Source organism: Candidatus Saccharimonadales bacterium (assembly GCA_035758565.1).
Lineage (GTDB): Bacteria > Patescibacteriota > Saccharimonadia > Saccharimonadales > UBA10212 > DASTXL01.
In genome coordinates this window covers 335,298-450,640 of record DASTXL010000001.1, presented here as the reverse complement: position 1 = coordinate 450,640, position 115,343 = coordinate 335,298, and the positions used below count along the sequence as shown (strand labels likewise).

The following is a 115,343-nucleotide window of genomic DNA, read 5'->3' as shown; positions in this document are numbered from 1 at the left end:
CGCCAAGGCTGACGATGCCGCGCCAATGTGCTTTAACTGCGGTAATCAGACTCAGCGTGCCGGTAGCTGTTACGTCTGCACTAGCTGCGGTTCAACTACGGGTTGCAGCTAAAGACTGAGCTAGGTAAGTTAAAAGGGCTTTTCTTTAAAGCCCTTTTACTGTTTGGATATTGGGCCAGTCCAAATCTAAACAAGAGCAGTTTGTTATACTGAAAATTATTATGGCTAAATCCAAATGAGAATAGTTATCCTTTATCATCCCAACAGCGAACAAGACGGAATGACTCAGGATTTTAAGCGTGATTTCGAGGCTCGTCACTATGGCCAAACCATTGAACTAGTTAGCTTAGAGACAAAAGAAGGGTCTGATATGGCTGCGCTTTATGATATAGTCCGGTATCCCGCACTTTTGGTTTTGACAGGGGATGGCGGTTTGCAAAAACTCTGGCAAGATTTACCCTGGCCCTCCCTTGACGAAGTCTATTCCTACGCAAGACCCTAGCCTCATTGCAGTTTTTACCCCTTTAGGTTATTCTCTAAGTGAACAATTCAAAGAAGTCCGTTATCAGCAGCTATCAACTGCGAAACCTTGCATAAAGGTTGCGGAGTGGGAAGAAAGCCTTTTGGCAAGTAGAACCCGACGAGTTGATCCGTCGTTACCGGAGAAAATAAGTGCCTCTTTAAAGGAATCTGGATGGTACCGCCCGCAAGGGCTCCAGGGAACTTTTAAGAGGTTATTTTATTAAGGAGAAAGATGAAATTCAAACAAGGCACTCGCCGAAAAGCAATCGAATACGAGAAAGACCTCGTCAATTATTGGCGCGACAACAAGATTTTCGAAAAGTCGGTGCAGCAGCGACCGGCTGCCGACAGCTATGTGTTTTATGACGGCCCTCCATTTATTACAGGGGTGCCGCACCACGGTACGCTGCTTTCTAGCATCGTTAAAGACGCCGTGCCGCGCTATCAGACTATGAAAGGCAAGCGAGTAGAGCGCGTTTGGGGCTGGGACTGTCATGGTTTGCCAGCCGAGAACTTTGTTGAAAAAAAGCTGGGTATTACCGATCGCCATGATATTGGCACCAAGATTAGCCTAGAAGACTACATCCGAACTGCCCGCGAAAGCATGGTGCAGACTAGTAGTGAGTGGGAAGACACCATTGATCGTATTGGCCGCTGGGTAGATTTTAAGGGCGCTTACAAAACCATGGACAAAGAATATATGGAAAGCGTCTGGTGGGCCTTTAAGAAGCTCTATGAGGCTGGCAAAATCTATGAAGGCGAAAAGGTCTTAATGTATGACACTAAGTGGGCTACGCCGCTTTCTAAAGCCGAAGTAACAATGGACGCTGGCGCCTACCAGGTAGTGACCGATCCGAGCGTTTACGTGAAGTTTAAATTAAAGAACTTCCCAGTACAGGAAACCATAGAGCAGGGCAGCGCAACGCCAGCTTTTTTGCTGGCTTGGACCACAACGCCCTGGACTCTGCCGGGCAACACTGCGGTTGGCGTCGGCAAAAACGAAACTTATGCTGAAGTCGAAGTAAGTAATGGCGATCACCTGATCCTCTTGGCTAGCTTGATCGATAAAGTCCTTACAGACGAAAAGCATCAGCCAGTGCCGCACAAAGTTGTTCGTGACGACATTAAGGGTCATGAATTAATTGGTCTTGAATACGAGCCATTATTAGGTGTACATCGCGGTGAAAACGCGCACAGAGTGTGGGATTACCCCGACCTTAGTACCGATGATGGTAGTGGCATTGTGCACCTGGCGCCCGCCTATGGCGAAGAAGATTTTGAGCTGGCCCATGAAAAGGGCATCCCGGTCGTACACGTACTAGACGAATACGGAAATTACACCGAAGGTGACTGGAAAGGCGAAAATGTCTGGGAAATTAACAAAACCATAGCCAAGGACTTGCATGCCCGCGGCATAGTTTGGAAGATCGATTACATCCAGCACGAATACCCGCACAATTTGCGTAATGGCAATCGCTTAATGTACCGCGCGCATCCGAGTTGGTTTATGGATATCGACGGCCAACGAACCGAAATGTTAGAAGAAAACACCGAACATATTAACTGGTTCCCTGAATACATTAAACACGGTCGATTCGAAAAAACCATTCTGCAGGCACCAGATTGGAACCTGAGTCGTGATCGCTTCTGGGCTACCGCCATGCCGGTCTGGAAGAGTGATGACGGCGATATTAAAGTGGTTGGCAGCTACGCTGAACTCAAAGAATTAAGCGGCGTAGAGCTAGAAGATTATCATCGCCCATGGATTGACGACGTTGAGTTTGATTTTGAAGGGAAGCACTACAAGCGAATCGATAAGGTTTTGGACTGCTGGTTCGAAAGTGGCTCTATGCCTTTTGCGCAATTCCATTACCCGTTTGAGAATAGGGATAAGTTTGAGCAAAACTTCCCAGGCGATTTTATTGTCGAATACGTAGGACAGGTTCGTGCCTGGTTCTATTATGTGCATGCCGTAAACGTTGGGCTGTTTGGCCACAACGCCTTTAAGAACGTCATTGTTACCGGGAACCTTATGGGCAGCGACGGCTTTAAGCTCAGCAAGTCGCGTGGCAACTTCACCGATCCGAGCGAAGTATTTGATCGATATTCGGTGGACGCTTGGCGGCTGTTTTTGCTAGCTTCGCCGGTAATGAAAGGGGAAGATGTTACCCTGATCGACAAAGACGTGCAGGACGTTCAGCGCAAACTGGCCATGATTTGGAATATGTACGACTTCTTTACACTTTACGCATCGGTTGATGGCTGGGAGTGGGATGGCAAGCTCGAGGATCCCTATCAGGATTTAACCCATCCACTAGACCAGTGGATTGTCAGCCGCGTGCACGAGCTAACTGCGCAAGTAGAAGAACACATGGATAACTACGATATCCCGAGCGCTCTCAAAGGTGTTCTGCCGTTTGTTGACGATGCCAGCAACTGGTATATCCGCCGTTCGCGCAAGCGTTTCTGGAAGAGTGATAACGATACTGATAAAGATATGGCTTACCGCACATTGCACTACATTCTTGCTCGTTTGAGCTTGGTGTTAGCACCTTTCACACCGTTCCTGGCCGATGAACTTTACCGCAATTTGACTGGCGGGGAATCTGTGCACCTTTGTGACTGGCCGCCAAACGGGCAGACCAACGGCCTGGTATTAGAAGAAATGGTTACCGTTCGCGACCTAATCACTCAAGGTCTGGCGCAGCGGGCCGAAGCCGGTATAAGAGTGCGCCAACCTCTGCAGGCTGTAACCCTGCATGGCCTTAGAGAACTTAAACCGGAACTTGCCGACATTGTGGCCGAAGAGCTCAATGTCAAAGAAGTTAAGCTTGATCCAAAAGGCGAGATTGGCGTAACCATCTCGACCAAGATAACACCAGAGCTTAGGCAAGAAGGCCTGATGCGCGAGCTCATTCGCCATATTCAGAACGCCCGTAAAAATGCCGGTCTTAATGTTGATGACCGAATTGAGCTAGATATTAAAAGCAACTCTGATAGCGTTAATCAAGCCTTCAAGAATTTTAAGACTGAGATCTTTGCCGAGACTCTTGCCGCTTCCGACCACCCGAGCGGTAATGATCATAGCGAGCAGATCACCCTGGATGGCGCAGAAGTTACGATTACACTAGCCAAAGTAAAGAGTTAACTAGCATTATATGGCTAGTTAACTCTGAGGCCCTTCAGGCAAGGCAAGAGGGGTTAACCCTTTACACTGACTGCTTAATCTGTTAAGCTCTTATTTGATAAATGAGACACCGCTTCGCGGTTTCTCATCGCTCGTCGGCAAAGCCGAGCCCGCCTTTAGGGCGGTTCAAGCTCGCTGCTCTTCCGGAGAATAGTTATCAAAAGGATTAAACTTAGAAAAGATTTATGAAAAAAGCAGTTATCGCCACTGGTGGAAAGCAATACCTCGTTAGTGAAGGCGAGCAAGTTGAAGTTGAGCTTTTGCAGGCTGGCAAGACGGTAGACTTCGATCCATTGCTAGTTATTGATGGCGAGAAAGTGAGCGTTGGCACCCCGCTGGTGAGCGGTGCTAAAGTTAGTGCCGAAGTAGTCGAACAAGAAGTAAAAGCCGACAAAGTAGTTGCTATCCGCTACAAAGCTAAAAAGCGTGTTCGTAAAGTCCGCGGCCATCGCCAGCGCCATACTTTGGTAAAAATCACCAAGATCGCTTAAGAACTTTTTAAAGCCCCTAACTTCTGTCATACTGAAGTTAATGGGGCTTATGTTTAGGTCACGCCGGCAAAAATATATTGTTATTGCTCTAGCTGTTTTAGTAGTGGGTGCTGGAGCTACCATAACCCGAGCTTTGCTGCTGGGCAATGGTGGTGGTCCAGTATCTTCGAGCGACATTGAACTCCAAAGGGGCTTGGTTGGCTGGTGGAAGATGGACGGAAACGCTAGAGATGCCACACCGTACGCCAACAACGGAACACTTACGGGTGGGCCCACGGGAACAACCGACCGCCATGGTGCTGCGAACTCAGCTCTGAGCTTCAATGGTACCAACCAATATGTTGCTTTGCCGGCCGGCGGGTTGCCAACATCAGCAATCACGGTTAGTCTCTGGGTTAACCAATCAACCCTGGTGAATTATTACGATCTAGCCGCTAATAACTGGACTTCAGAGGGAAGCTGGGACCTCTATACGCTTGGCAATGGGCAGGTGTTGTTTGGAGTTTTCCATTCCGGCTTGCAGTACAATTCGGCCTGCAGTACCGGCACTATGACAATAAATTCATGGCACCATTTAGTAGGAACTTACGATGGCTCAACGGTTAAAGTCTATTTTGACGGCAATGTATGCTCTACCACAAAGTCGGTCAGTGGGGTTACCCTGCACAACACCGGCAATTGGACAGTCGGCGAACACGCCGCCGGCTCGTCTACTCACTCAATCGACGATGTAAGAATCTACAACCGGGCTTTATCGGCCGCCGAGGTCTCTGTCCTTTACGGTACTTACAACTCCTCGGTTGCTCTAGGGGCCGGCGAAAACGGTTTAATTGGCTGGTGGCGCATGAATGGCAATGGCAAGGACTCGACGCCATTCAACCACGATGCAACTATAAGCGGAGCGACACTGGCCGTAGACAGAAAAAACACTGCCAGCAGCGCTTACATTTTTGATGGGGCGTCAAGCTACTTGCAGGTTAATGGTGTAAAATTCACTTTTCCTATGAGCGTATCATTATGGTTTAAGGCTAATACAACTAATACTCTAGGTCATATGATTTACGCTGGAGAAAATACCAATGGCGATGGTTTTGGCGGCCAAAACGAGTGCCATTTAAGCCAAAGCAATACTAATTTGCAGTTCTATTGCCAAACCGGCGGAACGGTTAATTTCAGTCAGTCAACTCCGGTAATCACAAACAACAATTGGCATCACGTTGTAGTCGTTTTGGACACTACCACGAAGATCTATGTGGATGGGGCGCAAAAAATCTCGACAGCCGTAACGGGCACGCCCAACTTTTCCAATTATGCGAACTGGATATACTTTGGCCGACCTATGGCTTCGTCCCGTTACTTTAACGGGTCGCTCGATGACATCAGAATATATAACCGCGACTTAAGTGCCAGCGAAGTATCTAGTTTATATAACACTTACGACTCACAAATACCTCTATATAGTGCGACTAGTTCAGGTGGCAGTATCAATCTTTCATCCGGGCTGATTAGCGAATGGGACTTTAACGGCAACGCTCGCGATGCTACGCCATACGGCAACAATGGCACTGTGAATGGCGCAACCTTAACCGCAGACCGCAAAGGTCGAGCAAACAGTGCTTACCAGCTAGGTGATTCAGGTGCCTGGATAGGTGTGGGCAGTCCGAGCATTTACTCTAACTTACCGGCCGGTTTTACCTATAATATTTGGCTAATGCGTACTACTTCTTCGATTTACCACTGGCCAGAAATAATGGGATCGAGTAACACGCATACTTATTTCGGTATAAGAAGCCAAAATTTCGGTGATTCGATTGGGCTTGAATATGGCACCACACCTTACGCTGGATCTACCTTTGCTAGCACTTCTGGCCAGACCCTTCCGGTCAATCAGTGGCACATGTTCACCGTAACTTATGATGGAGCTACCCTTAGGTCTTACTGGGATTCCGCACTAAAATCTACTACCACAGTGGCTCTTAATCCCAGCTTTGGAGGCCTGAATTTCACCGGTGCAACGAACGCGTGGAACGGGAGCATAGACGACGCCCGCGTTTGGAACAGAGCGCTCTCGCAAGTCGAAGTGGCAGACCTATATTCCATATACCGCTAGTACTATAAGGTTAGTCAACAGATAAATATTCAATTGAGTATCCCACAAAATAGTAACTTTTTTTGCCGAAATGTGTAGTGGTTTCAAGCCCCAGTGACTGAGTCTACCTGGAGACAAGGTGTGGAAAACATGAGCACTTTCGTTGACATTGTCCACAGGGAAGCGTAATCTGTAACTAGTCTTATTGCGCTTTTAGCAGAAAACGTGGGCTAAAACTGCAAGGCAAGACAAAAACCTTAAAACTAAAATAAACAGGTAAAACATGCCTAAAAGCTCCTTGCGGGCGCGTGATTATTTACTACGCGTGCGTAAAAGCATTCGAATTGCCCTGGCCGGCCCCTTAATGGGGCTGTTTGGCGTTTTGGCTGTTTGTTTTTCTGGCGCACCGACCGCCACGGCTGTCACGAGTAGTTACTTAAACTTCCAAGCTCGCTTGATGAGTTCTACCGGTGCTATCGTGCAAGACGGCAACTACAATGTCGAGTTCAAGATCTACGATGCCAGCTCGTCAACCGGTTCGGGGCAGGGGTCGTGTAGTGGTGATGCTCACTGTTTATGGTACGAAACTCGCACCAGTGGCAACCAGGTTAGAGTGGTTGATGGTTACCTGACTGTTAACCTGGGATCGGTTAATCCATTCCCATCCACTATGCCCTGGGACCAGCAGCTATGGTTAACCATGAATATCGGCGGTACCGGCAGCCCAAGCTGGGATGGCGAGATGAATCCGCGCATCCAACTGACCGCTATCCCGTACGCGTTCAAAGCCAATGCCGCTGCTCAGATCCAAAACTCTAGCGGCTCTACGCTGCTCACAACTTCTGGTAACCAGATATCTTTGCCTAATGCCACTGGTTCGTCCAGTGCTTTGACGTTCGGCGGCGACACTACTGCCAATCTTTATCGTTCGGCATCTGGAACCATCAAAACTGACGGCAGCTTTGACGTGGCCGGGGCGTTGGGCATTGGTGTTACAAACCCGCAGGGTGCGTTGACTATCGCCAACAGTGCGTGGATTAACGCGGTTGATGCTAGTGGCACCGGCAACGTAAACATCCTGCAAGTTAATTCAAACAACCAAATTCAACTAGGTGCTGCGCTGGCTATAGATGGCGGTATTGTCTTGCCAACAGATGCTGGCCAGGTGACTTTCAGTGATTTACCCATTGATAGCTCGGCTGCCACTGGTACGCCAGAAAGCTACACTATGCGAGTTGGCTCAACCAACGCCTTTACTGTTTACGGCGAATCGGATGGTGCCGGCGGAGTTCAAAACGTACGCATTGCTATCGGCAGTAGCATTACTCCAGGCTACACGCTGGACGTAGGCGGCGACGCCAACGTCTCTGGAGTTTACCGCGTGGGTGGTGTGCAAATTTGTTCAAGTACCGGCTGTACGGCCGCTTCTGGTTCGTCGTACTATATCCAAAACGGCACATCACAGCAGCCAAGTTCCAACTTCAATATCAGTGGAACGGGTGTAGTTGGCGGCACATTAACCGTAGGTGGCAATATCAATCTGGCGGGCACGTACAACGGGGTTATTGTTAACAAGTATGGCGAAGATGCCAATGGGGCTGGCATTGCCATTGGTGCCGGCGGCTCAACAATCTTAGGCTCTGGTGAGTCGGCTGCGACCGCGGCAGCAAACATCGCCTATTCCAACGAGAATTTGGCGCTTACATCAGATAATACGATTACATTTTATACAAACCTTCAGAGCGGATGGTCGTCACGAGTCCAAGCCGTGACTATTGCTTCGGCTGGCCAGGTGGGCATCGGCTCCACTACCACAAATGGACTTTTGAATGTCGGCACCAACACTACAACCGCTAGTGGCGGCTTATACTTTGGTACGGACGTCAACCTTTATCGATCCGGCAACAACGCACTAAAAACTGATGATAGCCTTCAGGTTGTTGGTAACTTGACCACCACTTCTAGTATTGGCTTTACCAACACCGGTAACGCCAATCAGGGGATTGATCTTAACATGGTGGTTACATCGGCCACTACAGCCGGCGACATCGTGGTTATAGATTCCAGCAACGCTGGGCAGGTGACAGATAGTACTTCGGCTAATTCCACTAAGATTTTCGGCGTGGCGACCACGACAAATAGCGCTGGCGTAGCTCAACCGATTGTGGTGAGCGGCGTCTATCAGGTGAATGTTGACACTGCGGCAGTGAACGTGGGTGATTACATAGTTACCAGTTCAACCACCGGCCTTGGTACTGATTCAACATCACCAACTGGCGGGACGATCGGCCAAGCGCTGAGCTCTAAATCTTCTGGCAGCAACGGCACGGTTTGGGTTTATATAAACCCAAGCAGTGGAGTAGGGAGCGGCGGTGGCGGTAGCGGCTCCAGCAGCAGTTACTCTGGATTCGCGGTTGATTCTGGCAATTCGTTGACCACAGGGTTGATGTCTTACTGGAACCTGGACGAAGCATCCGGTACAACCGTCAAAGATTCGGTAAACACTAACTACGGCGTGGCTAACGGTACGACCATAACTGGCGGTAAAAAGAACTATGCCAGGAGCTTTAACGGGACTAGCGACTACGTAGATTTGGGTAACGGCAACACCCTGAATCAAACTTCCACGTTGTCCATATCCGCCTGGATAAAAAATAATGATCCTACTTGTTCAGGCGTTGGCAGCTATATACTGGGTGGTGACAACAATGGTTATGGCTTCTATCTTCTCAATGGTAGCTGTAAAGTATCCTTCGGTAAAATTGGCATAAGCGGGGCGTCCGGAAACATAGCCATAACTGACACAACAAGCTGGCACCACGTTGTGATGACATATAGTGGCAGTCAGCTAAGATTCTATGTAGACGGAGTAGCAGATTCGGCTAATCCAGTTGCCTATTCTACTGGTTTTAGCACGGGCTCACACTACTATCTTGGCGGACGATCCGGCAGTAACTACTTCAAAGGCAGCATTGACGAAGTCGGTTTGTGGAATAAAGTGCTTTCCGCCCAGGAAGTTTCGGACTTGTATAACGGCGGCAACGGCGATCCATATATTTCTTCTAGTGGCTCCGGTTCAAGCGGCAGCCAAGCGTCCAACTATCAGCTGGCATACACTACTTTCACGGGGACACATTCTATTGGCACATCCGCAACCACGATCGTAACTTCGGCATCTGCTACCTATGATGGTTCTCCGGTTATGGTAGAGTTTTATGCGCCGCAGTATAACGGAGTTCCCAACTCTCAGTCAGCGCACACTGAGTTTAATCTTTATGAGGACGGCTCGCTTGTGGATAGGCTTGGGTATGTTGGGCATACCAATAATTCCGGCTCTACCACCACCGACTACGATACTGTTTACCTGACGACGGAGCTTACACCTTCGATTGGTTCACATACGTTTACAATTTCGGCTGATCAAGATGGCGGCTCGGGCGCTCAGGTTAGCGGAACCAACACGATCCCTGGCTATATCCGTGTTACTCTGGCTAATCCAAGCCTGCAGGGTGGTGGTGGTATCCAAAATGGTACGGCTTTGCAGACGGGTGCGAACTTCAACATCCAAAGTATTACCGCTAGCAGCGTGACGGCGACCATCCACGGTACTACGGGCCAGACTGCTGATGTACTGGACGTTCAGGACGCTAGCAATGCCAATCTTTTGAGCGTCAGTGCGGCTGGCAACGTGAGTGTAGCTGGTAACCTGAGCGTTGGCGGGACCATTGGTTTCTCAAATACCGGCAATGAGAATCAAGGCCTCACCATCAACGAAAACATCACCGGTTCTGTAACCGCAGGTGATGTGGTGGTTATAGATGCTGCCAATGCCGGCTACGTTAAAGATTCATCTTCTTCTAACTCCACTCAAGTGTTTGGTATAGCTACTAAGACTCAAACTGGCGGCTCCGAGCCGGTGGTAGTTTCTGGTATCTATCAAGTCAATGTAACTGGAACTGTCAATGTTGGCGACTACCTAGTTACTTCATCTACCACCGGTCAAGCTCAGTCCAGCTCGTCGCCATCCGGAGGAATTGTTGGCCAAGCTATGTCTACCGCGTCTGGTGGTAAGGCATGGGCACTCATTAAGCCGGCGTCTGGTGCGGGCGGTGGTGGCTCAAGCTCCAGTAATAACTACGGCTTGATGGAGAGCGACTGGACAAGCGCCGGAACACTTCCGGCCGCACGAGCTGAGGCTTCAGTAATCACGGTGGGCAACAACCTGTACATGCTTGGCGGTTCTTCCGTCTTTCCTACTACTTATACGAAGACTATTTACACCGCAACAACATCTAATCCAACCAGCTGGACCGACACAGGCAAAACACTGCCCAATAACCTTGGCCAGTCACAGACCGCTATCATCGGCAACTACATTTATATGTTTGGCGGTTTCGGTGGAACAAGTGGTAACAATGCGACGAATGTTATTTACCGTGCTAGCGTATCTGACCCAACTACTTGGGTCGATACCGGAGCTACGCTTCCGGGTAATCTAGCAAGTTCGCAGCTGGCTATAATTGGCAATTACATCTATCTGTACGGAGGAAATAACGGGGCGGCTTCCAGCGGTGCTGGGGCGACGAATGTAATTTACCGTGCCTCAGTTTCCGATCCATTGACCTGGTCTAATATGAGTTCGGTTGCCAATGGTTCGCATGTCATGCCATTGAACATGTTTGGATCCCAACTGGCTGTTATAGGCAACTATGTCTACGTGTTTGGTGGCTATAATGGAAGCGCTTACTTTAGCGGGGTTTACCGTGCCTCAGTTTCCGATCCATTGACTTGGACATATACCAACTACAATGCGGTAGCCGCCACAGGGCAGCAGCTGGCTATCATTGGCAACTACGTTTATCTCATCGGTGGCCAGCCAGGCGGCACTATTACGCAGGCGGTCTATCGTGCTCCAATTAACGATCCGGTCGCCGGGTGGACGAGTGTTGGCAACTTCCTGCCAACCGCCACTACCTACGGCTCAATTCAGGTTGTAGGCAACGCGCTTTATCTGCTAGGTGGCTACAACGGAAGCAGCGTACAGAATACTATTCAGTCTGCTCCTATATATAATGGCGGGCCAGACTTAAGCTCTAATCCAAGCTGGAAGGTAGATTCTAATTATTCTCTAGGCGGTAGTGGTTCCGGCACTAGTAGTCAGACAACAACCACAAGTACTGAATTGGCATACACCGAGAATTCCACCGGCCAAATAAATGTGACTTCCACCAACCCCGCATCGCCAAACACGGTGGTTACGGCGCCTTCGTTAACATTCAGCGGCAATACACCAGTTATGGTGGAATTCTATGCACCAATAGTCCGGTCTCCTGGTGCGGGTGTTGTTACGAACATTATTCTTTATGAAGATGGTTCTCCTGTTGGATCCTTAGGCCAGGCCTATAATCCAAACTCTTCGGAGGACTTAATCGTAAGCGCGGCTAGAAGGATAATGCCTTCAGCAGGAGCGCATACATTTTCGGCAGGAGCAGTAGTAGGCTCGGGTACAGGTCAGATTTTTTGTGGCACTAGCGTGTCGACTGACCATGATCCGTGCTATATCCGTATTACATTGGCTAATCCACAGCTGCAGGGTGGGGCGGGGATACAGAATGGTACGACTGTTCAGACCGGAAATTTTAATTTGCAAAGCTCTAGCCAAACATCGGTCACTGGAATTTTGAAAGGCGCAACCAGCCAATCTGCCGATGTGTTTGAAGTGCAGGACGCTAGTTCAACTAATTTGTTTAACGTCGGTCCAACCGGCAATGTCTCTATTGCTGGTAATCTTTCGGTTGGCGGCACAATTGGCTTTAGTAATGCCGGCAATGCTAGCCAGGCCCTTACTATCAACGAAAATATCACCGGCTCTGTAACCGCCGGCGATGTGGTGGTCATAGATACTTCCAATGCCGGCTATGTGACGGATTCTACAACGGCGAATTCTACTAAAGTCGTTGGTATTGCTACCAAGACCCAGACTGGCGGCTCAGAGCCGATCGTCATCAGCGGCATTTACCAAGTTAATGTGGGTGCGACGAGCGTGAACGTTGGCGACTACTTAGTCACTAGCTCTACCACCGGTCAGGCTACTACCAGCGCGAGTCCATCTGGTGGTGTTATCGGCCAGACCATGAGTACGGCATCTAGCAATAAAGCCTGGGCTCTAATTAAACCAGCTGGCGGGGCGGGTGGCTCATCTGGCTCCTCCAACAACTATGGTTTGATGGAGAGCGACTTCACTGATACAGGAGCAACCGTTCCATACATAGCCCATAACCAGACCGTTACTATAGGGAACACTATTTACTTCTTTGGCGGCGCCGATCTTTCCACATTTACGGCGACAAACAAAATATACTCCGCCCCGGTATCCAACCCCACAAATGTTACTTATACGGGCTTTAATCTGCCAAACTATGTTAGGAACAGCGTAATAGCCATAGTGGGCAGCAACATCTATTTGTATGGCGGCATAGACAATACAGGTACAGCAATAAATGCTATATACACGGCATCGGTTAGCAATCCAACCTCGTGGAGCTCTGCCGGAACGCTGCCGGGCGGGCTAGCTCTTAATCAATCATCCTTAGCTATAATTGGCAGCAATATATATTTCTTCGGTGGGCTAAATGGCACCAGCACTTATACGAACGAGATTTATCGGGCATCTATAAGTTCTCCGGCCACCGTTGTTGATACGGGCCACACTGTTCCTGTGGCGCTTAGGCAGTCTTCGGTAGCAGTTATAGGCAACTATGTTTACCTGTTTGGTGGCATCAACAGCTCCGGTAGTACAGTTAATGCTATTTACCGCGCGCCTGTTTCCAGTCCTGAAACTGGCTGGACCACGACTAACGGCAGCTTCCCTGGATCGACGGCTAATGCTTCAACCAACCTTGCCATAATAGGTAACTACATCTATTTAATTGACGGATACTACAACAGTGGTTATGCCAACTTTATCTGGCGAGCCCCTGTTAGCAATCCGGTAAACGGATGGGCTGATACTGGTTCAGTTTTGCCCAACGGTTTGACTATGGGTGGCTTGCAAATAGTAGGCAATGCCATATATCTATACGGCGGGATAAGAGTTGGTGGGTACTCTGGGAGCATCTACTCCGCTCCTATATATAGCGGTTCGCCGGATGTGAGCGCTAACCCGAGCTGGATTACGGATTCTAATTATTCTACTGGCGGCGGCTCCGGCACCAGCAGCCAAACAGCGAATACAAATTACGAGCTTGCTTATGCCGAAAGAAACTCTAACTCCATTTCCGTTACTGCCACTGGCTCTGGATCATACACCACCATCGTAACTGCTCCAAGCATAACCATGGACGGCAATACTCCTATAAATGTAGAGGTATACTCGCCTTATTACTATGCTCCGGCGACAAATGGTGGTACTTTGTTCATCGCCATCTTGGACAACGGATCAGTGGTTAAAATCCCCGGCATATTTAATACAGATGGCTCTTCACCGTCTACGTTTCAGTCATCAGCAGGGGTGCTAAGTTATAGATATACTCCTTCAGCCGGATCGCACACCTTTACATTTGCGGCTTTTGAATCAGGAGGACAGGCATATGTGGGAAGTGGTGATGGCACCACAGGTTCGTATGCTCCAGCCTACATCCGCGTTACTCTCGCCAACCCGCAGATCCAGGGCGGCTCTGGTATCGCTAACGGCACTACCACTCAGACGGCTAACTTTAATGTTCAGTCTAGCTCTGCTAGTAGCGTCACTGCGGTAATCCAAGGTGCCACATCACAAAGCGCCGATATTTTGGAAGTCAAAGATTCAAGTAACACTAACCTGCTAGCGGTAGATCCTAGCGGCAACCTGACGGTCAAAGGTAATATTGGTTTTGCCAATCAGGGCAATGCCAATCAAGGTATAACCTTGAACATGAAGGTCACGAGTGCCGTTACCGCCGGCGATGTGGTGGTCATAGACACTGCTAACGCCGGACAGGTCACCGACAGTACCTCTGCAAACTCTACTAAAGTATTCGGTATCGCCACTCAAACCAAGAGCGCTGGGCAATATCAGCCGATTGTCGTCAGTGGCCTTTACCAGATAAATGTCGGGTCCAACTCAGTCAATATTGGCGACTACTTGGTTACGGACGGCAGCGCAGGTGAGGCTATGGCCTCAAGCTCGCCGACTGGCGGTGTGGTAGGTCAGGCTACAAGTACAGCTTCCAGCAGTAAAGTCTGGGCGCTGATTAAGCCGGCTAGCGGAACCGGTGGCTCCGGCGGCGGCGGGATGACTACACTTTATGACTCTACTCTTACTAGCGACACCGCCGGCTTCGATGTATCTAGTATCCCTGGTACTTATAGCCAGCTCAAAATTGCTGTCTATGGTAGGACGGCTATGAATAGTCAGTTCGATCAGATAGCACTTAGATTCAATGGCGACTCAAGCGCGGACTATGATTTCCAGAAAGTCGAAGGCAATAACACAGCGGTAAACGGTGCCGCTAATACCGGGATGAGCTCAGCCTCTATCGGCTGGCTACCTGGCAGCAGCGCGTCAAACAACACGTTTGCCGCCGGAAGTTCCGAGGCGACCATCACAAATTACGCGGGAACTTCTTTCCATAAATCATTCACTGCTATTAATAGCTCTAACGTTGCCTACACTGCGGCCAGCCTTGATGGCTCCACGTGGTCGGATACATGGACTAGTACCTCGGCAATCAATAGGATCCAGGTTATTTCTATGAACGGATCTAATTTCAAGGCTGGCAGCCGGCTTGTAATCTATGGCATAGGAGGTTCTAACTCCGGTGGAAGTGGCAGTGGTGGATCTGGTATTGTGGGTGTTCAAACTTATACATCGGGCTCTGGAACGTTTAATCTGCCGGCGGGCGTAACATCTTTGCAGGTTGAACTTGTTGGTGGTGGCGGTGGTGGTGGTCTTGGAAATCAATATGGTTCTGGCGGTGGTGGTGGTGCTGGTGGTTACGTCCGTAAGTTTATATCAAGCCCAAGCTCCAGCTACTCTTATGCAGTGGGAGCAGCCGGTGCTCCTTGGGGCGGTGGCGCTCATACTAGCGGTGGCACAACAGCCTTTGGCGCATTGAGTGCCACCGGTGGCACAGATGCCGGCGGCGGCACTGCCCCTGCTGGAGGCACGGGTGGCACAGGTACGGGGGGCGACGTTAACGTTACTGGCGGCACCGGAAATGACGGTGCATATAACTACACTGGTCAATCAGGTGGCAATGGTGGCGCTAGTTACTTTGGCGGCGGTGGCGCCGGCGGGAACTACACTACTGCCGGCGGTGCCGGCGTCGCATATGGTAGTGGCGGTGGTGGCGCGGGTGGTATTTCTAGCTCGTCGCTGTCCGGTGGGTACGGTGCCGGCGGTGTGATTATTGTGACCGAATACGGAACATCTTTGCAGGGTGGTGGGGGTATACAAAACGGCACTACCTTGCAGATCGGTGCAAACTTTAATATACAAAGCGCAAGCCCCAGCAGCGTTACCGCAACTATTCACGGTACATCTGGTCAGAGCGCCGACATACTGGACGTTCAGAACTCTAGCAATATCAACCTGCTTTCCGTCGATCCAAACGGCAACACATTCGTGGCTGGCAACTTGAACGTTGGCGGCACAATTGGCTTTAGCAACATTGGCAATCAGAACCAGGGTATAAGCCTTAATATGGTCGTAACTAGCAGTGTTACGGCCGGGGATGTTGTAGTTGTAGATACAACAACTGCCGGCCAGGTAACAGATAGTACGACGGCCAATAGTACTAAAGTATTCGGTGTAGCTACGACTACAAATTCAGCAGGAGTTAGCCAACCGATTATTGTAAGCGGTATTTATCAAGTTAATGTAGACACGGCCGCGGTTAATATCGGCGATTATCTCGTAACTTCTTCAACTACCGGCATGGCAACTTCTTCTAGCTCGCCTAGTGGCGGCGTAATCGGCCAAGCTTTGAGCGCTAAAGCTGCTGGTTCTAACGGCACGGTTTGGGCCCGAATCAACCCCGGCAACGGCGCCGGCGGTTCCGGATCTGGCAGCGGTTACGGGCTAATGGAAAGTGACTTTATTGATACCGGGGCAACACTGCCAGTGGCACCAGGGCTAGTAGAGGGTGCTCCAGCAACCATTGGTAACTACGTCTATATGTTTGGCGGCGCGACTGGCGCTGGCGCTGGCGTTACAACTATAATGAGGGCCCCCGTAAGTAATCCAACCAGCTGGACCGCTGTTGGCAACCTGCCTTCCGGTGCTAATCTTTACTCTTCGCAATTAGCAATTATCGGCAGCAAGATTTATCTCTTCGGCGGCGCGATAGCTGGCGCGTCTACGGCCAATATATATTCAGCGAATGTTTCCGATCCAGTAGGTAGCTGGACGCTAGCTGGCAGCTTGTCCACTAGTTTGACGAGCAGCTCTCTTGCGATAATTGGCAGCAATATATATTTGTTTGGTGGTTATCACACCGGTACTGGCTACATTAACACAATATACACGGCATCTGTGTCTAACCCACTAAGCTGGAGTACGGCTGGTAGCATAGCGCCTGCGTCTAGTGGTATAGGCGACTCCAACTTAGCCGTCATCGGTAACTACGTCTACCTGTTTGCCGGAGCTAATGGTAGCTCCACTCTGAACACCATCTACCGTGCTCCTATAAGTAGTCCTACATCGTGGGTTAATAGCGGTGGCACTATTCCTAATGCGGGTACCGGGTCAGGTTTGGATAATTCCTCGCTTGCCATCGTTGGAAACTATGTATATCTTCTGGGTGGCTATAACGGAGGATATGTGTCAGTAATCTTTAGAGCTCCGGTTACTGATCCGGTATGGGGCTGGGCAACAACCGCTTATATGAATGGCGTGCTTGTAGATAGCAGAGTATCAATTGTTGGAAATGCCCTATACGTTTGGGGCGGTTACACTGGGACGGCGTACAGCAATAAGATTTATTCGGCACCGATAATCAATGGCTCGCCGGATGTTAGCTCTAACCCAAGCTGGATAACCGATTCTAACGTCGGTACTGGCGGGTCCGGCACCAGCAGCCAAACAGCAAATAACAATACAGAGCTTGCCTATAGCGAATTTACGGCTCCTGTGACCGTGTCGGCTACATCTGCTTCAACCGCTAATACAGTAGTCACGGCTACATCTATTAGTTCAGACGGCAATACACCTGTAGTAGTTGAATTCTTCGCGCCTAGAGTAGATGCTGGCGCCGATGGGCATACAATTGTTTCGCTTTATGAAGACGGCAGTTCCATAGGCGACATATTTGGACAAGTATATAGCGGGGCAAATATGCAAGGCTATGATCCTGTACACGTAACGCGCAGACTTACGCCGACTGCTGGCGCTCATACATTTTCTATTCGGGCATGGCGAATTAACGCCAACGGTACGGTAGAGGCTGGTCCCGGTGGCACTGGCGGCACTACATTTGTGCCGGGCTATATTCGAGTAGTTCTCGCCAATCCTCAAATCCAAGGTGGCAGCGGGATCAACAATGGTACCACCACTCAAACCGCTAACTTCAACATCCAGTCTGCAAGCGGCAACAACCCGACTGCGATAATTCAAGGTGCATCTAGTCAAAGCGCGGATATTCTTGATGTCCGTAATAGCAGCGGTTCAAATTTGCTGAGCGTAGATGCTAATGGCAATTTAGGCATAACTGGCGCTATTGGCTTCAATAATTCTGGCAACGCCAGCCAGATAATGACCGTCAACGAAACAGTAACTACCAGCGTAAATGCTAACGACGTGGTGGTAATAGATACCAACAATGCTGGGCAGGTGACCACTACGACTCTTGCTAACTCGACCAAAGTATTTGGCGTAGCCACTAAAACGATGAGCGCCGGGCAGAGCCAGCCAATTGCTATCAGCGGTATTTACCAGGTCAACGTCGATACAGCTGCGGTGAACGTAGGCGACTATCTGGTAACTAGTGGTACTGCTGGTAAAGCCACTGATTCTGCCTACCCAAGTGGTGGAATAATCGGCCAGGCCATGAGCGCTAAGACTGCCGGCTCTAACGGTACCGTCTGGGTCCGATTAAATCCGGGTAACGGCGCCGGTGGTTCGGGGTCTGGCGCCGGCTACGGCCTAATGGAAAGCGACTGGACCAATGCCGGGACATTGCCGGCTAATATGTATGGCGGCCAGGTAGCCACTATTGGCAACACCATCTACCTATTCGGTGGTAATGTAGGCGGTTCTACTTCGCAGCATGTATATACGGCTCCTGTGTCTAACCCGACATCATGGACTGACCAAGGCGCTAAATTGCCGGGTGCGCTGGAAGAGTCCCAAGTAGCAGTAGTAGGTAGCTACGTGTATCTATTCGGCGGCTATAATGGATCGGCGGCAACCAACGTGATTTATTACGCGCCGGTCTCTGACCCGATTAATAGTTGGCAAACAGCCGCCGGAACTTTGCCTGGCAACCTTGTAAACTCTCAATTGGCGATCATCGGCAGCAATATATATCTGTTCGGTGGGGCCAGCGCGGTGAATACGGCGGGCAATGTAATCTATACTGCTAGCATCAGCTCACCTACTAGCTGGAGTTCAGCCGGTACGCTCGGATTCAATATATTCTTCAGCCAACTAGCCGTCATTGGCAACTATGTTTACATGTTTGGTGGCAATAACGGCGGCGGCCCGATGCGCAATATCTACCGCGCGGCAATTAGTTCACCGACCTCATGGGTATCTACCGGCTACACATTAAACACCAATATGCAGAACGCCACTATATTAATAGTGGGTGACCATATTTATCTGATGGCTGGAACGACCGTTCAGGAAGCTCCAATCAACAATCCTTTGTTGTGGGCAGCGACTGATAGTCTGCCGAGCAGTTCTTATCTATCACCGGCATTCATCGCTGGCAATGCTGCATACGTGCTTGGCGGTTCTGGTGTAAGCGTGATACAGTCGGCGCCTATATACGACGGGGGTCCTGACCTGAGTAGTAACCCAAGCTGGAAGATAGATTCTAACGGTGGCTCCGGCGGCGGGTCCGGCACCAGCAGTCAAACAAGCGGCAGTAACTATCAATTGGCTTACAACCAATTCACTTCGCCAGTAACAATCAGTGCCACTTCCGAGTCAACTGCCAACACTGTAGTCACCGCGTCATCTTTCACGGCTGACGGAGCTACTCCCTATATGATCGAGTTCTATACTCCCGAAATAGACTTTAATAATGCTGCTTATCCTTCATTAACATTTGTGCTTTACGAAGACGGATCGTCTATTGGCAAGATGGGCCAAACCATCATATCTAACAATGTGGGCGCCTTAACCTTCACGGGAATAATGGAAAGTCGCGAGATTACACCGTCGGCGGGGGCGCATACGTTTTCAATTCGGGCATATGAAGCAGTATCTAATGCCACGGTTCAGGGCGGTAATGGTGGCTCTGGGAACTATGTCCCTGGCTACATTCGCGTTACCCTTGCTAACCCAAGCTTGCAGGGCGGCAGTGGAATAAACAACGGCACGACGACTCAAACAGGGAATATTAATATTCAATCCAGTAGCGCCAGCAATCCGACCATGGTTCTGCAAGGCGCCACCAGTCAATCAGCTGACATCCTGGACGTTAAAAATAGCAGCGGTTCAATATTGTTCAACGTAGGTCCGACCGGTAACGTTAGCGTTGCCGGCAACTTAGCGGTTAGCGGCACGGTAGTATTGGGAGCCTCCACTAGTGATCCAGGCTGTACCAACGGTGGGCTCTACTACAATACGACCAGCTATCAAATAAGGGGCTGCGCGAACGGTGCCTGGAACAGCCTGAACGGCATAGATATAGTAACAACCATTCCAACAACTAACCTGCACGATGGTGAAACTGTATACCTAAAAGTTAGCGCTCCGGCAGACTACCTTAAACTGACGTATGATGCCGCTCAGGGCCATTGGTACTCTGAAGCCGACGCAACAATTAACGAATTGCCTTCAGCTACGACCCTAAACAGTAGCGCGTGGTCGCCATATGGTGCCATGCCGCTGTCAAATTGTATGTCTCTATACAATGCCGGCCTTCGCCCACAGATATACGTATCCGGCTATATGAACTCTAGTGGAACTGGGACCACTACTTATATACGGGCTTCTTTGTATACCCACGGTGGAAGCAGTGCCTCGCCTTACGGGTCGTTGTGGGCTACCGGTCCGTCGGTTAGCGTGTTTGCCAACAACGTCTACCAGATCGCCAATTGGACAGACGCCACTTATAGCGGCGCTCCCGCAAATGCCGAATGTGAACTATCTGTTGAGTACAATACAGCCAGCGTTAATGCCACCTATGAAAATCTAGGTGCGATGGTTAGGTGGCGTAGCCAGTAAGAATAAGAATGGACGACCAAAACAAAAACCTAACCCAGCCGCAACCAACCGCACCAAGCGGTATTGCTACTATGTTTTCAAGTCCGCCAACCACTCCTTTAGATCCGTCGCTAGTTCCACCGACTGCGAGCTCTGAAACGGTAACAGCTTCTTCGCTGGAAACGGCTTCGCCGCCCATCTCTGGAGTCGCCGCCGCTCCAGCAGAACCACTAATTAATCAGCCAGACTTTTCGCCTCCTAGCCAACCGCCGTTCGCCGGTCCTCCGGTTCGTGAAATGCTGCGCCCGTCTAAAAAATCATGGCTAGGTGTAGCTTTAGTAATCCTGGCACTGGCTGCGGGAACCTTCTATATTATGAACCGGCCAAGAACAAACGTGCCGGTTAACAACCAAGCCTCAACCGGCTCCGGCCCGAATCAGCTGGCTGACATCAGTGAGGAATCTGTAACCTTCGGCATAGATACTAAAATTGCCAACGGCAAAACATTCACCGCCACCGGCCCGGTTATTATCCAAAACGCTGCCGATAGCCTGACTGCCTTCAAAATTCAAAACGCTGCTGGTGCCAATTTGCTGGTGGCCGATACTCAAAACGGCAGGGTGGGAATTGGCGCCACTCCAACTGGCAACGCTGCCTTGCAAGTTGGCGGCGATATCTCGGCAACTGGCTCTGTTAGCTCGGGTGGCGGCGCTACTGAATTAAGCAACTCGGGGTTAATTATAAATTCCGTGTTAGTGTGTACGGCTAGCGGCTGTAAGCCCCAAGGCCTCGCCTTTACCGGTGATGCGGCGACCCTAGGGGGACACGGTGCCAGCTATTACGCCAATGTGTCTAATTTGAGCGCGGGAACGCTAAGTGACAGCCTGCTTTCGGGCAACATAGCTCGTCTAAACACCGACCAAACATTCAGTGGAATTAATTCATTCACGGCGGCTGGCAATACTTTTGTCGGTGATGGATCAGGATTGAGCGCGTTGAACGCCGGCAACATAACAAGCGGTACGGTAAACGATAACAGGTTAAGCACCAATGTGGCGCTCCTGGACGCCAACAACATTTTTACTGGCAATAACATATTTAAATCAGCCACAAACGCCACTAACGCTTTTCAGATCCAAGATGCTGCCGGTAATGATAACTTGCTAATAGCCGACACCGTAAATACTCGCATCGGCATAGGTGTGGCCACGCCTAATTACACGCTGGACGTGAACGGAGACGTGAACGTTAGCGCCGGCCACACGTTCCGAATTGACGGAACCGATGTGTGTTCTGGCGGGCTCTGTAATCCGGCTTCCGGTTCGTCGTATTACGTCAATAACACTACGACTCAGCAAGCGGACGCCAATTTTAACATCCGTTCTGCCGACGCTACCGATGTTGGTGGCATAATCCAGGGCGCCAGTGGCCAGACTGCCGATTTGTTTGAGGGTAAAGATTCCACAGGCAGCACGGTTTATGCGCTAGATCCCCAGGGCAATGTAAATATTACCGGTAACTATGAGATAAACGGCTCTACGCTTTGTACTGCGGGGGGATGCACGGCGGCCAGCGGTTCTGGCAACTATATCCAAAACGGAATAAGTTTGCAGAGCGACGCTAACTTTAACATAGAATCTGTCTCGGCCAGCAACGTGGTGGGCATATTAAAGGGTAAGAGCGGGCAAACAGCGGACCTTTTGGAACTGAAAGACGGCAGCGGCGCCGTAGTCACCAGCATTGGCAACCAGGGCCAGGCCCTGTTTAAAGATTCTTCTGCCGGATCGCACACCTTTTTCCAGATCCAAAACGCTTCGGCCCAACCATTGCTGACCGCCGATACCATTACCGGACAGATACTATTGCCCGATGCCACCGTGAGTTCCAGTGCCATTTTGATAGGCGGCGACGCCAACCTGTACCGCTCAGCCAATAGTACTTTAAAGACCGACGGCAACTTAGTAGTAGCTGGCAATCTGACCGGAAACGGCACGGCTATGTTTAAGAACACAGCCGACTCTGCTAATGCTTTCCAGATACAAAATGCCAGCGGCGCTAATATCTTTAATGTAAATACGAGCAATAGTCGCGTAAGCTTTGCGGCTGCTACCAGTAGCGCCACCGGAGTATACTTTGGCGCGGGCGACGAACTTTACGGGGTTGGTGGCTCGCTTAAGACTCTAAGCAGTTTGTGGGCTACCGGTAATGCTAATTTGTTCCAGACCGCTACCAATTCCACCACCGCTCTCCAAATCCAGAACGCTAATGGGCTCAACCTGCTGACGGCTGATACCACTAACTTCAAAGTCTCTACCACCCAGCTTCAGGCCACCAGTACCGTTGGCAGCGCTTCCGGTACGGCCAGTGCTCAGCTAAGCTGGAACCTACTATCTTCTACCGGCCTAACCATGTCGGGCAACGAAATTACCGATGCTACCCGCCGCACCAACACCCAAGGCGATGGCGTGACTCCACCGGATAGCAGCACCGGTGTTTGGGAGGCTACAACAAATATGTTTAGCGACCCGAGCTTTGAAAGCACGGGGAACGATACCAGCACGGCTAAGTTTGGGACCCAGAGCTTAAGCGCTTCTGTAGCTAGTGATAATAACTGGCACAATTTATACCAGACGAATGTTAACGTAAGTCCCAGTACCATTTACACGATTTCGGAATGGACTAAGACAAGCGCTGCTATTACCGTCGGATTTTCTATAGATTGGTACACAGGAACTAATGGCACCGGATCAGTTATAAATACCTGTGGCGGTAATCAATGGACCTCATCAACAGATTGGCAGAGGTTTAGTGGCGGCTGTACCAGTCCTTCAAATGCAGCTAGCGGAAAAGTTTTCTTTAGAAATATCCAAAACACCGGTTCGTCTGTCACTGCTTGGTTAGATGGAATCCAAATGGAGCAAAAAGCTTATGCGACGCCATTTACCACTTCAAGCCGCAGCGCAGCCCGCATCCGAGCTCCGTCTGCAGCTATTGGTAGCAGTACCACGGGCTGGGTAGCTATGAGGTTCCGCACGGATGTGGCCAGCACTGATATTGGTAACTTCCTTAACGGCGAGGCCCATTTGTTCGATTGGGAAGATGGTAGCGGTCACGGTATAACGGCTTACTTTAACAACACTAACGGGCTTGCCATAACCCGTACTCACGATACGGGTTCAAACGCTGCGGTGACGGTCGGCCCGTTCTCAAAAGGAACAGTATTTACGCTGGTATTTTACTGGACCGGCTCTGCCGTAGATGTTTCTGTAAATGGAGGGAACTTCGTTAATACCAACCAAACTCCCGCTGCTGCTTTCGGCGCCATGAATTCATTATTCGATATTGGCTCCGTGGCTAACGCCCGCTGGGCAGATGGCGACTTCCTGTGGTTTGTCGGCGGTACGGGCACTTTATCCAACCCCGATGCCGCCACTCTTAACAGTTATGGTAATACTGATCCAGCCCTAAGCAGCCTAACCACCATGAACTCCGGTGCAGCTGTACCGACAATGGTCTGGAACGGCTCAACTTCCACCTATAGTTCCAGCACCGGCACCGTGGTTCAAAGCGCCTTGACCTTGGACGACGCTAGTTTGTACCGTGGCTCCGCCAACACTCTGCAAACCAATTCCAACTTCTTGCTCCAAAGCAGTATTAACTCCACTACTGCTTTTCAGGTTCAGGATTCCAATTCCAGCACGGTCTTAGACGTTGATACGGCTAATGGCCGGGTAGGCATAGGAACATCCACTCCGGGCCAAAAGTTGGATGTTAACGGCTCTATTAGGATTGCTGGCGGTAATTTCTTGAGCTTTGGACCGTCTGACAGCCTGAAAATCCAGGATGCCGGCTCTAATCTGATGGACTTTTATACCAACGGGGTTCTGCAGGCCTCTCTGGATAGCAGCGGTAACTTTACACTCGACGGTAACGGTTTGCTGGTGATGGGTATCAAAACCAGCGATCCAACCTGTAAAAATGGCGCAACTTACTATAATTCAACATCTAATACCTTCCGTGGCTGTGCTAATGGTAGTTGGAATGACTTTTCGATGGCTGGGACGCCAGCGGGGACAATACAAGCTTATGCTGGTTTGACTGCTCCAATGGGATATCTGGTTGCCGATGGGTCAGCCGTGTCGCGAACGACTTATGCCGCGCTATTTGCCGTTATCGGCACGACCTATGGTGTTGGTGATGGTTCGACCACCTTTAACCTACCTGATCTGCGCGGCCGAACCGCCGTTGGACTGAACCCAGCCGAGGTTGGGCGTACTGACGTAACCGCTCTAGGCAACAACGAGGGTGTAGTGGTTGGTAGCCGAACCCCTTACCACAAAGGCAGCGCCTCAGCTGTTTCTACATCGACCTCCAACTCTACGTCTACGGTAACCAGTCCGGTGAGTGGAAATGCCGTAGTTTATAACGGAGCAGGCAGCGGTTTCCAGGGCGGCAGCGGCGGTAACAACTGGCCGACCTCAAGCTTCGGTGTTAATACAGTCACTACCACAACAACTAACACTACTGTAACGGTTGGTCCTCAGACTAATGTGCCAACAGATACCGGGGCGTACTTGACCCTTAACTACATTATCAAGTACTAAAACTGATTAATTTTAGGCACAAAGTCACATTTTTTCTCTTGACGAGGTCACATTTTTAGCGAATAATTAAGCTTAAGCCCAATTAAAACAAAAAGGCTTAAAACAAAAACAAAAATGGCGTCAAAAAAGATAAAAATCTGCGCTGGCTGCGCCTGTCTCTTCGAGGGCAGGCGAGACGCTAAAACCTGCTCGCCCAAATGCCGAAAACGGCTATCCAGGGCTGGCTATGACTTTAGGCTACAGGCAGCCCATCATGTAGAGCGAGTTCCGCGTCTAATAACTACAGGAGCAAGGCGATGAATCCAGAGCAGCAGCCGACTCCTATTAGTTCTATCCAGCCTACCCCTGTTCAAAACAGTACTTCTGCCGTGACTAAAGCACCGGCTATTGCCAGTACATCTCAGCTTACTCAAACGCCTAATAGCGTTATAACTCCAGGTGTACCCGAAATAGGCTCGCTAGAAGCCGCGCCAACTCTCGCTACGCAGGGCATGGTACCTAGCCCAGCTGCGCCGACTCTTAATGAGTCTATTTATGCTGTGGCACCTGAGCCGCCGGTTGCACAGTCCAAAAAGATAAGTTGGGCGCCAGGAATACCGAAGCGATCTTTCTTAGTGGTTGGCCTAATAGTCTTAGTTTGCGCCGCCACTACATTATTCGTTATGAATCGCCATACAAATACCCCACAATCACAGGTCAATAATCAAGAGCCATCATCTAATACGCTCGGCGATGTGAGCGCTGAGTCTGTAACCTTTGGCATCGACACTAAGATCGCTAACGGCAAAAAGCTAACCGCGTCTGGACCGGTGGCCTTTAAAAATGACACCGATTCAACCAAGGCCTTTACTGTCCAAGACGCTTCTGGCACAAGCCTTATAAATGTTGACACCAAGACAGGTACGGTTACTATCAATGGTAAACTCAATGCTCCGAATATAGTTTCCTCGTCAACCCAGCTCAGCCCAAATGTTACCCAGGCTGGCAATAGCTTCAATGGTGCACTGCAACTTGTTCAACTAGGGCCAAGTGGCATTTTGCCGGCACTAAATGGTTCAGCGTTACTTGCACTAAATGCTGGCAATATTTCATCCGGCACGCTACCTGATGCTCGCCTGAGCTCGAACGTTACTTTAAAAAATTCTAACAATAACCTATTTAAACCTGGCGCTGATTCTACCAACACTTTTCAGATTCAGAACTCCGCCGGCACCACAGCGCTGTTCTTAGTAGATACCTCAAACCGGCGGGTGGCTATAAATCAAACAAGCGCTAATTACACCTTGGATGTTAACGGCGACATCAATGTAACTGCTGGAGGTTCAATAAGGATTAACGGTGTTGCATTGTGCTCGGGTGCTGGTTGTACGGCCGCCTCGGGATCGGGCAGTTATATCCAAAACAGAACCTCGGTACAGAGCGCGAACTTTGCTGTTCAAAGCGCCGATGTTAACTCTGTCGCTGGGCTAGTAAAGGGTGCGTCTGGACAAATCGCTAATATTTTCCAGGTTAACGACGGCTTTAACGACACAGTCTTTTCGGTTGGGCCAACAGGCAACGTATTAATTCAGCCAGGCACAGATTCGACCAACGCTTTCTGGGTGCAAAATGCTGCCGGTACCTCGCATCTCATAGGCGGTGATACTGTGAATGACAGGGTGGCCATAGCCATGCCAACGCCACCAACCTATACGCTAGATGTCGGGGGCGACATTAACTCAACAACGGCCATTCGCGTGGGTGGAAATATAATTTGTTCAGCTGGTGGCTGTACACCGGGAGCCGGCAGTGGCAACTATATTCAAAATTCTACCTCTTTGCAGACTGCTAATTTCGCTATTCAGTCAGATGCCAACAATCATGTTGTTGCCACTATCCGCGGCGCCTCTGGTCAAACTGCTGACTTGTTTGATCTGGTAGCTGGCGATAGCGGTCAAAGTGTAGCTACGGTTGGAGCTCGCGGCAATGTGCTGTTCCAAAATGCTACCGACAGCACCACGGCTTTCCAAATTCAGAATCAGGCAGGGAACAGTAATCTATTTGTCGCTGATACTCAAAATACTCGCATAGGCATAGGAGCGGTTCCGACTAGTTCGTTGCTGACAATTGGCACTAACACGACAACCTCTGCTGGCGGCGTAACCTTTGGCACAGATACGCAACTTTACCGTAATGGCGCGGGCAACTTGATTCTTGCTGGCGGAGCCAGCAACGCTGGTACGCTGCAGGCGGCGACAGCTGTTGGAGCTGATGTAGCCGGTAGTAGCTTGATATTAGCCGGTGGCGCGGGCACCGGGATTGGCAATGGCGGTAACATTAATTTGCAAATTGCTAAACCATCAGTTAACGTACCTAGCCAGAGCTTTATTACCGGGCTGAGTTCCGCGGGACAAGTAGCTGTAAACAATAATTACATCTTCTGGGTAAATAGCGGCACTAAGATCGGCCGTGCCAACCTGGATGGCACTAATGCTAACCCGAATTTTATAACTTCTGGCAGCATAGTTGCTTTAGCAGCTAATAATAACTATGTTTACTGGACAATAGGGGGCGGCTCCATCGGCCGCGCTAATGTGGATGGCACAGGTGTTAACAATAGTTTTATAACCGGGCAGGGTGCTGCTATAAGAGGCATAGCGGTAGACAGTAATTATATCTACTTCACCGACGCTCAAGGCGCATTCGCCATCGGTCGTGCTAACTTGGACGGCACGAACGTGCAGGCCCTGGTTACTAGCATCAGCCAAGCCGGATACGGAATAGCAGTTGACGGCTCACATGTCTATTGGACTTTTGCCGCTACTTCTCTCCCAGGTAATATCGGCCGTGCCAATTTAGATGGCACCGGCGTTAATCAGAGTTTTATGACAGGCGCGAACACTGCTTCTGCAGAGGTCGCTGTCGACAGTGGTCATCTTTATTGGTCGGTAAGTGGGGGAAATATCGGCCGTGCCAACCTTGATGGGTCCAGCATAAATACCAGCTACATCACTGGATCTAATACGGGAGGCGTGGCCGTGGATAGTTCATTCCTCTACTGGACTAACTCAAGCTTGCTTACTGTTGGTCGCTACAGTTTTGGCAGCGGAGCCAATTCTCTCTCTACTGTCGCCACTATCTCTGGTGTCAACGGCTCGGCACTATTCCAAAACGCTACAGATAACACCAACGCCTTTCAGGTTAAAAACGCTGCCGGCTCAAACCTATTGAACGTGAGTTCTTCTGGCAGTTCTTTGACTGCCAATACATCGGCACTATTCCAAAACGCCGCTGATTCAATGAGCGCATTTCAGGTACAAAATGCCGCCGGTACGTCCAACCTTCTGGTAGCGGACACTATAAATAGCAAGATAGGCATCGGCACCAGCAGCCCGATTGCTACTCTAGCCATAAAAGACAACTTCTCTAGTCCGGTATTGAGCGCTAATCTAACGGCTAGCGGCAGTGAAATAAATGATGCCATGCGCGCCGAAGGAGCAAGCACCACTAATGTGGCCGGTCACTCGTACGACGGCATCACCAGCGACAGTAGCTATGGGGTGTGGGAATCAGTCAACAACCTGGTGGCCAACGGCGGATTCGAGAGCAGCACCAGCGGCTGGACCTCTGTATCTTCTTCTGTTAGCTCGTCCAGTATCGCAAAGTTCGGTTCGCGTTCAGCCCAAATAGTCACCAGCAATTCCACGGCCAATGAGGGGGCTTATACTACCTTTGTCCAATCAAGTAACCAAATCCATACCGTTAGTGTTTGGGCTAAAGCGAGCACCGGCAGTCCTACGGTGCGCCTGCGCCTGACCGATAATACACCAACAGCAGTAATTACAAGCTCCCCGGTTACGCTGTCTAGTACCAGCTGGACCAGGCTGACTCTAACTACTTCTTCGCCTCTGGGCTCAGGCACCTTCCGCTTATATGTCGAAACTGATGTCCAGCAAAATACTACGTTCTATATTGACGGGGCCCAGGCTGAAGCAAGGCCATACGCGACACCTTACGTAGAAACCAATGGTACTACTCAGACTAGATCCGCCGGTAATATCACCGCCCCATCCAGCCTCCTCAACCAAGCACAAGGATGGATAGCTATACGCTTTAGAATGGATCAGCCGGCCAGCAGAGTGGGCGACATAGCAACCTTTAACTGGACTGATGGTACCAACCAGGCCTTACTCCGTATTCATGGGGGCGGCGGCGGACCTACGTCTGATGTGCGTTTTGGCGTCAATTCAGCACTAGCGCTCAAAAGTAACGTAGATATAACTCAGACTAATCTTTACACCTTGGTGGCTTTCTGGACAGGCTCGCAGATTGGCGTATCGGTAAACGGATCGGCATTCAGTACCACTTCTTACTCGGGCATGCCGACCATCAACTCATCAAGCTTTACGATTGCCAATAGCAGTACCGATAGCGATGTATTCTGGTTCGCTGCCGGAAAGGGAACCTTGAGTGCCGCGGACGCCTCGACCCTTAACACTTACGGCAATACCGACCCTACGTTAACTAATCTATCTACGTCTCTTCTTACGGGGCTGCCCACTATGATATGGAATGCCAACTCGACCACTTACCAATGGCAGACAGGCATTAATAATCCTATCGCGCTTCAAGTACAAGATGCTTCGGCCAATAATTTAATAACCGTTAACGCTACTTCGGACGCTGGTAGCGTGCTGGTTGTGGGAACAAATACCACAACCTCCACTGGCGGTATAAGTTTTGGTACGGACACTAACCTGTATCGCTCAGCTAGCAACACCTTGAAGACTGACGGCACGCTGGCTGTAGGGTCTGGCGCAGGGGGATTGCTGCTATCTAACCCGGGTGGTAGCGGAATGTTGCAGGTGGCGGCCAGCGCCGGAGCCGACGTAGCCGGAAGTAACTTGATATTAGCAGGCGGTCAAGGTACGGGGGCGGGCAATGGCGGCAATATCAATCTGCAGATCGCTAAGCCTAATACAAACGGCCTAAGCCCCAGTTTCATGAGCGTAAGCTCGCCAACAGGACCTTTTGGAGTAGCGGTGGACAATAACTTTATCTACTGGATTAATGCTCCTACTAATTCTATCGGTCGAGCCAATATTGATGGCACCGGGGTAAACACATCGTTTATAACCGGCATCTCGGGAGCCGTAGGTTTGGCCGTAGATAATACCTACATTTACTGGTCCACGGGCACCGCCATTGGTCGCGCTAACCTCGACGGCACCGGTGCAAACGGTAGCTTTATAACAGGGTTATCTGGCGTGCCGCAAAACATAGTCGTTAATACTAACTACATTTACTGGGGAGAATATAACGGCGATACCGTTGCTCGAGCCAATATTGATGGCACCGGGGTAAACCAGAGCTTTATTTCGGGTGTTGTAGGCGAGCACATAACGGACGTTGCCATAGACAGCTCGCATATTTACTGGACTAACAGTCATTCTCTTGGCCGCGCTAATCTCGACGGCACGGGTGCAAATAATAGCCTGGTGGCTATCGCCGTTGGCACACCACAAGGCATAACTGTTACTCCCACCTTCCTCTACTGGACCAACAGTAGTGGGACTATCGGCCGTGCCAGCCTAGACGGCACAGGCAGTAACTCGAACTTCATTACGGCTTCTGGCAACCTTGCCGACATGACCTCGAGCATCAATGATGTTTACTGGGCTAATCAAACTAATCATGCGATAGGTAGGCTTGTTTTTGGAACTGCAGCCAATAGTCTTTCTACCGTAGCTAGCCTGTCGGGTAGTACTGGTTCAGCCCTGTTCCAGAATGCCGCAGATTCCATTTCTGCTTTTCAGATCCAAAATGCCAGCGGTACTAATTTGTTCACGGTTGACACCACGAATATGCAGATTAATTTGGGTTCGGCCAGCTCCACGCCCGTAATACTGGTTCTAGGGGTTAAAAATACTTCGGGCGACCCTGCTGGCGGTTGTACCAGTGGAGGCATCTACTATAACTCCAGTTCTAATCAGTTCCGCGGCTGCGATAATGGTGCTTACAATAATTTGGCCGGCGTAGACGTAGTTACCACACTGCCGACGACCAATCTATATGATGGCCGCCAGGTACGTATTCGTGCAGGCTCCAGTCCTTATGATATGTTGACGCTGACTTATGACGCTACCTATGGCAAATGGGTATCGGATCAGCAGCCGTACACGGGCATAATAACGCAAGGCACAAGTTATCTGGGTAATGCCAATCGAAGTTTGGGCAGCAACACCGCAGGGACATTCATAGGTTTGCCGGTAGTGCCGCTGCGTGGACCAACTAATGCCGGCTTGCATCCACAGATCAGATTTATGATGAGCACCTATGATAATGGCAGCGCTCACGGTACGGTGAGTGTGGCCTTTCATACCAGTAATAATGGCGGTACAATGAGCGGGATTAACTCTTTTGCCACATTTATCCCAACAGATTCATACCCAACTTCAGAAGTCTTTGAAGACTCCGGTTGGAAAGATTTAAGTAGCTATACCAATGCCGACAACTTGGAGCCCGACCTCTATATCACAGCATCCAGTTCCGGAGCTTCCATAGGCATCAATAATCTGACCTGCTACGTACGCTGGGTAAGCAATTAGGAAAGAAACTCAACCATTTACTGATTAACCTCTAAGTGATACGCTTATGGTATTGTTTGACAGGGGTATAAATAAAAAGTGGCTAAAAGCATCATTGCTGTACTAAATCAAAAAGGCGGTGTAGGTAAAACTACCAGCACCATTAATTTGGCGGCATACCTGGCTAAAAACCATTCAGTTTTGGTTGTAGACTTAGATCCTCAAGGCAATACTACCAGCGGGTTAGGGATAGAGAAACAAGCTCTTAAGTCAACATTGTACGACGTACTGTTTTCTAGAGTCGAAGCTAAGCAGGCTATTATTAAGATAGGTAAAAGTAATCTTTATTTATTGCCAACAAACGCTCAACTTGCTAACTCGGAGGTTGAACTGGTTAGCATTGCCGACAGAGAACAGCAATTACGTCGTGCATTGGTCAATCTAGACTACGACTACATACTTATAGACTGCCCACCGGCCTTAGGCCTTTTAACGGTTAACGCCCTTACGGCCGCTACTGATGTTTTGATTCCGGTGCAAGCTGAATACTATGCGCTCGAGGGCCTCGGGCAGCTACTTGAGGTTATTCAACAGGTTCATGTGGCATTGAACACAAATTTGAACCTTTTGGGCGTAGTGGTGACTTTGTACGACAGTCGCACCGGGCTTTCTAGTCAAGTTAAATCTGAACTAGAAAAGCACTTTGGCGAAAAAGTTTTCAAAACAGTTATTCCTAGGAACGTACGCTTAGCGGAAGCGCCCAGTTACGGTAAAACAATATTAGAGCATGACAAATGGAGCAAAGGTGCTAGGGCATATAAGGCGTTAGCCAAAGAAGTGGAGGCGAGAACATAATGGCAAGGCAAACAGGCTTGGGCAAGGGCTTTGATTCCCTTATACCCAAAGATTTAGACAAAACAATTCTTCAAGATGATAATGAACGAGTACAAAAGCTACTCATCCAGGATATTCTTCCAAATCCAGATCAACCTAGGCGCCAGTTTGATAACGAGGCACTTAGCGAATTAGCAGACTCAATAAGGCGCCACGGAGTCCTACAACCCATAATAGTAGTACATGCCAAGGCCGGAAATGGTTACAGAATAGTAGCTGGAGAGCGTCGCTGGCGAGCTGCTAAAGCGGCTAAGCTGACTCATGTGCCGGCAATAGTGCGATCACTTGAGGAACTGGAAGAGATAGAGCTTTCTTTAATTGAAAATATTCAGAGAGTTGACTTATCGCCGCTCGAGCAGGCGATGAGTGTATATAAATTACAACAGCAATTTAATCTAGCACTTGATCAAATAGCCGAAAAACTAGGCAAAGCACCCAGCACAGTAAGTAATTTAGCTCGTTTACTTCAGTTGCCAGAGGCGGCCATGGAGGCTTTGCGACAAGGTAGAATTAGTGAAGGTCATGCTCGCGCAATCCTGGCGCTGAGGAGCGATAAAGCCAAACAAGATGAATTACTACGTTGTATCCTTGACAATAGCTGGACGGTTCGTCAGGCTGAACAGTTTGCCGTGGCGGCAAAAAAAGGTGCGGACTCAGAAAAGGCTAGAAAAACAACGGATTCCGAAAATGAAATAACACGCTCCTTGAGTAAGAAATTGAATACCGATGTGCAGGTTAAGCATACTGCCCGAGGCGGACAGCTGATTATTAAATTCAAGTCCGATGAAGACTTGGAGCACATCGTAAAACGATTTGAATAAAAAAATAGTCCAACCCTGAGCCAGAGGATCATTCTAATGTATATATTGTCTAAAAAGACTCAAACTTGCTTATTGGCATTATGCGCAAAACCAGCTTGCCCACTATATTCTTTACGTCGACTGGGCCAAAATAGCGTGAATCCTCTGAGTTTTCGCGGTTATCGCCGCAAACAAATACTTGATTGGGCCCTAATTTAATATCTACGCTTCCTAAGGTAGAGTTGGGCACAACGTGATACTTCAAGGTTGCGTCCGGATTGAATCCATTAGGATGAGTAGAATTATAGATAGTTATATTATTGTCTTTTACCACTACGCGCTCTCCGGGCAGCCCGATAACCCGCTTAATAAGTTGCTTGCTACCGTTATAGCCAGGCAAGCCTGACTGATTAAAGATGATAATATTGCCGCGCTTAGGTATGTATGAATGACCGTCTATCCTGGCAAGTGTGCGCGGAATTTTGTTGACAATCAGGCGGTCATTGTTCTGCAGAGTATTTTCCATGCTCTGGCCGTCAACTATATAGGGCTGAACAATAAAGGCTTTTACAAAAAAGGCAATTAAGATGGCGGCCGCAAAAAGTATTAGGGTAGATACAACCGATTTCCAGGAACTATCATCTGCAGGAGGTTTAGGGACACTCTTCTCAGAGGCTACATGCTCTTTGGCGTGTTCCTCGGGATTTGGCTCATGTTTAATTTCCTCTGAATGTTGCACGACCGTAACATTATAACTTAGCGGCTCATCATTGATAAACGATTTGCGCATGGGTGGGGGCCAAATGGTATACTTAAACGTGCGAAATGGATAGGCATAAGAAGTTTAACGGACCGAATCGACGTTCGGCCTCGATTGATGGTTTTGTATCAAATGGTCGGATAATTGGGGGTGCGACCAGCAACTCTTATAGCCCAATGAAACCAGTCAGGGTGGCTCAGACTTCTTCTATTGGTGCTGGTGCTAGGAGAGTGGATGGATTTTATCCATCACGAACAACTCCGCAAGGCCTCAACAAAATGCCCGAGGCCGAAGAGGCCGCGTTGCTTGACGAGCCCATAATCTTAGACGATAGCGGCACCAAAAAGAAAAAGCGCTATTACTTTGTCAGTGCTCACCCAACTGCTCGCAAACTTATAAAGAGAAGCGCCTTAACACTCATAGCTCTTATTTTAATTGGTGCGGCCTATTTGGGCGCCAAAGCTTTTATGACCGAGCGCCATCTTTTTCACGGCGGCGGCGGAGCGCCCGCCCTATCTGATAATGTCGATATAAGTCAGCTCAAAGGCGAGGGTGACGGCCGTATAAATATCTTGCTGCTAGGCGTGGGTGGGCCAGGGCATGACGGCCCGGACTTAACCGACACTATCATGGTTGCCAGTATTGACCCCGTTAATAACAAAGTAGCGCTCTTGAGCATTCCGCGCGATTTGTGGGTGAAGATTCCCGGCAATGGTTATCAAAAGATTAACGCGGCTTATCCGGATGGAAAATCGGAATCCAGGGCTAAGACCTTAGCCGGCAAAGAGCAAGATGGGCTTAACTTGCTGGACCGCACCATATCTCCGGTAATCGGTATTCCAATCCATTATCATGTAGTAGTCGATTTTTCGGCATTTAAAGATGTAGTTGACGCTTTGGGCGGCGTGAATATAAACGTAACTAGCGAAGTCTATGATCCAACCATTGAGTGGGAGAACAACTGGAACCCGGTGATTGCCAAGCCTGGCCCGCAAGTAATGCACGGTCAACAGGCTTTATTGTTCGCTCGCTCGCGCGAGACTTCATCGGACTTTTCACGCGCCGAACGCCAGAGACAGCTTTTGGTGGCCATAAAAGACAAGGCTCTGAGCGCCGGTACCTTTAGCAATCCGATCAAGATCTCGAATCTGTTAAGTGGCTTCGGCAACAATGTGTATACCGATTTTTCACTAAACGACATGACCCGACTTTATAAAATAACCCAGCGAATTCCATCGAAGGAAATATCCTCGATCGACTTAGTAACTGCGCCGCACAATTATTTGACTACCGGCAATATGAACGGTTTATCTATAGTAGAGCCCAAAGCGGGACTCTTCCAATACGGCGACATTACAAACTATATTCGCAACACTTTACGCGATGGCTTTTTGGCCAAGGAAAACGCTAAAGTAACGGTCTATAACGCGACCGACAAAGTTGGTCTGGCTAATTCTAAGGCAAGCCTACTGAAGTCTTATGGCTATACGGTCACTACGGTTGGCAATACTGCAACGGTTACCAACCAAGCCACAACCACGGTGGTGGATCTTACAAAAGGCAAGGATAAATACACTCGCCATTATCTAGAGGAGCGGTTTGGCGTAACAGCCAAGACCAGTATTCCGTCGGGTAGCGGTATTAACCCGCCGCAAGGCACCGATTTTGTTATAATCTTAGGCGAAGATGCTGCAACTTCCAGCCAAAATTAAGCCGACGCGCGGATTTTCTCACGTTCTTCATATTGCTCTAAATGGCTTACTGCCGGTTTTGGCCTACATACTGGTCAAGATTGAATTTGTACCACTAGCAATCCTGTTGGTTGTCTTGGCCAAGTGGAGAATGTTTGCGGTCCGGCCGCGTTATTGGCTTGCCAACATCGTGGCTAACGGAGTGGACATTATCGTCAGCGTTTCGTTTATTCTGTTTATGGCTAGCACCAGCGTCACATGGTGGCAGCTGCTTTGGGTGGTGCTATACGCTGGTTGGCTGGTTTATCTTAAGCCTCGCTACGATGTTTTAAGTGTTTCGGCGCAGGCCATGATAGGGCAGCTTTTAGGCCTGACCGTTCTTTACTTAAAGTTTGGCGACGCGTCATTGATATGGCTAATTTTGGCCACCTGGGCAGTAACCTACCTGGCCGCTCGGCATTATTTGACTAGCTTTGAAGAGCCATATTCAGCTCTGCTGGCCCATATTTGGGGCTATTTTGGAGCCTGCGTAGCATTTATTTTAGGACACTGGTTACTGTTCTATGGCTCAATAGCCCAAATCATCATTATTATGACTACCATTGGCTATGGCCTGGCAGCTCTTTATTACATAGATGCTAATGGTCGTTTGAATAAAGTTTTGGAGCGCCAGTTGCTAGGTATAATGTTCGCAATTCTTTTAATAGTACTTGTCCTGTCCGATTGGACAGGCGCGACGGTATAGCAATCCCTTTCGAAATCTTAGTAGATTTTTTCAGCTTTGATTCAGGCTGACTGCTAAAATAAGAGTAAGAGGAATAATAAATGCAGCCAGAGGAAAAAACTAAAGGAAAAACGTTGCCGGCGACGTTCTCGACTAGGTCGGACAAGTTAGTATCACTGCGTCGGGCGTCGGAGCGCGTCAACTCTCACGCAGCCAAAATTAAAGGTGTTCGTTATCCAAAAAAGGCGGTAGTTCCGGTGATTTTGGTCGTAGTTTTTCTTTTGGGATTGGGCGGAGGATTCGTTGGTAGCGATATTTATGATCATAATCACTCTGGTCTGGGCACGACCGAACAAAAACAGCAGTATATTTCTGACGAAAGTTCACTAATTAGCGAAATTGCTAAAAACGTGGGCCAAAGTGTGGTGAGCGTTGATGTTCAAAGTCAAAGTACGAGCACGGATTTCTTTGGATTTAGCGAGCCGACTTCCCAGGAAAGCGCAGGAACAGGTTTTATTATTAGCTCTAGTGGCATTATTGTGACCAACCGCCACGTGGTGCCAGACGGTACGACAAGCGTTAGCGTAACCTTAGCCGACGGCACCCGCTACGACAACGTGCAAGTAATTGGACGCTCTAACGCGTCAAGTCCGGAAGACATCGCCTTCCTAAAAATCAACGATCTGAAAGGCAAGACTTTAACACCCGTGACGCTTGGCGATTCATCTAAAGTTCAAGTTGGCGATAGAGTAATTGCTATCGGTAACGCACTAGGCCAGTTTCAAAACACGGTCACCAGTGGAATTATCTCTGGCTATGGCCGCGACGTAACTGCCGGCGACGAGTCCGGCGCCCAAGGCGACGAAACTTTAACCGACTTGTTCCAAACGGACGCAGCTATCAATGAAGGTAACTCTGGTGGACCGCTAGTCAACATAAACGGCGAAGTGATTGGGATTAATACGGCTACGGCGAGCTCGGGTCAGAATATTGGATTTGCTCAGCCAATCAACGATCTTAAGGGAATGATCGATAGTGTGCTAAACAATGGCCAGCTCCAGCAGCCTTATTTGGGCGTGCGATACATTTCGCTAACGGACGACATTGCTTACGAATTTAACCTGAGTGTTAAGCGCGGTGCCTACGTCATCAGTGGCAATGATGAACCAGCTGTGGTGTCCGGCAGCCCGGCAGATAAGGCCGGCATTCGCGAGAAAGACGTGATTACTAAAATTAACAATGTAAATATCGACCAAGACACCAGTTTATCGGCCGCTATTAGCCGATTTAAGGTGGGCGATAAGCTTACTTTGACCATCGTTCGAGGCGACAAAACAATCACCAAACATGTGATTTTGGGTTCTGCTTCAACAAATTAAGCTAGAGCAAATACCTGAATAAAATCCTGGCTGGCACGAAGTGCGTAGTTGTTAGTTTTTGCAATCTTAGCGAGCTCTTCGTGCTGTGGCGGCAAAGCCTCGGTAAGAACAAATTTTGGCGGTCGGTGCTGCCTTGATAGCTGGCTAAACATGCGCCGGTATAAATCCAAACCGTCTTTGCCACCAAAGATAGCGATTCGCGGCTCCATCATGGCCGCCTTATTTATCTGCCAATCCTTAGGAACATAAGGCAGGTTAGATAAAATTACGTCGTAGTGGCGCAAAGGCCTGTTAAGCAAGTCTCTTTTTCGAGTATGCAAACGGAGTTCGTGTAATACGGAATTATGCTTGGCAACGGCCAAGCAATTGCTATCTATATCGTATAAGTCAACTTGGCCGCCTGGGATTTCTAAGGCAGCTGTAATGCCAATCGCACCACTGCCGGTTCCAACATCGGCAATCGTCAGCGCCGAGCTAGCCTGCTGTCCGGCGGAGCCGGCCACTCTGCTAGCTCTGTTGGCGAATCGCTGTGTTGTCAGCTCCGCCGCTCCTTCACCGTATTTTATATACGGCTTAGTCCGCTGCTCGCTGCCGTCTTGCGCTCCATCCAAGCGCTGCAATTGCCCACTTTTATACAGGTCTTTTAAAAGATTAATCATAGTTTCGGATTCTGGACGCGGCTCCAGCACATATTTATTAACCAAAAATCTCCGGCCATAGAATTCGGTGAAACCGCGGATGTAGGCCAGGGGAACATGGCGGGCTCTGCGAGCTACTTGTTTGTTCAATCTATTGGCTTGTTCGGTTGAAAGTTCAGTTTCGGGGTGTGCTATTAAATAAGCGCGGTCGCGTTCTAATAAATCCTCTATCAAAATCAAAGAATCCAGCCGTGCTGAAGCAATGCCGACCTCTGTCAATTTGTCGGTTGCGGCTTGCAGAAATTCACCGACAGATTTCGGCACGGGTTAGCCTTCTTTTTGAATTAGCTCGTGCTCGGCAGCTTGCAGATTCTCTATCAGGTCTTCTATTTCGCCGTTTAGGGCGCCCGGAATATTACTGCGGCTGTAGCCGATGCGATGATCGGTGATGCGATCCTGCGGGAAGTTGTAGGTGCGGATTTTTTCAGCCCGGTCGCCGCTGCCGATCAAAGACTTTCTGGTATCGGAAAGCTTCTTTTGATCCTCCTCGATTTTCATTTGCAGCAAACGAGAACGTAGAATTTTCATACCTTTTTCGCGATTTTTAATCTGACTTTTCTCATCTTGTTGGCTAACTACGATACCGGTGGGCAGGTGAGTGATACGTACGGCACTGTCTGTAGTATTGACGGACTGCCCACCATGACCGCTGGCTCGAAAAACATCCACACGAACGTCTTCCGGCTTGATCTCTATATCGGTTTCTTCGGCCTCCGGTAACACGGCTACGGTTACGGTGCTGGTATGTATTCGCCCCTGACTTTCGGTAACCGGTACGCGTTGCACGCGGTGAACGCCGGCTTCAAACTTGAGGTTGCGGTAAGCATCAGCGCCGTGAACTTCAAAAGATATTTCTTTAAATCCGCCGGCTTCGCTAGGACTTTCGCTAACAAGCTCTGTTTTAAACCCGTGGACTTCGCACCAGCGGATGTACATACGGTACAGTTCACCAGCGAACAAACTGGATTCATCACCGCCAGCGGCGGCCCGGATTTCTATGATGCAGTCGCGTTCGTCGTTAGGGTCTTTGGGTGTAAGTAGTTCTAAAAGATGTTGCTTGGCTTCGCTTAGCTTCATATTCAAATCAATTATTTCCCGCTGGGCATCTTCTTTTAAATCAGGTTCGCTAAGCAACTCCTCAGTGAACCCTAGCTGCTGTTCAAGTTCAAAAACTTTATCATATTGCGAAAGCAACTCCTCCAATTCAGCCTGGCGTTTGGCTAGCCGAGGATAATCTTTACTGGAATAAATAGAAGGATCCTGCAAACGTTCTTGCAGTTCCTTGTATTCAGTTCGTAGAGGTTCTTCTTGCATTACTTCTCCAGTATATAAAAACTCCCCGGATAATCAGAGCCAGGGAGTTTTATTAATGCTTAGTTATTCTTGGGCGGCTGGTTTGGTAGTTTGGGTAGCGCCTAGCTTCTGGGCTTCGGATTTGGCCTTTTTGGTGGTTTTTGGTTTGGCAGCAGCGCGGGCTTCGCGGGCCTTGGCAGCGGCAGCCTGGCGAGCCTTGAATTTATCAACCCGGCCTTCTACGTCGACGATGCGCTCTTCGCCGGTAAAGAAAGGATGGCTAGAGCTAGAAATATGAATCTTGATAAGCGGATATTCAACGCCTTCTAATGTAATAGTTTCTTCGGCCGGAGCGGTAGAGCGGACAACAATAGTAGAGTTGTCGTTCAAGTCTTGAAAGACAACCGGTCGATAGTCAGTTGGGTGTAAACTCTTTTTCATAAGCTAAGTTAGTATATCTTATTCACCTCTGTCGGTCAACATAATATATGGGTTTGAGGCGCCGGGCGCCGCTCTATATAAAATCTAAATAGGCGCGCCCTTAGCGCTGCGGAGCAGAAGAAACCCCCAAAGTTCGATGTTTCTTCTGCTCCTCCTTGCGAACTAGCCGCTCTCGGCGCTCATGATGACCACCCGGCCAGGGAATCGTTTGACTAGCTCCATGTAGATGGTATTGAGGCTCTCGCCGTACATCACTTCGCCAATGCCGAGGTCGAGGTTGGCGGGCAGAATCGCGTAGATCCTGAGCTGCTTCGGCCCAATATTGGCGAGGCTGAACCTGACCTCTACGTCATCCGGCTCGATGCCGAGCTGATCGCCAAACTGTTCGGCGAACAGTTCTCGCACCGCGCTTTCGATCGCCGCCTGCTCGTTGGGGTCCAGGTCTTCGGAGTGCTGGACTTCGATTGGTTCGAGGCTCATTCCCACTCCTCTGCTTCTTCCTCCTCTTCGTCCAGGTTGACCCCTGTGACGATGACGTAGAAGTCGTCGCGGTGGAAGCGGACGTTCAGCGAATGGCGCAGGACCTCGTCGGGCTTCTTGCCAGGCACGAGCTGGTTGAAGATCTCCGCCGGCAGAACCACCCGGATGGTGGTGTTCAGGGGATGTTCCCGCTCGACGAAGTTGATGCTGAACTCGTCGCCTTCGGGCCGACCGAGACCGATCGGAGGCTTGTAGCTGAAGAGACGAATCAGCTCGTCTGCTACGGCCGTCTGATCTTCTGCGGCGAGGTGGTGGTAGATGCTTACCTGAATGGGCGAGGAAGTCATGCGTCTTCCTTTCGCAAGGTTCTGCCGTGGTTTGGTGCTGCCAGGCCAGCGCCACCTCTGTTAAGTGACTGCAATATTTTACCATAATTATATATATCTTTCAAGGGAATTTAAGGTGTTGCAAAAAAAAGGTAACAGAGGTAGAATAACCTAAGTATTAATTAAACAGTGGGTTGCAAATAATCCTCCTGACCGGCACCTTGATAGGACCGTGATGGCAAGCGACCTTACGGTGAGAAAGGATTTCGAAGTAAATGGCTACGACAGACGTAGATATTAAAAAATTGCTCGAGGCTGGCGCGCACTTTGGCCACCAGACCAGCCGTTGGCATCCAAAAATGGCGCCCTACATTCACTCTAAGCGAGAGGGCAACCATATCATTGACTTAACTAAAACCGTAGAGGCTCTAGACAAAGCTCTGGCTTTTTTGACCGACACTTCAGCCGCCGGCAAGCAAGTTTTGTTGGTTAGCACTAAGCGTCAGGCCAAAGATAAGATTCGCGAAGTTGCCGCTGCAACCGGTATGCCGTTCGTGACTGAGCGCTGGCTCGGTGGCATGTTAACCAACCAAGCCACCATCGGCGCTCGCATCAAGCAGCTCAAAGACCTAGAGAGCCGCATGATTAGCGGCGAGCTGGAAAGCCGCTACAACAAGCTGGAAGTCCAGCGCTTCGCTGAAGAAATAGACGAAATGAACCGTTTGTACGGTGGCATCAAGGAATTGGCAGCCAAACCGGGTGCTGTTTTTGTGGTGGACGTAATAAACGATATCAATGCTGTTCGTGAAGCCCGTAAACTGCACGTTCCAGTTGTCGCCTTGGTTGATACTAATGCCGACCCAACGCTTATTGACTATCCGATTCCATGCAACGACGACGCTACTAAGACCATCAACCTGATCCTAGACTACGTCCAGACCGCTATTGAATCAGGCAAAAATAAGGCTAAGAATCCTACCGACAAAACCGAGCAAAAAGTTGAATCAAAAGAGGAGGGCAAAGAATAATGGCTGACATCAGCATTGATGAGATCAAGCGTTTACGCGAACTGACAGGGGTCGGCATTACCGACGCCAAGCAGGCTTTGGTCGAATCCAATGGCGATTTCGACAAAGCTTTGGCAGCCATGCGCAAAAAGGGCTTAACCAAGGCCGAAAAACGAGGTGAGCGTGAAGCCCGTGCCGGAGTTATCGGCACCTACAGCCACGATAACCGCATAGGCGTCCTCTTGGAGGTTAACTGCGAGACTGATTTTGTAGCCCGTAACGAAAACTTCACCAATTTGGTAAAAGACGTGGCTATGCATATTGCCGCTAGTGCACCGGAATTCGTTAGTGTTGATGATGTCCCAGCCGATGTTAAGGCTGCCGTCGAAGCCGAGTTTACGGAGAAAGTTAAGGGTGAGGGCAAGCCAGAGAATATGGTAGGGCAAATCGTAGAAGGTATGCTTAAGAAACATTTTGCTGAGCGCTGCTTGCTGGAACAACCCTTTATCAAAAACCCCGACCAGACAGTTGGCGATTATGTTAAAGAGGGCATTGCCAAGCTGGGCGAGAACATTGTTGTTCGGCGCTTTGCTCGCATGCAACTTGGCGAAGTCAACGAATAAAAGTTTCTGAACAAAATAAGTCCTTAATGGGGGCCTATTTTGATTTGGTACTAAAAAAGCGGCCTTCGACTGAAAGCCGCTTGCCGGTGAGCGGCGCGAGTTGCCTCGCGAGCACGCTCACCGGCGCCTCTTTGGTTCTTCCTTACGCCGTCTTGCAGAGCTGAAGCACCAGCTGCTTGCTCAGCGGATGGTGCTCGGTGACAGCGTCACCGTTCTTGGTGGTGATCTGGTAGTCGGCCGCATAGCGGTAGCCGTTCACCACGCCGCCACGGTAGTGGTAGTTCTTGAACTGCCGCATCTCGTGGACGAACGGCGTCTTGCAGCCCGGAAGCTGCATGATCGCGTTGTGGTCGTTGACGTGCACCTTGAGCACCTTGCCGCCGTAGGCGGCGGTCATCTGCCGGCTGGCAAGATGGGTGTGCTCGCGAGTCTTCGTTCGGAAGTACGGGAGGAAGACCGTGATGGCGGCGAAGAACAGCGCGAACAGCACGAACGGTGTGGGGCCGTTCTTCGATCCCACCGAGAAGAACGCGATGGCGGCGACGATAACCGTCAGGACGGTGAGTCCGATGATGATCAGCGCGTTCGCGACCCCGAACCAGAACGGGTGGAACGAAATGAAGGTAGCCAGCATGGCCAGCTGATTCCTTTCTCTCGCTACTGCAATTGACAAGGAAGTAATACCTTGAGGGACTCCAACAAAGCATAAGCTTGATGGTTAGGGATATATTAGCATAAAACTACATAAAAGTCAATACTCTGCATGAGATTATAAGGAGTTGAGGCGGCACGGGCGAGCGAATGCTACTTAATTAGCCCATGCCGCGAGGCGGGATCCATTGAGTTTTGGATCCCGCCTATAGGGTGGAGGATTGGCACGCTCTGGCGCGCTCACCACGGCGAGTCGATGCCGAAGTACATCATCACGATCGACAGGGTGAGGATGCCGGCCAGCAGGCCGACGAAGCGCTCACCTGCTTTCAGCAACGTGGCGCGGCCCTCGAGCTTCTGGCGAACCACCAGCATTCGATGCCCGACCGTGAGCCAGGCGATACCCGCCAGGACGTAGATCGCCCACGGCAGTGCGCCTTTCGGAGCCAGAACGAGGCCAGCGATGATCAGGAAGCAGCGCTCGGCGCGGCCGCCGATGCCGTCGCGGCACTCGATGTCCAGCTGCTCCGCCTTGGCCCGCGCGTAGCTGACCAAGCAGGAGCCCAGGATCGTCGGGCCGATGATGAAGGCGGCGAACCGGTGGTGTTGCCACATGAACAGCAGGCCGATGCACGAGAGCATCATGCCTTCGCCCAGGCGGTCGGTCACCGAGTCGGCGAAGCCACCGAATAGCGTGCTCGCTCCGGTAGCCCGGGCCAGCGTGCCGTCGAACACGTCGAGCATGGCGCCGACGAAGAACACGGCCGCTGCCACCCAGTAGAACACGCGGTCGTAGTGGGCGAGCAGCACCAGCCCAGAGGCGGCCACGCACAGGCTGACGCCTGCGGAGGTCATGCGATTCGGGGTGATGCCGAGCTTGACGAAGACCGGCAGGCTGTGGCTGACGATCCAGCCGACGGCCCGGCGGACACCGCCGATGTAGTACTTCTGCAAGCCGACGCCTGCGGCGACGGCCAGGACGGCAAGACCGCCCAAGAACGCGTACAGTAGCATATCCGATCCTTTGGGTGTTGGGACGTTTACACGAGATTCAGGCTGGTGGTCTCTGGAAACCGGCGGGCTTTGCGCTCCCGCCAGATCTCCGGCCAGACCGCGATGTTGACGAGGGTCATGGGCGGGATGATGCCGGCGAACAGCACGACAGCCGCGAGCTGCCAGCCGTTGTAGTGCCAGCGCGCCCCTTGCCACGCCTCGAAAAAGACGATGGAAAAGAGGAGCGCGATCACGCGCATCTCGTGGTCGTTGCCCACGAGCACCGCAGCGGCGGTCATTGCGATCGCCAGGACTAGCAGCATGTCTGCGATCAGCCACCAGTCTTCGAGCAAGCCGAGCCCCAGCAAACCGAAGCTCAGCAGCACCGCTGACGCTTGCAGCAGGTAGGTGCGAAGAAGCACTCAATCCTCCGTTTCTTGATGTGCAAGCCAGCAGGCCCGCACGCATTATAGATAAGTTTGGACGGGAGATTTCCACTGACTAGGTCTTAAATTATAAAATATTTATTCATTTTTAAACAGGGGCGGGGCGTTGTATAATTCTTTTATGAATCCAAACCAAACTCTTGATGACGCCCGTACAAAACTTAACGCCGCGGCTGAGCACTTCAAGCAAGAGATAGCCAAAATCCGCACTGGCCGGGCCCATCCGGGTATGCTTGATAATGTCATGGTTGAGGTTTACGGCCAGCAGATGCCATTGAAAGCCACGGCTACTATTACGGCGCCTGAGGCCCAGTTGTTACAAATAACACCTTTTGACCCAAACAATCTGCAGGCTATTAGCGACGCCATCCGCAACAACCAGTCCCTGGGTCTAAATCCGGCAGATGACGGCCGTGTCGTGCGTATCCAGATTCCGCCATTAACTACCGAAACCAGACAGCAAATGGTCAAAGTCCTGGGCCAGAAAGTTGAAGAAACTATGATCAGTGCCCGCAATATCCGCCACGAGGCACTCCGACGCGCCGAGCAAGCCGAAAAAGATAAAGATATTAGCAAAGACGATCTTGCTCGTTTTGAAAAACAAGTAGATGAACTGCTTGCTAAACAAAAAGCTGAAGTTGAAGCTCTAGCCAAAGCCAAAGAACAAGAGATAATGACCGTTTAGCGGGTTAGCATGCAGTCCCAGCTCGAAAGTTATCGCCAGCGGATCGACAATGCCTTGGCTGATTTTTTTGAATCGGATCTTTCGGCGGGCGGTCTGGAGCTTAATGACTACGAACTTAAACTTCTAGGGTACTTAAAAGAGTTCACTTTGCGGCCAGGCAAGAGGCTGCGCGGTGCTCTGACTCTTTTTGCGTACGAAAGCTTAGCCGGTGAGTCTTCGGACTCTATTATTAACGCCGCCATTGCCCAAGAACTGGTTCAAAGTTATCTATGCATTATTGACGATGTTATGGATCGTTCGCCAGAGCGTCGAGGCAAGCCAACGGTCCATAGACTGTTGGCTGCCGAACTAGGTAAAAGCAGTGAGTATTTGGCCAGCATGATGGCTATTAATGTTGGTTTGCTGGGCGAGCATCTAGCTTCGTACATCTTGAGCTTAATTGAGGCCGAGCCGGCTCGTTTAAGCCAGGCATCGCAGGTCCTGCATAGGAATATCTTAGCTACGGTTTACGGGCAAATGGATGATTTGAATAATGACCTAAAAGTTCAAGCTACCGAGGCACAAATTATCCATTTACTAGAGATGAAAGTCAGCTACTACAGCTTCATTAGCCCATTGCAGCTCGGCGCTATTTTAGCCGGCAAAGCCGAGCCAGACTTTATGAAGGAAATAGAATCGATTGGCCGGCCGGCCGGTGTGGCTTTTCAGTTGCAAGATGATCTTTTAGGCCTGTTTGGCAATCCAACAGAAACGGGTAAATCGGCTCAAGACGATCTAAAAGAAGGTAAATTTACGCTCTTAATGCTGTATACTTTGGAGCGTGCAGGCCATCAAAACGCAGGTTTAGTGCGCAAGGCGTTGGGGAACCAGCACTTAAGTCAATCAGAATTTGAAGAAGTACAGGCAATTGTCGAAAATTGCGGCGCTCGTTCTGCCGTAGAGGCCAAAGCCCAAGAGTTTTCTACTAAGACTAAAAAAGCTATCACTTCCAGTAGTTTTGATCAGGCCGCCAAAGATTTTTTATCAGATTTAATAGATTATGTTACGAGCAGGAATAAATAGGTGAAACCACAGCATATAGGCGTCATTATGGACGGCAATCGTCGCTGGGCGCGCGCCCAGGGCAAAAAACCAATGGACGGCCACCTGGCCGGTTACAAGAACTTTTATGAACTTTCACGCTACACGTTTCTAGAAAAGAAAATCCCGTATCTTAGCGCCTTTGTTTTCTCTACCGAGAACTGGAAGCGTACCGAAGAAGAAGTAGGCTTTTTGATGCGTTTGGTTACGCGGGCAATTACAGAATACTTAGACGATTTTCACCGCGATAATATCAAGATTTTAATTCTTGGCAGCCGCGATAAACTATCAAAGCCGGTTCTCAAAGCCATTGAGCAGGCCGAGAGTAAAACAGCTGGCAATACCGGCGGGACTCTGGCTTTATGCTTCAATTATGGCGGGCAGCAGGAAATAGTAGATGCGGCCAAGGCGATAATTGAACAAAAAATTAATGCAGATTCACTAGACTTAGAAACCTTTGAAAGCTACTTATACAAGCCGGAAGTGCCACCACTGGATCTGATTATCCGAACCTCTGGCGAACAGCGACTAAGTGGCTTCATGCTCTATAGGGCAGCCTATTCTGAACTGCTATTTCTAGATAAGCACTGGCCCGACTTTACTCCCGAAGACATTGACTTCGCACTAGACGAGTTCGCCAATCGCCAGCGCCGATATGGAGCTTAGCTAACAGATTATTATCAGGTTAGCGTGATACAATTTAGCTTATGCAAATAGCTCTGTTTGTGTTGGCCGTAATTCTTTTCATAGGCTTGATTTTAGGTCACGAATGGGGCCATTTTATTGTGGCTCGACGAAACGGCGTTGACGCCGAAGAGTTCGGCTTAGGTTTTCCGCCGAGAGCTTACGGCCGCCGTCTAAAAAGCGGCTTGCTACTAAGCGTTAACTGGCTGCCGCTGGGTGGTTTTGTGAAACTTAAAGGCGAGCACGATAACGATACCGCCAAGGGTAGTTTTGGCGCGGCCGCTCTCGGCTCAAAGACCAAAATTTTATTGGCTGGCGTAGCCATGAATGCCTTAATTGGACTTGTTCTCTTAACAATTTTGGGCTGGGTTGGTATGCCGGTCCTGATTAGTAAAGACTATAACGGCCAAGATCAATTCACTATTAAAAACGATACGCACGTTATTCAACAGCAAGTAGAAGCTGGTCTTGTAATCGACGGCTCGCCGGCCCAAAAGATTGGACTATCCAGTCAAGATATTATTACCTCGGTTAGCTACAAGAATCAGCACGATAACATCAATACTACTTCGCAACTCCATGACGCCACTACTCGATTTGCCGGCAAAAAAGTGACGCTGACTTATAAGCACAGCGGAAAAATAGAGACCAAAGACGTGCAGCTTCTGGGCGCTAAAGAAGTTGAGGCCAGCAACGGCCAGAAGGGTTATCTAGGAGTGTCGCCTAATCAGATTACAATTCAGCGCTCAACCTGGAGCGCTCCGCTTACGGCAATCGGTTTTGCCAGTCAACTTGTCTGGTTAACCGTTCAAGGCCTGGGCCACGCAATCGGCGGGCTGGGATCGTTGATTGCTGGATTGGTTACGGGCAATCACGCGGCCAGGGTTAATGGTCAAACAGCAGCCGAGAGCCAAGTTGGCGGTCCGGTGGCTATTATGGATGTTCTTTGGAACAGCGGCAGCCTGGGCTTTAATTTTGTTATTGCTTTAATCGCACTTATATCTTTGACTTTGGCACTCATGAATGTCTTGCCGATACCGGCTCTGGATGGCGGACGGCTCTTTATGATGCTGGTGTCGCGCGGCATCTTTAAGAAACCCCTCGCTCCGGAGACTGAAGAAAAAATCGTCGGCGCTGGCATGGTTGTATTGCTGGCTTTGATGGTTTTAATAACCATTGTAGACGTCAGGCGATTCTTCTAGAGGAAACATGAAGACAAAGCTAAATCTTTTTAAGGGCCGAGACAGGGCAGACCTGGGCGGTCCGTATTGGCTAATTTTCAACACGCTAGTCATTTTTTTCTTTAGTCAAATTCTGGCTGCTTTTATAGTTGAGTTGATTTTGTCGATTATGCACCCCCATATCAATGTGGCCGGCCTGCTTGATAATTCGTCGGCTGGGCAATTTTTTTATGTCATACTCGCCGAAGGTCTGGCGGTAGCCCTAGTTTTATTGAGTCTTAAAAACCGTCGTTTGCCGCCAAGATTCATAGGACTTGGCCGCCGGCCGATTTGGGACGACGTATTCAAAGCCCTGATTGGCTTCACCGTATTTTACGGACTACTTATAGTTGCCAGCCTGCTAGTCAGTGTATTTTTGCCCAATGTTAACACCAATCAGCAACAGGATCTGGGTTTTAACAATATAACTACCACCACTGATAATCTGCTGGCTTTCGCAGCTCTGGTGATTGTGCCGCCTCTTGGCGAAGAGCCGCTGGTTCGTGGTTATTTATTTTCGGGCTTAAGAGCCAGGCTAAAGTTTTGGCCGGCGGCAATTGTTACCAGCATTTTGTTTGGAATTGCCCATCTAGAAATTGGTGGTGGTGCGCCACTGCTTTGGGCCGCTGGCATCGATACTTTTGTTCTTTCGTTGGTGCTGGTTTATCTTAGGGAATCGACTGGTGCGCTCTATGCTGGAATATTAGTGCACATGCTCAACAATCTGGTCGCTTTTGGTGTTCACTTCCACTAGCGGACTTTTCTAGGTAAACTAAATCAAGATATGAGACGAAGCCAACTATTTATTTCTACTCGCAAGCAAACACCGGCTGACGAAGAATCTCTTAACGCACAATTATTGATTCGCGCTGGTTTTGTGCATAAAGAAATGGCCGGCGTTTATGATTATTTGCCGCTCGGCTTTAAGGTGCTGGAAAACATCAAACAAATTGTTCGCGAAGAAATGAATGCTATTGGCGGCCAAGAGCTGATAATGACCAATCTGCAACGACCGGATATCTGGCAGAAAACCGGCCGTTGGGACGAAAAGGTCGTAGACGTTTGGTTTAAGACTCATTTGCAGGATGGAAGTGAGTTGGGCTTGGCCTGGAGTCATGAGGAACCAATTCTGGCCATGATGCAGCAGTTCATCCAGAGTTATAAAGACTTGCCAGCTAGCGTTTACCAATTCCAAACAAAACTGCGTAACGAACTTAGGGCCAAAAGCGGCATAATGCGCGGCCGCGAATTCGTCATGAAAGACATGTACTCTCTGCACACTTCGGCCGAAGATCTGGATGATTACTACAACAAAGTTATCGAAGCCTACAAAAAAGTTTACGAACGGCTTGGCATTGGCAAGGAAACATTCGTAACTTTCGCGAGCGGTGGCGCGTTTACTAAATTCAGTCATGAGTTCCAGACCATTTGTGATGCTGGCGAAGATGTTCTTTACTTGCATCGTGGCCGAAATATTGCTGTAAACGAAGAAGTTCTAGATGAAGCTATCAAGGAACTTAACATTTCAAAAGACGAACTAGAAGTGGTCAAAAGCGCCGAAGTAGGTAACATTTTTAACTTTGGGTCCGATAAGGCTCAGCAAATGGGCGTTTACTTTAGCGACGCCGAAGGGCAAGAGAAGCCAGTCTACTTGGCGTCTTATGGCATCGGGATCACTAGACTTATGGGTGTTATAGCTGAAAAGTTTGCCGACGAGCGCGGGTTGGTATGGCCAGTGAATGTAGCCCCGTATCATGTTTATTTGTGCCGATTGGGCGATGATCCCGCGATATTAAAAGCAGCCGACGAAGCCTATGAAAAGCTTAAATCAGCTGGCATCGAGGTGCTCTACGACGATCGAGGCGAGCGGCCTGGCGAGCAGTTTGCTGACGCCGATTTATTGGGTCTGCCATTCCGCCTAGTGGTTAGTGCTAAATCTCTTGAGAGCGGCGGTTTTGAGCTTAAATCGCGCAGCTCAGAAGAGACTCAAATTGTCGGCTTAACTTCTGTAATCCAAGTACTAGGCAAATAAATCTTGGCTTGCTATAATCAAGCGACATTCTTAGTTCTTTCGTGGGGAACTTGGGGTTATTTTTTTAAGACAAGGTTTTAGTAAATCATGAAAAAACAGTTTAAACTGACCCAATCCGGACTAGACGAGCTTAAAAGTGAGCTTGAAGGTTTAATGTCTCAGCGTGTGGCTGTTGCTGACCGCATTAAAGAAGCTCGTGAGTTAGGTGACTTAAGCGAAAACGCCGAGTATCAAACTGCCCGCGAAGAGCAAGATCGCTTAGAATCCCGCATTTCCGAGCTAGACCACATTTTGCAAAACGCCCAGGTTATCAAGAAACCTAAAAGCGACGGCCAGGTACGTTTGGGTTCGGTGGTTAAGCTAAAAAACGACGGCACCACTAAGGAATTCCAAGTTGTGGGCACCATGGAGGCCGATCCCTTGAACGGTAAACTATCCGACGAGGCTCCAATTGGCAAAGCTTTGCTGGGCAAAAAAGTTGGTGACCAGATCGAAATAAATTCGGTCTCCTACAAGATTACTGACATCTCATAACTTTACGCTATTCTTTGATAATAGATACCAAAGAATATAAACTACTATTTATATGGCAACTCTGAAAGACTATCGCGACGAGCGGCTGAAAAAACTTGAAGAAATCAAGAAGCTCGGCATCGATCCATACCCCGCCCACGCTAAAAGGACTCATTTACTTGGCGACATAACTCCGAAATTCGAGGAGTTATCCGGCAATGAAGTCAGTGTCGTTGGCCGGGTAACTGGTATTCGCAGCTTTGGTAAGATTGCCTTCATTGTTTTAAAAGACCATAGCGGCCAGCTCCAGTTGTTCTTGACGGAAACAAATATGCCGGCAGCCGACCACAGTAAAAGCCAGCTTAATTTTTCTGAAATCGGCCTATTAAACAGTGGAGATTTTATCCAGGCTACTGGGCCTGTTATCAAGACTCAAACTGGCGAGATATCAGTTCAGGTTAGTGAGCTCAGATTGCTGGCTAAAAGCTTGCGGCCGCTGCCGGGCAGAGACGGTTTGACTAATAAAGAAGAGCGTTTTCGCCGCCGCTACGTCGACCTTAATGCCAACCAGGAAGTCTACGAGCGTTTTATCCGGCGCAGCAAATTCTGGGAAGCTAACCGCGAATATCTGAATAAACATGGTTTTGTTGAGGTAAATATTCCAGTTTTAGAGCACACAACCGGCGGGGCTGATGCTAAACCTTTTAAAACCCACATGGATGTTTTAGACCAGGATTTTTACTTGCGCATTAGTCATGAATTACCGCTCAAAAAACTAATTGGCGGCGGTTACGAAAAGGTATATGATATCGGTCCGCGCTTTCGCAACGAACATTACACCGACGAGCATCTGCCTGAGCACGTAGCCATGGAATGGTACTGGGCTTACGCCGACTGGCGCGATGGTATGGCATTTATGGAAGACATGTTTAAATACATTGCGCTTAAAACCTTTGGCAAAATGCAGTTTGAAATAGGCGATTTTAAAGTGGACCTCGATAAGCAGTGGCAAAAGCTTGATTATGCCGAGGCTATTGAATCAAAATATGGCATTGATCCTTATAACTGCAGCCTAGAAGACGTTAAAAAAGCCCTAGCCGACAATAAGTTAGTGGTCGAAAAGACCGACAACAAAGCTCGGGGCATAGACAAACTCTGGAAGAACATCAGAAAAGACTTAGAAGGTCCGACTTGGTTAATTAATACGCCGCTATTTATCAGCCCGCTGGCCAAAAAGAATCCAGAGCGTCCAGAAACCGTAGAGCGTTTCCAGCCCGTAATTGCCGGTACCGAACTCGGTAACGGTTATAGCGAGCTGAATGATCCACTAGACCAGCTGGCTCGCTTCCGCGAACAGCAAGCTATGCGCGACGCCGGTGACGAAGAAGCCCAGATGCTTGATATAGATTACGTAGAAATGCTGGAATATGGTATGCCGCCAACTTGCGGTTGGGGTCATTCTGAGCGGGTTTTTTGGTTACTAGAGGGAGTCACTGCTCGCGAAGGCGTGCCTTTCCCGCAGCTGCGTTACGATGTCGATGACGTCACCCGCGGGATTTATCCAGACTTAAAGTTTGAGTAGACAATATGACCGAAAGTTTTTTGGGCAACAGTGACCACGAAATAAGATCACGAAAACTAGATCTAGCCGCAGAAAGACAAGAAACTTTTCAGGAGGCTGTGGCTGAAGAGCTTAACGCGATAGTTCTTGAGGGAAGGCAGATGCTAGAAGATAGCGGCCAGCCTGTTAATGAGTTGAACCTTGAACTGGCTTTTCTGGGATCTATGTCCAAAGTCCTGAAGCAATGCCACTACAGCGTCAGGATGCAATTCGCCTACGCCACCACTCGTGAGCTGACTTCTCCCGATGTTCAGTTAACTTTGCCGCCAGCTAGCTTGGAGGACCAAGTGCCACCGTGTGAGCTGGTGGCTGCATATCGTAAGCCGTTAATGGAAGCATTGCGAGCGCAGCTCGGCGACTTCGCAGAAGACGGTTTAGATGTGGCAGACTTTGCCCCGGAAGTAATGGCTGAACTGGACAAAATTCTATCTATGAGTCTTCAAGAAGCTGCCGAAAGAGCGCTGGAGCCTGGCTTAATACAGCCCGACATTATAAACGAGGCATTTGATCATTTCAGAGCGCTGGCCCGCGAGAGAATAGAGGCTCTCCAAAAAGAGGCGGATACTGCCATGAATACGCTTGGCGCCCGGGCCAATGAATCTCAGCGGGAGTTGAGGAGCGATAGCGAGGCGAAGCCCGATCTAGAATTCATAGAAGAATGTATTCGCACAGAGCAGATAGAGCAAGCCATTTACCACATTAATAGCATTGGTAAATCAAAAAGAACAGAGAAGCTTAAAAAAATTCTTGATGATGCCGTCCTTAGAAAAGCTAGAAATATTATCAATACTCGCGAAGGTGATTGTTTGAGCAATACCCTAGACACCATTAATTTTTACTCCTCAGACCCTTATGGCAAGAACTTAATGAGAGCAGCTCTAACTCCTGATTTTTTGGAAATAGCAAGGTTGCTCATTGCCAGTAATCAATTAGAAAAGGCCGAGCAATACGCTGGGGCTACTTTTAAGAGCAGCCGCATCGTCGTGAAGGAGGCTTTAAACCTTACTCATTTTAACCATGCGCTTGACATGGCCAGACACGGAGCACCGGCTCACGCTATTGACTCCTACATTGAGCAAAATATCCATGGCTCAGATAATAAAGACTACGCTAAGCGCGCGGCTCTATCTTACATATACTCTTAATGAATCATCTTTCTGAAATTCTAAAGCTACCCTCGAGTGAAGCGGCACCGCTTTTGCTGGGCTGGAAATTAGTGCGGCAAACTCCGCGTGGGATTATAAAAGCGAAAATAGTTGAGACCGAAGCTTATCATCAGGACGACCCAGCCAGCCATAGCTTTAGGGGATTAACTAGGCGGACGGCGCCGATGTTCGAAGCCGGCGGCACCATATATGTTTATTTTACTTATGGCATGCACTACGCACTTAACATAGTTACTGGTCCGGCGGGTAGAGGAGAGGGGGTGCTAATCCGTGCCGCCGAGCCCTTAGAGGGAATTGAAATAATGCGAAAAAACCGTGGTATTACCGACATAAAAAATTTAACTAACGGACCAGGTAAATTAGCCCAAGCGCTCGGTATTAAGTCGACGGAGTTCTCTGGCAAAAAACTTAACAAGTCAAGTATCTCACTAGAAAGCCCTTGGGAAATCATAAAGAAAGAAGACATTGTGATCGGCCCCAGAATTGGTATTAGCAAGGCGGTTGAAGTCGACGCTCGTTTTTACATTAATGGCAATAAGTTTGTATCTAAGCCGTAAAAAGTGAGTAGATTCATAGCTAATTGAGCCTATTACTAGCTATTCTAAGCTTGCAAGATAGAAAGGAGGCAGTTTTATGAGGCGCGTCAAACAGAAACAGCCGTTAAACGAGCAGCCGGGTTATTTTAAAGGCCCTTACTACACCGATTGGCGAGAGTGGCGCCGAGGATGAAGAAGATCATCAGGTTCGCTACTTTAGATTTGGGCTTTTAGGCGATAAAATAAAAAGCATGAAAGCAATATGGAACAGCCAAACCATTGCTGAAGCCGATAGAAAAGAACTTATCTACATTGAAGGTAACTGGTATTTTCCGGAAAGTTCAGTTAATCAAAAATTTTTAAGAAAAAGCGACACACCTTACACTTGTCCATGGAAAGGCGAATGCCAGTACTATGATGTTGGCGAGGGCGATAACTGGTCGAAAGACAATGCCTGGTCTTATCCAAATCCCAAGCCCAGTGCTATAGAAATAGTAAAAAATAGTTCGGGCAAAGATTTTAGTGGCTATATAGCCTTTTGGAAAGACGTCAAAGTCGGAGAATAATAGATTGCACATTACGTCGTCAAGGACTACAGGGCTCGCTCACCGTATCAATAAATACGGCTCGCTCCACGCTTCATCCTTTCCTTGTATTGTACTAATCTATTGCTCTCCGAAGTCGCAAGAGTAAGAGAGTAATTGGTAGATGATGATTCAGCAACGCACGAGCTTGGGTGTAAGTGCAAGGAAGAAGTAAGGAGCGCAATGAAACGTACATGCAGGTACTTTGAATGAACACCGCAGCTTCTGACGCCGCAGTGCGCCAAGAGCCTGCCGGTATGGCCGGCTTTGCCGGGCAACAGGGTCGGGCGGCTAGTGGCGTTGCGCTTTTTGCGGCAGGGTGTTTTTGGGGAGTGCAGTATTATTTTGACCAAGTTCCAGGAGTTACCAAGACAACCGCTGGCTACGCCGGCGGGCACAAGAGCCACCCGACCTACGAGGATGTGCTATCGCACGCGACCGGTCACGCTGAAGCGGTGCGAGTAGAATTCGATCCGAGTAAAGTTAGCTACCAAACACTCTTGAAGCACTTTTTTAGGCTGCATGATCCAACGCAGCTTAACAGGCAGGGGCCGGATGTGGGTGATAATTACCGCTCGGCTATTTTTTATAGTGACAACGAACAAAAAGAACAGGCGCAGCAGATGATAAATGAATTAAACGAAAAAGAATACTCCGGCAAAGTAGTTACCCAACTGGAACCTGCTGGACAGTTCTGGCCCGCCGAAGAGTATCACCAAAAATTTACAGAAAAGACCGGCCGCGGCGCGTGTCACGTTGATTACGCGCCAGTTTAATCGGCGGCAAAAGTGCCAACGAGCGTAGCAGCGGCCACAACTTTACCGCTCATGGCTTGCTGCAACTGGGCGCGATTAGAGCCTGACTCCAAGCTTAAGGCTGCACTTAAAGCGTAAGCCTCAAATACGTATCGATGTGTGCCGGTGCCGGCGGGCGGGCAAGGTCCTGTGTAGCCAACCTCGTCCATGTCGTTCATTCCTTGCACGGCACCGACTGGAATACTGTTGGCGGCAATTGTTTCGGTCGATGTCGGGATGTCCCAAACTAGCCAATGAGTAAAGTCACCAACCGGCGCGTCCGGGTCGTGCATAATAAGTGCCAAGCATTGGGCCCCATCTGGAACATTCAGAAAATTCAATGGCGGGCTAACATTTTGACCCTTGCAGGTGTATTGAGGCGGAATAGGTGAGCCATCCCTAAATACCTGGCTGATAATTTGAAAGTCAGACTCAGGCGCTTCATTTTGTAAATCCATTAAATCTCTCCTAACCTTACATTAGCTATCTTAGACGGGCGCCCAGCATATAGTCAGTTAATTTTTACTCTGAATATTTGTAATCTTCCTCGAATGGTCCACCCAGCTTATCCACGTGCAGAATCCAGTGGCCGCTGGATTGGTCTAGTATTTTTGCTCGCTCTAGCTGTTTTATAAGCGCCGTTGTGGTCTCGCGGGTTACGCCGCAGAGGTCGGCGAACTCCTGATGGCTAATGCGTATCCGCAGGCGATAAGTATTTGGCCCGATCTTGTCGGCAAGCTTCATAACTAAATAAGGCAACAAAAACTCAATCTTATCGATGGCTTTTTTATTTTTCATAATTTCTAGTTGATTTATCACCGTTTGGTTAGAAGCGGCCAAGTAGTTAAGGTAGGTCTCCATCATAGTCGGATTGTTATCGACCCTTTCTTTTAGCTGGCTTACCTCCAAAGCTTCCAAAGTCGTCGGAGTAAGCGTCTGGTAAAAATGTTTGGTCCGGTACTTTTCCCAATCGAGGGTCACCGAAAAAGTTAGAGGAAAAATATCGCCGGGACTGAGGAGTAAAATGGTGCGCGTATCGCCAGAGTCTAAAATCGTATAGGCTTTGAGGTGGCCTTCTTTTACTAAATAGACTTGCGTTAGCAGATCGCCTTGATAATAAACTATCTGGTTTTTAGGAAACTTGCGGACACGGGCGCCACTAAATAATTTCTCTACGTTGATCTCGTACGGGGATTTTTTCATGGAAGCTCCAGTTAATTTTTATGATCATCATCGGAAATTAACTAGATTTAACCACTTAAAAGTGCGCTTGTTCTGTCGGTTTAATTACAAATCTATTTGCATTAAGCTCGACCAGTAGAGAATAAACGCAGTTGCAAGTTGCGCGGCCGGCTCAGGCGCGGCAAACGCTCGGTTCCGCGCTCGTAGCCTAATGCAGCGTGAGTTAATAAAAGCCCGCTACCAATCATAAAAATATAATCTAGCGGCTTTATATAACTAAACAAAGAATAATCTAGCGGGGCGATTACAATACCGGCTATACCGAAGCCTATCAACACGCAGCCGGCCGCGCAACTTGCAACGTGCCCGTATATTGTACGGAATTTGTTTCTAAAGACTAACTGTACCAAAATAGCGGCTAGCAATACTCTGCCGATAGCTACGGCTATGTTGCTCGAAATTAAAAAGAAATATGGATCATTTGGAATCACAGCACTAAGTACGTACATCAGCGCAACGGACGCACTGGTCAAAAGAGCGGTAACTTTTATAGTCATAAGAACTCCCCAAAACATTGTTGTTGCTCATACAAACCTTACTGTAGCCGACGACGCGTATGCGCACAGTAGGGGCTTTTACAAGACAGTAGCGAGCAAGTTAACAGCTCAGGCGTATAAAAAATTACAAAACAACATATTTAGCTATTAAGCACAAGTGCAATGACCAATGTTATTCTTATAGTGATGCAAATATCAGACGAAAAGTTCCAAGACTTAATTGCCGAGGCGGCGGAAGCCATCGCGCCAAAATATAAAGCACGTATGGGCAATGTTGCCATACTTTATGAAGACGAGCCGACGAGCGAGCAACGGGAAAAACTAGCGCTGCGCAATGATCAAACCTTGCTTGGTTTATATGAGGGAGTGCCGTTGCCGGCTCGTGGTGGCGCGACGAAAATACTGCCGGATAAAATAACTTTATTCAAAAAACCTCTTTTGAATGAAAGCGCCAACTTAAGCGAGCTGAACGAAAATATCCGCCACACTTTGTGGCACGAAGTCGCGCACTACTTTGGCCTAAATCACGAACGCATTCACGAACTCGAAAAGTAGGTTTCTTTTACAGGCTAGGGAAAAAGAGTAGCGCCGATTCGGCTCATAAAAGCCGAATCTGGATTTACTCCAGAAGGCGCGTTAAGGGAATACCGCTAGGTTTGTCCTCAGGAGGAGTTGTGTATAAGTGCGCTTTTGTTAGAAATCTAACTTGAAAATTTGCTGAAGCGGGCATATGATGAGCTTATTAACTAAGGAGGACATATGGATCTCTACAAAGCAAACAGGCAGGCTGTTGGCCATTTGGTTAACTTGTTTGTCGGTTTAACAGAGCTTTTGCTCTTGCTCCGCGTTGTCTTGAAGTTTTTCTTCACCAACGCTGGTGGCGGGTTCGTTCATTGGGCGTTTAGCACAACGGATACGCTTTTGGCGCCTTTCCGCGGTGTATTCCCAAACCCAACTCACACTCCAGGCAACTGGTATGTCGACTGGGTAGCCCTGTTCGCTATGGCAGTCTACGTAGCTGCTGGCTATCTTTTGGTTAGCCTGGCTGCCCGCTGGACTCCAAGCGGCCGCCGCTAATATCCATATATAAAACAAACAAAATACCGAGCCTAAAAAGAGCTCGGTATTTTTAATGGCCGCATATATTTGCATAAGCCTGTTAAACTATTAGTAATGGGGTACGAACGAAGCCAACCTTATAGGCAGCTAACGCCTTATGAGACACCCATTCTGGGTTTCTCACCAGAGCCGGCAAATGGTTCACCATATTTGCCAGAGCTGCTCTTCGCAAGGGAAAAAATATGAGAGAGAGATCTTTACCTTATAAGCCGGGGCAAACAGCGCCTTACCGGGTCAGCCGCAGCAAAATCGATCTTTTTTTGAATTGCCCGCGGTGTTTTTGGCTGGACGCCCGGCTGAAAATTAAGCGGCCAAGCAGCCCTCCTTTTCGCATCAATAGCGCTATAGACGAACTTTATAAAAAAGAGTTCGATGTCCATCGGGAAACACAAACCGCCCATCCGATTTGTGAAACATACGGCCTCAAGCTAGTTCCATTTAAGCACGAGAAAATGGATGAATGGCGCGATGCGTTACGCCGCGGAGTAACTTTTTTGCATGAGCCGACCAACTTATTGATTACTGGCGGTGTTGACGATATTTGGGTTGATCTGGAAACTGACGAGCTAGTAGTAGTTGATTATAAAGCCACAGCCAAAGCCGGTGAAGTAAGTCTGGATGCTGGTTGGCAAATTGGCTATAAACGCCAAATCGAAGTTTACCAATGGTTACTGCGCAGCAATGCTTTTAAGGTTAAAAATGTCGGCTATTTTCTTTACACCAATGCTCGGCTAGATGCCGACAAATTCGGCGATAAACTAGAGTTCAAGACCAAACTCTTAGACTATGAAGGCGACGACAGCTGGGTGGAGCAGACAATTTTCAAAATGAAAGAATGCCTGGACTCGGACGACATGCCAGAGGTAGGCAAAAATGTTATGGACCCGTCCAAACCTTGTGAATTTTGCGATTATGCTCGCAGTCGAACAATGCTTACTGTTGAAGCGCTGCAAAAGAAATCTGCCAAGCCCAAATCCGCTAAAAAAGTTGCTAGTAAGACCTAGCCTGCTTAAATAAGTCCATCATCTGGGTAGGCCCCAAGTCTCCCCAGACGTCGTTACAGTGAGCTACATCTTCCTTTGCCGGGTGAGTTTTCATGTAGAGCGTACGACCATCGGCTAGCTTTACGGTAGCTTGAGGATTGCCCTGGGCCTTATTTATGCTTACGTCGACCATCCCCTGCATGCAAGAGATGTCGCTAAAAGACAGAGGAACTATATTTACGGTAGTGTTGGAGTTTAAGGTGACTTCGCCCGGGACTTTATTGTAGGCTGGCATGTAATCGTAGACTATTTGTTTAGACTGTTCGTTATATGGCAGATATATCCTTAGATCAGGGAAGTAGAGCCTGTTGGTGGGAGCATCCACGCTAGGGCGCGTATAAATCCCAGAAACAGCGTTATGTATCATTTGACTAGTCTCAAATGTCATCTCTCTGCCTGGTTCGGGTTCATTAACCTGCGTCCACAATGCGTCAAGGCGGTCCACCACAATGGCTAGCACCAAAGACTGTCCAACCAGCACGGCTATCAAAATAACTACCCAGAGGTTTACGTGCTTTATTAATCTATCCACTTTATTATCCTTATGCTTACCCTTTAAGCCAGATTATAGGCCGATAAAACCAAAATGCAAAAAGTGCGTTAAAGAAGGTATAATTTAAAGCATGTTAGATATCCGTTTTATCCGAGAGAATCCCGAACTGGTGGCCGAAAAATCCAAGCAAAAAGGCTACGACGTTGATGTGCGCAAACTTTTGAGCGTCGATGAAAGTCGGCGCAAGCTGACAAGCGAAGTCGAGACCGTGCGGGCAGAGCGGAATGAATTAGCTGGCAAGCTAAAGTCTGGTAAGCCGAGCGACGAAGATATCAAGCGAGGCAAAGAGCTTAAAGAAAAACTAGCTCAGCTAGAAGACCAACTTGGGCCGGTTAATGAAGAGTTTCTCAAATTACTTAAAATGGTTCCCAACATGCCAGCCGACGATGTGCCGGTTGGCGCTAGTGAAGACGAAAATGTAGAGGTTAAAGTTTGGGGCAAAAAGCCCGAATTCGACTTTGAGCCCAAGGCCCACTACCAGATCGCCAAAGAGCGTGGCTGGTTGGATCAGGAAAGAGCGGCCAAAATTGCTGGCAGCCGCTTTGTGTATGTTAAGGGCGAGCTGGTTCGTCTGCAGTTTGCGTTAATGCAGTACGGTTTTGATGTTTTGACAAACGAAGAAACTCTAAAGCGAATCATCAAGGGCGCTGGTCTTAAAAATGTTTCGTCAAAACCATTCGTGCCGGTTTTACCCCCGGCGATGGCTCGGACCGAAGCCTTCGAGGCAACTGGCCGCCTAAATAAGCAGGAGCAGACCTATAAGATTGAAGACGAAGATTTATGGCTAAACGCCAGCGCTGAGCACACACTAGCGCCCATGTATTTGAACGAGATTTTGAGCGAGGCTGACTTGCCGCTGCGCTATGTTGGCTATACGACTGCGTTTCGGCGCGAGGCAGGCACGTATGGTAAAGACACCGAGGGCATGATGCGCCTGCATCAGTTCGACAAACTCGAAATGGAAAGCTTTACCACGCCAGAAGACTCTTTGAACGAGCACTTTTTCATGGTGGCCATAGAAGAATATTTGATGCAGCAGTTAGAACTTCCGTACCATCTGCTGAACAAATGCACGGCGGATATTGGCCGTCCGAACGCTCGCGGTATGGACCTTGAGGCATGGTTCCCATCCGAAGGCAAGTACCGCGAAACTCACACAGCAGACTACATTGGCGACTATCAATCACGCGGAATGAATACTCGCGTTCGTCGCAAAGACGGAGAGCTAGTAATCGCTCACAACAATGACGCTACGGCTTTTTCGCAGCGCCCGCTGCTGGCTATCCTAGAAAACTATCAAACCAAAGAAGGCAAAATAAAAGTTCCTAAAGTATTGCAGCCCTATATGGGCGGCCGAACTGAAATCTGATTGTTAGAGGTTAGATTTTGATTTGAGTTTAGGCTAAAATAATAAGGTTAACTTTTCTTGATTATAAGAGGGAGAGATTCTTGGCGCTTACTATAAATACAAAGGCTCTAAAACGTGTGCTTGGTGATCCGCAAGCCGCAACTATTAAGCGGCTAAAAAAGCGCGTTAATGAAATTAATGCGTTGTCGACAGAATACGAGAAGCTAACGGATGCCAAACTGAAGTCTAAGACTAAAGAGTTTAAAGAACGTATTGCCAAGGGCGAAAGCCTGGATAAACTTTTGCCAGAAGCATTCTCTGCCGTGCGTGAGGCCGCCAAGCGAACGCTCGGTCAATATCACTTTGATGTTCAATTGATTGGCGGCATGGTATTGCACGAAGGTAACGTGGCCGAAATGAAAACCGGTGAAGGTAAAACATTGGTGGCTACATTGCCGGTTTATTTGAACGCGCTAGAAGGCAAAGGTGCGCACGTGGTGACAGTTAACGATTATTTGGCCCAACGCGACGCCGGCTGGATGGGTCAGGTTTATGGCTTTTTGGGTTTAACTACCGGCGTGGTTATTCCGGATCAGTCCTATGTATATGATCCGACCTACGAAAACAAAGAGCACTTTGATGCCCGCATGCACCATCTTAGGCCAGCTACTCGCCAGGAAGCTTACGCTGCCGACATTACCTACGGTACAAACAACGAGTTTGGCTTTGATTATCTGCGCGATAATATGGTGCGCGAAGTTGATCAGCTGCGCCAACGCGACCTGCACTATGCCATCGTGGACGAAGTCGACTCCATTCTTATTGACGAAGCCCGTACGCCTTTGATCATTAGCGCGCCGGCTACCGCGAGTGGCGCGGCCTATGCTCAATTTGCCAAAGTTGTCCGCAGTCTTAAAGAAACCGAGCACTACGAAAAAGACGAGAAGCGCAAAAGCGTAGTTTTGACCGACGCCGGCATTGAACTGGTAGAAAAAATCCTTGGCATCAAAAATCTTTACGCCACTGAGAACCTGCGCACCATTTATCACTTAGAGCAAGCGCTCAAGGCCCAGGTTCTATTCCACCGAGATAAAGATTATGTGGTAACTACCGAGGGCGAGATTGTAATAGTCGACGACTTCACGGGTCGTCTTTTGCGTGGCCGGCGGTATAACGAAGGTTTGCACCAGGCCATTGAAGCTAAAGAAGGCGTTGAGGTCCAAGAAGAGTCCATGACGCTGGCCACTATTTCTTTCCAGAACTATTTCCGATTGTACGAAAAATTATCTGGTATGACCGGTACGGCCATGACCGAAAGCGAAGAGTTCCATCAAATCTACAAGCTAGATGTAGTAGAAATACCGCCGAACCGCCCGATTGCTCGCCAGGATTTGCCCGACCGTATATATAAGACAGAGTCCGGCAAGTTTAAGGCTATTGCCAAGGAAGTTAAAGCCTTGCACGAAAAGGGCCAGCCGGTTTTGCTCGGCACCGTGAGTATCGAAAAGAACGAGCACTTGAGCAGATTGCTCAAAAACGCCGGCGTACCGCACGAAACTTTGAACGCCAAAAACAACGAGAAAGAAGCAGCGATTGTCGCCAAAGCCGGTGAAAAGGGAGCGGTAACGCTGGCGACCAACATAGCCGGCCGCGGTACGGACATCGTGCTAGGCGAAGGCATTAAAGAACTTGGTGGTTTGTTCGTGCTTGGTACTGAACGTCACGAATCGCGCCGTATCGATAACCAGTTGCGCGGTCGTTCCGGACGCCAGGGTGATCCCGGCATGACACAGTTTTACGTTTCTTGCGAAGACGACCTAATGCGTATTTACGGCGGTGACCGCATTGCCAGCCTAATGGATCGGCTCAAAGTCGATGATGAAACGCCGATTGAAAGCCGCATGATTACCAAGAGCTTGGAAGGCGCCCAAAAGAAGGTAGAGGGCTTTAACTTTGACCAGCGCAAAAACGTCGTCCAGTACGATGACGTTATGAACCGTCATCGCCGAGCAATTTACGCTATGCGCCGCGAAGTTTTGCGCGCCGAAGACATCAGTCCTCGTATCAAAAAGTTGATTAACGAAGAAGTGGAGTGGCTGACTAACCACCCGGAATCAACTAGCGAGCTATATGAATCAATCCTAACCGAGACATTCCCGCTGGACGAAAAAACTCTGGATAAGCTGTTTGATACCGAAGCCGATAAATTCCAGACCGCTCTAGAAAAGGCCGCCGCCAAACAATATAAAGAGCAAGAAGAGAAGTTTACCCCGGAAGTTATGCGCAAAGTCGAGCGCGATGTGTTCTTACAGGTCTTAGACAATCTATGGATGCAGCACTTAGAAAACATGGACCACCTGCGCGAAGGTATTCACTGGATTAGCGTTGGTCAGCGCGACCCGCTAGTTGAGTATCGTCGTCAAGGCCAGCGTATTTTTGATGAAATGCAGGCAGCCTTGCGACATGAAATTGTTCGGGCTATCGCCCATGCGCAACCGATTGATGCCGAAGCTACTTTGACTAAGGCGGTAGAGACGGAGCTGACCCGCGCAGCTCGCGGTTCTGTTGATAATGCCAGCCAAATTCAAAAAGCCGAACAGTACGAAGAAAACGACTTTACGCCGCAGCGCGATGAACTTGCTAAGCAAGCTCACTTGCATAATACACGCAAAAAAGCCCGTAAAGCTGAGCGCCAACGCAAGAAGAAACCTGCGGCTAAAAAGAAAAAGCGTAAGTAGTTAATCTGGAAACGCTTATATAATGACAGAAATTCATTTTAAATTTTGCAGGAAAAGTAACAACGATTCGCCTTCGGGCGAATCCGAATTTACTTCGGAAGTTGCGACGAGGAACCCGTACGGGGTTCCTCATAAGCCGGAGGCGCCATGACTCATACCGCAATAGAAATCGAACTCGCTAACGGCGCCAAAGGACTGCTAGTAGACATCCCGGGTGCTACCGTTATGGACTTTGAGTTCAATTTCCGAGCAGGAGAATATTTAGTAGACCGCACCAAATGGGAAGTACCGCACCTGATGGAGCATGTGTTACTTGGCGCCAATAAATTTATTCCAAAGGCCCGGCTTTTTCAGGCCGAATTCGAAAAAAACGGGGCTGGCAACAATGCTAGCACCGGCTTTTACTATATAACTTACGAGGCCGAGTGTGCTGACTTTGAATGGCAGAGGATTTTAGAATTAATGCTCGTGGCTATTTCTAAACCTTTGTTTTTACGCGAAGAATACTTGGCTGAATACGGCAACGTAAAGGACGAACTTGTTAGCCGTTCTAACAATCATTTTCGCACTTTAAGCCTGACAGCCCGTGAAGCTCACGGCTTGCTGGCCATGACCGACCGCGAGCGTCTCAAAATGATGAAGAACGTAAAGCTCAAAGATTTGCAGGAACACTACGAGCGAACTCACACCACCAAAAATATGCGGTTTGTAATTGCCGGCAACTTAAAGGGTCGAGCGGCGGCCATTAAACGCATGCTAGAAGGCGTTGATTTGCCTAAAGGTCGCAACCAGTTTGATCTGCCAGTTGAAACACCAAAGAACCTTAATCAACCGGTTTTTGTTGCCAGGCCATCTGTTAAGAATGTTTATTTTGACTTAGACACCTTTGCTATGAAGCGATTTGATGACGCCGATATGGACGCCCTCGAGTTGGTCAATGGCATGTTAACCGGCACGCTTTACTCCCGAATCTTAGGCGAAGCCCGCGAACGAGGATTGGTCTACAACATGGGTTCCGGTGTGGAAGTTATGCGCAGTGCCACCGAATGGTGGTTTAGCGCCCAGGTTATTGCTCGCAACGCCCCGGCGCTTTTTGAAATTATAGTACGCGAACTTAAACGGGTGCGTGAAGGCGATATTAGCAGCGAAGACCTAGATGCCGCTAAGCAATATTGGTTGGGTCGCCATCAGCGCAGTGCTCAAACAGTCGGCGGGACAATGTCTGGCTACACTGGTCGTTACTATTTTGACGGTATTTTAAATGATTACAACGCTATTCCAGAAAGAATCAAAGCTGTCACTAAAGACAGGATTGTTGAAGCTACTAGCCAAATGTTTGGTGATAGCATTGGCGGTCTGGCAGTGTTGGGCGGCGGCAGCCGCAGCCGTGAGCTGACCGAACGACTCAACGAAATAGTTCGGCCACTTTGGGAAAAATCTGGAGCCTAAAAAATGAAGCCATCACCAGAGCTTATTGAACTCCGCGACGAAATAGCCGCGACAATGCAGCGGCTAAATCTTGACCAAGCAGCTAATGAATTAAGCCAGTTGCAAGAGCAAATGAAGTCTGCAGATTTTTGGCAGGATCCTAAAAAAGCTGCCGACGTTGCTCAGAGGGAGGCAAAATTGCGAGCTCGCGTAGAGACCTGGCATGGTTTGCTGGCTTTAGCGAACGACCTTATAGAACTAACATTGGTTGCCGACCCAGCTATGCGGGCAGAAATAGACGACCAAGCAGAAAAAATCAGTAAACGCCTGGAAGAACTTAAACAAGAGCTGAGATTTAACGGACCTTACGACGAGCGAGACGTAATAATCTCTATTTACGCAGGAGCGGGTGGCACCGACGCCCAAGACTGGGCGCAAATGCTACTTAGAATGTATACGCGCTGGGCGGAATCGAACGGCTGCCGGGCGGAAATGATCGATCAGTCAGCGGGCGAAGAAGCCGGCATTAAAAGTGCTACTTTCAAAATTATCGGCGGCGATTATCTCTATGGTCGTTTAAAAGAAGAGCAGGGAGTTCATCGTCTGGTACGCCAGAGTCCCTTTAATTCGGCGGCCTCCAGAGAGACCAGCTTTGCCAAGGTTGACGTTCTGCCATTGATCGATCAGCCGGGCGAAGTTGAAATAGATGATAAAGACCTGAAGATCGATGTATTCAGAGCCGGCGGCCATGGCGGTCAATCAGTAAATACTACTGATTCTGCAGTACGCGTAACTCATTTGCCAACCGGCATTACAGTATCAATTCAAAATGAGCGTTCGCAGCTACAAAATAAAGAAACGGCTCTAGCTATCCTGCGTTCGCGTCTGGTGGCGCTCCAGCAAGAACAGCACGCTAAAGATTTGAGTGAGATCAAAGGGCCAAATCAATCGGCGGAATGGGGTAATCAAATTCGCAGCTACGTACTGCATCCGTATAAACAGGTGAAGGATTTGCGCAGCGGTTACGAAACATCCGACGCCGAAAAAATTTTAGACGGCAATCTCAATCCGCTCATCAACGCCGCGTTAGAAAAACGCTAGCGGTTTTAGTCGACAACTAGAGCGTCTGCTATACTTAGTACGTGATTTTACTAGATAGGGTGAGCAAATCTTATAGTCGCCGAGGGCAAGCGCTAGAGCGCATTTCTCTCCATGTTGAGCCTAAAGAATTCGTGATTATCGTCGGCCCTAGCGGCGCGGGCAAATCAACCCTTTTTAAATTATTAACCCGCGAAGAAAAACCAACCAGCGGCAAAATTATTGTTGGCGGTATCGATTACGACAAGTTAAAAGACAAGGACGTACCACTGCTGCGTCGTAAAATTGGGGTAGTGTTCCAGGATTTTAAACTCCTACTAAATAAGACAGTTTATGAAAATGTAGCTTTTGCGCTAGAAATCGCCGGCATTCCGAATAACGAAATTAAATTTACCGTGCCAAAAGTCCTAGACATTGTTGGCTTAAAGGATAAGGGCAACAATTATCCAATGGAGCTATCGGGAGGCGAGCGTCAGCGGGTAGCCATTGCCCGGGCAATTGTACGTCAGCCCAAAATTTTGATCGCCGATGAGCCAACAGGCAATCTTGACCCCAAGCACGCCTGGGATGTTATTAAAGTTCTAGAAAAGGTTAACAAGTTTGGTACAACCGTGCTTTTGACCACTCACAACCAAGAGATTGTGAACGCGCTAAAGCGCCGGGTGGTAACCATTAAAGATGGCAAAATTGTATCCGACAAAGCCGTAGGGCAATATAAAGCATCATGAGCTACATCTGCTTCACTGCACAAGCAGGCTGTAGCTCAAAGGGAAAAGATAGATGAAGTGGGATAGAAAATTCATAACCTTCGAACGCATCGTTAAAAACGGTTTTATTTCTTTTGGCCGCAATATTTGGCTGGCTATCGCCGCGATTGCCATGATGACCATTACGCTGACGATTTTGCTATTCGCGATTGTTTCTAACGCTACTTTTAATCACACGGTTAGCGACCTGACCCAGCACATTGACGTCTCTATGTATTTGAAAGACAGCGTTACTACCAGCCAGCGGGAGCAGCTTATGAAACAGATCAGCGGTCTTGATAACGTCGCTTCGGTGAGTTTTGTGACTAAAGAGCAGGCTTTAAAGAACTACGAGGAGGCTAACGCTGGTAATAAAGACCTGCTAACAGCTATCAGCGAAACAGACAACCCGCTGCCAGCCAGCCTGGATATCAAACCCAAAGACCCCAATCAGCTGCAATCTATCAAAGACTTCTTAGATAGGCCGGAGGTCCAGGCTATGCAGTCGGATCCAACCAGCTATAGCGGCGACCGCAAAGCGGCTATCGACAATATTACTAAAGCTACGCACTTCTTCCAGCAAGCAGGCATAGTCGGGATCATTGTGTTTATATTTATCTCGATGCTGATTATTTTCAACACAATCCGCATGGCTATCTTTAACCGCCGCGACGAACTCGTAATTATGCGCTTGTTGGGCGCCAGCACCAGCTTTATTCGCGGGCCGTTCATTGTAGAGACTATGCTTTACGGGGCGGTGGCTGCCCTAATCTCGTTTATTTTCTGCTGGTCACTGTTCCACATTGCAAGCACAACCCTGCAGGCTAGCAGTTTGGGCCTCTTAAAAATCGACTATTCTAACAGTTTTTTCACCAGTCATTTCCTAGTAATCTTGCTTGGGCAAATTGCGATTGGTATACTGATTGGTGCCGCATCTTCCTATACAGCGACCCGGCGGTACCTAAGGCTGAATCGATAAGAGCAGCTTTTTTGAACCAGATAATAAACATTCGATAACAACTTAAATTAAGAGGGCAAGACGACTGTCGGATTATTCGAGGTCTGCGGTTGACATAAGGATATAGGGGGCATATCATTAAAGCGTTAGCACTAAAAACAAAAAGTTCGATGCTAAAACAAAAAATAAAACAACTAGAAACATTTAATAGATTCAGCCTGGCTATCGTGGCCGGTGTTATTTTGGCTGGCGCCACGCTAGGTGCTGGCTATGTTAAGGCCGATCAGTACGATCAGCAGATTCAGGCGTTGCAACAGCAAAACGCTGCTAATCAGGAACAATCCAACCAGCTGGCCTTGCAGGCTAATAGCTATCAGGATGCCATTAATAAGCTCCAGACCCAAATCGATACCTTGCAGCAGGCAATTGTTGCCAACCAGAATAAAAGCGATGAGCTAAAGCAGCAGATTGCCCAAGCTCAGGCTCAGCTTGCCCAAGAAAGAAAAACCCTGGGCGAGAACATTAAAGCCATGTATCTTGAGGGAAATGTCTCTACATTAGAGATGCTGGCTAGCAGCAAAGACATCAGCCAATATGTTAATAAGCAAACTTACCGCAACTCGGTCGAAGATAAAGTAAAAACTACCGTCGATCAAATTGCCGCACTGCAGGTTAAGCTTCAACAACAACAGCAGTCGTTGGACGGCGCTATTAAAGCGCAGCAAGTTCAGCGGCAGCAGTTAGACCAGGCCGAATCACAGCAAAGTCAAATGCTGGCGTTTACCGAGGGGCAAAAAGCTGCCTATGACCAGCAAATTTCGTCTAATAACTCCCAAATTCAAAAACTCCGCCAAGAGCAGATAGCTGCCAACTTAGCCGGCAGCAGCGGTATATCGTACGGCGGCGCCTGTGGCGGTGGTTATCCGGGATATTTATGTAACGCTCCGCAAGATTCCATCATTGACAGCTGGGGAATGTATAACCGCGAATGTGTTAGCTACACAGCCTGGAAAGAGGCTGCTACTGGCCACTACGTGCCTTACGGCTTAGGCAATGCTGGCGACTGGATCTACAACGTACCATCAAGCTGGGTAAGCACGACGCCTCAAATTGGCGATGTAGCCATCCGCCCGGCCAATCCGAGCCTAGTCTTCTTTAATGGTGAACAAGATGTCGGCCACGCCATGTATGTTGAAAGCATCAACGGCGACGGCACTATCGCCGTTAGCCAATACAACGCGAACTTAAATGGCCAATACAGTTACGTAGCTAGCAAATCAACTTCCGGACTATACTTCATCCATTTCCCGTCCAACTAGGCTGATATAATAGATCTAGCAACTAAAAATTAAGAGGGGGAGTTCTTGGAAAGTTCTGCCGGCCATGTGCCTCACAATAGACAAAAATCGTCGCTAAAAAGAATGATCAGTACGTTGACTCTAGTAGTAATATTCTTCTTTGCTGGCGTGGCTGTCGGCCGCGGCGACATACACCTCAATGGCTTGAGTGTTAAAGCGGCCAGCGCTAATAACCAACTGAACTTTTCTTCGGTTGATCAAGTCTACAGTCTGTTGCAGAAAGACTTTGACGGCAATTTAGACACGACCAAGCTCATAGACGGTGCCAAACAAGGGCTGGTGGCCGCCACCGGCGATCCTTATACAGAGTACTTTAACCCGACTGACGCTAAAACTTTCAACGATCAACTATCCGGCAGCATTACCGGTATTGGTGCCGAGATAGGCTCGGATGCTAGCGGTAATATCCAGGTTGTTTCACCAATTTCCGGCTATCCGGCAGAAAAGGCCGGCTTAAAACCTAAGGATCTAATCGCGGGTATTAATGGTCAAAGCACTTCTGGTATGAGTGTTGACGCCGCTGTTTCCAAGATTCGCGGCAAAGAAGGCACCCAGGTGAAGTTGACGATTGTGCGCGGCAATGGCAATCCTTTTGACGTTACAATTACCCGACAGAAAATTACTGTGCCAAGTGTTACCTGGAACGAAGATAAAGACAACATTGGCTATATGAAGATCAATCAGTTCACCGATGATACAGTCGGTTTAGCTCAAAAAGCAGCTAATGAATTTAAGGCCAAGGGCGTAAAGGGCGTAATTCTTGATCTGCGTGGCAATCCTGGCGGCTATTTAACAGATGCGGTAAATGTTTCCAGCCTCTGGCTTGATCAAGGCAAAACTGTAGTGAGCGAGCGCCGCGGCAGTACAGTCATGGATACCGAAACAGCCACCGGCAATAATCCGCTTAAAGGTCTGCCAACAGTGGTGCTGATTGATGGCGGTAGCGCCAGCGCCAGCGAAATTACAGCCGGAGCCTTGCATGATAACGGCGCAGCAACCCTGGTTGGCGAAAAGAGCTTTGGCAAGGGCAGTGTTCAGCAGGTCATTAGCCTGTCAGACGGTTCGGAGCTTAAGGTGACTGTAGCCCATTGGTATACGCCCAACGGCAAGAACATCAACAAGCAGGGAATTACTCCAGATAAATCAGTCAGTATTTCCGATAATGACATCAAAAACGGCCAGGATCCTCAAAAAGACGCCGCCTACCAAGTGGTCGAATCCAAATTGTGACCCTCCGGAAGAGCAGCCCGACAAAATGTGAACCATTTTGCCGGCGCGATGAGAAACTGCGAAGCGGTGTCTCATAAGGCGAAGCGCAAGCGGAGCCGCAAGTACGGCCAGGACCCTCAAAAAGACGCCGCCTACCAAATAATGGAATCCAAGTTGTAGAAATTTGCGCCCTAAGCTGTTTTTAAGATACACTGGGCTTAAATTCAGGAGGATATGCGTGGCGGCGAGATCTGGCCAGACAAAGTATGTGTTTGTGACTGGCGGCGTTCTTTCGGGCGTCGGCAAGGGTATCACCGCCGCCTCCATTGGCACCATCCTAAAAGCCCGCGGGCTATCTGTGAACATCCAGAAGTGCGATCCGTATCTTAATTTTGATGCCGGTACGCTTAATCCGGCAGAGCATGGCGAATGCTTTGTGACCCGCGATGGGGCAGAGACCGACCTTGACCTCGGACATTACGAACGTTTCCTAGACACAGAGCTGACACAATCCAGTTCGCTGATGAGCGGCAGGATTTTTAGCGAGGTTATAGCTGGCGAGCGCGCCGGCAAATATCTTGGTAAGACCGTGCAGATGATACCGCATGTTACTAACCACATTCAGGACACCATCGCCAAAACAGGCAAAGGTTTTGACGTGCACATCGTGGAAATTGGTGGAACCGTTGGAGACTATGAATCAATAGGTTTCATAGAGGCCATCAGGGAAATGTCGCAAAGAGTTGGCCCGGAGAATTGCCTGTTTGTGCACGTCGTTTACATCCCGTTCCTAGGCACCAGTGGTGAATTCAAGACCAAACCGGCTCAGAATGCTGTTCGCGAACTGCGGGGCCTTGGAATTGTGCCGGATGTGCTGGTGGCCCGGTCTGAAGCCAAACCGCCTAAATCCGTACTATCAAAACTTAGTTTATTCAGCGGCGTAGACCAAGACTCTATCGCCCTAATGCCCAACGCCAAAACTATCTACGAGGTCCCATTGTCTTTAGAAGACGCCGGAATTGGCGACGTTATCGTAGAGAGTTTGGGGCTTAGAGCACGCAAGGCAGAACTCGCCGAGTGGCGGCAAGTTGTACGTCATGCTTTGACCGATTACAAGAAATCGGTCCGAATAGGCGTGATTGCTAAGTATATAGACAATCAAGATACCTATATGTCGGTTTTTGAAGCTTTGAGGGCAGCAGCCTGGGCCAACGAAGTTAATATAGAAATTTTGTGGCTCAAAGCCGAGACTCTCAAAACCGATAAAAAAGAAAGAGAATTACTCGACACTCTGGATGGTATTTTGGTACCTGGCGGCTTTGGTGAACGGGGCTTAGAAGGCAAGATTATGGCGGCCCAATACGCTCTTAATAATAAGATTCCATATCTTGGCCTGTGCTTGGGGTTGCAAATGGCGGTTATAGCCGCCGCCCGCAACGCCGGCCTCCAAGAAGCGACTACTGTGGAGTTAAAGCCGGACAGCAAATACAAACTCATTGATTATATGGCCGACCAGGCCGGCAAAAAGAACACCGGCGGCAGTATGCGCTTGGGCGATTATGCTTGTAAAATTGAACCGCAGAGTCTGGCCCGCAAAACTTACGGGTTGAGCGAAATAGTCGAAAGGCACCGCCACCGCTGCGAATGTAATAATGAATATCGCGATAGTTACGAGAGCTGGGGAATCCGTGCCAGTGGCTTGAGCCCCGATGGTCACTTGGTAGAAATTATCGAAGCTATCGACCACCCTTACTTTATAGCTACCCAGGCTCATCCAGAATTCCGCAGCCGCCCGAACCGCCCGCACCCGTTGTTCGCCGGCCTGATTCGTGCGGCTCTCAAAAAATAGAAAATGCTCAACTAATGAGCATTTTCTAAAGTTCAAGAACAGCTTTTATTCGACAGTAACTTCGGTGCGAGGTTTGCTGGCACCGCTAAAAGTTTTAATTCGGCGAGTCTTAAAGGCTACTACGCCGTCTTTTGCGGCATGAATAGTAAAGTTGCGTGATAAAAACGTGCCCTTACCGGCGCGCTTGGTCATGCCGACCTGGCGAACAATAACATCGCCGGCCTTAACTTTTTGGCCGCCAAACACCTTGACACCCAGGCGCTGGCCGGGGCTATCGTGGACGTTTTTGCTGGAACCACCAGCTTTGACATGACTCATTCTAAAACCTCTTGCCAGCCAGCCCGCTTTCCAGCAGAGCTGGAAACTCTGCTGGCTTCTTGGCGCATCGCGGCGTCAGTAACGCTCTATCGCTCGCTTGCCGTACCTTAGTACGTTTCGCTCGCTCCTCGCTACTTCCTTGCGCTGCATCCAAGCAAGAAGGCTTTAGAACTGGCTTGTTAAATTACTTCTTTTCTAAAATTATTAACTGGCGGGCGACCACTTGGTCTTCACGAAAGTAAATTAAATCTTCATGTGCCGCAGTAGATAAATCCAAATAATTGTAACCCATATCTGTTAAATGGTCAATAAGCGGCAGACGCAAAAACTGCGCCGCACCAGACTGCCGTCCGGCAGAGCCGGCCGCTCCGCTGGTGCTCTTGGCAAATCGCTGCGTTGTCGACTCCGCTGCTCCTTCACCGTATTTTGTATACGTCTCAGCCCGCTGCTCGCCGCTGCCTTGCGCTTCACTCAAGCGCAACTTTTGCAGAATATCGTTGTCTATGCGCCAAGCTGGCACGGCCAGACACATTCGCTGGCCGCTTTTCAACTGACCGGCAATATTAGCTAGAAATTTTTTGGTTATAGTATTGGTGTCGGAAATTATTTGCTTTAAGTCTGTTTGTGATGGCAGCTTGGCTAGTGGCCGCCCCAAGAAAATCTCGCTAGCCACAACCGAAAATCCGGGCCAGGAATAGTTGGTGGCGTCGCCAACTTCTACCGTGGCCTGGGTTTCAATTTTAGGCTCGCGCTCAACCAGCCAAGCCAAATTTTGTTTGGTGAAATCAACCATTCTTGGCTCTAGATCGGTGCCCATCACGCTGTAACCCATCAGCATGGCTTCTTGCAAGATCACGCCAGTACCGCAGAATGGGTCAAGAATTCTTACTTTTGGACGGTCTTCGGTGGAATTTAGTCTTTGCTCGATTTGTCCGGTGGCTAAATTAACAATAATTTGGGCTAATTTGGGCGGCAGCATGCCGACTCGGGCGTCTCGCTTAGGTCGGTTTTGGTCGCGGGCGGCGTAGGTCTCAATATCTTGAATAAACAAAGTTTGGGCGATTAAGGTCTGCTCGCCGTGGCGCACGAGCAAAAGTTCCCAGGCGCCGCGTCGAGTTAAGCCGTTGTGCAATACCTGAGCGCTGTTTAAATCCAATGTTTTGTTTGGCACTACACGCACTGGCCGGCCGCTGGCCCTGATTTGCTTTTTAAGTCCCAGGTTAAGCTTGTTGATGTCGTTTGGTTTAGCGCTAAGCCCGTAAACGCTGATGCCGAGCGTGAATTTGCCAGGTTCGGCAGATTTTAAATGTTCTGGCACGCTATCGCGCAAATAGGCGGCGACCTTGGGCCAATTGGTATAGGGAAGAGTCGCTAAAATGCGAGCCGTCTTAACAGTGCCACCCAGGCGCTTAAAATTAATCTCTTCGCCCGGCAAATCTAGCAAGGCGAACTTGCCAGCATATTTAACGTGATCGGCTCCAAATAAACTTTCCAGTTCGGCCGCACCAAGTTTGGGTTGGCGCCCCAAAACACACAAACTTTTAGCTTCAAAATCTTTCATCATTATTATTGTATGTCAAAAGATGGCTTAAGAAGAACGGTAAGCGGGCTGTTTTTGCCCAGATCGTCCAATAATGAGATAATTAGCCCCATAAGATGAACCAGAAAAATCAGGCCGGTCGTGTTAACTGGCGAACAATTCTAACTGTTGCAACCTTCTTGGCTTTGGCTGTTCTTATATATGGCTTACGCAAAGATATTGGCGCCGTTATTAAAAACTTAGGCAAAGTTAATACTTTGGCGCTTTTGCTTATACTCCCGTTCGAGGCCTGGAATTACGATGCCTACGCTCGTTTTTACCAGAATATATTCAGGACTCTAGGCGAGAAGGTTCGTTACTGGCCGATGTACCGGTTGAACCTCGAACTTAATTTTATTAATCATATTTTGCCCAGCGGCGGAGTGAGCGGCATTAGCTACTTTAACGTGCGGATGCGATCGTTCCAGGTCAGCGGCGCCAAAGCCAGCTTGAGTCAAGTCATGAAGCTATTCTTGCTTTATTCGAGTTTTCAACCACTATTGATCCTTGGCATTATACTTTTGGCGGCTCGTGGGCACGCTAGCAATCTGGTGATCATGGTAGCTACCGCACTAATTACCTTGCTGGTAATTGGCAGTTTGATTGTCGTTTATATTATCGAAGACCGCTCGCGCATTAACTCATCGTTAACATTTATAACGCGTTTACTAAATAGGATTATAAATCTTGTTAGGCGCAAGCATCCCGAGACTATTAAAATCGACAGAGCTCAAGAAACATTTATTGAACTGCATGAAAACTACCAACTTTTAAAGAGCCAGTGGCGCGATCTTAAAAAACCATTTTTATTCATGTTGATTGCCAACGTTACCGAAGTTGCGGCGATCTACAGCGTTTATATAGCTTTTGGCCAGTTGGTCAACGTGGGCGCAGTAATACTGGCTTATGCTGTGGCTAACTTTGCTGGGTTGATTAGCGTTTTGCCGGCGGGCATAGGAATTTACGAAGGTTTAATGACGGCTGTTTTGGCTGCTACCGGCATTCCGGCGGACGTATCGATTCCAGTAACCATCATGTATCGGGTCTTGAATATGATAATTCAGCTAACGCCAGGCTACATACTTTACCAGCGGTCGGTGAACCACGGCTTAAGTAAGGTTGAATAATGCAAGGTGTTATTTTAACGCCCACTGATTTTGTGGCGCTGGTTAATCAAACCTTGGAGTTTGCCTATCCCGCGGTGGCGATCGAGGGTGAGCTTTGTAATTTTAGAGTGGCAAAAAACCGGTGGGTTTATTTCGCACTCAAGGACGACGTAAGCGTGGTGCAGTTTTTTGGCACGGTGTATCAGCTGCCTGGACCACTAGAAGATGGCCTGTCAATAAGAGTGCTGGGTAGTCCGCGCTTGCACGCCAAGTTCGGCTTCAGTGTTAATGTCATCAGTATGGCGCCCGTTGGCGAGGGCTCTATTAAAAAAACGGCTGATCTGCTGGCGGCCAAACTTGCCGCCGAAGGCTTGTTTGCGCTAGAGCGCAAACGCCCTTTGCTCAGAGCTCCCGAAACTATTGGTCTTATAACGGCAGGAAACTCAGCGGCTTATGCCGATTTTATAAAAATTATGGGTGAGCGCTGGGGAGGGGTAGAAATTTTGTTTGCTGATGTTTACGTTCAGGGCGACCAAGCGCCGTTGCAGATAGTAAAAGCTATCGAGCACATGAATCAGCGGGCTAAACCGCCGGAAGTTTTAGTGATTACGCGCGGTGGCGGTAGTGCCGAGGATTTGGCAGCCTTTAACGACGAACGAGTGGTTCGCTCTGTGGCGGCCAGCCGCATCCCGGTAGTTGTGGCGATTGGTCATGAGGTTGACGAAAGCTTGGCAGAGCTAGCTGCCGACCAGCGAGCCAGCACTCCAAGTAACGCCGCTCAAATCGTAGTGCCGGATCGCGGCCACGAACTAGCCAATCTAGGAATTAAGCGCACCGGACTTTACGGCGAACTATTAGATATGTATGACGCACAGGTCAGCAAAGTGCAGCAAAACAGGGAAGTCCTAGCCGCCAAAATCCTGAATGTGCTAGATATAGAGGACGAGCGTTTGACCACTAGCCGGCGGCTAGCCGCACTCTTTAATCCAGAGGCTGCCTTACGCCGCGGCTACGCAATTGTGCGCAAACAGGGCCGGATAGTCACCAAAAAGTCGCAGCTTAAAGTCAGCGATGAGCTAGAAGTGGGTTTATCTGATGGTAAAATTAAGGTGAATGTTAAGGAAAAATAATGGCCGACAAACCAACTAAAACTTACCGACAAATGAACGAAGAGCTGGCCGAGATTCTTGCCTGGTTTGAAAGTGAGCAAGTAGATTTGGATCAAGCGGTAGCTAAATACGAACAGGCTATGAAGCTGCTTGCTTCCATGGAAGATTATCTAAAAACGGCTGAAAACAAAATCAAAAAAATCGCCACGAAGTTCGAATGATAGCTTTGGCTCTAATCCTAACAATCCTTTTAATAGTTTTTGGAACGATTGTTATGGTCGGCTTTGGAATAGTAGTCTTTTTTGGCGCTCCGTATTTACCAACTTTGCAGTCTCAGCGCCAGACAGCTCTTAAATTGCTCGACCTCAAACCTGGCCAAACTCTGTACGACTTAGGCTGCGGCGACGGGCGGATGCTAAAGACGGCCGCTCAAGCTGGTCTGTACGCCGTAGGCTACGAACTTAACCCGGTGCTAGTGGCGGTTGCCAAAATAATAAACTGGCCTTATCGCAAGCAAGTCAGGGTGGTCTGGGGCAATTACTGGTCAACTGATATTTCTAAGGCCGACGGTATATTTATTTTTCTGCTCGATAAGTACATGACTAAGTTTGATAAAAAGGTCAAAAACCTAAACAAACCTATTAAAGTTGCCAGCTACACCTTTGAAATACCGGGCAAAGAACCCGTTAAAAAACAGAATGCCGTCTTTTTATATTCTTACGAGCCAATTGCTTCGAGCAAATAAATCATTTACCATAAGGGGTATGAATCCGCAGACACCGTACGCCCAACCGCCAGCGCCTATGGGACCGATGCTGCCCAGGCAGTCTAAAAAGCCTCTTATGTTTGCGATTGTTTTTGGTTTGCTGTTTGTAGCCGCGGCAGTTTTTGGCTATTGGGCTTTTAGCGGCCGCCAGGATTATAAAAATAATTCCGATAAAAAAGTAGCCGATGCTGTGGCTGCTGCCGAAAAGTCACAAGCCGCTCAGCTCCAAACTCAATTTACTCAGCAGAGCAAACAGCCATATAAGACCTATACCGGCTCAGCCACCTACGGCAGCATTAACTTTAATTATCCCAAGAACTGGAGTGCCTACGTAGACGAAACTGGCAGCGGCCAGCCGATCGAGGGTTATTTTTACCCAAACCAAGTTCCTGGCATCAATGGTGGCACGGCCTTTGCCCTTAGAGTAGAGTTGGTTAACACCGACTATTCTAGCGTGATTAGCAACTTCCAAGGTAAAGTCCAGCAAGGCCAAGTACGAGCTTCTGCCTATACTCCTCCTAAGATGAACGGTGTAGCCAACACCCAGATAGGTACGCGTTTTGATGGCGCAATCAGTCAAGACTCTCAGGGCAACAACCAAAATGGATCTATGGTGGTGCTAAAAGTACGCGACAAAACCTTGCAAATATATACCGAGTCCAATGACTACCTTAGCGACTTTAATAACACTATTCTGGCTAGCCTAAGCTATAAACCTTAAGCTTAAAATCCTAGGTGAGTTTTACAACTAAGACTTAATTATGGCTTAACGCCGGGTTATAATTTTTCGTATAGTTCTAACAAGAGAAGGGTACGTGAAAAGGCAGCTTCACCGTCGTTCGGACAGTCTCGCGCGGCACCATGCGCTATTGGTGGCTTTAAGTGAAGATTTGGCCTTGCCGCTCGTTCAAATAAAAACCGGTCTAGAACTTATGCAGGACGCTAATTTTGCCAAGCCGTTGGCTCGCCAGCAAACTCGCGCTATGAATTTAAGCGTAGAAGCTGGTTTTCAACTCATAGAAGCCTACCGCTTGTTATTGGCCAGTGATCAGTTAGTGAGTTTTGATTTTCAACCCGTATCTATAGGCGCGGTTCTAGAGGAAGTCGCACACGGCTTGACACCTTTTGCCCAAGAATATTCCACCAAGCTTGAGGTAGATATTCAGGGCCGCTTGACCCCTGTATTGGTTCATCAGCCAAGTCTTACCGCCGCTATGCAAGCCCTGGGCTTTAGTCTTATCAGGGCCCAAGCGGCTCAGTCCGAAAGGGCAGAGTATAGACTCATCTTAGGCGCTCACCGAACAGTAGATAATGTGATTGCTGCCGGAGCATTTAGCGATGTGCAGGGTCTGAGTGATAGATCATTGCGAGCTGCTCATTCGCTAGTCGGACAGGCCCGGCAACCTTTGCCGTCGGTACCGCCTGGAACTGCCAGCGGTATTTTAGTTGCAGATATGTTGTGCGCCAATCTGTGGCAGCCGCTAAGGTCGGCCGCTCATAAAAGTCTTGGCGGCCTAGCTACCACCTTGCCGACATCTAAGCAACTACAGTTTGTATGACCCATGTTTTGATAGTGGAGGCTGACCGCCTGCTTGGCAACAACATTGCCGCGGCTTTTACACTACGCGGACATAGCGCTACATTTACGCCCGACGCCCAAGCCGCTATCAATGCCGCCGACGCTAAGACTCCGGATGTAATTATTCTGGACCTAATGCTGGCAGGCCGTTCGGGTATTGAATTTTTGTACGAACTAAGAAGTTATCCAGATTGGCAAACTCTGCCGGTGATTGTTTATAGCAACCTTGCGCCGGCCAATTTAATTCTGGAATGCGACATCAGTCAGCTAGGTATTGAGCAAGTATTTCATAAACCCACCACCAAAATTAGTGATCTGGTCGCTGAGGTCGAGAGGCTAGCTGCTAAAAGCAAGGTTTAACTATGCAGCAACGCTCCACTCAAGCGATTATTTTAAGTCGTACCAACTTTGGTGAGGCTGATCGTATTATCACTTTCCTGACACCGGACCAGGGTAAAATAAGTGGTCTAGTTAAAGGCGTGCGCAAAAGCAAAAGTAAGCTAGCCGGCGGCATAGAACTTTTTAGCGTTAGCGACATAACTTTTATACCCGGGCGCGGCGAAACTAGCACAATTATTTCTACGCGCTTGGTTCGACATTATGGCAACATTGTTAAAAATTTGGAGCGAACAAACGCGGGCTACGAACTCATAAAGTTGCTGAACAAATCAACCGAAGACAACCCAGAAAGCGAGTATTTTCACTTACTAGATGAAGCTTTCGCTGCGCTTGATGATCAAACTATCAGCTTGCCGCTCATATATGTTTGGTTTTGCTCGCAACTCTTAAAATTGGCCGGCCATGCGCCGAATTTAAAAACTGATCTCGAAGGCTATCGCCTGGAAGCAGATAAAAAGTACGACTTTAACTTTGACGCTATGAGTTTCCAGCCTAGCCGGGCCGGAAGTTCAAGTTTTGGTGCCGACCAAATTAAAGTTCTAAGATTGTTGTTTGCGGGGGGTCGCCCAACTCAACTAGCTCAAGTTAAAGATATTGAATCAATTGCCGTCCAACTGCAAACTTTAATTAAGCCAATGCTACAAGCGCAGAGCATTGCAATTATTTAGCATAAGTGTTTTAAGTGTAAAATATATCACCAGAAGATAGTAATTTGGGTCGCGGAATCCTCGTGCGCTCGGTGGTAGTATACGAGCATTAAGGAGGGGGCCCATCAGTGAACACTAGCCGGCATACTATTTCTAATCAACCCGAACTCGTCAGTATGTTCCTGCGGCATCAAAACCTGAGCAATAACGACCAAAAGCCTCGTAGACGCCCGTATTATTACGCGGCGTTTTTGCTTGCCGTTTTGGCAGGGCTGACCGCTGGTGGGTTAAATGCCTTTAGCGGAGCGGAACCGCCGCCCACTTCCAACGGCTCGAACGCTAACAGCCCAGCCGACATTCAGCCAATGGCAGCTAGCGAAATTACTTCTCAGACTCCGGCAACCAACATTGAAAGCGATGTCTCCACATCATCAAACAGTCAAGGTGGCGCCAGCGGGTCCGTGAGCGTGAACGGTCAAACATATAGCGTTAGCGGTAACGGACAATTAAACAAAAACATTAAAAGCGACAATACCAATACCCAGTTGAATATTTCCGTTCATAGCGATGACTCCGGTGGATCAAGCAGTAGCTCTGTGCATGTAGAAAGTAACACGACAACGGAGGGTCTATAGAGTAGCTTAATTAACTTCCTGAGCATTTAATTACCGGTCATCGGCAAGAAAACTTCTTGGCGGTGCCGGGTAATTAAACCCGAAATTTCATCAACTAATAATTAATAGAAAGGAGCAGTGTATGCATAAGCTAATAAGGCTAGCGACGGCAGCCGTGGTGAGCGCCACTCTCACAACGGGTGTTGCTGCTGCGCAGAGCACCATTAGTACAACTGGCCCGAACTCATGGAATTGGGTTCATTCGTCAAATAGAAATCATGTGAGTGTCGATAACGACAACCACGTAAGCGTACACAACAACAATCACCAAGCAGCCTATACAGGCACGGCCGTGGTATCGAACAGCACTAACGCTGGCGATGCGACTACCGGCGATGCATCAAACGACAACACTTTTGATGCCACCGTTAACGTAGATAATTCCGGGTCTGGCGCCTGGGTGGCCGGTATGTCGACTGTCGGTTCGGGTGGAGACTCTGGTGGTTCAATTGACACCACAGGTCCCAATTCACACAACGCAATTGACACACAGAATTCAAACAGTGTCCGCGTAGACAATGACAACAATGTTTACGTGCACAACGACAATACGCAGTGCGCCACTAGCGGCGATGCTACTGTCACCAACACTACCAACGGCGGCTCAGCCACTACTGGTAATGCCTCAAACACAAATTCTTCAACTTTTGACCTAAGCGTTAGCAACTAATTTTAGAAGCTAAAGCCTCAAAAGCGGTATGAAAAAAGGAGAGCCTTTTGCCCCAAGGCTCTCCCTCAAGTTAATTCTTAACTCTAGATTGGACTACCTGATGATTAGAAGACTTTTGATAAACGGAACAATTAGCTTACTAATGATTTTTGTCTTTCCGCTTAATTCAATGGCGGCAGACCAGTCCACTTCGGGAGCAGACTCTAGTGTTGCAGGCACAGCCCAGGCGCCTGCTACCGATAACTTGACCGACCAGTCGCAAACTACTAATAACTCATCAACCGACAACCAGTCCAACCAGCCGGTGGGCTCCATTCCCCAAGGACCTACTGGGCCCGACGCCAATACCTATACTTATAATCAAAGCACTGGTCTTTGGGAAAACCAATATTACACCTGGGACCCAACAACTGGCAAGTCTACTCCCAAAAATCCGCCGACCTATAGCTATAATCCAGCAACTGGCATGTGGGATACCACGCAATGGGTTTACGATCCGTTGGCAGGCAAATATGTGCCAAATGTTATCTCGTCTAGCCCAATGGCTCCGGACGGAATGAGTGCGCCGGTGGCCGCGGCCGCAACCGCTTTAGCCAGCAATACGGGTGCTGGCTCCAACAATACGACGAACAGCTCAACTACGAACAATGGCTACTTCGGTAATTTTTATAACGCCGCTATTAGCAATCAGGTTAATTCTAACGCTGTTAGTGGCAACGCGTTGGTGGTCAACAACACCGTAGCTGGCAGTGCGCTGAGTGGCAACGCGCTTGATGTTAGCAATATCATAAATATGCTGCAGTCGCAGTGGAACTTACAGTCTGCGGCCAATTTGCTGACTTTCACCGACAATATTAACGGCGATGTTACCGGCGACATAACAATTAATCTAACTCCAGCCGCAAACACTGGACCATTGTCTACAAATACATCAAATTCTCAGACGGATAATAATCTGACCATCAACAACAAAGGCAGCGGATTAATTACCAACGATATAAATATTGGTGCCACCAGCGGCAGCGCCACGGTAGCTAATAACACTAACGCTGGCAGTGCGCTGAGTGGCAACGCAAATGCTGTAGCCAATGTAGTTAACGTACTTAATACGGCAATCAGCGCCGGCCAATCCTTCCTAGGGGTTGTTAACATTAACGGTAATCTAAACGGTGATATTCTGCTGCCGCCAGACTTTGTTAATCAATTAATTGCCAGCGGTGCACCTAGTTCAACCATTAATCTTTCGCAAATTAAGAATAACAACGTAGTTGCTGACAGCACCGGTACGCAGACTATAAATAATAATGTAAACCTCACGGCAGCTAGCGGCAGCGCTACGGTAGCGAACAACACTAATGCCGGTAATGCCACCAGCGGCAACGCCTCAACGAACTTGACGATATTTAATCTAACCGGCAACCAAGTGATTGCCAAAAACAGCTTGCTGGTATTTGTTAATGTGCTTGGCCAGTGGGTGGGCTTGATCATGAACGCGCCGGCTGGTAGCACAACGGCTGCTTTATGCGGCGGGACTTGTCAAACATCAACCATTACGAGTAGTAACGTTACACTAACATCAGACAGTCACAACACGATCAATAATAACCTTAGCGTTAGCTCAAAATCTGGCGACGCGGTCGTAGCCAATAACACTAACGCTGGCAGCGCCACCACGGGCAACGCCACAGCCAGTGCCAATCTTATAAATATGAGCGGCGACAATTTTTCACTGTCCGACTGGTTCGGAATCTTGTTCATTAACGTTCTAGGAACATGGCACGGCAGCTTTGGTATTAACACCGATGCCGGAAACTTGCCGGCTGGCAGTGGAGGTGGCGAGGCGCTTGGTTTTAACTCGGGCTTCCATGCGCCGGCGAGCAGCGGCAGTTCTGCAAAAGTCTTTGTCTTTGGTTTTATCCCAAATCAGGATGGGGGTTTTAGTGCCGCGGATTATGGCGCAACTACTTCGAACTCGGGCAATGATTCGTCTAGTCAAAATAATCATAAAACCACACCCCAAGTTTTGGGAGCTTCTACCGACAACCCCAACCCGCCAACTCCCACATCCGGCAGTGGTGATGGAAGTATCAGTTGGGTCATACCAGCCGTTGGACTTGGAGTATTTGGTTTAAGCTTCGCAGTTGGCTACATAGAAGAACTAAGCAACAAGTTCAGCGTAGCTTTCTTGTCGTACAAGCTTCGCCGCCATTAGGCCGGTATCACCTTGACTTTCATAAAAAAATTAGCAGCCGCTCTTAAAAAAACGGTTGCTAATTTTACGGCCCAATAGATGGTAATTACCAAAAAGGGGATATAAATAACTGGAGTGATTAAAATCATTCGAATTTTTTGGACAAGACTCAAATTGTGTGCGGCTGTAATTGCTAAAAGCATAAAACCGCACAGACTAGCCCAAATGACGCCGGCCAAAAAAGCAAAGTGAAATCTAATAGCGATGTAGGTTATATAAGTTAGTGTGATCGGCAAGAATACGGCAACGACTGCGTAATAATTTAAAATAATTTTCTCAAGAATAAGATTCTTTTTTGTGTTAGGCAATAAACTTCTGGCTTGTAGAGATTGTTGAACAGCCACTGTCTTGTAGTCTTTGTAGACCCCAGTAAGACTCAAGCCATCGAACTTCTGTTGAGCTGCAGGTGCCGTGCTGTGCTGTCCTAGGACGTCCGCTGCGCTAGTAGCTATTACCAACCCGCTAGCGGCTGCCAAGCAAGAAATTATTTCGACATCAAGGCCAATCCGCAAGATATCCATTACTGCACTACCTTGTCGAAGTTAAATTTATACATTTGTCGCCACTCAAATAAGCTTCCGCTACATGTTTGCACAGTCATCATCGGCGGGCCGCTGTCGCTTCGTTTCAATATAGAAGTATCATTCGGTGAAAGAGCAACCGTGGATTGATAAATATAAGAAAATATATGCCCATTGTTGGTGTATACCAGTGCCTGGGCGCCTGGCTGAATGTATTGTAGATTCCAAAAAACATAATGGTTATTGTGACCATAAATAAAAGTGTCGCCATTTTGGTTATTGGCTGGCGGCGTAATAACTGCATACTGCGCGTCATAGCCGCTGAGCGTCCAGCTGTCGGTAGCTTTGTCGTAAGTACCTGGGTCTACGGGAAGATCAACAGAAATTGTTGAAATAACAATTCTTACCGGAATTCCGGATATCGGCGCGATTTTTGGCACGCTGGCAATATGCTGAAATTGCTTTGCGGACTCAACTTGTGCCAGGGAATAGGGGGCCGGTCTAAAGACCAGCCACCCAAAAATCGCGGTCACAGCATAGATAGCCGCGAGGCTAAGACAGAACCTTAGCCGGCGACTATAATTAGCTGCTGCAAATTGCTTAAACTTTTGTTTTTGCGCCATAAGCCGATGCGCCTAGACGTACGGCAGCCGCTAAAGTGCCTAAAACGGCCGCGACTATGCCAGTCATTGCTACTGGATTGCTTCCGGTTTCGGGCAGGGAGCCGACTCCGGCGCCCGAGCCTCCGCCAGCCGCGAGGGTACTAGCGGCACCTCCACCACCACCTGTGCCAGGCGTAGTTCCGCCGCCTCCACCACCACCTGTGCCAGGCGTAGACGAAGTGCCACAGTTGCTGTTGGTGCTCACGTGCGTGCTGTTAGAATTGCTAGCCGAACCAGAAGAGGCTCCTCCGCCGTTGGTGTTATTGCTAGATGTTGAATTGCCAGAAGACGAACTCTGGTTATTTTTGTTGTTTACATTGGTATTATTGTTGCACTTGCTAGTTGCGCTATTGTTGTTTGAGGTGCTTATTTTATTAGTGGATCCAGGGCCGGTATTACTTATGCTGGCGGCCATACTAACGCCTGCCATCATAAATAAGCTCGCGACCGTGGCCACGATAAATCTAGAGATTCTTTTCATGGCGACATCCTCCTTGAATTGTCGGCTTGTCCCCAAAAGTCGGTATAAGACAATTAAGCCATAAAGCAAGCGATCTGTAAGTTAGATTTATCACACCTGTTTGTTATGCTTAGTATCGATGACTAATATCTTAGATATTTATAAAAAATACAAAATAACCCCTATGTTACAGCTACATCAGTTACGGGTAGCAGCAGTGGCTTCTCAGGTCTGCGACAGTCTAACCGTTAAAATAGATAAGCAGTCAATAATCACCGCTTGCTTGCTGCACGATATGGGCAATGTTTTAAAGTTTGACTTCAGCTATCCAGCGCAATATTTCGAGCCGGAGGGAGTAGAATATTGGCAAAGCGTTCAGGAAGAATTCCGGCAAAAGTATGGCGACAGTGAACACGAAGCCAGTCTGAGCATTGCCAGAGAGTTAGGGGTCTCCGACAAAGTGCTCCATTGTATAGCCTCAGTAGGTTTTTCCTTCGCTCCCCAAACGGCCAAAGATCCAGAATTCGAAGCTAAAATTTGTGATAACGCAGACATGCGTGTCAGTCCAAGCAGCGTAGTTTCTATCGAGCAGAGATTAGAAGACGGTTATAAAAGATACAGGAACCGGCCGGATCGCTGGATGCCGGAAGAGCGCAGGGAAGAGCTCGTCAAAGCTTGTTATGAAATCCAGGATCAGATATTCGCCCACAGCCGCATTAAGCCGGCCGACATAACCAACGAGACTATCGTGCCCATCATCGAACACCTCAAGTCTTACGAAATTTAAAGCTAAGCTATATAATCTGTAACTAATGAGTCCCGTTAGAGCCGGCTTTACATATGTTTACGTATTGCGTAGCTTGAAGGACGGAACTATGTATACGGGCTGTACGACCGACTTACGAAAACGCTTAACTCAACATAACTCCGGTGACTCAACTTATTCAAAAAAACATACACCTTATGAACTGATATACTATGAAGCGTGTATGAATATAAGCGATGCTTATGCTAGAGAGAAGTATTTAAAGACAGGAATGGGAAAGCGTTATATCAAAAACAGGATTAAGCGTTTTCTGGCTCTAACGGGATGAGTGAAGTTAAATTAGACGATATTGTTTCTTTGTGCAAGCGCCGCGGTTTTATATATCAGGGTAGTGAAGTTTATGGCGGTCTGGCCGGTACGTGGGATTACGGCCCGCTCGGCGTAGAGCTCAAAAAAAACATAATGAGCCTGTGGTGGAAGACTTTTGTAGAAAGTCGCGACGATATGCTTGGGGTTGATGCCGCCATTCTTATGAACCAAAAAGTTTGGCAGGCCAGCGGCCACACCGAAACTTTCACGGATCCTTTAACTGAATGTATGAATTGCCATTCTCGTTTCCGCGCAGACAAAATAGATACGAGCAAACCATGTCCGACTTGCGGCAAAACAGGAGCATTTAGCGAACCAGAACAATTTAATATGATGTTTAAAACGATCGTTGGGCCTAAGTACTCCAGTTGGGATAGAAAAAAGTCCGGCGGCCTTGAAGCTCACATAGTTTTTAAGAATGAAAAAGGCAAGCCGGAAAAAGAATTTAACCTCAAAGACTCTTTTAATGAATTGGGCGGATTCATGTTTTATGATTCGGCTGACGTTAGTTACCTCCGACCCGAAACTGCGCAGGGTATCTTTACCAATTTCAAAAATATCGTTGATAGTTTTTATCCGGACATGCCATTCGGTATAGCCCAGCAAGGCAAAGCTTTTCGTAACGAAATTTCTCCGCGTGATTTTATTTTCCGCGACCGTGAACTGGAACAAATGGAAATTGAATATTTCGTACACCCCGATAAGTGGGAAGAAGCTTTTGAAATGTGGCGGGTGCAAATGCATGACTGGTGCAAACTGCTCGGTCTGCCGGCTGAATCTATCCACGAGCTGGAAGTCCCAGAAGAGGATCGTGCCCATTACAGCAAGCGCACTATAGACTTTGAATTCGACTTTCCAATTGGCAAGGAAGAACTTTACGGCCTGGCCTACCGCACTGATTTTGACCTGCAGAATATTCAAAAACATTCTGGCAAAAGCATGGAATACCGGCCAAAGGACGGCAGCGAGTCATTTGTGCCGCACGTAATCGAACCAACTTTTGGCGTCGAGCGAACCATCATGGCTGTGCTTACTGCCGCTTATGATGAAGACGAACAGGGCGGAGAAAGACGAACTGTTTTGAGGCTTCCGGCACATTTGGCGCCCGTCAAAGCAGCCGTTTTGCCGCTTGTTAAAAACAAGCCGGAACTGACCGCCAAAGCCCAAGAAGTCTATAAGAATCTAAAGAAGGAAATTGGGAACGTAATGTGGGTTGATAGCGGCAACATCGGTAAAAACTACCGCCGCATGGACGAAATAGGCACGCCATACTGCGTCACCATCGACTTCCAAACCTTAGAAGACGATACTGTGACCGTCCGCAACCGTGACACCACCGAACAAAATCGAGTAACAATCAATGAGCTCGCAGCCACAGTGGTCTGAATTCTTTGATCGTGTCATTGACGGTTATTTATTGTTGGACCTTGAAGCCATGGATCGAATATCGATGGAAGGTTATGGTAACTGTGGTTATCCTATGCTCCTCACAATATTTAGTGGAGCCGATCTTCTTGGCGGCCTAAGCTCGCCGAAGTGGTCAGACGACCCACGGAAACAGAAAAAATATTTTAAGCATTTCCTTAAAGAATATATGGGCTACGGCGACGAAAACTTAATACAAGAGCTGAGAGAATCGGTAAGGAATAGATTGGCGCATTCTTTTCTAACAGATAACCATGTCATGGTCTACAAGAAACAGCTTAGTCAAGCTATTGAAAGAAGAGACAATTTATTAAATATCGATGCATCCAAACTATTTCAAGAATTCAAGACTGCTGTATCTCGATTGAAAGCGGAGTTGAACGAAGACCAGGCACTAAGCCGAATCTTTGAAAACAACCTCATAAGTATGCAGGAAACATATGTCAGGAATAACATAAAGATTCAGTTTAACGAACCTATTGATGTCTCCCTATCGGCAATGTTAATGCCTCCATCTGGCACAGGTCGAACTAGCGGAGCTAGTCATGGTTTTCAGCTAAAGAAGCCGCTACAAGTAATTAGAACGGACAATAAGAAGGGTCGAGGTCGTAAATAATAAACTCGGCGAATTCATCGATAAGTATTGGTAGGAGTAAAATAAAACCATGAAGCGGGCGATTATTTTACACGGACGGCCGGCTAAAAAAGATTATTACGGCGATAAATGGCCCAGCGAATCCAACAGCCATTGGTTGCCGTGGTTGCAGAAGCAATTCATGCGCCGTGATGTCTGAGCCCAAACTCCTGAAATATTCCAACCCTACGCGCCAACCTACCAAAAGTGGGCAACAGAAATCGAAAGATTCCATCCCGATGAAGAAACAGTCCTTGTCGGCCACAGCTGCGGCGGCGGAATGATTGTGCAGTGGCTCAGCAAAAATCCGCAGGCCAAAGTCGGCAAAGTTGTGCTGGTTGCGCCGTGGATAGATCTAGAAAAAGACGACTGGCCGGCCTTTGACTTTACTCTTGACCCAGATATTGCCAAGCGCACCCACGGTCTAACAATCTTTCATTCAACAGATGATGTAGAAGAAATCCAAACGTCGGTCAAATATCTAACCGATAACCTCAATGACTTTAAATACGTAGAATTCGAAGGTCGCGGGCATTTCACGCACAAATACATGCCGGACGACACGTTCCCAGAACTGCTCAAAGAATGCCTGGCGGAGTAGAATAAAAATATGAGAAGAGAGCAATATTCGCCGGAAGTCATAGCCCAGGCTGCTTTAGGGGTTGCAGAAGATCCAAAGACAGGCAATTCGACACTTGCCAACCGGGTGCGAGAAGTAATCGCTGCTGGAGAAGATCCGTTCCACTTAGTGTTTCGGGCCACCAAAAATGGCCGGGCAATATTAGAGCTGGCAGAGCTAATCAGGCGTCAACAATCCAACGGCCACATTCGGGTAAAGTAATGGGCGAACAGCCAGCAAACCCCGAAAGTCCAAAAGAGCAATTTCTTCAAGAAATTGTAGCTATCTTAGGGCAACTGCGCGAACTAGGTGTTGATTTCGAAGAGTCAGACGTCGAGCACCTGGCAGCTATGGAAGAAGACGAACTGGAAAATTACGTCTACGTAGCTTTGCTTGAGGCCGGTGTGGACAATCCAGAAGGAGTTATGATCGGGACGGGAATAGTCGAAGCTTTTAGAAAATACAACCAAGCCGAAATAGCCGAACGAACCGGCCATTACCTGGTTGATGAAGTCGATGAGCTTGATCGTCAGCGCGGCACTGGTTCATATCCGCGCAAAAAGGAGTAAAATACTTTAAATAATGAAAAATGTGTTCCGCCTGCAGGGCGAAGATTGGGTTACGAGCCCATATAAGAGGAATTTTGATATAGCGCTAACGTTGGGTGTTTCTCCCGTGGCCATTCCCGTGGGCTTAACGGCGCTGGCTCTTACCAGAATACTGGATGGAGATGACACGATCTTCAGGCAAACTCGCTACGGAGACGGCAGGACCGAAGGTTTTATGGTCAGAAAAATCACCAGTATGCGCGAAACCTCAGAAAGTAACGGTATTCGCGTTCCCACGCCTTTTGGCGCAATAATGCGGCCTGTGGCAGTTGACGAAATACCGCAACTAATAAATGTTTTAGAGGGCACAATGTCGCTAGTTGGGCCGCGGGCGCAAACAGCGCATGTTCGGGCCAACATGCAAGCGGCCCTAGACCGCAATACCTATGATGAGTGGCTTAACGCCGTTGAACTTTCTCGTCCCGGCGGGTTTTCTTCGTTTGGCATAAATATTCGCCAACCCGAAACCGAAAGAGGATTTATAACTAAAGCCAGAATGGATATAGTCGACTTCAATAACGCCAGCCTTAAGCACGACGTAGCCATAATTAGGCGGGCAGCTAGAACGGCTATTGGTGTATTAACTCCTGATTTAAGGCGCCCAGCCGAGGCGTCAACCGCCCTATCAGAAATTGCCCTTCAACCCGGAGTAGAATAAGTTCGCGGGTGCTATAGGCTAAAGGACTAAGTTTATCCACACTACACCTAAGTTTAGGTGTTCGCCCAGCGTTATAAAATTAATACGTGTCTAGCACGCCAGACAGTCCAAAGAGCATAGTTTACCGGCTTGACGAAGCTCTAATTAGTGATGGCAACATTCCGTACCCTGGCATAGATATTTTTGTTCCGTTGGTCTCAACCTATACGCCAAACCTCGGAGTGGTATCAATGCAGCCGCCGGAACAAACAGCCCAGCTTTTGATCCGGGCTGGCCTAGGCCAATGGTTTAAAAAAGTAAGGTCGCGCCAGTCCGCCGAAACAGAAATCGACCTATACGCCGCAATAGCCACAGACCTGGGCGTGAGCCCAAATAACTCTATCGTCGTTGATACATCTCCTATTGGCATCTTTGCCGCCAGGCGGCTTGGTTATTATTCAATTGGCTTAGTGGTTGATAAGTTCAAAATCCGGCCAGGCGAACTCATAGAAGCAGGGGCTCACTGTGTAGCCGCTGATCATTTAGCAGTAAGCGGATATATAGACGACGTAATGGGCATTAAACCGATAACCAAAGAGAGTAAAATAGAAGCTATAGAAGAGGGAGGCGCACTATGTTAGACAATGCAGAAGTTATGGCTATGGTACCGGTCAAAGATATAAAAGAAGCCGAAAAATTTTATAGTGAAACCTTGAGCTTAAAAAAGGTTGATGAGAATCCTGGCGGCATTAGTTACCAATGCGGAGCTACAAAGTTATTTGTTTATCCAACGCCAACGGCCGGAACGGCCAAGTCAACTGTAGCAACTTGGGAAGTTAGCGACATTAAATCCGTGTGCGACGAGTTGCAAGCAAAAGGTCTAGAATTTGAGCGCTACGATTATCCAGGCGCCACCCACGAAGGAGTAGTGCACATTTGGGAAGGCGCCAAAGCCGCCTGGTTCCGTGACCCGTCAGGCAACATCCTCGGCCTCAGCCAGATGTAGCGTACAATAAAAATATGAAAAAGAAAGTCAGAGACCTCAAGGGCAAAGAACTAGATGCCTGGCAAAGAGATTATCCGCGGCGCGAGGCTCTGCGCGAAGTAATTGAGCAGCGGTTAAAAGAGGCCAGCAATTTAAACGCGTTAGATGCCATTATTAGCTCGGCGCTTGCAGATGAGGCAGAGCCGGTTTTTGGCAGCGAGATTTTAAGTGAAGAGTACGAACGGGCCCATATAGCCGAAAGAGATAATGACGGAGCCAATCTTGGCGCAAATGTCCATGTCGTGAATCTGGATGAGATCGCTACGCCAGAGCAAATCGAAGACTGGGGAAACGCTTTTAGGATTCACCCGATGATTCGCGAAAGCTATCTAGAGCAGATACGCGAGGGCCAGCGACGAATGATGCTAGCCACAGACGAAGATGGCGAACCAGCAGGCAGGATTAGCTTAATTGTTAACGGCCCAAGGGTAACGAAAATCGACGCCAACGAGGAATCACCAGAATTTGAGGGCAAGCCGAGTGAAGTGGACGTAGTAGAAACTCTCGGCGGCTCATTACCGTGGATTGAAGATCTAGCCGTCATGGAAGGTTATAGGCGTAGCGGCATCGGTCAAAGGTTAATGAAAGAAGTCGAGCAAGAGATTCTCCGCGACAAGAAATTGCCGGACATAGTGGCGCTGGCTGTTAGGCCAGACAACGCCAAGGCTATTTCTATGTACGAAAAGCTGGGTTACAATCGCCGGCTTATCAACGGTCACGAAACTTTTGTTGCACACATCCAGGCCATGCCATCACACGAAGTTCTTCTAATGGTCAAAGGTTTAAAAAAGAAAGAAAAGTAGATGTCTGCAGACATAAAAATTAGACTTGCCAAGACCGAAGATTTGAAAGTTATCCAAGACTTGAATCACGAGCTATTTTTATCTGACTCTCAATATCAAGATGGCTATAATCTCAACTGGCCGTACGAACAGGCCGGTGAGGATTATTTTAAGGGCGTGATAGCCGGAGAATTAGGTGTTTGTTTCGTGGCCGAGGCGGATCAAGAAGTCGTAGGCTATCTAGCTGGCTGCTTGCGTAAGCCCCACGCAGCGTTCAAAACCAAGCGTGCCGAGCTCGAAAACATGTATGTTAAAGAGACTATGCGCAGTCAGGGAATAGGCGGCAGGCTGGCACAAACATTCTTGGATTGGTGCAAAAGTAAAGGCGCCGAGCATGTTATTGTTGGCACTTTGGCCGGCAACGATCGGGCTGTTAAATTTTATAAAGCCCATGGCTTTGATGAGTTCGAGATAATTTTGAGAGCAAAAATCTAATTAAATGATTACAATGCGCTCGCTCAAGTGCGGCGTATAATCATTTGCTGAAAGGAGCGAGTTTATGAAAATTACCAAATATACCCAGAGCTGCGCGGTAATCGAGGATTCTGGTGCCCGCGTGCTTATAGATATTTATGCCGCAGACAAAGACAGACTCGGCGAAATCGATCGGGTTGACGCTGTACTTTATACCCACGAACACGGTGATCATTTTGATGCCGACATGGCCAAAAATTTTGCCGAACAGGGAGTTCCTGTTTATGCCAATGCCTCAACCGCCAAGCAAGTCGACGGCAAGGTTAATGTTGTCGAAGACGGCCAGGAATTCAGTGTTGGTGATATGAAAGTTAAGGCATTAGAGTTGCCGCACTGCTTAATGGTAGACGGCAGTACCAGTGTGCAAAACACCGGTTTTTTGCTTAATGACCGCGCTTTCCATCCTGGCGACGGGATTAACTTAGAAGGCCTGAAGGCCGAGATTTTATTAACGCCAATTGCCGGGCCGGATATCTCGCCAAAAGATGCCTGCGACTTTGCTCGCCAGGTCGGCGCCAAAGAGTCTATTCCAATTCATTACGATATGATGAGCGCCAAGCCGGACTTTTACGCCAACATGGCAATTAGGTACAATATGCCATTCCGTGGCCACGCATTAGCCCACGGCGAGACTATTGAGCTATAATTAGACCAAATGAGAAGAAAAAGAAAAGGCAACTACGCCTTTATCGATAGCCAGAACCTGAATGTCAGTGTCCAGAACTACGGCTGGAAGATGAACTGGCGCAAGTTCCGCGAATTTTTGAGCGAGCGTTACGGCGTAACTAATGCTTATATGTTTATTGGCTACGTACCAGAGAACGAAGACCTTTACGAAAAAATGCACGACGCCGGTTACGCCGTCGTGCTCAAGCCGACCTTCGACATGACCAAACCGCGCGAAGAAAATAATGAGCCTAAAAACGAACCGGACAAAAAGGTCAAAGGCAATGTAGATGCCGATCTTGTGCTTTGGGCCATGAAAGAAATGAACAACTACGACAAGGCTGTGATTGTCAGTGGCGACGGCGACTTCTTCAGTTTGGTGGAGTTCTTAGTTGGCCGCAACAAACTCCTTAAGATTCTGACCCCCACAGGGCAATATTCCAGTCTTTACCATCAGTTCCAAGATTATGTTGAGCGAGTAGACGAGCACCGCCGCGAACTCGCGTATTACGACAAAAAAAGAGTTCCTGCCAGAAAATAATTTGCTCATGCTTGCAATAAAGCACAGATAGTACCAAGCTATTTCTTATGGAATATAATTTTCGGGAGTCAAGGGACGAATGGTACGACGACCTCGGAGAACGATGTCTTTCTGAAGAAGAAGTCATCGATTTTCAAGAATGCACCGTAATGCCAGTAGTTGATTACCTTTGCGGTGGCACGGATTTTCTGCAAGTAGCTCAACCGCCATTCGATTTGCAAACATGGTCTTTGAGGCTTGGCGACATGTTCTATGAGTTTAGAATCGGCAAGTCACAAGACGATACGTCCGACGACCCGGAAGATTTTGCTGTTTTTATAGATATGACCGTTAGTCGAGCACGGAACGACTTAACCGAACAGATAGTAGAGGCCAGAAACCGAGAAGTCGAAGAGCGTATAAGATCCATGGCAGAGAAAGATCAAGCCAAACCCCAGCCCGACGAAGTGGACTTCGATGAGGAAGACGACGATGAACCCGACGTGCAAATAGGGATTTGGGACGGAGCGGTTGCCTGGGAGACAAGAAGGTATTACTTCAATCCTTTTGACTTTTCCGACATGCAAGTAGAAGCTTGCTTTGAACTATTGGACGAAGACCACGACTGCGTATGGTCATCTGATTCTGTCACATACGGGATAGGAGACAGCGACGAGCACACTCCTTATTATTCGGACAGTATCCATAGACAATTTTCTCAATCTATAACACCTAAGGATATTAGATTAATTAAAAAGAGTTTCGCCCGATTAGGCGTACATCCGATACTCCTTGGTTAGAAATCCAACAGCCAACCCCAAGCTCCCTCGCTTAATATTAAAAAGATGAAATTAAACACAGGCACACAAATACCGGACATTGGGTTTGGCACGTGGCAAATAGAAGACGGCGAGGCGGTGATTGATGCCGTCAGCCGGGCCATCGATCTGGGCTATCGGCTAATTGATACCGCTAAGATTTACGATAATGAGAAGGGTGTTGGCAGGGCGATTGATGGCAGCGACATACCGCGCGATGAACTATTCGTAACTACCAAGCTTTGGAACGGCGATCAGGGCTACGGGACTGCGCTTGATGCTTTCGACCAAAGCCTTGACCGGCTGGCGCTGGACTTCATTGATTTATACCTTATCCATTGGCCGGGCCGAGACTCCAAAAAACGCCTGGATTCCTGGCGGGCTTTGAGCGAAATCTATGGATCGGGTAGGGCAAGGGCGGTTGGCGTATCTAATTTCGGAGTGAAGCATCTGGAAGAAATTCTAAAAAATTCCAAGCTGACGCCCGCGGTTAATCAAATAGAACTTCACCCTTTTATATATGAACAGCAAAGGCCAGTTTTGGACTTTTGCAAACAGCAGGGAATTGTGGTTGAAGCCTATAGCCCGCTAGCCAGGGGCGGAGTCAATCACCCAACGCTAAGTAAAATCGCCGATATATACCATAAGTCTCCGGCTCAAATTATGCTTCGCTGGGCAACTCAACAAGGCACGGTGCCGCTGCCCAAGTCAGAAACACCCAGACGCATCAAAGAAAATATCCAGATTTTTGACTTTGAACTATCCGATAAAGATATGCAGCAAATCAACAATCTAAGTAACTAAAAAAGCTCGCTATCTTTCTGGATTAAGCTGTTTGCTACAATAGGCTTATGATTAAGTCTAAAATAAGGGAAAAAGAGCAGCCCGAGCGGCGGATTTATTCCGCGCCCGGCGCGATGAGGAAAAACCGTAGGTTTGTCCTCATAAGGCTTTAGCCGCTAGTATGCCCGAAGATACTAAGGCAGAATTCCCAAAAACATTTATGTGGGGCGCCAGTACGGCCAGCCACCAAGTAGAGGGTGGCACGCAGAATCAATGGACTATCTGGGAAAAAACTCATGCCGAGCGGTTAGCTAAAAACGCCCATAAAACCTTAGGCTGGTTGCCCAACTGGGAAAAGATCAAAAAACAAGCAGAGAGTCCTGGCAACTACATTAGCGGCAAGGGCGTCGATCACTTCAACCGGTATAAAGAAGATTTCGATTTGGCCAAAAAACTTAACCTTAACGCCTTGCGTTTTGGTATTGAGTGGTCCAGGCTGGAACCCGAAGAAGGCGTTTGGGACGAGCAGGCCATAGAGCACTACCGTAATTACATAGAAGAGATGCGCAAACGCAAGATCGAGCCCATTATGAATATTTGGCACTGGACCATGCCGGTTTGGTTTGCCGATAAGGGCGGTTTTGCCAAGAGAGAAAATATTAAATACTTTGAGCGCTTTGTCCAGAGGGTTGGCAGCGAGTATGCTCACCACTTAAAGTATGTGATCACCATCAACGAACCCAACGTCTATGCCAGTTTTAGCTATCAACTGGGCTTATGGCCGCCGCAGCAAAAAAGCCCGGTAGCTATGTTCAGAGTCTTTTATAATCTTGCCTGGGCACATCGCAAGGCATACAGAATTCTTAAAAACATAAAACCAGAATTACAGGTTGGCGTGGCCGCCCAGCTGGGTAATATTCAAGCTAGGGATCCTCATGATTTTAGTGACGAGCTGTCTACTAAGGTGATGCGCTATTTCTGGAACTGGTGGTTCCTGAATCGCATCAGACGCTGCCAGGACTTTGTCGGCATAAACTACTACTTTACCGATTATTACGACGGTTTATTTAGAAAGAATAACCCTAAGGCACCGCTTAATGATCTTGGCTGGTACATGGAGCCAGAAGGCTTGTACCCGTTAATGCTGCGAGCTTGGAGTCATTACAACAAACCAATATTAATATCCGAAAACGGTGTGGCCGACGCCGCCGACGAATATCGTCGCTGGTGGATAGAAGAGACAATCGTAGCTATGGAGAGGGCGCACAGCGAGGGTGTTAAGATAGCCGGCTATTTACACTGGAGCTTATTGGATAATTTTGAATGGGCCACTGGCTGGTGGCCAAAGTTTGGTTTGATCGAGGTCGACAGAGAGCACGACATGAAGCGCACAATTCGACCCAGCGCCAAGTGGTTCGCCGAGCGTATTGTTAAGCTCACATCTCCTCAGTAAGCTTGACCATTTTGGCATTTTATGCTAGAGTTCTATTTAAGACTGACAAAAACAAAAATTTCTTAAACGGGAAACCAAAATGACAAAACGACTACCAAGCGAATTAAGGCCAGCTTATGAACGCTCAGTTGATCTAGCATCAATAGATTCGCGGATGAATTCTCAATTAGAATTCAACGACAGAGTCGATGCTTTAAAGCGTCGTCGGGTAGAGACCGGGGGAGCAAGCAATAAGCTAAGGCGCGTAGCTGCAGGGGCAGGCATCTTACTGGTCGCTGCCGGAGCAGTTGAGCTTATTGGTAGGGCGGCTGATCAGTCGATCCGTGAACATACTCACTCAATGCCTACCTTAACTAATAGCGGACACGAGAAGTAGCAAAACACTATATATTGTGCATTTAGGTTAATCTCAGGAATTTTGTGGAAAAGTGGCGAGAAATCGCCATTTTTTCTTTGAAAAAGTACTTGCAGTGGGTAAGAGTGGGTTATAAACTGTTGTCAGTGGGTAGAAGTGGGTAAGCCAAAATAGCTTATCTCACCAAAAAACAAAAACCACTAGTAACTAAAAAGAAGGAAACCATGGGAGACTACTTCGAAAGAAAGCTTGACGACAAGCGAAGGCTGACAATTCCAGCCGAGCTTCGCGATGAGTTTAAAAGCGGCGTAGTCATTACCAGAGGGTTCCAGAATTACCTACACCTTTACCCCAAGGCTGTATGGGACGAGCTGGTCGAGCCTGGTTTGCAGGGAAGTATCCTTGATGAGCGGGTGGCCGACCTTAACGTACAGTTCAGGATGGGTAAGGTAGAGAGTGAAATCGACGCCAAACAGGGTCGAATCACTATCGAACAGCACTTATTAGACTATGCCGGGATTAGCCGGGAGTTAGTAGCAGTGCGGGCCGGACGTTACTGGCGTCTAATGGCCAAAGTGTAGGTAAGTAAACAGTCGTTATTTAACAAACTAGATCTAAGCAGATAAACCGATTATGATCTCGAAGAAATTCGGGGTTCCCGCAAAATCTTATTTTGTGGGGCTAGAGGTTAGCTAATCGGCAGTCAACCGGTGAGACTCCGGGGAAACACCGTTAAAAAAGTCCCTCGTACATTTAACTCTATTTGTAACACCTCCCAAAACTCCACCTCACAAAAGTCTCTCTAAAAAAGAACTTCGAAGCCCAAGATAAGAGACTCTTAGAAATAAGAGCAAAAATTCGCGTCTTAAGCTTCACCTCAGAGCTTACTTCCCTCACTTAGTAAGCGTTCGTACAAAAACAAAAACTTACACACAAAAACAAAACGTTGACTGCTGATTAGGTGACCTTGTTAGCGAAGCTAAGAAGTTGGCTAATCGACCAGGGCGCGAAGCCCCGGGAGATAACCAAGACCTTGTTAGCAAAGTAGAATCGCCAAAATAGCTGGTTCTATACAAAAACAAAAATCACCAAAACAAAAACAAAAGTGGCAAATGCCAAAAAATCAACAACAAAATGGGGAGTTGATTCATCGGCCGGTTCTAGTTCAAGAAGTTTTAGAATGCCTGCGACCGCGGGCTGGGGAAAGCTACTTGGATTTAACAGCCGGCTACGGTGGACATGCCGAACTCATCATAGATAAAACCAAATCACCCGAGAAAGCCTATCTAGTCGACCGGGACGAACTGGCCATATCTACGCTTAAAACTAAATTCGAGAAAGCCCAGATAATCCACAGTGATTTTAAGCGGGCTTGCGAAGATTTGGTCGAGCAGGGGAAGCACTTTTCCATGGTGTTGGCTGATTTGGGCATTAGCTCACCGCACCTTGATATAGCCTCACGAGGGTTTTCGTTCGGAAATTCCGGGCCTTTGGACATGCGAATGGACCAAAGCCAGGACTTAACCGCCGCCGAGCTAGTCAATACAGCTAGCGAGCAAGAACTCATCCGCATCTTAGAAGAATACGGAGAAGAGCCAAAAGCAAGAGTGATTGCCAGGCGCATAACCGAAAACCGGCCAATAGAGGACACGACTGCGTTATCAAACGTAGTGGCAAAAGCTTACGGCCCTTGGGCGGCAAGATCCAGAGTCAATCCGGCTACCAGGACCTTCCAGGCACTAAGGATTGCCGTGAACGATGAGCTTAACCAATTATCTGACAGTCTGTCGCTGATGGCACGTCTGCTGGCCCCGGGTGGGCGGCTAGCAATCATCAGCTTTCACAGCCTGGAGGATCGAATAGTTAAGCAGTATTTTGCCGAGCATGCCGGCGACCGATTTGACGCTGAACTAAAGTTGCTTACCAAAAAACCTATTACCGCCGCCGACCCTGAAATTCGTTTAAATCCGCGAGCCCGCAGTGCTAAACTGCGAGCCGTAGCAAAATAAAAACAAAGAAAGGAAGAAGGAACTCGATGCCAATTAAGGTACAGAGTACTTCCCGAGCATACAAAGTCCGCGTAAGAGTTTTAGCTTAAACTCTTAGATCCCGGACGACGGGAGTAAAGCAGCGTCGGTTTGTATGCAATCCACGTTTCGCTGACGCTGCCTCCAAGAAAAACAAAAATATGACATATTCTTCATCTGTGGCCATGAGTCAGCGCCGCTCTTATGCTAGGCGCAACCAGAATTCAGTTAGCTTCTTAGACTCGGCTAAAAGTTTGGGTCCGGTTAGCAACACTATTATTTTGATAGTTTTAGCCTGTTTGATCGGCTTGTTGTATCTAACACAAGTGACTAAAACAAACAGTTACGGCTATACTATCAACAGTCTCGAGGAGCAGCAAAGCCAGCTCATGGATCAGAAATCAAACCTCGAGGTTACAGCTGCCCGTTCACAAAGTTTGCAGCGCGTTGCCGATAGCAGTGTTGCCAAGAATTTGGTCTCTACAACTCCGGTCGGCTCGATTTCTCAATAGATTTAATGGACGATCGCCCGCCAAAAACTCTCGCCCAGCGCAACCCAAGCGCCAACCGCCGCCTGTTAGTATGGTACGGCTTTTTGATTCTTATAATCGTAGTTATCGTTGGCAGGCTATTTTACCTTCAAGTTATTAAGCATGATCATTACCAAGCGGCGGCGCTAAACGATCAACTCAAACAATATTCAATTGCGCCAGAGCGGGGGATCATAGAGGCCCACGAGCAGGGCAATATCGTCCCATTGGTACTTAACCAAAAGCTCTACACGCTCTACGCAGACCCAACATTCATAAAAAACCCTGCCCAGGATGCTGTTAAGGTGGCGGCTGTTACTCATGGTGACGTCAGTAGCTACGAGAAACTTATGAAAACCAAAAATACCAGATACGTGATCTTGGCTAAAAAGATCAGCGAAGACGAGAGCAAACAAATAGCGGCCTTGAAGTTGTCGGGCGTAGGTACGCAGGGGCAAGACTATCGAACATATCCTCAGGGCAGTCTGGCCTCGCAACTACTAGGCTTCGTCAATGATAGCGGGCAGGGAAGTTACGGCGTAGAACAGGCTCTAAATAAAGAACTGGCCGGCACGCCCGGAGAGCTCAAGGCCATAACAGACGCCAGCGGTGTGCCATTGGCAGCCAGCAAAGACAACATTCAGGTTGATCCAAAAAATGGCGACAACGTAGTACTGACGATTGACGTCGGTATGCAGGCCCAAATGGAAAAAATATTGGCTAACGACTATAAAAAGACCAAGTCCAAGGGCTTGAGTGCCGTGATTATCGATCCTAACAGCGGCGAGATTAAAGCCATGGCTAACTATCCAACGTATGATCCGTCAAAATACCAAGACGTGAGCGATTCATCACTGTTTTTAAATGCGGCTGTTGATAATGCTATCGAGCCGGGCTCAACTATGAAGAACCTGACTACGGCGGCGGCGCTTGACCAGGGTGTAATTAAGCCCACCACGACTTTTTACGATCCGGCACATTGGATGGTTGATGGTTTCAATATCACCGACATTGAAGAAGACGGCGGTGCCGGCACTAAAAGCATTGGTGACATTTTGAATCTTTCGCTAAACACCGGCGCTACTTGGGAGCTAATGCAAATGGGCGGTGGCCAGCTTGATAGTCAGGGCCGTAATCGTTGGTATGACTACATGGTAAATCATTTCCAGTTAGGCAAGCAGACTAATGTTGAACAAGGTTACGAATCAGCCGGCTATGTTCCGGGGCCAAACGCCGGTTACGCGCCTGATCTTAAATATGCTAACACCGCCTTCGGGCAGGGCGTAACCATTACAGCTATACAAATGGCAGCGGCTCTATCTAGCACGTTAAACGGCGGCACTTATTATAAACCGCATCTGGTCGATGAGACGGTGTCTGCTAACGGTAAAGTCACGACCCAAAAACCCACGGTCGTTAAACGAAACGTGGTAAAGCCTGAAGTTAGTCAAGAGATGCAGAGTTTGATGGAGTATGTGGTTGATCAGCACTACAACCCGGGCGGATTTACTTATCTTAACTTCCCGGCGCAGTATAGCGTAGGCGGCAAAACCGGCACTGCTCAAATCGCCAACCCGAACGGCGGCTACTATGCCAATAGGTATAATGGCACCTACGCCGGCTTTGTTGGCGGCGATAAGCCGCAGTACGTCATAGTGGTTTACAACATTGAACCTAATGTCCCTGGCTATGCTGGTTCGTATGGCGGCCAGCCAGTATTTGCGGATCTGGCGCACATGTTGATAAACGACTTTAATGTTACGCCAAAAAGTTAGTGCTAATGCTATAATCTAAGGAGCCTTTAAGGAAAACAGACATGACCAATTTCAACTTCGTCGTTAACTCGCATAATATTGAGCAGATTTTCATATACGGCTTTCTGGGCTTTCTTGTTAGCATGATTCTTACTCCGCTTTATACGACAGCGGCCTTTCGCGGGCAATGGTGGAAAAAAGCTAGAACCACAACCATGACAGGAGAGAAGGCTACTGTTTACCAAAAATTACATGCCGCCAAACATCAGCGCAACATTCCAACTATGGCTGGTGTTATTTTTGTCGTTGCTACTATAGTCGTAACAGTGGTAGATAACTTGAGCCGTGATGGCACATGGCTGCCTTTAGCCGCAATGGCAGGAGCGGGGCTTATTGGTCTAGTCGACGACGTCATCAATATTCACAGTATCGGCGGCGGTATTGCCGGAATGCGAGCCAAAGTTAAGTCTCTATTTTTACTTTTGATAGCCTTGGTAGCCGGTTGGTGGTTTTATTCCAAGCTGGGTGTGACCAGCATTGATATACCTTTCTGGCACGCTTTGCATATTGGTATTTGGGTTATTCCTCTGTTTATGCTGGTACTTTATTCGACTGCCAATGCCGTAAATATTACCGACGGTCTGGATGGGCTAGCCGGCGGGTTGAGTGCGATTGCTTTTGGCGCCTACGCCATAATTGCCTTGCTAGAAGGCAAGTACGCAGTCTCTGGTTTTTGTATGACGATTGTCGGCGGCCTACTTAGCTACACGTGGTTCAATATTTATCCGGCTAGATTCTTTATGGGTGATGTTGGTTCGTTCGCGTTAGGCACTGCGCTTGGTGTGGTGGCCATGCTAACCAACACGGTTTTACTCCTGCCGATTATTGGAATCGTGTTTGTAATCGAAACCGGTTCGGTAGTTATTAATATAACCAGCAAAAAATTTAGGAACGGCAAAAAAGTTTTTCTGTCTAGTCCTATACATCATCACTTTGAAGCAATCGGTTGGCCAGAAACTAAAATTACCATGCGCTTCTGGGTACTCGGCCAGATAGCGGCGTTCGCTGGCATTATAGTTTATATTCTTGGGAGCAGGTAACGGTGGACGGTCGGCCCCGACGAAGCGCCATCAGGTCGCAAGCGGGCGAAGGCTCCAGGCGACACAAGCCCGACTATTGGATTTTGATTTTAAGCGCCTTATTAATGGTGATCGGATTGGTGGTCGTTTATTCAATCAGTCCGGCGTTGGCTGTTAGCCAGCACATTAGTCAGAACTACTTCATAACCAAACAATTAATAGCCGTAGGCTTGGGCGCGGCTACCTTTGCCTTGGCGGCGCACATACCTGTTGAGATTTGGCGTAGGTCGGCTAAGCCGTTAGCCATTGCGGCAATTATCGGCTGCCTGATCGTAATGGTTACCCCCATAAATGCTGCCTATCCGGCACATCGATGGATTAGACTAGGTAGCTTTTCGTTCCAGGTTGCCGAGCTCATAAAGGTAGCGCTTTTAGTATGGATGGCTAGTTTTTTGACTACTCAATGGCGGGCAGGAAAACTGGGTGATTTCAATGCAACGTTTAAGCCGTTACTATTCTTGCTACTGGGTCTGGGTCTTGTAGTAGCCAAATTCCAGAGCGATCTTGGGTCGACTGGGGTCATGCTGGCTATGATGGCGGCTATGGCCTTTAGCGTTGGGGTGCCGCTGAAACGAATCGCGATGATTGGCGGCTTGATAGTTATTCTTCTTGTATTAGCCATTTCTTCAAGCGCCTATCGTCGGGAAAGGCTCGCTACCTATTTGCACCCCGAAACGAATTGCCAGAGCACTGGCTATCAAGAGTGCCAGGCTCTAATTTCGGTGGGCTCGGGTGGTTTATTTGGGCTCGGGTTGGGTTATAGCGTGCAAGCTTACGGTTATTTGCCAGAAGCCTCGAACGACTCAATTTTCGCTATCATCGCTGAGAAGTTTGGCTTCATTGGCACTGTAGTTTTGCTGGTAATTTATGGAGCTTTCATAACTCGTTTTAAATACATTGCCGAGCGCACCACAGACCAGTTCAGTCGACTTATTACCATTGGCGTTATGGCCTGGTTATCGGTACAGATGATAATCAATGTCGGAGCTATGACGGGCCTACTGCCACTAAAAGGCATAACGTTGCCGCTTGTTAGCCAGGGTGGTACCAGTCTAATATTTCTAACAGGGGCTCTGGGACTGATTTTTCAGATTTCACGGTATACTAGTTACAGAGTAACCGAACCGCAAGGTAGTAATGAAAAAATCGCAGGTAATAGTATTGACGGGCGGCGGATCGGGCGGGCATATAACTCCGCTATTGTCACTCGCCCACGAACTTAAACAGCTCGACTCTAATTGCGAGATTGTCTACATTGGCCATAAGGGCGATAGATTCGACAGCTTGCAAACTAGCTCAGCCGATTTTGATTTTATGAGCTTTATTGATAGTGGCAAGTTTCGTCGCTACCACAGCGAGAGCTTGTTGTCTCATTTGCTCGATTGGCGAACAATAGTCCTGAATATACGTGATTTTTTCAAGGTTATTGCGAGCATCGGCTCGGCCATAAAAATTCTGCGTAAAGTCCACCCGGATGTTGTTTTTAGCAAAGGCGGATTCGTAGTGGTGCCGGTAGGAATTGCTGCTAAGCTTCTAAGAATCCCAATTGTGACCCATGATTCTGATAGCGTCCCGGGGCTAGCTAACCGAATTGTTGGCAGGTGGGCGGTGGTTAATGCCACCGGTATGCCGGCAAGATACTATCACTACCCCAAAAATAAAATTAAATACGTGGGCGTACCTGTATCTTCGCCCGACATTAAATCGGTAGGTGCAACTAGCTTAGCTAAATTTAAAACGGCCATAAAATTGCCGGCTGCCAGCCAAGTTCTGTTGGTGGCGGGCGGAGGCAACGGCTCAAAGAAACTTAATGATCTTACTACCCTAGTTGCGCCGCACTTAATGAAGAGTAATTTGGCGCTGCATATTATCCACTTCAGCGGGTCTGCCCATGAACAAGCTGTTAAAAAGGCTTACGAAGATCTGCTAGACCCGACAGAACTCAAAAGGGTAAAAGTATTTGGCTTTTCTTCAGACTTTTACAAATATCAAGCGGCAGCCGATCTTATATTCAGTAGAGCGGGGGCAACATCATTGGCTGAATACGCGCTCTTCAATAAAGCCTGCATAATCATACCGAGCCCATTCTTGACTGGCGGGCACCAACTAAAAAACGCCGAGGAGCTATCGGCACACGATGCGGCCGTTGTTCTGCCAGAAGAAACCGAACCAGACGAGCTCCTGGCGGTCATAAATGAACTTTTAAGTGACGACCACCGTCGCTTTCAACTCGCCAAGAATTTAGCAAAACTGGCCAAGCCAAACGCCGCTAAAGATTTAGCTGTCGTTATTGCAAATGTTGCCAAAAAAGGCAAAGTGTAGCTATGCACGAGGGTGGTAACGGTAGGACCCGGATAAAAGCGCGCGCTCAACGCTCATCAATGACCAAGTACTACCGTGGCACACCAAAAGACAGCAGCCCGTTTGTTAGCAAGGTACCAAAGATCTCTTGGCACAAAAGGTTTGCCCAGTACTTTGACTGGCTTTTTGTTTTAGTGATTGTTTTTTGCTTTGTTTACAGCTTGATTGTTAAACCTGATCCTAAAGTTATTGTCAGCAGCAGCATTTATCGACCAGCATCGGCTTATCAGTCAGCGGCAGCCGTTAAGTTAAAAAGTATCAAAGACCGCACCAAGCTTAGTTTTGACGAGACTAGTTTGGTGAGCGACCTCAAGAAAGAATTCCCCGAGATATCCTCGGCTGATGTAGAGTTGCCCATAATTGGCCAAAAGCCAATTATCCATTTGACCATCGCTACCCCCAAGTTCTTATATAGGAATCAAAGCCAAACCTACGTTCTGTCTTCGGATGGCGTGCTGGTAGCAAATGCCGCGTCTTTGTCTTCCGCTAAGTCGTTGCCGCTGATAGACGATCAGAGTGGCTACCGTGCCAAGCTTGGCCAGGCGGCTGTTAGCGCCAGCGAAGTGGATTTTATCGCTCAGGTGGTAGCACAGTGCCAGAGGGCAAAGGTGCCTATAAAGTCGCTCGTTCTGCCGGCGGCTGCCCAAGAATTAGACCTCAAAACTTCTGATAAAAATTATCTTGTAAAATTCTATATCGGTGGCAACGCCACGCTGCAAAGCGGGCAATTCTTGGCCGCTAGACACCAATTTGCTGCCGAACATCAGGACCCCGCCCAGTATCTTGATGTTCGAGTGGCAGGAAAAGTTTTTTACAAGTAGCTTAAAGTTAATAATCTAACAGCGTGTAGACGGTTAGATCTTCTACATTGTTTATTTAGCAAAGGGGGGATTTTTAATGGCGAAGTATGGCAAAAAGGCTCAAGACGAAGTAGAACAAGCGATGCACGAGCATAAGCATCAGGGCAGGTATAAAAACAAAAAACAAGCGGTAGCGGTCGGCTTGTCTAAAGCCCGACGCGAAGGCGGCAAAGTTCCACCGTCTAAGGATGATTAAACGCGGGAATTCTCACAGAGAGGCAGCGTTAGTTGCGGGATACTAGGATTGCAATTAAGGAGGCATTGCCTATGAGCAAGGAGAACTCCGAAATTGACAGAGTGGCGCCCCTTAAAACCTAAGGGGCGCCTACTAGGTTATTTGAGCAAGGGACCTAATCGGTGACGGTAACAGATCCGGTCATTTCGGGGTGAATCGAGCAGTGATAGTTAAAGGTGCCCGTTTCGTTAAAGGTAAAAGAGTAGCTTTTACCACTAGCTAGCGGTGGAGCGCTCGGCCCGTTCTTGCCATCATTTTCGGTTACGGTGTGCTCAATGGAGTCGTTATTGGTCCATGTCACCGTAGTGCCTTTTTTGACGGTAATATCAGCCGGACTGAAGGCCATGTTCGCAATACTAACTTTGTTGGTCGCAACTGGCGTGCTGCTGGAATTGTTATTTGAGTTATTTGTTTGAGAGGACGTGGAGGAATTTGTATTCGAACCATTATTGTCTTTGTTGCCTCCAGAACCAAAGATCGCCCATGCCGCCACCGCGATAACTATTACTGTAAGCAGTAGAACTAAAACTCGATTACGCATAATGACCCTCCTTATGTTACTTACTGCTAATTATAGACTCGAAAATATTTAATGCTATACTGATCTAGTGATTAAAGCTAATGGTTTAACCAAATCATACCGCAGCCGAAATTTTCGTGATAAAAAATTAGCGGTCGACAACCTGTCTTTTAACGTTGAACCGGGTAAAGTTACTGGCTTTTTAGGACCTAACGGCGCTGGTAAATCAACAACCATGCGTCTGATGCTCGGTCTAGATTATGGCAACGGCAGCGTCACTTATGACGGAAAAAAGCTTAACGAATACGAGCAGCCTTCTAAAGTAGTTGGCATTCTCTTGGAGGCTAAGGCCTTTCATCCTACGCGTACGCCCGTAAACCACCTCAAGGTTTTAGCTGCCGCCGGCAACATTCCTTACAGCCGTGTTGACGAAGTCTTAGATATCGTCGGTCTTTCCGATGTTGGCAAAAAATCTCCTGGCAAATTTAGCCTTGGCATGAGCCAGCGCTTGGGTATTGCCGCGGCCTTGCTGGGCAAGCCTAAGTACCTGATTTTGGACGAGCCAGCCAACGGTCTCGACCCCGAAGGCGTAGCTTGGCTGCGTCAGTTCATAAAAGATTATGCCAAAGACGGCAACGCCGTTTTTGTGTCGTCTCATTTGCTTAGCGAAATGTCACAAATGGCCGATAACGTAGTTGTAATTGGCAAGGGCAAACTAATAGCCAGCGGATCTGTAGAGAAAATAATCGCCGGTAGTTCGCATACTGGTATTTTTGTTAGATCTACTAACTCCTCCAAGCTAGAGGAATTGCTGCGTAATAAGAAGTTTGACTATGAAAAAACTGCCGGCGGCTTTAGTGTCTCCGGAGTTAAAACTGACGAAGTCGGTAAACTGGCATTTGGTGCGGGCTTAACTGTTCTAGAGTTATCAAAGCGCGAAGCCTCACTTGAAGAAGCCTTCTTAGAATTAACAGAAGGTTCTGAAGAATATACCTCGCACAAGGGGGTTAAATAATGAAAACAGCCCTACGCTCAGAATTCAAAAAACTCCTCAGTGTCCGTTCGACTTATATTCTAACGGGTATCTCAATAGCTCTAGTAATTTTGTTTGCTTTCTATATTCAAGGCTTTCGATTGACGGCAGCTGACTACAATAAGCCAGACATGCTTTCTACTGCGGTGTCAGGAGCCGTGACAAGTGTAGCAATTTTTGGCGCCCTTATTGCCATCTTGTTGATGACTCACGAGTATCGTTACAACACTATTATGTATACTTTGACCAACAGCAGTAGCCGCAGCAAGGTTCTGCTGGCTAAAGTACTAGCTATCAGCACGTATGCGTTGGTTGTGACGGCTTTCTTAGCTGTCTTGTCGCCAGTAATGACTTATCTAGGAGTGCATGCTGCCGGCCATACTCCGGCTCATCAGGTGCTACATTACGGTGATTTAGCCTGGCGTAGCCTGTTTTATGGCTGGGGCTATAGCATGGCCGCTTTGTTGATTGCTACCTTGGCGCGTAATCAAGTAGGGGCTATCGCTTCGTTGTTTATTGTTCCGGGTGCCATAGAACAATTACTTGGACTATTGCTAAAAAGCAACGCCGTCTATTTGCCGTTCACTTCTTTGAGTCAGGTATTCAGCGAACAGACTATCAAAGGTGGCTCGCTTTCACCAGGGAAGGGGGCGCTAGTGTTTAGTCTCTACTTGGTAGTGGGATGGCTGATTGGCTGGAGTTTGTTCTTGCGTCGAGACGCCAACTAGGCCAACAGAGCCCTTTGTTGTAAAATATAAACACTATGCAAATACAAAAACATGATGAATTTTCTGTGATACTGCATCTTGACGAGCAAGCAAGCAGGGATTTAGAGCGCGTCAGGCAATTAATGCCGGCTTCGCCTTATAGAGACGACCCGCCGCACGTAACTCTGCTGCAAGGCATACATCCGAGCGTGACTATGAGCGACGAAGAAATTCTAAGAGCCATAACTCCGGCTCTTAACCGTTTGATCAAACCCGAGGCGCACGTTCGCGTAAGTTATTTATCGAATTTAACAGGCGGGCCCTATAAAATTACCAGCGCCATAGTCATGGCCATGTCATCGGTGTTAGGGCGCGAACACATCAGTTTGCTGGCGCACCTGAGGGGCGGCGGCTTTGGGCTCAGCTCCAATGCCATGTTTTATTATCCGCACGCTAGCGTTCGCCTCGGTGTTCCTTTTGATGCACGGTCGCTGGAGCTGGCGTCAGAGCTATTTCCTAAGGGGCGGGGGATTGAGTTGGTGAGTTGGGAGGTGCTCAGGTTAACTTCCACCTCTAAGCGCCGGCCGTTTCACGAGCTAGTCACTAAATAGTTAAAAGTGTGATTATGATCACTATCTCTTCTCTCTCGTGTTCGTATTTTGTTTAATCTCATCTTTAATGCTAATGATCGACTGGTGGGGAGCAAGGCTGTCTTTTTCACATAAAGTCAAATAGAGCAATAAATCAGGGAAAAAGGGAAAATATATAAAAACAATACGAAATAACACAAAAGTCAAACAATGTACTTACTGTGGATAACTTTGGCCAGGGTCACAACATGACTATCGATAATAGATGGCGGGTTTGTCTGTAGACCAACGTATAAATATAATGCGGTACGATTATATAAAAGAGCGGTAAATAATCTAATTATTAGCCATTTATTAAAAACACCCCTGTTATTCGGGGTATAGTTCATCATCTCCACATAAGATATATAGAGTCGCAAAATATACATTGTGCGACATTCTGTTTATCTCTGACTTTATGCTACTCTACTGCTTCCGGCCGCTCTATTTTTCGAAATCTTTTTAAATTTATTTATTGCTTATGGTTTTTCGCTGCCCTACGTCGACACAGACCCAGCGCCTTGTTTACTAGATTGCCATATGTGCAATCTAGTATGTTCGCAAAATGTTCTGTTTTGACTTGATTAGTATTTATAAGCTAGCGGAGCTTAACTGTCTCTTCGGTAACTTCTGCGGGAGTTGCCTCTTTGGGCGCGGTCGCAGCGGTTTTTGCTTTAGAGCCTTTGCCGCGGCGCCCTCTGCGCCTTTTAGATGTTTTTGCGACCTCAGCGGTAGTAGTAGATCCCGCTTGTTCGGCTTGGTTTTGCTTTGAGCCACCATCACCAGTTGCCAATAGATTAGTAACAGCTTTGCCTATCAGATGTGTGGGGCTGGCTTTAGACGCCTCGATCACGCGAGCCCGGGCTTTAGGTCTTAGATTATCGCCGGCTGCGGGAACTTCTGGCAACAGCGGAGCTGTATTAAGCCCGGCGCGCTCACGTACAGCCTCCTCGACTTCTTGGCGGCGTCCAGAATATCTTTGCCTGGACAGCTCGATAATTTGCTTAGTTACGTCTTCTGGCGGCTGGGGCAAGTTTAGGGTCTTAGCCGAAAACGCGGGCGCCTTTTCGCCGTTTATCATCATAGTCGTCACGAAGAACCGGGAATGCTGTTGTATGAGATCAGCAGCTTCAAACTGCGGCTCAAAATACTTCTGCAAGAACGGTGCATCATCTGGACTGATTCTAAAAGACACAATCGTGCCCACATTGCCAAATACAGCATCGCGTACAGCCTCGCTCATCTGAGAAATGTACTGGTTGGCTACAGTTAGGTTTAGGCCGTACTTTCGGGCTTCGGACAGGATAACCGCAAATGAATCGGTGGCAAAGTTCTGAAACTCGTCAACATATAGGTAAAATGGCCGGCGTTCGTGCTCGTGCATGTCAGCTCTACCCATGGCGGCTAACTGAATTTTGGTGACCATCATGGCACCCAAAATACCGGCGTTATCTTCGCCCATCAAACCGCGACTAAGATTAACTACCAAAATCTTGCCCTCGTCCATGATCTTTCGGATGTTAAAGGTGCTCTTTGGCTGGCCAATAATATTCCTGATCATTGGGTTCGCCGTAAAGGCGCCGACCTTGTTGAGGACCGGGGCTACGGCTTCGGCGGCGAACTTATCATTCCAACTGGCGAATTCGGTTACCCAGAAGTTCTTAACTACTGGGTCATCGATGTAACTAATCACGTCTTTTCTGAATTTCTTGTCGGTCAGCATTCTTGTAATGTCGAGCATGGTTGAGTTCGGATAATCAAGCAGAGCTAGCAAAGTATAACGCAAGATATATTCCAGGCGCGGCCCCCAGCTATCGGCAAACAGTCTTTTTAGGACGCCAACCAATTCTGAGCTTATATGGCCTTTGAGCGATGGATCGCTGATTTCTAATGGATTGAAGCCAATCGGGAACTCGGTGTCGGCCGGATTAAAGTAAATTACGTCGTCGAGCCGGCGTTCTGGTATAAAGCGCAAAATATGTTGGGCGTAGTCACCGTGCGGGTCAATAACAGCGAATCCTTGATCGTAATAAATGTCAGACAAAGTTAAAAGCTCCAAGCCGCCGGACTTACCGGTACCTGTCTGGCCCAGAATGTAAACGTGCCGCCCGCGATCGGCCCTTAAGATGCCAAAAATAGTATTATCACCGCGGAAGTTGGTCACGCCAAATAGACTGATCTCGTCTTCCATGCCCGGCTGGGCAATGGGTACATTACTGGGTGGTTCAGCCGTTTTAGTGGTTGCCCAAACTATGTTAGGAGTTTCTACCGAGGTGTGCGGCAGGTGGAATAGGCTGGCCAGCTCTTCTATGTTTAATATAAAGCCCTTGGTAATAAAAAACCTGGTTTGGTATTCGAGTTGCTTATCACGGCTGAAACTGGGGTTTTTAGCGGCAAAACCGTTGAGATTAGTGCTATTAAACTGCTTAAAAGCACCCACCAGAGCCTGCATGCGGAGTTTGGCGGTGTGTTGGTCGTGGCCCGCATAGAGCAAGCGAATTTTAACTTCGTAGCCTAGCTTTTTACTCTTCTCTTCTATGGCGGTGATGCGACCTTTGTCGCGTTCAGAAATTTCAGGCGCCTTACTCTCTCCGCTACCAGTTGGTGGGCGAACTAAAGCGGCTAGCGCTTCACCGGCATAGCCGAGCATAGAGCCCCCTGCTCCGCCTAAGATACCGCTGCCGCGCTTGATGCGGGCAACGTCTTTTGCTCCTTTGCGGTGCCAATCATCGTGGATGGGCCGGGCCATGATTTGAATCCACATTTCTTCATCTTCACGATCAAGCTTGGCCAAAGTGGCGGTGATAGCGGCTAACGGGTCAACTTCAAAGCTTGGGAAGGTCTTGATAGGTATAGTTTCGGCATCAACTAAGCTTAGCTCGCTAGTGTGGATGACCGTTTGGTGAAGCCGGCGTTCGGCATAATCTTCTTGCTGCTCAAAGATCTGCACAGTTGGATACTGGGCATAAATCTGACCCTCTACGAAGGCTTGCAAGTGCTTAGGAGTCCAAATATAAAAACGAATTCGCTGGCCAATGGCGGCAACTTCCAGACTAATGTGTTCCTGAAGCGTGCCAGACAGCCTAAGCTCCTTTTTGGAGCGCAAAATTCCGTGCAGCGCCGCTAGCATTTGCTCGGCGGCCAACTCCTTTTTGTCGTTAGTTCGCGGCACCTCCAGCATCAATAAGCAATGCTGGTGGGACTGAGCTATTTTGTTTCTTCCACCTAATATCATGACTACTGTTTTATTATACACTTTTAGCCTAGCTAAAAGTGGAGCGTGGCGCCAACTAGTCGGCCAGCGTGTAGGTGGCTTTAGCTACCCGCTTAAACTGGGGTTTGCCCTGCAAGTTCAAAAGAATAGTTGTTTCTTTAACGTGACGACTTTTTAGTACGCGCTTAACAATTTCGTCGCGGTGTAATGGGCCGCCTTCTTTTCTCAAGATTTCGGCAATTACGTCGGATACGGTGCCCTTTTTGTAGCCCCATTCCTTGAGGGCGTAAATTCCGCGGCCGATCAAGACGAAACGACCATCTTTAATTAGTTCGTTGTGAATAGCTTGGGTCGTCACATCTTTGCGCTTTAAGTCGCTAGATTGAATAGCCTTGGCAATCTCGCTAAAGTGCATAGGCTTCTTGTTATCGTGCAAGATAACGTAAATCTTATCGCGGATATTCTTTGGATTTACCATTGGCCATTTAGTTAGGCCCCAGCGGCCGTGTAGGCTGGCGATGTTCTTGGATACACTGGCTAGAGCCTCAACGTGTCTCGGATCGCTGCTCCCTACTTTGTCGGCAACCTTTTCAATTTCGGTCGGTTCGCCAATGCCATTGATGGCTTCGATGATTTTGTTAACCTGATCACGGATAGCCTTTTCGGTGTGCTCCGCGGCCAGCCCAATAGAGTGGAAGAAGTGGTCGTTGTCCTCTATGACCGCAATGCCTGGGGCTAGGCTAGCTAAGAAGGCCACGCGGGCCTGATCTATTTTGTTGGCTTCTGGTGTCAGCTTAGCAGTGATGTCGCTAATTCGGGCAACTTTACCCATTTGGCCCAAGTGGTCGCTAAGAAGGGTTTCAACTTCTTTGATGTGTGGTAGATCGTTTTGCGCTGAAGCCTTCAACTTGGTAATCACCGCCTTCTCCAGTTGGCGGACGCGCTCGCGAGTAATACCTAGGAGCTCGCCAATCTGTTCCAGAGTTTCACGGCGGTCAAACAAGCCAAAGCGGCGGGCAATGATCTCTCTTTCCCGCTCACGCTCAATAGTGCCAAGGATGTCTTGGACCGTTGATTCCAGATTAAATTGCGTTGAATTTTCTTCCATAAAAATTTTAAAATAACTCCTTAGCGAACTCGAAGTTTTCTTAATTATAAAACCTTAATTTTCAAAAGTCAAACACTTTATTGATATGTTTATTGTATCACAAATTAGACCTTTTTGCCTAAAAAAGTCCTAGTTTTCTTATGCTTTTTTGCTACGGCGACGAAACCTAGGTTTATCGGGCGCTTTATCCAGTAAATTTTTGGCTTCGGCTTCGCTAAGCTTTTCGGCGTCAGTATCTTTTGGTATGCGGGCATTCTTTTTGCCGTCACTTACGTATGGGCCGTATGGGCCGCGCAATATCTTTATGACACCAAAGTCAGCGATGGTTCGTTCTCTGGCCTTCTTTTCTTGTTCGGATAAGATCTGGCGGGCTTCTTTTTCTGTTACCGAAAAAGGATCGTGACCCTTGATGCTCGTGAACTTACTTCCAACTTTTAGATATGGTCCAAAGCGGCCAATATCAGTAATAATCACTTCTCCTTGCTCTGTTTTGCCAACTTCGCGTGGCAATTGAAACATTGGCAATGCTTGTTCTAGGGTGATGTCTTCCATACGCACCCCGTTAGGCAATGGTGCGAAACGGAGCTTTTGGTCTTCGTCTTCGCTGTCGCCAAGCTGGAGCACCGGGCCGTAGCGGCCAAAACGAACTACCACCGGCAGTTTGGTTTTTGGATCTGTTCCAAGTTTGCGGGCCTGGCTGGCTTCGGCCCGACTAGCCCCTTCCGATTTTTCAACCAATGGATGGAATTGAGTGTAAAAATCTTTTAAAGCTTCTTGCCATTGGCGCTTGCCCTCAGCAATAGTATCGAATTCTTCTTCGGCGCGGGCGGTAAAATCATAATCAACAATATTGCCAAAATACTTCATTAAAAAGTCGGTCACTACTTCGGCTAAGTGGGTTGGCAATAGCTTGCTGCGGTCGGCGCCAACTTTCACTGTCTCGGTTTTTTCTTCAATCTTGCCGCTATTTAGCGTAATTTCCTGAATAGTCCTATCCTCGCCCTCTAAATCAGCCTTTTCTATGTAGCCACGGTCTTGAATGGCACTGATTGTGGGGGCATAGGTGCTTGGGCGGCCAATACCGAGCGCTTCTAGCTTTTTAACGAGGCTGGCCTCGGAATAGCGGGCGGCCGGGCGGCTGAAAGTCTCGACACCACTGGCGCTTTTAAGTGCCAAACTTTGGCCCTCTGTTACGGCTGGCAGTAGTTTATCTTCTTTGCCGCCGCCATAAACCTTCAAAAATCCTTCAAAACTTACAATCTCGCCAGTGGCTAAAAGTTTCTCTTTGCGAGTGCTTATATTGATGGTAATCTCAGTCTTTTGGACGTTGGCGGCTGCCATCTGGCTTGATA

At 48.3% G+C, this 115,343-nt stretch carries 100 protein-coding genes and 1 pseudogene (2 of these 101 cut by a window edge); 79 read left to right on the top strand and 22 right to left on the bottom strand.

Features of this window, described 5'->3' with window-relative positions:
- The 10 genes and pseudogenes from VFT49_02430 to VFT49_02385 all read left to right on the top strand — a co-directional run.
- A pseudogene (locus tag VFT49_02430) lies at nt 1–112 on the top strand (vitamin B12-dependent ribonucleotide reductase) (it extends 2,702 nt beyond the left edge of the window).
- 123 nt (nt 113–235) lie between these two features.
- On the top strand, nt 236–502 hold the full coding sequence (locus VFT49_02425; GenBank protein HEU5004923.1) for a hypothetical protein: 267 nt from the start codon (nt 236–238) through the stop codon (nt 500–502).
- A 252-nt stretch (nt 503–754) separates the two neighbouring features.
- Nucleotides 755–3,670, top strand: coding sequence for an isoleucine--tRNA ligase (gene ileS / locus VFT49_02420; protein ID HEU5004922.1), 2,916 nt, complete (start codon nt 755–757; stop codon nt 3,668–3,670).
- Between the two features lie 224 nt (nt 3,671–3,894).
- A complete protein-coding gene (rplU, locus tag VFT49_02415; GenBank protein HEU5004921.1) occupies nt 3,895–4,200 on the top strand; it encodes a 50S ribosomal protein L21 in 306 nt (101 codons plus the stop codon).
- Nucleotides 4,201–4,249: 49 nt separating this feature from the next.
- Nucleotides 4,250–6,310 (top strand): LamG domain-containing protein, encoded by a 2,061-nt coding sequence (locus VFT49_02410; protein ID HEU5004920.1) that lies wholly within the window; start codon nt 4,250–4,252, stop codon nt 6,308–6,310.
- 262 nt (nt 6,311–6,572) lie between these two features.
- Entirely contained in the window at nt 6,573–20,663 is a 14,091-nt protein-coding gene (locus VFT49_02405) for a capsid cement protein (protein ID HEU5004919.1), read from the top strand.
- Between the two features lie 8 nt (nt 20,664–20,671).
- On the top strand, nt 20,672–25,246 hold the full coding sequence (locus VFT49_02400; protein ID HEU5004918.1) for a tail fiber protein: 4,575 nt from the start codon (nt 20,672–20,674) through the stop codon (nt 25,244–25,246).
- A gap of 296 nt (nt 25,247–25,542) precedes the next feature.
- Nucleotides 25,543–31,833 carry a DUF5050 domain-containing protein gene (locus VFT49_02395; protein HEU5004917.1) on the top strand — a complete coding sequence of 2,097 codons (6,291 nt, stop codon included), beginning with the start codon at nt 25,543–25,545 and terminating at the stop codon, nt 31,831–31,833.
- A gap of 78 nt (nt 31,834–31,911) precedes the next feature.
- On the top strand, nt 31,912–32,667 hold the full coding sequence (locus tag VFT49_02390; GenBank protein HEU5004916.1) for a ParA family protein: 756 nt from the start codon (nt 31,912–31,914) through the stop codon (nt 32,665–32,667).
- Entirely contained in the window at nt 32,667–33,527 is an 861-nt protein-coding gene (locus VFT49_02385) for a ParB/RepB/Spo0J family partition protein (GenBank protein ID HEU5004915.1), read from the top strand. Before VFT49_02390 ends, VFT49_02385 begins: the two co-directional genes overlap by 1 nt.
- Nucleotides 33,528–33,576: 49 nt before the next feature.
- Here VFT49_02385 and lepB read toward each other — a convergent pair whose 3' ends face one another.
- Entirely contained in the window at nt 33,577–34,245 is a 669-nt protein-coding gene (gene lepB / locus VFT49_02380; GenBank protein ID HEU5004914.1) for a signal peptidase I, read from the bottom strand.
- An 86-nt stretch (nt 34,246–34,331) separates the two neighbouring features.
- Between lepB and VFT49_02375 the strand changes: the two genes are divergently transcribed.
- From VFT49_02375 to VFT49_02365, 3 genes are all read left to right on the top strand, one after another.
- Nucleotides 34,332–35,978: an LCP family protein gene (locus tag VFT49_02375; GenBank protein HEU5004913.1), complete on the top strand. Its 1,647-nt coding sequence runs from the start codon at nt 34,332–34,334 to the stop codon at nt 35,976–35,978.
- A complete protein-coding gene (locus VFT49_02370; protein HEU5004912.1) occupies nt 35,953–36,702 on the top strand; it encodes a hypothetical protein in 750 nt (249 codons plus the stop codon). Before VFT49_02375 ends, VFT49_02370 begins: the two co-directional genes overlap by 26 nt.
- 80 nt (nt 36,703–36,782) lie before the next feature.
- Nucleotides 36,783–38,060, top strand: coding sequence for a trypsin-like peptidase domain-containing protein (locus VFT49_02365; GenBank protein ID HEU5004911.1), 1,278 nt, complete (start codon nt 36,783–36,785; stop codon nt 38,058–38,060).
- Here VFT49_02365 and VFT49_02360 read toward each other — a convergent pair.
- From VFT49_02360 to VFT49_02340, 5 genes are all read right to left on the bottom strand, one after another.
- Complete coding sequence (locus tag VFT49_02360; protein ID HEU5004910.1) at nt 38,057–39,022, bottom strand: HemK/PrmC family methyltransferase; 966 nt, start codon at nt 39,020–39,022, stop codon at nt 38,057–38,059. The two genes, VFT49_02365 and VFT49_02360, sit on opposite strands and share 4 nt — an antisense overlap.
- Nucleotides 39,023–39,025: 3 nt before the next feature.
- Nucleotides 39,026–40,072 (bottom strand): peptide chain release factor 1, encoded by a 1,047-nt coding sequence (gene prfA / locus VFT49_02355; protein ID HEU5004909.1) that lies wholly within the window; start codon nt 40,070–40,072, stop codon nt 39,026–39,028.
- Nucleotides 40,073–40,135: 63 nt separating this feature from the next.
- Entirely contained in the window at nt 40,136–40,492 is a 357-nt protein-coding gene (locus VFT49_02350; GenBank protein HEU5004908.1) for a type B 50S ribosomal protein L31, read from the bottom strand.
- 162 nt (nt 40,493–40,654) lie between these two features.
- Complete coding sequence (locus tag VFT49_02345) at nt 40,655–40,972, bottom strand: hypothetical protein (GenBank protein ID HEU5004907.1); 318 nt, start codon at nt 40,970–40,972, stop codon at nt 40,655–40,657.
- Nucleotides 40,969–41,319: a hypothetical protein gene (locus tag VFT49_02340; protein HEU5004906.1), complete on the bottom strand. Its 351-nt coding sequence runs from the start codon at nt 41,317–41,319 to the stop codon at nt 40,969–40,971. The genes VFT49_02345 and VFT49_02340 overlap by 4 nt, the downstream gene beginning before the upstream one ends.
- Before the next feature lie 254 nt (nt 41,320–41,573).
- On the opposite strand from VFT49_02340, the gene rpsB reads away from it, so the two are divergent.
- Both rpsB and tsf read left to right on the top strand, forming a co-directional pair.
- A complete protein-coding gene (gene rpsB / locus VFT49_02335; protein HEU5004905.1) occupies nt 41,574–42,326 on the top strand; it encodes a 30S ribosomal protein S2 in 753 nt (250 codons plus the stop codon).
- Nucleotides 42,326–42,928 (top strand): translation elongation factor Ts, encoded by a 603-nt coding sequence (gene tsf, locus VFT49_02330; protein ID HEU5004904.1) that lies wholly within the window; start codon nt 42,326–42,328, stop codon nt 42,926–42,928. The genes rpsB and tsf overlap by 1 nt, the downstream gene beginning before the upstream one ends.
- 142 nt (nt 42,929–43,070) lie before the next feature.
- On the opposite strand, the gene VFT49_02325 is transcribed toward tsf, so the two are convergent.
- The 3 genes from VFT49_02325 to VFT49_02315 all read right to left on the bottom strand — a co-directional run bounded on the left by VFT49_02325 (nt 43,071) and on the right by VFT49_02315 (nt 44,994).
- The gene (locus tag VFT49_02325; GenBank protein ID HEU5004903.1) at nt 43,071–43,562 is read right to left on the bottom strand and encodes a hypothetical protein; all 492 of its coding nucleotides are present in this window, start codon (nt 43,560–43,562) and stop codon (nt 43,071–43,073) included.
- A gap of 257 nt (nt 43,563–43,819) precedes the next feature.
- The gene (locus tag VFT49_02320; protein HEU5004902.1) at nt 43,820–44,593 is read right to left on the bottom strand and encodes a CDP-alcohol phosphatidyltransferase family protein; all 774 of its coding nucleotides are present in this window, start codon (nt 44,591–44,593) and stop codon (nt 43,820–43,822) included.
- A 26-nt stretch (nt 44,594–44,619) separates the two neighbouring features.
- A complete protein-coding gene (locus VFT49_02315) occupies nt 44,620–44,994 on the bottom strand; it encodes a hypothetical protein (GenBank protein HEU5004901.1) in 375 nt (124 codons plus the stop codon).
- A 145-nt stretch (nt 44,995–45,139) separates the two neighbouring features.
- Between VFT49_02315 and frr the strand changes: the two genes are divergently transcribed.
- The 12 genes from frr (at nt 45,140) to msrA (ending at nt 55,915) form a co-directional block, all read left to right on the top strand.
- Nucleotides 45,140–45,703, top strand: a complete 564-nt coding sequence (gene frr / locus VFT49_02310; GenBank protein HEU5004900.1) for a ribosome recycling factor — start codon at nt 45,140–45,142, stop codon at nt 45,701–45,703.
- 9 nt (nt 45,704–45,712) lie between these two features.
- On the top strand, nt 45,713–46,765 hold the full coding sequence (locus VFT49_02305) for a polyprenyl synthetase family protein (protein HEU5004899.1): 1,053 nt from the start codon (nt 45,713–45,715) through the stop codon (nt 46,763–46,765).
- Nucleotides 46,766–47,449, top strand: a complete 684-nt coding sequence (gene uppS / locus VFT49_02300) for a polyprenyl diphosphate synthase (protein HEU5004898.1) — start codon at nt 46,766–46,768, stop codon at nt 47,447–47,449. It begins immediately after the preceding gene.
- 41 nt (nt 47,450–47,490) lie between these two features.
- Nucleotides 47,491–48,669, top strand: a complete 1,179-nt coding sequence (locus VFT49_02295; protein HEU5004897.1) for an RIP metalloprotease — start codon at nt 47,491–47,493, stop codon at nt 48,667–48,669.
- A gap of 7 nt (nt 48,670–48,676) precedes the next feature.
- Nucleotides 48,677–49,441: a CPBP family intramembrane glutamic endopeptidase gene (locus VFT49_02290; GenBank protein ID HEU5004896.1), complete on the top strand. Its 765-nt coding sequence runs from the start codon at nt 48,677–48,679 to the stop codon at nt 49,439–49,441.
- Nucleotides 49,442–49,471: 30 nt separating this feature from the next.
- Entirely contained in the window at nt 49,472–50,719 is a 1,248-nt protein-coding gene (locus tag VFT49_02285; protein ID HEU5004895.1) for an aminoacyl--tRNA ligase-related protein, read from the top strand.
- 87 nt (nt 50,720–50,806) lie between these two features.
- A complete protein-coding gene (gene greA / locus VFT49_02280) occupies nt 50,807–51,253 on the top strand; it encodes a transcription elongation factor GreA (GenBank protein HEU5004894.1) in 447 nt (148 codons plus the stop codon).
- 52 nt (nt 51,254–51,305) lie between these two features.
- Nucleotides 51,306–52,814 (top strand): lysine--tRNA ligase, encoded by a 1,509-nt coding sequence (lysS, locus tag VFT49_02275; GenBank protein HEU5004893.1) that lies wholly within the window; start codon nt 51,306–51,308, stop codon nt 52,812–52,814.
- Between the two features lie 5 nt (nt 52,815–52,819).
- Nucleotides 52,820–53,998: a hypothetical protein gene (locus tag VFT49_02270; GenBank protein HEU5004892.1), complete on the top strand. Its 1,179-nt coding sequence runs from the start codon at nt 52,820–52,822 to the stop codon at nt 53,996–53,998.
- Nucleotides 53,998–54,576 (top strand): DNA-3-methyladenine glycosylase, encoded by a 579-nt coding sequence (locus tag VFT49_02265; protein ID HEU5004891.1) that lies wholly within the window; start codon nt 53,998–54,000, stop codon nt 54,574–54,576. The genes VFT49_02270 and VFT49_02265 overlap by 1 nt, the downstream gene beginning before the upstream one ends.
- Nucleotides 54,577–54,806: 230 nt before the next feature.
- Nucleotides 54,807–55,121, top strand: coding sequence for a DUF427 domain-containing protein (locus tag VFT49_02260; protein HEU5004890.1), 315 nt, complete (start codon nt 54,807–54,809; stop codon nt 55,119–55,121).
- A 227-nt stretch (nt 55,122–55,348) separates the two neighbouring features.
- Entirely contained in the window at nt 55,349–55,915 is a 567-nt protein-coding gene (gene msrA, locus VFT49_02255) for a peptide-methionine (S)-S-oxide reductase MsrA (GenBank protein ID HEU5004889.1), read from the top strand.
- On the opposite strand, the gene VFT49_02250 is transcribed toward msrA, so the two are convergent.
- The 3 genes from VFT49_02250 to VFT49_02240 form a co-directional block, all read right to left on the bottom strand.
- Nucleotides 55,912–56,391 (bottom strand): YbhB/YbcL family Raf kinase inhibitor-like protein, encoded by a 480-nt coding sequence (locus VFT49_02250; GenBank protein ID HEU5004888.1) that lies wholly within the window; start codon nt 56,389–56,391, stop codon nt 55,912–55,914. The genes msrA and VFT49_02250 overlap by 4 nt on opposite strands.
- Before the next feature lie 64 nt (nt 56,392–56,455).
- Nucleotides 56,456–57,136, bottom strand: coding sequence for a Crp/Fnr family transcriptional regulator (locus VFT49_02245; protein ID HEU5004887.1), 681 nt, complete (start codon nt 57,134–57,136; stop codon nt 56,456–56,458).
- Nucleotides 57,137–57,237: 101 nt separating this feature from the next.
- Nucleotides 57,238–57,672 (bottom strand): hypothetical protein, encoded by a 435-nt coding sequence (locus VFT49_02240; protein HEU5004886.1) that lies wholly within the window; start codon nt 57,670–57,672, stop codon nt 57,238–57,240.
- A 162-nt stretch (nt 57,673–57,834) separates the two neighbouring features.
- Here VFT49_02240 and VFT49_02235 point away from each other — a divergent pair, with 162 nt between their 5' ends.
- The 3 genes from VFT49_02235 to VFT49_02225 all read left to right on the top strand — a co-directional run bounded on the left by VFT49_02235 (nt 57,835) and on the right by VFT49_02225 (nt 59,795).
- A complete protein-coding gene (locus VFT49_02235; protein ID HEU5004885.1) occupies nt 57,835–58,227 on the top strand; it encodes a metallopeptidase family protein in 393 nt (130 codons plus the stop codon).
- 204 nt (nt 58,228–58,431) lie between these two features.
- Nucleotides 58,432–58,749: a YggT family protein gene (locus VFT49_02230; GenBank protein HEU5004884.1), complete on the top strand. Its 318-nt coding sequence runs from the start codon at nt 58,432–58,434 to the stop codon at nt 58,747–58,749.
- 224 nt (nt 58,750–58,973) lie between these two features.
- Complete coding sequence (locus VFT49_02225) at nt 58,974–59,795, top strand: PD-(D/E)XK nuclease family protein (GenBank protein ID HEU5004883.1); 822 nt, start codon at nt 58,974–58,976, stop codon at nt 59,793–59,795.
- Here the strand turns inward: VFT49_02225 and VFT49_02220 are convergent.
- Nucleotides 59,782–60,366 carry a hypothetical protein gene (locus tag VFT49_02220; GenBank protein HEU5004882.1) on the bottom strand — a complete coding sequence of 195 codons (585 nt, stop codon included), beginning with the start codon at nt 60,364–60,366 and terminating at the stop codon, nt 59,782–59,784. The genes VFT49_02225 and VFT49_02220 overlap by 14 nt on opposite strands.
- Nucleotides 60,367–60,457: 91 nt before the next feature.
- Here VFT49_02220 and serS point away from each other — a divergent pair, with 91 nt between their 5' ends.
- The 9 genes from serS to VFT49_02175 all read left to right on the top strand — a co-directional run bounded on the left by serS (nt 60,458) and on the right by VFT49_02175 (nt 73,119).
- A complete protein-coding gene (gene serS, locus VFT49_02215; GenBank protein ID HEU5004881.1) occupies nt 60,458–61,756 on the top strand; it encodes a serine--tRNA ligase in 1,299 nt (432 codons plus the stop codon).
- A gap of 116 nt (nt 61,757–61,872) precedes the next feature.
- Nucleotides 61,873–64,473 carry a preprotein translocase subunit SecA gene (gene secA / locus VFT49_02210; protein ID HEU5004880.1) on the top strand — a complete coding sequence of 867 codons (2,601 nt, stop codon included), beginning with the start codon at nt 61,873–61,875 and terminating at the stop codon, nt 64,471–64,473.
- Nucleotides 64,474–64,620: 147 nt separating this feature from the next.
- Nucleotides 64,621–65,922, top strand: a complete 1,302-nt coding sequence (locus VFT49_02205) for an insulinase family protein (protein HEU5004879.1) — start codon at nt 64,621–64,623, stop codon at nt 65,920–65,922.
- A 3-nt stretch (nt 65,923–65,925) separates the two neighbouring features.
- On the top strand, nt 65,926–67,002 hold the full coding sequence (gene prfB / locus VFT49_02200; protein HEU5004878.1) for a peptide chain release factor 2: 1,077 nt from the start codon (nt 65,926–65,928) through the stop codon (nt 67,000–67,002).
- Nucleotides 67,003–67,043: 41 nt separating this feature from the next.
- On the top strand, nt 67,044–67,727 hold the full coding sequence (gene ftsE, locus VFT49_02195; GenBank protein HEU5004877.1) for a cell division ATP-binding protein FtsE: 684 nt from the start codon (nt 67,044–67,046) through the stop codon (nt 67,725–67,727).
- 52 nt (nt 67,728–67,779) lie between these two features.
- On the top strand, nt 67,780–68,724 hold the full coding sequence (locus tag VFT49_02190; GenBank protein ID HEU5004876.1) for a permease-like cell division protein FtsX: 945 nt from the start codon (nt 67,780–67,782) through the stop codon (nt 68,722–68,724).
- 149 nt (nt 68,725–68,873) lie between these two features.
- On the top strand, nt 68,874–70,022 hold the full coding sequence (locus VFT49_02185) for a CHAP domain-containing protein (GenBank protein ID HEU5004875.1): 1,149 nt from the start codon (nt 68,874–68,876) through the stop codon (nt 70,020–70,022).
- A gap of 102 nt (nt 70,023–70,124) precedes the next feature.
- Nucleotides 70,125–71,291, top strand: a complete 1,167-nt coding sequence (locus VFT49_02180) for a S41 family peptidase (GenBank protein HEU5004874.1) — start codon at nt 70,125–70,127, stop codon at nt 71,289–71,291.
- A 217-nt stretch (nt 71,292–71,508) separates the two neighbouring features.
- Nucleotides 71,509–73,119 carry a CTP synthase gene (locus VFT49_02175; GenBank protein ID HEU5004873.1) on the top strand — a complete coding sequence of 537 codons (1,611 nt, stop codon included), beginning with the start codon at nt 71,509–71,511 and terminating at the stop codon, nt 73,117–73,119.
- 45 nt (nt 73,120–73,164) lie between these two features.
- Here VFT49_02175 and VFT49_02170 read toward each other — a convergent pair whose 3' ends face one another.
- Both VFT49_02170 and VFT49_02165 read right to left on the bottom strand, forming a co-directional pair.
- Nucleotides 73,165–73,437 carry a 50S ribosomal protein L27 gene (locus VFT49_02170; protein ID HEU5004872.1) on the bottom strand — a complete coding sequence of 91 codons (273 nt, stop codon included), beginning with the start codon at nt 73,435–73,437 and terminating at the stop codon, nt 73,165–73,167.
- 184 nt (nt 73,438–73,621) lie between these two features.
- Nucleotides 73,622–74,998, bottom strand: coding sequence for a hypothetical protein (locus VFT49_02165; GenBank protein ID HEU5004871.1), 1,377 nt, complete (start codon nt 74,996–74,998; stop codon nt 73,622–73,624).
- A gap of 95 nt (nt 74,999–75,093) precedes the next feature.
- Between VFT49_02165 and VFT49_02160 the strand changes: the two genes are divergently transcribed.
- From VFT49_02160 to VFT49_02110, 11 genes are all read left to right on the top strand, one after another.
- Nucleotides 75,094–76,143, top strand: coding sequence for a lysylphosphatidylglycerol synthase transmembrane domain-containing protein (locus VFT49_02160; protein HEU5004870.1), 1,050 nt, complete (start codon nt 75,094–75,096; stop codon nt 76,141–76,143).
- Nucleotides 76,143–77,252, top strand: coding sequence for an exodeoxyribonuclease VII large subunit (xseA, locus tag VFT49_02155; GenBank protein HEU5004869.1), 1,110 nt, complete (start codon nt 76,143–76,145; stop codon nt 77,250–77,252). The genes VFT49_02160 and xseA overlap by 1 nt, the downstream gene beginning before the upstream one ends.
- On the top strand, nt 77,252–77,452 hold the full coding sequence (xseB, locus tag VFT49_02150) for an exodeoxyribonuclease VII small subunit (GenBank protein ID HEU5004868.1): 201 nt from the start codon (nt 77,252–77,254) through the stop codon (nt 77,450–77,452). Before xseA ends, xseB begins: the two co-directional genes overlap by 1 nt.
- Nucleotides 77,449–77,976, top strand: a complete 528-nt coding sequence (locus VFT49_02145) for a hypothetical protein (GenBank protein ID HEU5004867.1) — start codon at nt 77,449–77,451, stop codon at nt 77,974–77,976. The genes xseB and VFT49_02145 overlap by 4 nt, the downstream gene beginning before the upstream one ends.
- 19 nt (nt 77,977–77,995) lie before the next feature.
- Nucleotides 77,996–78,718, top strand: a complete 723-nt coding sequence (locus tag VFT49_02140; protein HEU5004866.1) for a hypothetical protein — start codon at nt 77,996–77,998, stop codon at nt 78,716–78,718.
- 94 nt (nt 78,719–78,812) lie between these two features.
- Nucleotides 78,813–79,556 carry a hypothetical protein gene (locus VFT49_02135; protein ID HEU5004865.1) on the top strand — a complete coding sequence of 248 codons (744 nt, stop codon included), beginning with the start codon at nt 78,813–78,815 and terminating at the stop codon, nt 79,554–79,556.
- Nucleotides 79,553–79,936 (top strand): response regulator, encoded by a 384-nt coding sequence (locus VFT49_02130; protein ID HEU5004864.1) that lies wholly within the window; start codon nt 79,553–79,555, stop codon nt 79,934–79,936. Before VFT49_02135 ends, VFT49_02130 begins: the two co-directional genes overlap by 4 nt.
- 2 nt (nt 79,937–79,938) lie before the next feature.
- Complete coding sequence (recO, locus tag VFT49_02125) at nt 79,939–80,643, top strand: DNA repair protein RecO (GenBank protein ID HEU5004863.1); 705 nt, start codon at nt 79,939–79,941, stop codon at nt 80,641–80,643.
- A gap of 107 nt (nt 80,644–80,750) precedes the next feature.
- Nucleotides 80,751–81,257 (top strand): hypothetical protein, encoded by a 507-nt coding sequence (locus VFT49_02120; GenBank protein HEU5004862.1) that lies wholly within the window; start codon nt 80,751–80,753, stop codon nt 81,255–81,257.
- Between the two features lie 121 nt (nt 81,258–81,378).
- On the top strand, nt 81,379–81,966 hold the full coding sequence (locus VFT49_02115) for a hypothetical protein (protein HEU5004861.1): 588 nt from the start codon (nt 81,379–81,381) through the stop codon (nt 81,964–81,966).
- A 28-nt stretch (nt 81,967–81,994) separates the two neighbouring features.
- On the top strand, nt 81,995–84,178 hold the full coding sequence (locus VFT49_02110) for a hypothetical protein (protein ID HEU5004860.1): 2,184 nt from the start codon (nt 81,995–81,997) through the stop codon (nt 84,176–84,178).
- On the opposite strand, the gene VFT49_02105 is transcribed toward VFT49_02110, so the two are convergent.
- From VFT49_02105 to VFT49_02095, 3 genes are read right to left on the bottom strand one after another with little or no spacing between them, the layout of a single operon-like run.
- On the bottom strand, nt 84,175–84,738 hold the full coding sequence (locus VFT49_02105; protein HEU5004859.1) for a hypothetical protein: 564 nt from the start codon (nt 84,736–84,738) through the stop codon (nt 84,175–84,177). The two genes, VFT49_02110 and VFT49_02105, sit on opposite strands and share 4 nt — an antisense overlap.
- The gene (locus VFT49_02100; protein HEU5004858.1) at nt 84,738–85,361 is read right to left on the bottom strand and encodes a sortase; all 624 of its coding nucleotides are present in this window, start codon (nt 85,359–85,361) and stop codon (nt 84,738–84,740) included. Before VFT49_02100 ends, VFT49_02105 begins: the two co-directional genes overlap by 1 nt.
- Entirely contained in the window at nt 85,339–85,881 is a 543-nt protein-coding gene (locus VFT49_02095; protein ID HEU5004857.1) for a hypothetical protein, read from the bottom strand. The genes VFT49_02100 and VFT49_02095 overlap by 23 nt, the downstream gene beginning before the upstream one ends.
- Nucleotides 85,882–86,044: 163 nt before the next feature.
- On the opposite strand from VFT49_02095, the gene VFT49_02090 reads away from it, so the two are divergent.
- The 26 genes from VFT49_02090 to VFT49_01965 all read left to right on the top strand — a co-directional run bounded on the left by VFT49_02090 (nt 86,045) and on the right by VFT49_01965 (nt 106,741).
- A complete protein-coding gene (locus tag VFT49_02090) occupies nt 86,045–86,647 on the top strand; it encodes an HD domain-containing protein (protein ID HEU5004856.1) in 603 nt (200 codons plus the stop codon).
- Between the two features lie 303 nt (nt 86,648–86,950).
- Nucleotides 86,951–88,381, top strand: coding sequence for a glycine--tRNA ligase (locus VFT49_02085; GenBank protein ID HEU5004855.1), 1,431 nt, complete (start codon nt 86,951–86,953; stop codon nt 88,379–88,381).
- The gene (locus VFT49_02080) at nt 88,356–89,036 is read left to right on the top strand and encodes a hypothetical protein (protein HEU5004854.1); all 681 of its coding nucleotides are present in this window, start codon (nt 88,356–88,358) and stop codon (nt 89,034–89,036) included. Before VFT49_02085 ends, VFT49_02080 begins: the two co-directional genes overlap by 26 nt.
- A gap of 49 nt (nt 89,037–89,085) precedes the next feature.
- Entirely contained in the window at nt 89,086–89,214 is a 129-nt protein-coding gene (locus VFT49_02075; protein ID HEU5004853.1) for a hypothetical protein, read from the top strand.
- 15 nt (nt 89,215–89,229) lie between these two features.
- On the top strand, nt 89,230–89,655 hold the full coding sequence (locus VFT49_02070; protein HEU5004852.1) for an alpha/beta fold hydrolase: 426 nt from the start codon (nt 89,230–89,232) through the stop codon (nt 89,653–89,655).
- A 9-nt stretch (nt 89,656–89,664) separates the two neighbouring features.
- Nucleotides 89,665–89,895 (top strand): hypothetical protein, encoded by a 231-nt coding sequence (locus VFT49_02065; protein HEU5004851.1) that lies wholly within the window; start codon nt 89,665–89,667, stop codon nt 89,893–89,895.
- Complete coding sequence (locus tag VFT49_02060; GenBank protein HEU5004850.1) at nt 89,895–90,242, top strand: hypothetical protein; 348 nt, start codon at nt 89,895–89,897, stop codon at nt 90,240–90,242. The genes VFT49_02065 and VFT49_02060 overlap by 1 nt, the downstream gene beginning before the upstream one ends.
- Before the next feature lie 13 nt (nt 90,243–90,255).
- The gene (locus tag VFT49_02055; GenBank protein HEU5004849.1) at nt 90,256–90,939 is read left to right on the top strand and encodes a sugar transferase; all 684 of its coding nucleotides are present in this window, start codon (nt 90,256–90,258) and stop codon (nt 90,937–90,939) included.
- Nucleotides 90,940–91,025: 86 nt separating this feature from the next.
- Nucleotides 91,026–91,559 carry an HAD hydrolase-like protein gene (locus VFT49_02050; protein HEU5004848.1) on the top strand — a complete coding sequence of 178 codons (534 nt, stop codon included), beginning with the start codon at nt 91,026–91,028 and terminating at the stop codon, nt 91,557–91,559.
- Nucleotides 91,553–91,924: a VOC family protein gene (locus VFT49_02045; protein HEU5004847.1), complete on the top strand. Its 372-nt coding sequence runs from the start codon at nt 91,553–91,555 to the stop codon at nt 91,922–91,924. Before VFT49_02050 ends, VFT49_02045 begins: the two co-directional genes overlap by 7 nt.
- A gap of 14 nt (nt 91,925–91,938) precedes the next feature.
- The gene (locus tag VFT49_02040) at nt 91,939–92,766 is read left to right on the top strand and encodes a GNAT family N-acetyltransferase (GenBank protein ID HEU5004846.1); all 828 of its coding nucleotides are present in this window, start codon (nt 91,939–91,941) and stop codon (nt 92,764–92,766) included.
- Entirely contained in the window at nt 92,767–93,240 is a 474-nt protein-coding gene (locus VFT49_02035; GenBank protein HEU5004845.1) for a GNAT family N-acetyltransferase, read from the top strand.
- A gap of 64 nt (nt 93,241–93,304) precedes the next feature.
- Nucleotides 93,305–93,925, top strand: coding sequence for an MBL fold metallo-hydrolase (locus VFT49_02030; GenBank protein ID HEU5004844.1), 621 nt, complete (start codon nt 93,305–93,307; stop codon nt 93,923–93,925).
- A gap of 9 nt (nt 93,926–93,934) precedes the next feature.
- Complete coding sequence (locus VFT49_02025; protein ID HEU5004843.1) at nt 93,935–94,486, top strand: NYN domain-containing protein; 552 nt, start codon at nt 93,935–93,937, stop codon at nt 94,484–94,486.
- A gap of 47 nt (nt 94,487–94,533) precedes the next feature.
- Nucleotides 94,534–95,265, top strand: a complete 732-nt coding sequence (locus tag VFT49_02020) for a hypothetical protein (GenBank protein HEU5004842.1) — start codon at nt 94,534–94,536, stop codon at nt 95,263–95,265.
- A 45-nt stretch (nt 95,266–95,310) separates the two neighbouring features.
- Nucleotides 95,311–96,087 (top strand): aldo/keto reductase, encoded by a 777-nt coding sequence (locus VFT49_02015; GenBank protein HEU5004841.1) that lies wholly within the window; start codon nt 95,311–95,313, stop codon nt 96,085–96,087.
- A 160-nt stretch (nt 96,088–96,247) separates the two neighbouring features.
- Nucleotides 96,248–97,519 carry a glycoside hydrolase family 1 protein gene (locus VFT49_02010; GenBank protein ID HEU5004840.1) on the top strand — a complete coding sequence of 424 codons (1,272 nt, stop codon included), beginning with the start codon at nt 96,248–96,250 and terminating at the stop codon, nt 97,517–97,519.
- A gap of 579 nt (nt 97,520–98,098) precedes the next feature.
- Nucleotides 98,099–98,455 (top strand): hypothetical protein, encoded by a 357-nt coding sequence (locus VFT49_02005; protein HEU5004839.1) that lies wholly within the window; start codon nt 98,099–98,101, stop codon nt 98,453–98,455.
- A gap of 531 nt (nt 98,456–98,986) precedes the next feature.
- The gene (gene rsmH / locus VFT49_02000; GenBank protein HEU5004838.1) at nt 98,987–99,883 is read left to right on the top strand and encodes a 16S rRNA (cytosine(1402)-N(4))-methyltransferase RsmH; all 897 of its coding nucleotides are present in this window, start codon (nt 98,987–98,989) and stop codon (nt 99,881–99,883) included.
- A 179-nt stretch (nt 99,884–100,062) separates the two neighbouring features.
- Complete coding sequence (locus tag VFT49_01995; protein ID HEU5004837.1) at nt 100,063–100,413, top strand: hypothetical protein; 351 nt, start codon at nt 100,063–100,065, stop codon at nt 100,411–100,413.
- A 5-nt stretch (nt 100,414–100,418) separates the two neighbouring features.
- A complete protein-coding gene (locus tag VFT49_01990) occupies nt 100,419–102,206 on the top strand; it encodes a penicillin-binding protein 2 (protein ID HEU5004836.1) in 1,788 nt (595 codons plus the stop codon).
- A 41-nt stretch (nt 102,207–102,247) separates the two neighbouring features.
- Nucleotides 102,248–103,285, top strand: a complete 1,038-nt coding sequence (gene mraY, locus VFT49_01985) for a phospho-N-acetylmuramoyl-pentapeptide-transferase (protein ID HEU5004835.1) — start codon at nt 102,248–102,250, stop codon at nt 103,283–103,285.
- A gap of 2 nt (nt 103,286–103,287) precedes the next feature.
- A complete protein-coding gene (locus tag VFT49_01980; GenBank protein ID HEU5004834.1) occupies nt 103,288–104,547 on the top strand; it encodes a putative peptidoglycan glycosyltransferase FtsW in 1,260 nt (419 codons plus the stop codon).
- Complete coding sequence (locus VFT49_01975; GenBank protein HEU5004833.1) at nt 104,462–105,646, top strand: UDP-N-acetylglucosamine--N-acetylmuramyl-(pentapeptide) pyrophosphoryl-undecaprenol N-acetylglucosamine transferase; 1,185 nt, start codon at nt 104,462–104,464, stop codon at nt 105,644–105,646. The genes VFT49_01980 and VFT49_01975 overlap by 86 nt, the downstream gene beginning before the upstream one ends.
- 59 nt (nt 105,647–105,705) lie before the next feature.
- Nucleotides 105,706–106,506, top strand: a complete 801-nt coding sequence (locus VFT49_01970; protein HEU5004832.1) for a hypothetical protein — start codon at nt 105,706–105,708, stop codon at nt 106,504–106,506.
- A 76-nt stretch (nt 106,507–106,582) separates the two neighbouring features.
- Nucleotides 106,583–106,741: a DUF6496 domain-containing protein gene (locus VFT49_01965; protein HEU5004831.1), complete on the top strand. Its 159-nt coding sequence runs from the start codon at nt 106,583–106,585 to the stop codon at nt 106,739–106,741.
- A gap of 154 nt (nt 106,742–106,895) precedes the next feature.
- Here VFT49_01965 and VFT49_01960 read toward each other — a convergent pair whose 3' ends face one another.
- Nucleotides 106,896–107,321 carry a cupredoxin family copper-binding protein gene (locus VFT49_01960; protein ID HEU5004830.1) on the bottom strand — a complete coding sequence of 142 codons (426 nt, stop codon included), beginning with the start codon at nt 107,319–107,321 and terminating at the stop codon, nt 106,896–106,898.
- Between the two features lie 67 nt (nt 107,322–107,388).
- On the opposite strand from VFT49_01960, the gene VFT49_01955 reads away from it, so the two are divergent.
- From VFT49_01955 to VFT49_01945, 3 genes are read left to right on the top strand one after another with little or no spacing between them, the layout of a single operon-like run.
- A complete protein-coding gene (locus VFT49_01955; protein ID HEU5004829.1) occupies nt 107,389–108,315 on the top strand; it encodes an ATP-binding cassette domain-containing protein in 927 nt (308 codons plus the stop codon).
- Nucleotides 108,315–109,061, top strand: coding sequence for an ABC transporter permease (locus VFT49_01950; protein ID HEU5004828.1), 747 nt, complete (start codon nt 108,315–108,317; stop codon nt 109,059–109,061). The genes VFT49_01955 and VFT49_01950 overlap by 1 nt, the downstream gene beginning before the upstream one ends.
- Before the next feature lie 35 nt (nt 109,062–109,096).
- Nucleotides 109,097–109,651 (top strand): hypothetical protein, encoded by a 555-nt coding sequence (locus VFT49_01945; GenBank protein ID HEU5004827.1) that lies wholly within the window; start codon nt 109,097–109,099, stop codon nt 109,649–109,651.
- Between the two features lie 616 nt (nt 109,652–110,267).
- On the opposite strand, the gene VFT49_01940 is transcribed toward VFT49_01945, so the two are convergent.
- The 3 genes from VFT49_01940 to topA all read right to left on the bottom strand — a co-directional run.
- The gene (locus VFT49_01940; protein HEU5004826.1) at nt 110,268–112,904 is read right to left on the bottom strand and encodes a type IV secretion system DNA-binding domain-containing protein; all 2,637 of its coding nucleotides are present in this window, start codon (nt 112,902–112,904) and stop codon (nt 110,268–110,270) included.
- A gap of 55 nt (nt 112,905–112,959) precedes the next feature.
- The gene (locus tag VFT49_01935) at nt 112,960–113,991 is read right to left on the bottom strand and encodes a sigma factor-like helix-turn-helix DNA-binding protein (protein HEU5004825.1); all 1,032 of its coding nucleotides are present in this window, start codon (nt 113,989–113,991) and stop codon (nt 112,960–112,962) included.
- A 138-nt stretch (nt 113,992–114,129) separates the two neighbouring features.
- Nucleotides 114,130–115,343, bottom strand: partial view of a type I DNA topoisomerase gene (gene topA, locus VFT49_01930; GenBank protein ID HEU5004824.1) — the 3' portion only. It continues 1,072 nt past the right edge of the window; only the last 1,214 of its 2,286 coding nucleotides appear in the window; its start codon lies off the right edge, out of view; its stop codon occupies nt 114,130–114,132.

What these genes read in the sequence shown, in the direction of transcription:
- prfB (HEU5004878.1), top strand. Translation starts at nt 65,926, where the DNA reads ATGAAGCCATCACCAGAGCTTATTGAACTCCGCGACGAAATAGCCGCG.
- VFT49_02320 (HEU5004902.1), bottom strand. Translation starts at nt 44,593, where the DNA reads ATGCTACTGTACGCGTTCTTGGGCGGTCTTGCCGTCCTGGCCGTCGCC.
- xseB (HEU5004868.1), top strand. Translation starts at nt 77,252, where the DNA reads ATGGCCGACAAACCAACTAAAACTTACCGACAAATGAACGAAGAGCTG.
- VFT49_02410 (HEU5004920.1), top strand. Translation starts at nt 4,250, where the DNA reads ATGTTTAGGTCACGCCGGCAAAAATATATTGTTATTGCTCTAGCTGTT.
- xseA (HEU5004869.1), top strand. Translation starts at nt 76,143, where the DNA reads ATGCAAGGTGTTATTTTAACGCCCACTGATTTTGTGGCGCTGGTTAAT.
- serS (HEU5004881.1), top strand. Translation starts at nt 60,458, where the DNA reads ATGTTAGATATCCGTTTTATCCGAGAGAATCCCGAACTGGTGGCCGAA.
- VFT49_02365 (HEU5004911.1), top strand. Translation starts at nt 36,783, where the DNA reads ATGCAGCCAGAGGAAAAAACTAAAGGAAAAACGTTGCCGGCGACGTTC.
- VFT49_02265 (HEU5004891.1), top strand. Translation starts at nt 53,998, where the DNA reads ATGAATCATCTTTCTGAAATTCTAAAGCTACCCTCGAGTGAAGCGGCA.
- frr (HEU5004900.1), top strand. Translation starts at nt 45,140, where the DNA reads ATGAATCCAAACCAAACTCTTGATGACGCCCGTACAAAACTTAACGCC.
- VFT49_02170 (HEU5004872.1), bottom strand. Translation starts at nt 73,437, where the DNA reads ATGAGTCATGTCAAAGCTGGTGGTTCCAGCAAAAACGTCCACGATAGC.
- VFT49_02010 (HEU5004840.1), top strand. Translation starts at nt 96,248, where the DNA reads ATGCCCGAAGATACTAAGGCAGAATTCCCAAAAACATTTATGTGGGGC.
- tsf (HEU5004904.1), top strand. Translation starts at nt 42,326, where the DNA reads ATGGCTGACATCAGCATTGATGAGATCAAGCGTTTACGCGAACTGACA.
- VFT49_02060 (HEU5004850.1), top strand. Translation starts at nt 89,895, where the DNA reads ATGGGCGAACAGCCAGCAAACCCCGAAAGTCCAAAAGAGCAATTTCTT.
- VFT49_01975 (HEU5004833.1), top strand. Translation starts at nt 104,462, where the DNA reads ATGAAAAAATCGCAGGTAATAGTATTGACGGGCGGCGGATCGGGCGGG.
- VFT49_02395 (HEU5004917.1), top strand. Translation starts at nt 25,543, where the DNA reads ATGAATCCAGAGCAGCAGCCGACTCCTATTAGTTCTATCCAGCCTACC.
- VFT49_02235 (HEU5004885.1), top strand. Translation starts at nt 57,835, where the DNA reads ATGACCAATGTTATTCTTATAGTGATGCAAATATCAGACGAAAAGTTC.
- VFT49_02035 (HEU5004845.1), top strand. Translation starts at nt 92,767, where the DNA reads ATGTCTGCAGACATAAAAATTAGACTTGCCAAGACCGAAGATTTGAAA.
- VFT49_02165 (HEU5004871.1), bottom strand. Translation starts at nt 74,998, where the DNA reads ATGAAAGATTTTGAAGCTAAAAGTTTGTGTGTTTTGGGGCGCCAACCC.
- VFT49_02090 (HEU5004856.1), top strand. Translation starts at nt 86,045, where the DNA reads ATGTTACAGCTACATCAGTTACGGGTAGCAGCAGTGGCTTCTCAGGTC.
- rsmH (HEU5004838.1), top strand. Translation starts at nt 98,987, where the DNA reads ATGCCAAAAAATCAACAACAAAATGGGGAGTTGATTCATCGGCCGGTT.
- VFT49_02095 (HEU5004857.1), bottom strand. Translation starts at nt 85,881, where the DNA reads ATGAAAAGAATCTCTAGATTTATCGTGGCCACGGTCGCGAGCTTATTT.
- VFT49_02405 (HEU5004919.1), top strand. Translation starts at nt 6,573, where the DNA reads ATGCCTAAAAGCTCCTTGCGGGCGCGTGATTATTTACTACGCGTGCGT.
- VFT49_01940 (HEU5004826.1), bottom strand. Translation starts at nt 112,904, where the DNA reads ATGATATTAGGTGGAAGAAACAAAATAGCTCAGTCCCACCAGCATTGC.
- VFT49_01950 (HEU5004828.1), top strand. Translation starts at nt 108,315, where the DNA reads ATGAAAACAGCCCTACGCTCAGAATTCAAAAAACTCCTCAGTGTCCGT.
- VFT49_02100 (HEU5004858.1), bottom strand. Translation starts at nt 85,361, where the DNA reads ATGGCGCAAAAACAAAAGTTTAAGCAATTTGCAGCAGCTAATTATAGT.
- VFT49_02250 (HEU5004888.1), bottom strand. Translation starts at nt 56,391, where the DNA reads ATGGATTTACAAAATGAAGCGCCTGAGTCTGACTTTCAAATTATCAGC.
- ileS (HEU5004922.1), top strand. Translation starts at nt 755, where the DNA reads ATGAAATTCAAACAAGGCACTCGCCGAAAAGCAATCGAATACGAGAAA.
- greA (HEU5004894.1), top strand. Translation starts at nt 50,807, where the DNA reads ATGAAAAAACAGTTTAAACTGACCCAATCCGGACTAGACGAGCTTAAA.
- VFT49_02190 (HEU5004876.1), top strand. Translation starts at nt 67,780, where the DNA reads ATGAAGTGGGATAGAAAATTCATAACCTTCGAACGCATCGTTAAAAAC.
- VFT49_02025 (HEU5004843.1), top strand. Translation starts at nt 93,935, where the DNA reads ATGAGAAGAAAAAGAAAAGGCAACTACGCCTTTATCGATAGCCAGAAC.
- VFT49_02350 (HEU5004908.1), bottom strand. Translation starts at nt 40,492, where the DNA reads ATGAAAAAGAGTTTACACCCAACTGACTATCGACCGGTTGTCTTTCAA.
- VFT49_02400 (HEU5004918.1), top strand. Translation starts at nt 20,672, where the DNA reads ATGGACGACCAAAACAAAAACCTAACCCAGCCGCAACCAACCGCACCA.
- recO (HEU5004863.1), top strand. Translation starts at nt 79,939, where the DNA reads ATGCAGCAACGCTCCACTCAAGCGATTATTTTAAGTCGTACCAACTTT.
- VFT49_02015 (HEU5004841.1), top strand. Translation starts at nt 95,311, where the DNA reads ATGAAATTAAACACAGGCACACAAATACCGGACATTGGGTTTGGCACG.
- VFT49_02020 (HEU5004842.1), top strand. Translation starts at nt 94,534, where the DNA reads ATGGAATATAATTTTCGGGAGTCAAGGGACGAATGGTACGACGACCTC.
- VFT49_01935 (HEU5004825.1), bottom strand. Translation starts at nt 113,991, where the DNA reads ATGGAAGAAAATTCAACGCAATTTAATCTGGAATCAACGGTCCAAGAC.
- VFT49_02340 (HEU5004906.1), bottom strand. Translation starts at nt 41,319, where the DNA reads ATGACTTCCTCGCCCATTCAGGTAAGCATCTACCACCACCTCGCCGCA.
- VFT49_01945 (HEU5004827.1), top strand. Translation starts at nt 109,097, where the DNA reads ATGCAAATACAAAAACATGATGAATTTTCTGTGATACTGCATCTTGAC.
- prfA (HEU5004909.1), bottom strand. Translation starts at nt 40,072, where the DNA reads ATGCAAGAAGAACCTCTACGAACTGAATACAAGGAACTGCAAGAACGT.
- VFT49_01960 (HEU5004830.1), bottom strand. Translation starts at nt 107,321, where the DNA reads ATGCGTAATCGAGTTTTAGTTCTACTGCTTACAGTAATAGTTATCGCG.
- VFT49_01965 (HEU5004831.1), top strand. Translation starts at nt 106,583, where the DNA reads ATGGCGAAGTATGGCAAAAAGGCTCAAGACGAAGTAGAACAAGCGATG.
- VFT49_02005 (HEU5004839.1), top strand. Translation starts at nt 98,099, where the DNA reads ATGGGAGACTACTTCGAAAGAAAGCTTGACGACAAGCGAAGGCTGACA.
- VFT49_02075 (HEU5004853.1), top strand. Translation starts at nt 89,086, where the DNA reads ATGAAGCGGGCGATTATTTTACACGGACGGCCGGCTAAAAAAGATTAT.
- VFT49_02115 (HEU5004861.1), top strand. Translation starts at nt 81,379, where the DNA reads ATGCATAAGCTAATAAGGCTAGCGACGGCAGCCGTGGTGAGCGCCACT.
- VFT49_02385 (HEU5004915.1), top strand. Translation starts at nt 32,667, where the DNA reads ATGGCAAGGCAAACAGGCTTGGGCAAGGGCTTTGATTCCCTTATACCC.
- VFT49_02370 (HEU5004912.1), top strand. Translation starts at nt 35,953, where the DNA reads ATGCTGCAACTTCCAGCCAAAATTAAGCCGACGCGCGGATTTTCTCAC.
- VFT49_02085 (HEU5004855.1), top strand. Translation starts at nt 86,951, where the DNA reads ATGAGTGAAGTTAAATTAGACGATATTGTTTCTTTGTGCAAGCGCCGC.
- VFT49_02260 (HEU5004890.1), top strand. Translation starts at nt 54,807, where the DNA reads ATGAAAGCAATATGGAACAGCCAAACCATTGCTGAAGCCGATAGAAAA.
- VFT49_02305 (HEU5004899.1), top strand. Translation starts at nt 45,713, where the DNA reads ATGCAGTCCCAGCTCGAAAGTTATCGCCAGCGGATCGACAATGCCTTG.
- VFT49_02230 (HEU5004884.1), top strand. Translation starts at nt 58,432, where the DNA reads ATGGATCTCTACAAAGCAAACAGGCAGGCTGTTGGCCATTTGGTTAAC.
- VFT49_02080 (HEU5004854.1), top strand. Translation starts at nt 88,356, where the DNA reads ATGAGCTCGCAGCCACAGTGGTCTGAATTCTTTGATCGTGTCATTGAC.
- VFT49_02040 (HEU5004846.1), top strand. Translation starts at nt 91,939, where the DNA reads ATGAAAAAGAAAGTCAGAGACCTCAAGGGCAAAGAACTAGATGCCTGG.
- lysS (HEU5004893.1), top strand. Translation starts at nt 51,306, where the DNA reads ATGGCAACTCTGAAAGACTATCGCGACGAGCGGCTGAAAAAACTTGAA.
- VFT49_02345 (HEU5004907.1), bottom strand. Translation starts at nt 40,972, where the DNA reads ATGAGCCTCGAACCAATCGAAGTCCAGCACTCCGAAGACCTGGACCCC.
- VFT49_02130 (HEU5004864.1), top strand. Translation starts at nt 79,553, where the DNA reads ATGACCCATGTTTTGATAGTGGAGGCTGACCGCCTGCTTGGCAACAAC.
- VFT49_02270 (HEU5004892.1), top strand. Translation starts at nt 52,820, where the DNA reads ATGACCGAAAGTTTTTTGGGCAACAGTGACCACGAAATAAGATCACGA.
- VFT49_02030 (HEU5004844.1), top strand. Translation starts at nt 93,305, where the DNA reads ATGAAAATTACCAAATATACCCAGAGCTGCGCGGTAATCGAGGATTCT.
- VFT49_02290 (HEU5004896.1), top strand. Translation starts at nt 48,677, where the DNA reads ATGAAGACAAAGCTAAATCTTTTTAAGGGCCGAGACAGGGCAGACCTG.
- mraY (HEU5004835.1), top strand. Translation starts at nt 102,248, where the DNA reads ATGACCAATTTCAACTTCGTCGTTAACTCGCATAATATTGAGCAGATT.
- rpsB (HEU5004905.1), top strand. Translation starts at nt 41,574, where the DNA reads ATGGCTACGACAGACGTAGATATTAAAAAATTGCTCGAGGCTGGCGCG.
- VFT49_02145 (HEU5004867.1), top strand. Translation starts at nt 77,449, where the DNA reads ATGATAGCTTTGGCTCTAATCCTAACAATCCTTTTAATAGTTTTTGGA.
- VFT49_02240 (HEU5004886.1), bottom strand. Translation starts at nt 57,672, where the DNA reads ATGACTATAAAAGTTACCGCTCTTTTGACCAGTGCGTCCGTTGCGCTG.
- VFT49_02065 (HEU5004851.1), top strand. Translation starts at nt 89,665, where the DNA reads ATGAGAAGAGAGCAATATTCGCCGGAAGTCATAGCCCAGGCTGCTTTA.
- VFT49_02180 (HEU5004874.1), top strand. Translation starts at nt 70,125, where the DNA reads ATGATCAGTACGTTGACTCTAGTAGTAATATTCTTCTTTGCTGGCGTG.
- VFT49_02375 (HEU5004913.1), top strand. Translation starts at nt 34,332, where the DNA reads ATGGATAGGCATAAGAAGTTTAACGGACCGAATCGACGTTCGGCCTCG.
- VFT49_02295 (HEU5004897.1), top strand. Translation starts at nt 47,491, where the DNA reads ATGCAAATAGCTCTGTTTGTGTTGGCCGTAATTCTTTTCATAGGCTTG.
- VFT49_02205 (HEU5004879.1), top strand. Translation starts at nt 64,621, where the DNA reads ATGACTCATACCGCAATAGAAATCGAACTCGCTAACGGCGCCAAAGGA.
- VFT49_02425 (HEU5004923.1), top strand. Translation starts at nt 236, where the DNA reads ATGAGAATAGTTATCCTTTATCATCCCAACAGCGAACAAGACGGAATG.
- VFT49_02160 (HEU5004870.1), top strand. Translation starts at nt 75,094, where the DNA reads ATGAACCAGAAAAATCAGGCCGGTCGTGTTAACTGGCGAACAATTCTA.
- VFT49_02105 (HEU5004859.1), bottom strand. Translation starts at nt 84,738, where the DNA reads ATGGATATCTTGCGGATTGGCCTTGATGTCGAAATAATTTCTTGCTTG.
- VFT49_02110 (HEU5004860.1), top strand. Translation starts at nt 81,995, where the DNA reads ATGAAAAAAGGAGAGCCTTTTGCCCCAAGGCTCTCCCTCAAGTTAATT.
- VFT49_02185 (HEU5004875.1), top strand. Translation starts at nt 68,874, where the DNA reads ATGCTAAAACAAAAAATAAAACAACTAGAAACATTTAATAGATTCAGC.
- VFT49_02045 (HEU5004847.1), top strand. Translation starts at nt 91,553, where the DNA reads ATGTTAGACAATGCAGAAGTTATGGCTATGGTACCGGTCAAAGATATA.
- rplU (HEU5004921.1), top strand. Translation starts at nt 3,895, where the DNA reads ATGAAAAAAGCAGTTATCGCCACTGGTGGAAAGCAATACCTCGTTAGT.
- VFT49_02245 (HEU5004887.1), bottom strand. Translation starts at nt 57,136, where the DNA reads ATGAAAAAATCCCCGTACGAGATCAACGTAGAGAAATTATTTAGTGGC.
- VFT49_02225 (HEU5004883.1), top strand. Translation starts at nt 58,974, where the DNA reads ATGAGAGAGAGATCTTTACCTTATAAGCCGGGGCAAACAGCGCCTTAC.
- VFT49_02325 (HEU5004903.1), bottom strand. Translation starts at nt 43,562, where the DNA reads ATGCTGGCTACCTTCATTTCGTTCCACCCGTTCTGGTTCGGGGTCGCG.
- VFT49_01970 (HEU5004832.1), top strand. Translation starts at nt 105,706, where the DNA reads ATGACCAAGTACTACCGTGGCACACCAAAAGACAGCAGCCCGTTTGTT.
- VFT49_02055 (HEU5004849.1), top strand. Translation starts at nt 90,256, where the DNA reads ATGAAAAATGTGTTCCGCCTGCAGGGCGAAGATTGGGTTACGAGCCCA.
- msrA (HEU5004889.1), top strand. Translation starts at nt 55,349, where the DNA reads ATGAACACCGCAGCTTCTGACGCCGCAGTGCGCCAAGAGCCTGCCGGT.
- VFT49_01995 (HEU5004837.1), top strand. Translation starts at nt 100,063, where the DNA reads ATGACATATTCTTCATCTGTGGCCATGAGTCAGCGCCGCTCTTATGCT.
- VFT49_02140 (HEU5004866.1), top strand. Translation starts at nt 77,996, where the DNA reads ATGAATCCGCAGACACCGTACGCCCAACCGCCAGCGCCTATGGGACCG.
- VFT49_02285 (HEU5004895.1), top strand. Translation starts at nt 49,472, where the DNA reads ATGAGACGAAGCCAACTATTTATTTCTACTCGCAAGCAAACACCGGCT.
- VFT49_01990 (HEU5004836.1), top strand. Translation starts at nt 100,419, where the DNA reads ATGGACGATCGCCCGCCAAAAACTCTCGCCCAGCGCAACCCAAGCGCC.